This window comes from Parvibaculum sp. (assembly GCF_045863935.1).
Classification (GTDB): Bacteria; Pseudomonadota; Alphaproteobacteria; order Parvibaculales; family Parvibaculaceae; genus Parvibaculum.
Genome location: NZ_BTVP01000007.1, coordinates 1 through 109,433, shown reverse-complemented (window position 1 = coordinate 109,433; position 109,433 = coordinate 1). Strand labels below are relative to the sequence as shown.

The following is a 109,433-nucleotide window of genomic DNA, read 5'->3' as shown; positions in this document are numbered from 1 at the left end:
TACCCGGCAAACCCGAACGCGATGGGTTTCGCAGAGGAATCCCGAGGGGAGGGTCGAAAAATTCAAGCGAAGCGCAGGATTTTTCGGGGAGGGGTAAGCGGCCGCAACGGAAAGAAGTCGTTCGCTGGCAGGCTTGTGTCACAAAAGGGCTTGCACGAGGTTGCTCGCGCGGCCCATACCTCCTCCGCGAGAGGAGTGATGGATGTCGAAGAGCCCTGAAAGCACGCTCGACCGCTTTGCGCGCGAAAAGCTCGACGCGCTGGAAGCGCGCGCGCTGCGCCGCCGTCTCATCGAGACGGATCGCCGCGAGGGTGCCATCGCCTTCCGGGACGGCCGCCGCCTCGTCTCCTTCTGCTGCAACGACTATCTCAACCTCTCGCAGAACGAGACGGTAAAGCGCGCCGCCATCGAGGCGACGGAAACATACGGCGTCGGCTCCGGCGCCTCGCGCCTCGTCTCCGGCAATCATCCGCTCTTCCGCGCGCTGGAGCTTCGCCTCGCCGAATGGAAAGAGGCGGAAGACTGCGTCGTCTTCGGCTCCGGCTACATGGCGAATATGGGGATCATCCCCGCGCTCGTGCGCGAGGGCGATCTTATCCTCGCCGACGAACTCGCCCATGCCTGCCTGCTCTCGGGTTCGAAGCTTTCCGGCGCCCGCGTCGAGATCTTCCGCCACAACGACATGGAGCATTTGCGCGCGCTCCTCGCCGCCCATCGCGGCGCCGCGCGGCATTGCCTCATCCTCACCGACGGCATCTTCAGCATGGATGGCGACGCCGCGCCCGTGGAGGAAATGGCGGACATCGCCGCGCGTCACGACGCCTGGCTGATGACGGATGATGCGCATGGGCTCGGCGTCGTCGGCAATGAAGGCCGCGGGTCGAGCTTCATGGGCGAAACGAAAGCCGCCGTGCCGCTGCAGATGGGCACGCTCTCGAAAGCCATCGGCGCCTATGGCGGTTATCTCTGCGCGAGCCGCGCCGTCTGCGACCTGATCCGCACCCGCGCCCGCACGCTCATCTATTCGACGGGCCTGCCGCCCGCCACCGCCGCCGCCGCCATCGCCGCGCTCGATTTCATCCGCGCGCATCCGGACTATTGCAGGCGCCCGGTCGAAAAGGCGAGGGCCTTCACCCGCACGCTCGGATTGCCAGATCCCGAAAGCCCCATCGTACCGCTGATCCTCGGCGACGCGGAGGTAACGCTCGCCGCCTCCGCCCTGCTCGAAGCGGAAGGCTATCTCGTCACCGGCATCCGCCCGCCGACCGTGCCCGCAGGCACCGCGCGCCTCCGCTTCACTTTTACGGCCGAGCATGACGACGCCGACATCGCGCGCCTCGCCTCCCTCGTCCGCGACCGCATTCTCCCCCGCCGCGCTGCCGAGTAATCATGCCTCCCATCTTCGTCACTTCCTCCGGCACCGAGATCGGCAAGACATATGTCTCCGCCATGCTGACCCGCGAGTTGAAGGCGCGCGCGATCAAGCCGCTGGTGAGCGGCCTCGACGAGGAGACCTTTCCCGGCAGCGATCCCGCGCAATTGCTCGCCTCCATGGGCGAGCCCGTGACCTATGAGAATGCGGGCCTCGTCTCGCGCTGGCGGTTCCGTGCCGCGCTCTCGCCCGACATGGCGGCGAAGCGCGAGGGCCGCGCCATCGATTTCGATGAGCTCGTCGCCGAATGCGTGTCAGCGGCAAAGCGCCACGATCCCCTCGTCATCGAAGGCGTCGGCGGCCTCATGGTCCCGCTCGACGAGCGCCACACGGTGCTCGACTGGATGACGGCGTTGAAGGCGGAGACAGGCCTCGCGCCGCTCCTCGTCGTCGGCGCCTATCTCGGCACCATCAGCCACACGCTGACATCGCTCGCCGTGATGCGCGCCGAAAACATCGCGCCGCGCGCCATCGTGGTGAGCGAGAAGGAGCCCGGCCCCGTCCCGGTCGGCGAAACGGCGGCGGCGATCGCGCGCTTTGCGGGACGTATCCCCGTCCGCATCGCGCCGCGCGGCGGCGCCGTTTCCCTCGCCGATCTCTTCTGAGCCTCAGCCAGGCAGCTTGTCGCGGATTTCCTTCAGCCTGTCGTTCATCGACAGGAACACGAGATACATCTCGCAGATCACCCGCCACAGCAGCACGCCGAGCGCGCCCGCCACCAGCGCCACCACGAGCTGCAACAAGCCCAGCGCGCCATTATAGCTCATCGTGCTGATCGAGCCCGACATCGACGCCAGCACGAACATGACGATGATGACGAGGCCGAGCCAGTAGAGAAACTTGAGAATGTTTCCGGAAAGAAATTTCTCGAAGCTCAGGAAATCCTTGAAACTCATGTTGTCCTCTCGCATCGGAAAGCCACCCGCTCGCGCCTGTCGCGGGAGCGATTCATACGTATACGGATGATGGTGCCGCGCCTATTTCGGGCCGAGCAGGAACCAGAGAATGAGGCCGATCACCGGCAGGAAGAGGACGATGACGATCCAGATTGCCTTCCACAGGGGTTCTGCGCCGCTCTGCACGATGCGGATGATCGCGTAGATATCCAGTATCAGGATGATGATGCCGAGAATGCCGCCGTAACCGTCGCCGATCATCTGAGTCCTCCAGGTCATGAGCTCCCCCGGCACCGAACCTAGCGCGATTTACGGTGTGAGGTAAGTTCCGGATGCGGCATATTGGGTGGAATTGTGTGATCGAACGTCAAACGAAGCTGGGCGTCTCGATTCCCTCGAATTCCAGCAGCCACTTCTTCGTCGGCAAGCCGCCGCCGAAGCCGGTCAGCGATCCGTCCGCGCCGATGACGCGGTGGCAGGGCACGATGATCGGAAGGGGGTTCCGCCCGTTCGCAAGCCCCACCGCGCGAACGCCTTTCGGATTGCCGATCGCGCAGGCGATATCGCGATAACTCCGCGTCTCGCCGAAGGGAATGCGCGCAAGCGCCGCCCACACGCTTTTCTGGAATGCCGTTCCTTCCGCCGCCAGCGTCAGACCGGCAAAATCCGTCTGCTTCCCCTCGAAATAGCGCTCGAGCGCGTTGACCGCCTTGTCGAGATGCGCGCGCGCTTTCGCGCTTCCCTCCCGCTTCGGAAAGGCGATGTCTTTCTGGTTTGGAAACAGCACGGCCGCCAGCCCCGTTTCGGTTGCGGCAAGGCGCAGCTCTCCGATGGGCGTGTCGAGCGTTGCGGTGGCAAGTGCCGGATCGTCGGGAAGTTTCATGGCTTTCTCCTTGCGTGCCGTCAGGTCGTCCACAGCGCGAGTGCCGCATAGCCGCGCCAGGGGCGCCAGCCTTGCGACATCGTTTCGAGTTCGGCGGTGGACAGGGGCGCGCAGCCGCCCGCCGCCTTGCGAAGCCCGAGATCGGAAGCCGGAAAGGCGTCCGGCTCGCCAAGTGCGCGCAGCGATATGTAATGCGCGGTCCATGCGCCGATGCCGGGCAGCGCCGTCAGCTCGGCGATCTTCGCCTCCAGACTTTCGCGCGGCGTGAAGTCGAGTGTGCCCGCCGCGACCGCGCCCGAAAGTGCCTTCAGCGTTGCGATGCGCCCGCCCGTGAGGCCGAGGCCCGAGAGATCGGCGCGGGCAAGCGCCTTCGCCGTTGGAAACAGCCGCTCCACGCCTTCGCCGCCGGAAATTTTCTCGCCGAATGCCGTCACGATGCGGCCCGCGATCGTCGTCGCGCCCTTCACCGAAATCTGCTGCCCGAGTACGGCGCGCACGGCAAGCTCGAAGCCGTCGAACGCGCCCGGCACGCGAAGCCCCGCGGCGCGTTTGAGGCGCGGCCCGATCAGCGGATCGCGCGACAGTGCGGTGGCGATGGCGGAAGGCTCCGCATCGAGATCGAAGAGACGCCGCAGCCTTGCCCCGATTGCGCGGATGGGCAGCGCGCGCGGTCCCGCCTCCAGCACGGTAATCCGCGCCTCGAGCGCCTGTCCGCTCGCGGCGGGGGTGACGTTGACGATCCCCTTCGCGCCGCCAATGGAAAAGCTGCGCGCATAGCTTTTCCCGTCCACCCGCTCCACGCCCGGAATGGCGCGCGCGGCGAGATAGGCGAGAATGCCGGGAAAATCGAAAGGCGGCCGGTAGCCGAGCCGCAGCCGGATCGTGCCGCCCGTCTGTGCGTCCGAGGCGCGGCGGATGTCCGTCGGCGCCACGCCATAGGCCGTGCGGATCGCATCGTTGAAGCGGCGCAGGCTTTGATACCCCGCCGCATGCGCAACCTCCGAAAGCGGCATCGCCGTATCGCTGATGAGCTGCTTTGCCGTCAGCAGCCGCCGGTTCGCGGCAACGGCCTGCGGCCCCGCTCCCACATGCGCAAGGAAGAGCCGCCGGAGCTGCCGCTCGCCGAGCCCGAGCCGCGCGGCGAGGTCCTCGAGCCTGCCCTCGTCCAGCGCGCCTTCCTCGATGAGGCGCAACGCGCGCGAAACCGTCGCCGCCGTGCCCGCCCAGGCGGGTGTTCCGGGCGCCGTCTCCGGCCGGCAGCGCAGGCAGGAGCGGAAGCCCGCCGCTTCCGCGGCGGCAGCCGAGGCGGCGAAGCTGCAATTCTCGCGCTTCGGCACGCGCGCGGGGCAGACGGGCCGGCAATAGATGCCGGTCGTCGACACACAGACGAAGAAGCGCCCGTCGAAGCGCGCATCCTTCGCCTGCATGGCGCGGTAGCAAGCGTCGGGGTCGAGCGGCGATGTGGGAACCGTCATGTTCATGCGCAGCAGTCTAGATCGGCGCCTGCCGCCGCGCTCGCCAAAATCGGACATGTCCATCCATGACGCCGCCGTCACGATTGTACCAACTCGTTCATCGCGCTCTCTTCCCACCCGCCCCTGGGGGCGGGTCGAGAAATTCGAGCTTGCGAAGAATTTCTCGGGGCGGGGGATGCGGCATTCGCAGGAATCTCCGTCCGGTTCCGCTTGAGTTCCCGTCCGTCGCTGATACGCTCCCTCCCACTGGAATTTACGAACACTGGAATTGAAATCGTAAAAGTCGCGCATGCGGGGAGGAGAACCGGCACGCGTGGACTTCGGGGAGGAATTCATGACGGACAGGGCAGGCGCCGTTTCGGGCGCCGCGGGCGGCATTGCGCCGTCGCAGGGCTTCACGCCCGCCTATCGCAACTATGCGCTCTTTGTACTGATGACCGCCTATACGGCGAATTACGTGGACCGGCAGATCCTTGCGATCCTGCTGCAGCCGATCAAACTCGATCTCGGTCTCAACGACACGCAGCTCGGCTTCCTCTCCGGCATCACCTTCGCCATCTTCTACGCCACGCTCGGCGTGCCGATCGCCATGTGGGCGGACCGCACCAACCGGCGCAACATCGTGGCGCTGGCGCTCACCATCTTCTCGACCATGACGGTCGTCTGCGGCTTCGTGACGAATTTCGCGCAGCTCGCGCTGGCGCGCATTGGCGTCGGCGTCGGCGAGGCAGGCTCAAGCCCGCCCTCCCACTCCATGATCTCCGACATGTTCCCGCCGGAGAAGCGCGCCTCCGCCATGGGCATCTATTCGCTCGGCATCAATATCGGCATCCTGATCGGCTTCCTTGTCGGCGGTTGGGTCAGCCAGTGGTATGGCTGGCGCGCGGCCTTCTTCATCGTCGGCGCGCCGGGCCTCCTCATCGCGCTCCTCGTGCGCTTCACGCTGAAGGAGCCCGAGCGCGGCCATGCCGATGGCATCTCGTCTCAGGCATCGGCCGCCGCGCCGAAAGTCATGGAAGTCTGGCGTCTGCTCTGGTCGCAGAAGTCCTTCCGCCACATCGCCTTCGGCTGCGCGCTCGCGGCTTTCGGCGGCTATGCGGGCGTCACCTGGATCCCTGCCTTCCTCATCCGCTCCTTCCAGATGAGCCCGGGCGAGATCGGCACCTGGCTTGCGCTCATCATCGGCTTTGTCGGTGGCGCCGGCACCTACCTCACAAGCTGGCTCGCCGACCATTACGGCAAGCGCGATGTGCGCTGGAATCTCTGGGTGGTGGCCATCGTCATGGCCGTCTGCTTCCCCTTCGCCATCGGCATGTATCTGTCGATGGACAAATACGGGGCGCTCTTCTTCTTCCTCGTGCCTGCCTTCGCGGGCGCGGCCTATATCGGGCCGAGCCTCGCCATGACCCAGGGCCTCGTCACGCTGCGCATGCGCGCCGTCGCCTCCGCCGTGCTCTTCCTCATCCTCAACATGATCGGCATGGGGCTCGGTCCGCAGGCCGTCGGCATCATCAGCGATCTCTACGCCCCGGCTTACGGCGACGAGTCGCTGCGCTACGCGCTTCTCACCGTCATGATCGTCTGGCCCTGGGCCGCCATCCATTTCATCCTCGGCGCAGAAACGCTGAAAGAAGACCTCGCCCGCGCCAAGGCCTACAGCCTGAAGTAACGCACATCCCGGCGGCAGGCTTCATGTCTGCCGCCGGGACGACATTCAGAAAAACACGTCATGGCCCGATTTATTCGGGCCATCCACGTCTTTGCGGCGCCGCACCGCGACACCGTCCCCCTCGAACACCCGCTCCCTTTGTGAAACCATGACCCGCAAAGGAGCCCGACCATGCCCTCTCTCCCGCAAACCATGCGCGCCATGCTGCTCGATGCACCGGGGAAGAAGCTGCGCCTCGCACAGATACCCGTGCCGCATCCCGGCCCCGGCGAGGTCGTGGTGAAAGTGGAAGCCTGTGGCGTCTGCCGGACCGATCTTCATGTCGTCGACGGCGAGCTGCCGGGTCCGAAGCTTCCCCTCGTGCCGGGCCACGAGATCGTCGGCCGCGTCGCCGCGCTGGGCGAAGGCGTCACTCATCTCCGCCCCGGCGCGCGCGTCGGCATTCCCTGGCTCGGATGGACCTGCGGCGAGTGCCGCTATTGCCGCGCGGGACGCGAAAACCTCTGCGAACGCGCGCTCTTCACCGGCTATACGCGCGACGGCGGCTATGCCGAATTCACCGCCGCCGATGCGCGCTTCTGCTTCCCCGTCGCTGAAAGCTACAGCGCAGCGGAGGCCACCCCTCTCCTTTGTGCCGGGCTCATCGGCTACCGCTCGCTGCGCATGGCGGGCGAAGGCAGGCTTCTCGGCATTTACGGCTTCGGCGCCGCCGCGCATATCGTCGCCCAGGTCGCGCATCACGAAGGCTGGCGGCTCTTCGCCTTCGTGAAGCCGGGCGACGAGGCGGCGAAAGACTTCGCGCTGTCGCTCGGCGCGGAATGGGCAGGCGGTTCCGATGAGGCGCCGCCGGAACTTCTCGACGCCGCCATCATCTATGCGCCCGCGGGCCCCCTCGTCCCCGCCGCGCTCAAGGCCGTCGCGCCGGGCGGCCGCGTCGTCTGCGCGGGCATCCACATGTCGGACATTCCCTCCTTTCCCTATGACATCCTCTGGCGCGAACGCTCCATCCATTCCGTCGCGAACCTCACGCGCAAGGATGGCGAGGCGTTCCTGGCGCTTGCGCCGCAAGTGCCTGTCGTCACCACCGTCGAGACGCTGCCTCTCGAAGAGGCAAACGAAGCGCTCGCCCGTCTTCGCGAAGGCCGCCTCACCGGCGCCGCCGTGCTGGTGATGTCATGACATCGCGAAGGCTTGCATCTCGTCCCACCCTCCCCTCGGGGAGGGTCGGAAAATTCGGCAGAATTTTCCGGGGCGGGGGATGCGGTAGCCATGGCGTCATGCGCCTGTCGCAAAACCCCGTCACGCCTTGACGTCTTGTGTCTCCACCGGAAACATCCAGCCATGCGTCACGCCATCCTTCTTGCCTGCCTCTCCCTCTCCGCCCTCTCCCCCGCTTACGCCGTGGACGAGCGCTACCCGGACTATGCCGTCCGTCCCGGCCTCGCGGGCGAGGCGACGGTCGAGGGCGCGCCCGCGCCGGCAAGCCTCATGCTTCTCTGGCCGGAAAGTTTCCGCATGTTGCAGCCGGGCGTGGCGCTGCGCACCGGTCCCGTCGAGGGCGGCGTGCGGATCAAGGCGGCGGTGGAAGCCGTCGCCATCCTCGTCCATGCGGAGAACCCGCTTGCCTGCATTTCGCTCGAAGAGCTCAACCGTCTCTATACGGAGGAAAATCCGAAATGGGAAAGCGGCGTTCCCGCCTTGCCGCTTGCGCGCGAGGCAGGACCGGGCGAGGGCGATTTCTTCGCCGAAGCCGTCCTCCGTGGCGCGCCCTTCGCGCCGGGTGTTACGCGCGTCGCGCGCTATTCCATGCTCCTCGACACCATCGCGTTGGCGCCGGGTGCCATCGGTTACGCGCCCGCCGGCTATCGTGGCGACGGCGTGAAGGCGCTTCGTGTTTCGGATGGCGGCGATTGTGCGGCCCCCAGCGCGGCGACCGTCTGGCGCGCCGAGTACCCGCTCGCGCGCTTCGTCTATCTGCGCGGTGGGGAAAGCGAGGCGGGCAGGGCCTTCCTCGACTACGTGCTCTCGCAGGCGGGTCAGCGCGATGCGGTCATCGCGGGCTTCTACTCCCTGCCTTACGTCTTCGCGGCCGAGGAGCGCGGGAAGCTCGGTCTCGACTGAACCCTCCCTTTATCCCCGCTGTCGCTCATCGGCACCGGTTGCGTCCGCCGCTGTGGCTTTTGTGCCGTTGTATTCTTGCCGTTGTATTTCTGCAGGCACTCATGCAGCGCTGCCACAGCGGGGACAAGCCGCGCCTGTTTGACAGTTCGATGACATTTCGATGACAGACGCCCGTACTTGTCCCCGCATCCGGGCATAAGAAAACCCCCGGCGATTGCTCCGCCCCCGGCGCGGACGCACAAAAGAAAACCCCCGGTGGATTTCTCCACCGGGGGCTGCCGCTTGACTGATCTGCGAGGATCGGATCGAGCGTAATTTTTAGAACGTGAACTGCGTGCGCAGCGCGATCGCGTCGTGGCTGAAGTTCGGGTTCGCTACGTTCGCACGATCTTCGACGTCCACGTTCAGGTAGTTGAGCATGAAGCGGACGTTCTTGTTCGGATACCAGTTCAGGCCCACCGTGATGATGTCCTGCTCGCCGCCCTGATCGCCAATGCCAAGGTCGCTGTCGTTGAGGTCGGCCTGGCTGTAGCGCGCCGCAAGTTCCCACGCGCCCATGCCGCCGCCGGCAAGGAACGGATTATCGGGGCTCACGCCGGAATAGGCGGCCTTGCTCATGCTGTACTTGTAGGACTCGCCGGTGAGGATCCACGAGGCCTGCAGATACCAGGCATCGAACTCGGCATCGGGCGAACCGGCAAGGCCGTCGGTGGTGTAGATGTAGTATTCACCCTGTGCGCGGAACGGGCCGTAGTTGAAGGCGAGTTCCGGACCATAGGCGAGCGCGCTGTCGGCGGCGAACGACGTCGTGTTGATCATGCGGGTTGCATCGACGCGCAGTTCCGGACGGTCGCCGAAGCTGATCGAATCGTTGGCCAGATTTGCGGCATAGGTGCCCGACAGGCCGATATGGAAGTTCGGGCCTTCCTTCGGCGAGGTCGCGAAGGCGACGCGGCCAAGGATGTTCGACCTGTCGCCGTCCGTCGTGCTGCCGGGTCCAACCGAACCCATCGTGTAGTAAGCGGCAGCGAAGAAGTTGTCTGTATTGCCCGCACCGCCGACTGCCATGCGTCCATCGCCTGCGCCGATGGAGGTCATGAGGTTCGCGGCGGTCGCACGTTCGATGAAGGTGATGTCGTTCGACGAGGTCGAGTCGTCGAGCGTGAGCTTCGGCTGGATCGCGCCGATGCTGAGCTTCACGCCGTCGATGCCGATATAGTGCAGAGCGGCTTCATAGATCACGCCGTTCTGTTCGTCGCCCGAGTCGCCGAAGTTGAAATACAGGTCGTAGGCGAAGTCCTTCATCAACGTGCCGCTGGCACCGAAAATGGCACGGCGGAAGTTCATGTTGTTGCCGAGGCCGCCGAAGTTGGCTTCGCTGTTGTCGTCCTGGTCGTAACCACCCCAGTCGAGATGGGCGCGGCCGGAGAGTTCGAAGGTGAAGTTGCCGTCAGCCGACTCGAAGGAGGGGCGGCCGTTCTTCAGGCCGACGATGACATCGCTCTTGCGCTCTTCGAGCGACTTGATCGCGTTGCCATGCTGGATTTCGACATCGTCGACTTTCCGCTGAAGCGCTTCGATCTGCGCCTTCAGGGCGTCGAGTTCGGCTTGGGTGTTGCTGGCGGCAAAAGCAGGTGCCGCAAGGAAGGCGGCAGCGCCGATCGCCGTGCCGGCCAGCAGAATGTTTCTCAACGTCATTAGACGTCTCCGTGTTGATGAGCTTCTGTTGCAGGATCGGCAGCCGCGGCGAAGACCGCGAACACCCCCCATGGCGTCGCTCGTAACAGAGCCATGTGACGGTTCGCATTCACTTTTGTGACAGTGGAATGACGGCCCCCATGTGTGGCCGCAGCGCACCTATGCCTAGCTTGGCAGAAGGGCGGGGAGCATGGCCAGAAGCGATAAAAAGACAAGCGATTTCAATGGGATAAACTCGGAGCCCGGACCCCGGCCGTAAAGACACAGCGGCCGGAAATTCGTACGGCACACTGTGGCTTCTCCCCAAATGCAAATGCGGCAGGGCCTTGCGAGCCCTGCCGCTTTTCGTCTCTCGAAGTGAGAAGGTCAGAAGGTGAAGCGCACACCTCCGAGGATCGTTCGGGGCTTGCCCGGCCTCGCCCCTGCCGGGTCGAACGAGACGAGGTAGACTTCGTCCGTGACGTTCTCGACGATCGCCATCAGGCTCACGCCCGGCACGACGTCCAGCTCGGCGGAGAGGTCGACGATGATCCGGTCGTCGATGCGCTGGTCCGCCGGGATAGCTCCCTGGCCCGCGACGGACCGCGTTTCATCGACATAGTTGGCGATCACGTTCGTCCGCCAGGTCTCGCCTTCGACGCCTGCCGTCAGGGTCAGCTGGTGCTCCGGCACATAGGGCAGTTTGTCGCCCGCCGTGACATTGCCCCAGGGGCCGAAGCCGCTGTTGAAGCTCGTTTTGAACTCGGCGTCCGTATAGGTGTAGATCGCCGCGAGCGGTACCGAAAGCTTGGTGCCGAGGCTCTTGCCGGCATCATATCCGGCGGTGAATTCCAGCCCCTTCACGTCGACTTCGCCGCCGTCGAACTGCGCGCCGATGGTGCAGCCTCCGCCCGTCGAGGCGGTGCAGGTGCCGAGCAGGTTCGAATAATCGTTGAAGAAACCGATCGCTTCGAGCGACAGGTCGCCCGCGCCGTAGCGGACGCCTGCCTCGTAATTGACGGAACGCTCCGCATCGGAAGTCGACCCCGGGCCCGGCGCTGCAAAGCCGCGATGAACGCCGCCGACAAGCTGCCATTCATCCGTCAGATGATAGACAGCGCCGACGCCGGGAATGAGAACGTCGACCGAGTTCTCCGCGACGGTCGCCGGGCCGGTCCGGCTTGGATCGGCCGTGCTCCAGCGGGTCTGGCGCAGACGGATCGTCTCGTAACGAAGGCCCGGTGTCACCGTCAACCGGTCCCAGTCGATCGTGTCCTGAACGAAAAACGCCCAGGCCTTCGCGTCGCCGACGCGGTTGTCCTGACTGCCCGCCGCGCCCGCTGACGTGAGCGTCATCTGCCCGCCGGACATTGTGTAGATGTCGTCGTTCTGGAACCGGTCTTCTTCGTCTTCATGGTAGCGCACCGAGAACTCGAGATAATGCGCGAGATCCCCCGTGACGAATGCCGATCCGAGAACGGACTGGATGCCGGCCGAATAATATTCGCGATTGTTGTTGCGGACGCGTATCTCGCCGGCGGCTCCTTGCAGAACGGCATATTCGGCGGCATTCGTGACGGGATCCGAAACGATGCTGGAAATGCTCGTCCATGTCGGCGCGCCGGTGAGCCTCGCGTCGTTGATCTTGTACCAGGCACGGCTCGTGTCGTTGTAGTAGAGCGTCGTCGTGAGGTTGAGGTCGTTGGAGAAATCGACGCGGTGCGAAGCCTGCAGCGTCAGGTGATCGACATTCATTTCGTCGACCTGGCTGGCGGCGTAGCGGCGGTAGGGGTTCGCGTTGAAATCGGCAAGCGTCAGGCCGAGATAGGTTTCATCCGAAACCTCATCCGACCGTTGCACCTTGAATTCGAACGATTGACGCAGGCCGGATTCGGCGGTGCTCCGGAAGGCAAGCTTCGCCAGATAGTCCTGAATGCGGTAGCCCGTATCGCCGCCGCCATCGAGTTCCTTGAAGCCGTCCGTCCTGTCCTGCAGTGTTTCGACCAGAATACCGACATCCCACGCGTTCGACATTGGCATCCATCCGCCGGCATAGCCATGGACGCGAAGAGTGCTGTCTTCGCCGCCGAGAGCCGTCACCGAACCGGACAGCCCGCCCTCTTCATTGTCGGGGATGGACGTCGAGAAAAGATTGACCGCACCGGCGACGGTCGAAGGTCCGTACTTGATCGCAGCAGGACCCTTGACGACTTCAATCGCTTCCATGCGGCCCATGGACGGGAAGTAATAGGCTGCGGGCGCGGCATAGGGCGCCGGCGCCATCAGCACGCCATCTTCCATGATGACGATCTTGTTGTTGCGGTCGCTGCCGGACCCGCGAATGCCGATATTGGGTCTGAGGCCGTAGCCGTCTTCTTCCTGGAGCTGGACGCCGGGGACAAGGCGCAGGGTGCGGTTGATATCGGTATAGGAGAATTTCTCGATTTCCTCCTTGCCGATGAAGGTTGCCGACCCGCCGACATCACCGACATCGCCAGCCGTGCCTGTCACGGTCAGGCCCTCGAGGATGTGCAGCTTCGCTTTCGCGGTTTCCTGTTGCCCGGCATCGGCGCCGCTCTGTGCGTAGACGGGGAGGGTCCATAGAAGAGCCGCAATAGCTGTCGCGGCCGGCTGACGGAAATACCGTGTGTAGTGAAAAGACATGCATCCCCCTTGTCTGGCGCAACGGCGCGCGGGGGATGTCATACAAACTTCAAAAAAGTCTGTAAATGATATTGCTTCTCATTTTTGTTATCAGAAACGACGATTTTATTATGGCCGAGGTCAATTTTCGCCCGCAATCTTCGTGACCACAACGGAACTCGCTTCGAGGGTCCGGTGAACCGGGCATTTGCCTGCGATTTCAGCCACTTTTTCGGATAGCGAGGGGGCAAGGCCGCCCGCAATCCGGATGGTTCTTTCGAAGCGATCGACATAGCCGTCATGCCCCTCCGCGCATTCGGCGCAGTCGCGGGCATGTACCCTTTTGTGGTCCACCGTGACGGAGATGGCGCCAAGCTCCAGCTCCTTGCGGTCGGCATACATGCGCAGGGTCATGGAGGTACAGGCGCCGAGCGCGATGGACAGGAAATCGTAGGGCGTTGGCCCGGAGTTGAGGCCGCCATGTGCCTCGGGTTCGTCGGCCGTCAACTTGTGCGGACCGACAGTCACGCGCTGCTGGAATTTTCCAAGCCCCGTCTCCGAAACGATCACGACGTCGTCCGCTCCCTCGTCCCGCACCTCCGCCTCGCGTCCGATATATCGGCCGGCCCACGCGGCAAGGACTTCCGCCACATAGAGCGCATCGCGCCGCCGTGTCAGGAGGTGATCCGCATCGTCGAGCGAGACAAAACTCTTGGGATGCTTTGCGGCGTCGAAAATCCTCCCGGCATTCTCGATGCCGACGATTTCGTCGCGCGGCGCGTGGAATATGAGGAGAGGTTTCCGGAGAGCGCTTATACGTTCGCCCAGATCGTGCTCGTTGAGGTCGTCGATGAACTGTTTCCGGATTTGAAAGCGCCGCCCGGCAAGCTCCACCTTCGCCTCACCGTCCTCTTCGATCCGTGTGAGGTCGGCCTGAAAGCTTTGTACGACGTGCCGGGCATCTGCCGGAGCGCCGATTGTCGCGACGGCCCTGGCCTCCGGAATCTCGCTTGCCGCAGCGAGGATCGCGGCACCCCCGAGGCTGTGACCGATGAGGATCTTCGGCGCCTCGAGATTCTGGCGCATGAAGTCGACCGCACACAGAAGATCTCCAATGTTTGATGAGAAGTTGGTGTTTGCGAATTCGCCACCACTCATGCCGAGGCCGGTGAAATCGAAGCGGAGCACGCCGATGCCAAGCTCCGCAAGTGCGCTCGAAATGCGGGCTGCGGCGAATATGTCCTTCGAGCAGGTGAAGCAATGGGCAAAGACAGCATAGGCATGTACGGGGCCGGCCGGCAGATCAAGAAGAGCCGCAAGCTCGGCTCCCTGGGTGCCGGTGAAGGAAATCTTCTTCGAACGTGCCGACATGCCATGTCTCCCGAAATTGCTTTCGAACGGAAAGCCTATAGCAAAGAGGGAACCCGAACCCGGCCAAAGCGGCGTTGACCGCCACTCGGGACAAATCTGGCATCAATGCAGCGAAAATAAGATTGTGGAACACCGCATCCCGCGAGCCGTTTTCAGGTCAGTAGCCGCGCCATTCTCGGTGCGGTGTGATTGGAGAAAGGAGAAACTTCATGAAAAAGCTCCTCACGACGACTGCGCTTGTGGCCTCCGTGGCACTCGCTTCGGCGGGTCATGCGGCACCTGAGGATGCGAAGAACGCACCCCTGGAAGTAACGCCTGCGCAGCAGCAAAGCAGGCCCGGATTGGAGACGCCGGGCGAAATGCCGAGTGCCGCGCGGGAAGAAGCCGGTTCGGATGTGCTGACGATGCGCGGCAATGCCGCCATTCTGTCGGGAACGGCTAGTGCGGCGGGCGAGATCATTGGCGCCGATGTTGTTGGTCCCGACGGCAAGAAACTTGGCGCGGTGGACGACCTGGTCTTCGATGAAAACGACGTGGTGAAGCAGGTCATCATCGCCGACGGTGTCATGTTCGGCTTTGGCGGCAAGATGGTCGCGATCGATTTCGAAGGCACATCGATTACGCACGATGAGAACGGCGACCGTATGGTCCGTATCGGCATGACCGGCGAGGCACTCGAAAACGCGACCGAATTCGACAAGGCGCCGCTGGAAAAGACCGGCGGCGAACTCGCGAGCTCCTACCTCGGTCGCGAAGTCGCGCTGGCGACGGAAGAGGACGGAACGGGCAAGATTTCCGACGTTATCCTCGATCGAAACGGCGCGGCCAAATATGCGGTCATCGAGTATGGCGGCACACTTGGAGTGGGCGACAGTCGCACGGCCGTCGAGTTCGAGCAGCTGACAGCTGCGCGTGCCGAGGAACCGGTGAAGCTCGCCATGACGCTGGATGAGCTCAGGCAGCAGCCGGCCTTCTTCTACAGCGAGGAAGAGGCGCCCAAGGCCGGCGAGATGTAAGCACCGATGACGTGTCGCAGAAGGTCCGACCGGCGGGAAACCGGCCGGGCTTTTTGCGTGTCCGCGCCTCCGCATATGGCGGTCAGGAACGTGGCTGGGATCGGGGAGAAAAATGCCCCCGGTCCAGTGGGGCTTGGGGGGGCGGGGATGATACCGGACCGGGGGGCCTGCAAGGATTTTGCCGTCTCTCGGGAGACTAACCTCGCAATAGCAGGGAGATAACGTCCGCTATCTGGGATGGTTCCCGGGCAAATGAAAATAGATGGAAAATTTTTGCTCAGATGAGCAGGGGGAGATCGACCGTCACCACGCAGCCCGGCTCGTCGACGTCAATATGCGCGCGCAATTGCCGGACCAGCCCCCGAAAAAGATTGATGTGTCCCTCGTCCGGTCGACTCTCCATCAGCCCTTCGAGCACCGGCTGATCGACCTTCATGGTAAGCGTGGAGCCCCGCCCGGGACGCTCCGTGAGTTCGAAATCAATCTGGGTTGCCGGATGGCCTTCCGGTGACAGACGCACCGTCGCTTCCGCAATGAGTTCGGTGACAAGGAAAGCGAGCGTGAGGGCAGCGTCTGGAACACCATATATGGGTTCCGGGCACCGCATCGACAGAACCGGACGCCCCCACTCGGTGGAAAGGTGACGCTCAGTCGAAAGGCAAAGATCCTTCAGCAGCACGCCGAGGTCGACGGCTCGAAAGTCGTTGGCCTGATAGAGCGCGGCGTGAACGGTGCCGAGCGCGTTGAGCCGCCTTTGGACATCGAGGAAGATCGCCGCCTGGTCTGGTGTCTTGGCGCGGCGGCTTTGCAGATTAAGAAGGCTGTTCATCACCTGAAGATTGTTGCGCACACGGTGATTCACCTCGCGTACCAGCGCCTTCTGGTGGTCGAGCGCCGCTCGAAGCGCTTCGTCGCGAACCTGGATCTTGTCGGCCATGGTGTTGAACTTCGTCGCGACCGCTTGAACTTCCTCCGTCGCTTGCGGGTCGTACTCCACGCGCGCGCCGTCATCACCCGCGATGTAACGGCGGATCGCGAACCGTACCTTGTTGAGGGGCTCGATGACGATTTGCCCGGTGGCCCGCCCGGCAAATGCGCTGGCGGCAATCAAGACAAGCAGGGGGAAGGCGATGGCGAAATAGAGAACCGCGCGCACCGCCACAGAAAGCTCCTCCGGATTCTGAGCATAGAGACCGAAGACATTGCCAGGGAGCGCGGCGACCACATAGTTGCGAGCGAGGCCGTCCCGGCCTTGCTGAGAGAAAGTGCCGGACATGATTTCCGGTCCGGCCGCGGCGCTGAAGGATGCGGGCAGCCATCCGTCGACCTGCCTGCCTCTGGTGCGCTGGGCGAGAACATTCCACTTCGCATCGAGCAGTGCGAGCGCGGCGGCATCCGGCAGTTCCACTTCCTGCATGGTGAGCGTGAGAGACGAGAAGGGCACCGTTGCAGCGAGAATGCCTGTCGTCTGCCGGTCGGGACCGTAGATCGGGAGGGTGGCGACAAGCCTCGCGTTCGCGGAGCCTTGTCCTTCCGAGCCGACATCGTCGCTTCTCTGCATCCATATGGAAAACTGCTGCGACTGAACGGCGTTGCCCACCCATTCCGGAAGGGGCGCCTCTTCATCGCCTGTGGCTATCGCCGGCGCACTACACAGGGTCTTTCCATCAACGCCGATCAGATGGAGAGAGGAGACATCCTTGTTTTGCAGGATGATGCGGCGGAATGCATCGCTGCAGACTTCGCCGTCGGCATGGTCGCCGAGCGGCAGGGCGGAAATCGTTTCGAGCAGGATACGCAGCTCTTGAAGCGCGGTGCTCTGGTGGGCAATAGCGGCCTCTCCTCGCGCGATGAGCGCGCGCTCGCGAAGCTCCCGGTTGTGAACTGTGTTGACGTATTGCGCGACCCCGGCCGCGAGGCAAAGAGGGAGCATCGCCGCGGCAACCCGCAACGCGATGCGCGATCGCAATCCCGGCGGAAGATCCTGCGATATGCCGATCCGGCCTAGCCAGCTTCTTCGAGGTTTGGATTCCGCTACCAACCATCAGCCCCTGATCTGGCCTTGCCTATCCCGACAGGTTTATCCCCTCGCCTAAGGCCGGCCCCGCCTAATCGCCATTGTCCCCCCCGGCGTCGGACAGACGGCTCAAAAGTGCGGAAAACTCGTCGGGAACGGGCTCGTTCAGGACTTTTTGATAGGCGCGGCGCAGCCCCGTCCCCAGCGCTTCGCGCCGGGCGCTCTGCTCAAGCTTGTCCCGCGTATTCGCAGATTTGCCATCTTTCTCCGGCTGACTCTGCATATCCTTGTCGTTCGCCACTTTTTCACCGCGCCATTGGCGTCGACTTCAACACGTTCGCGATCGGTAAATGCTGAAGGCGAGGAAAATATTTCAATAAGGGATGAAACTCTTTTGTTTTCCGAGGGTTCCCTGAGATGAGGGAGTTTTTACGAATTTAGTTCGCGGGCCTGAATCTCGCAAGGCGGCGAGATTTGGCTATGATCGAACCCAAACGGAGAATGCACTGGAATGTCGCTCGCAGACCAAATCGCACCTCTTCTTCCGCACCTGCGCCGTTATGCGCGCGCGCTCACCGGTAGTCAAAAACGCGGGGACGCCTATGTGCGTTCCTTGCTTGAGGCGATTGTTGCAGACGAAAGCGTCATCGGCCGCGAGGCCGATGTGCGTACAGGGCTGTACAAGGCATTTCACGGGATCTGGTCGACTGCAGACCTGGACGTCGCCCAGCCGGAGGAAGCAGGCGGAGTGGAGAGCATCGTGTCGCAGCGCCTCTCCCGGATGACGCCGATCAACAGGCAGGCCTTGCTGCTGACGGCGATGGAAGGATTTACCAACCGCGAAACGGCGCAAGTCCTGCAAGTGGACGAAAGCCGGGTTTCATCGTTGATCGATGCCGCGCTGAAGGAAATCGACAGTCAGATCGCGACCACCGTCCTCATCATCGAAGACGAGCCGATCATTTCGATGGATCTCGAGCAGATCGTCAGAGACCTTGGCCACGACGTCCTGGCCACGGTGGTGACGCGTGACGAGGCAGCCAACGCCATTGCAACGAAGAAGCCGGGCCTTGTGCTTGCGGATATACAGCTCGCCGACGGAAGCTCGGGTATCGACGCCGTGAAGGACATTTTCGCCCGGTTCTCTGTTCCCGTTATCTTCGTGACCGCCTATCCGGAGCGATTGCTGACGGGGGAACGCCCGGAGCCGACCTTCCTCATAACCAAGCCCTTCCTTCAGAGCACCGTGAAAGCGGCCATCGGGCAAGCGCTCTTCTTCAACAGTGAGAAAAGCGAAGCCGCCTGACGTCTGCACGCTAGCGCGTCAGCTTGTCCATGGCGTCCATGATGGCGTTCGTCGTGTCGCCGGCCCTGAGCGTACTGTCCGCCCGCGCAGGCAAGGCACCGTTGTCGATCATCTCGTCAAGAGCCGCTCTCGCGCGGGCCACGCGGCTTTTTACCGTGCCGATGGCGCAGTCGCATATATCTGCCGCCTCCTCGTACGAAAAGCCGCCAGCTCCCACGAGTATCAGAGCCTCGCGTTGTGCCTCCGGCAGTCGCATCAAAGCCCGCTGCAAATCGCCCAGCTGCATCTGGTGGTCCTGATGCGCTGGCGAGGAGAGTGTGCGCTCTGCAACGCTCTCGTCCCACTCGCCCTTGAAGCGGGCGCGCCGCATTTGCGACAGAAACTGGTTACGCAGAATGACGAAAACCCACGCGCGCATATTTGTGCCCGCTCTATAGCGCTTGCGTGCCGCCCAAGCCTTGAGGAGGGCGTCTTGCGCCAGATCGTCGGCAACATCTGGCCTGCCGCAGAGATTTCTGGCAAACGCGCGCAGATGGGGGATGAGCGCCTCCAACTCCTGTTTGAAATCGGCATCGGACAGCGGCTCCGCTTCCGCCGGTTTTTCAACCTGGTCCCTCATGCGATCAGTTCTCATCACCTGCTTCAAGCTGGTTTAGTAACCGAATGAATTCCATGGGGACGGGCTCTTGAGCCGCGCTGCGATAGAGCGCCCGCAACTCGCGACCCATGTTCCCGCTGCGGGCTAGCCGTTCGCGACGCAGTTCGTCGCCATGCCGTCCCGCCTTTGTTCGATCATCGATCATCTCAAGCCATGTCGCTGTTCGGGCGCCTCGCCTGGCGCGCAACGGAATATTCGACCTGTCAACGCCCGATTACGACGATGGTTCAAAAATCGTTCATCTGCCTCAACATTCAGGGGGATGTCTTCTCCCCTCGATGCCGACCATAAGCTTCATCATGGCCGCAATGTGGCGGGCGGAATGCCGTCATGGATGAGGTGTAGTACTCCGTAAACGGACGTAGATGCGTCCAGTGCAGGAAGCGCCAGTCTTCTCACTGTCTGCGGAAGACTGGCGCGGCAAAGCCGAACTCTGCGATTGCTATTGGCGAGAAAGCCAGCTGTCGATCTCTTTCTCGACCTTCTCTTTTTCTTTGCCGTAGCGCTCCTGAAGAATGCCGGCGAGCCTCTCACGTTTGCCTTCGATCTTCTGGAGATCGGAATCGGTAACGTCGCCCCATGCCTCCTTTACGCGGCCCTTCATCTGCGTCCAGTTACCTTCAATCTGGTCCCAATTCATCGATGTACTCCTGTTACTGCTGCATCACCGTGGCTGGCCTCGTTATCCCCTCAAAGCGGAGGGCCCGGGCGCCTCGTGTACCCGAAGATGAGACTCACCAGGAAAAGCACGAGGAAGATGACGAAAAGAATCTTCGCGACGCCGGCCGAGGCTGCCGCAATACCGCCAAAGCCGAAAACGGCGGCGATCAAGGCGATCACGAAGAAGACTGCTGCCCAGTAAAGCATGGTTCACCGTCCCTTGTTTATGGGTCCGCCTACCGGCGGTTATCCGTCCGGCTGGCCGCGCCGATCGTATCGGCGACGAAAGCCCGTCGGCATGCATATGAAACTGGCGGAAGGCGTCAGGGTTCCATGAAGTTCCGCGCACTTGTCGTCCTGCCGGAAGTTCACCGGTCTTCTCCGCGGGCAGAGGATTCATCTTTGCCGGTGGAGAAGTGCGCCTCGAGAGGGCGAATTGCCACGAGGATGACTGTGGCAAGAAACAGACCGACAAGGGCGACGAGATAATTCTCCGTGCCGCAGGCAACGCCTAAAGCGCCCGCAAGCCACATGCCGGCGCCTGTGGTGAGGCCTTTCACCTGCCCCCGCGCCTGTATTATGGCGCCAGCCGCGAGGAACGCCACGCCTGCAGTGACCGCTTCGATGATACGGATCGGATCGGCATTGCTGTCGGGATTTCCTGCCGCGAAGGTTACATACAGCTCAAGCGTGAGGACGGTGAAGATCGACGCGGCCATCGCCGTCATCATATGGGTGCGCAGTCCGGCGGGCCTGTCTCTTGCTTCGCGGTCGATGCCGATGATACCGCCCATCAGAGCGGCGGATCCGAGCCTCAATGTGTAGTTGAAGACATCGGATGAAACGATGGTCTGCCAGATGTCCATGGAGCTGTACCTCAGTCTCCTTCGCAGCTTCTCGGCGCCGCCACCACCTTCGGGATCGTCGCGGCGATACGCGAAGGGATGAGGCGGCGTATCTGCTCGGTGGCGCGTACCCGACAAACGGGCTTGCCTGAGAAAGGCCAACTGTACGGAACGTCCACCCAACTCATCCGTACACGGCTTATTGATCAGATTCTTTGGCGTCGGCGTCCGGCTCGCTTATCGAAAACTCGCTGTCCGCGAGCGAATCCGCTGATCGCGATCGCGATGCGACAGAGCAATCTGCAACAGCAACCAGGCGACGCCGCTCATCGCCAGCGCCGAGAAGAGCGAGATGATGGCGAGAGGAATGAACCACCGCATCGTCTCGAATGACTCTGTCAATGGCCGGGCGGCAAGAATGCCGGCGATGAAGAGCGTGCCGCCCACGATCCAGAACGAACGAAGACGCCGCTCCCACTTCTGCTGGGTGACCTCCGACATGACGCTCATGCTGTAACTCCCTTCCGAGATCGTGTGGTGGCCGGACTTATGGCGACAACGCGGTCCGGGCGAATCCGTTGCATGAGGGCTGACTATTCGGCCATCTGCTTGCGACTTAATGGCAGGCATTTTTCTTCGCCCCCGACGCCCGGAACGAATTGCGGGGGAACGCGTTGTAAGGATGTCCGGAGGAGGGTGTGTGGGCGACGGTTACATAAATCGACTGAATTCCCCATGACTTGCCCGGGGGCGTCGCGACAATTGCAGTGAGTTGAATGGAAGGCTGTCGGAGACGGACCCGGGCGCCGGAAATCATGACCGGCGGCAACAGAGGAGAGACAGGCGCGCTTGCATATTCGGCGACCTCACGAGCCCCCCACTCTGCACACAAGGTCCCCTGGAATGCATCGAGCCGGCCTCATTCTCAGCCGCCGATCTCTGGTTGCCCTCCCCCGGGGCAGTGATGCGGAAAAACGAACCCCACGCAGCGCGGCCCCGGGGCTTCCCATTCACGATCCAGAAGAATGGCAGGCGAGAAACGAATGTCCCAAGAGCCCTACTACGTACAGTCAGCTTATCGCGCCCGACAAGGCGGAACAGTGGCGCCAAGCCGTTCACGCTCTGTGACGGAAACGATGGAGTCGGAAGAATTCTGCAGGGAGCTTCTGGAAAGCGCTCGGTGGCCGGAAGGACCTGTCTGCATGAATTGCGGCGCGAAGGGAGCGGCGAGCCGCCTTACGACGCGGCCCGGTCTCTGGACCTGCAAGGCGTGCCGGCGGTGTCAGTACAGCGTAACCTCCGGCACCCAGTTGCATCGCTCGCGCCTCCCCGTCTCGGCCTGGGTGAAGCTTTTCTACGCAACGCAGATCAGAAATCAGAACCTCACGGCCTCGCAAGTAAGTCGCCGTTTCGACGTAGCCTATCTGACGGCGAAGAGCATGCTGCGCCGGATAGAAGCGCTGCGGCGGGAAATGCCGGAAATGGCGGATCGGCTCGAGCGTTCCCTGCGCGATCTTGCAGGCGGCAACACTCGTAACTGACGCAGAGATAACTTCGCAGAGGTTTAGAATGTGCTGCCGCGCGCCGGCGGTGCTTCCGGAAGGATCGGGTATTCTCCCCTGTAGTCTGTAAGCGGCCGATATTCGCCTTCCTCGCCACCTTCCACGATAACGTCGTTCCGGCCCTCGTCTTCCCGCGCCCACTGGGCAACACCGGCGGCAATATCCCGAATGCCAGAGGCCAGACGGGCCGCCAGCTCCCGTCCCGACTGACAGGCGAGCGGTTCACGTTCGCAGAAACCAGTGACGTCGCGCGCCGCATGCGATACCACGATCTGTGCATTGGTGAAGGTCGAGAGGTTCGGCGACATGTCGGGTCTGGGATCTGCCGGCCCTTGCGCATAAGCGGCAGGCATGAAGCCGGGTTCCGCCGTGGCCGGCTCGGCCGGTTCCACAAGCTTGATTGCATGGCCGACAAGGACCAGCACTACCAGCGATTTGATCACGAACTTGATCATGCCTGACCTCGTCCAATGAGGTTAGGCGGATCGTATCACTTTTCAACAGGTTAAGAGCGTCGAACTTGGTGGATATGGGTTCCGGCCCCTAGGCGGCGTCGGCCTGTCCCAAAGCGGAACGAAGGAAGTCGGTGATTTTGGCAAGCTGGACCGGCTTGCGGAACACAGCGACCGCGCCACAATCGGCCAGACTCGCATAGTGGTACGTTTCGCTTTCTGCCGTCATCAGCATCACGATGACCTTGTGGTTGAGGTTGCGCGCGGCTTCCGCCACGCGAACGCCATCCCATCCCGGCATGTTGACGTCGAGCATGAGAATGCGCGGCCGCTCACTGGCGATACGTTCGATTGCCTCATGACCGTCAGCGGCCGTGATGACATCAAGGTCATTCGCCTGGAGAAACTCCACCATCTCCTGAAGCTGAACAGGATCGTCGTCGGCGACGAGCACGCATGCACGCATTTCGAACTCCACTCCATGCGCGGGCAGCCCCTGCACCGCTTGTCCCGACATCAAAGCCTTTTGGGCTTAACCGGCGGTAAACCGAGTGTTCCGAAGCGGCCCGTCTCTGTCGACATTTGTAAGACCTGGAAAGGTTCACCGCGGAGCGCTGCGGCGGGAAAGCAGCCTGTCGAGATCCGGCAGGCCGAAGGGCTTGGGCAGTGTTCCGAGAAGCGGAATATCATGGGCGCCGCAAAGCGAGGTGCCCGCATCGAGCAGGTTGTCCCGCGCGCCCGACATCATGATGACGGATATGTCGGCCTTGCGCGGGTTCTCGGCGAGGGCCAGCAAAGCTTCGAACCCATTGAACTCCGGCATGTGCACGTCGAGCAGGATGAGATCCGGCTCAAACTCGCCAAGCAGCTTCGTGAAATCTGCGCAATCGCCGCGTATTCGCGTCTCGAAGCCGCGGGTCTGCAGCGCTTCCGCGCATTCGAGGGCAAGATCGTCGTCGTCGTCATAGATGAGCGCGCGCATGAGCAAACCACCGCTGAATATCGATGTCCGGTTCTAGGCGTTCCTGCGGTAACGGTGTGAGTTACTTTGAAGAGTTGTGTGGGCGCGTACAGTTAACTTACGAGCGTCGGCGCCCGGCACTTCGCGCCATGGACGAGCATGTCCATCGCGCCGAGCTTGACGCCGAGTGTGGTGAGAAGGGAGTCCACAACGGTATCGAGTATTCCCAATGCGCTGCCGATAGTCGTCGTAAGCGTCGACAGTAATGCGGCAAGGCCGGGGATAGGTATTCCGAGCAACGTCACCTGACCTATCGACAGGGCTCCGCCAAGGCCACCCAAGATGTTCGAACTGGAACTCACCGTTTTGATGTTCTGGTTCTCAATGTCTGCTTCGGTGAAATTGACATCGGTGGGACCGCTTGCTGCGATCGGATAAGAGCCACTGGCGCTCAAACTCATGACTTCCAAGCCGGCCACGACAATACGAGCAATTTCCGGTGCCGCATTGGACTCCGTTCCGTAGCGGGCGGCGACGGCACCGGTCGTGCCGGACAGGACGGCGATGTTCCCGCCGGGCGCGCAGGGGATGCCCTGAACCGCTGCCGTTCCTTCAGCTGCGACGATGTAGATCGGGACACTGATCTGAGAATTGAGAAGCTGAGTGATGCCGGTATCGATCTTCGCTTCGAGCTGCACCGTTACCTGCGATGTCCTCACACTGTCACCGACCTTGCCGATGGCTATATGCGCCATCGGCGCGCCGACGGTGACGGTTCCGGAAACCGACGCGAGCGATCCGAGGTTGACGTCCGTATCGAACCCCACCACCTGGCCCTCGCCAAGCGCCACGGCGGTGCCGGAGACGAGGTCGAACAGGTTGAAGGGTACATCGTCGCCAAATGCCGACCCGATCGACCCAACCGTTCGTTGCGCAACGGGGGCAAGATCGAGAACATCGCCGAGGTCGACTTGCGTATTTCCCACGGGCGAGAGTGCCGTCTGGAGAGCCAATGTCGCAACCGAGGGGTCGCCTTCGAAACTGTCCCCGGTCAGAACCTCGACAGCTGCGCTGAGTATATCGCCGACGGTTACGCCTGCCTCAAGGAGATCTCCGTAGGTGTCCGATCCCGCTTGCAGGCCAACCTCGGTCGCCAGTGCATCGAGAAATTCAAGCGCATCAATATTTGCGTCGGCGAGTGCATTGTAGTCGATGAGCGAAAGATTGATCGTCGTACCAAGGAGCCCGCCCAGAATCTGATTGGCAAGGCCTGCGTCCAGCGAGGCAACGCGCGTTCCGGCCGAGAAGGAAACGTATTTGGTATAGGCGGCGACCGCTTCGGTATCGATCTGCGTGAGATTGCCGAAGCCGAACAGCCGTGCGAAATAGGTCGGCGACTGGGAACGCTTTGTCACGCGAACGGCATTGAAGCTCGACCCGCTGACCACGGTACCGTCGCTTGCTGTCTGACCCTCTGTGAAGAACCTGTCGTCCGGCGCGCGCGCGGGATCGGCGACATAATAGAGGGGAGTGGCAACCATATCCCCGGCGTCGAAGCGATTGAGGTTGAAAATTGTCTCGGCGACGTTTTGCGCTTCCGCGATCTGCCGCACCGCGCCGAGAGCCGCCGCGTCCGTCGCCGCCTGCTGATTGCGATATGCAGACAGCATGGCGCCGGTGTCGACGACGATCATGGCGACGGCGAGCGCAAGCACCAATGCCCCCACCGCCATCACGGAAATGACGCCGTCCTGTTCGCGGGCGTAGCGCCGCAGAAAATCTGTCAGCGAGCGCGTCATCTTCTCCTCCACGTCAGCCGCGCCGCCGCTTCTTTCTCGCCGGAAGCAGAGCGGTACGGATGAAGCTTAACTGTCAGTTTATCTAACCTGCCCCGAAGTTAGCGAACAATTAAGTGGAATAGGGCGTGTGCTGACAAGAAACCTCATGTCTTAAGCAAGGGCACACAAAGAGACACAACACCACACCCTTTCATAATGCGCCGTTCTAGAAGAAAGGCAGGGAAATAAAGGCGCGGCAGGCCTTCCCGGCCCGCTCGCGGCAATGGAGGAGGAAATCGTGTCAGGAAGAGCCCTTGTTGCCTCCCTCGTCTGTGTCGGCCTCGCGGGCTGCATGACCGACAAGATTGCCATGTCGTCGGAGGTCGGAGGCGGCGGAAGCAGCAGCGTTTTCGCGCGGAGTGCGGGCTCGGGCGGCTTTGGCGGTGAAGGGGGAGACGCGGGTCTCGGCGTCATCGGCGACGGTGGTGTCCTCGATAATGTCGTGGGCGTGGACCCGATTGGCGGGTTGCTGGATGGCCTGGGCCCGGACAATCCCCTCGAAACGATCCTTGGGGGAGGCTCCGCAGGGCTCATCCCCTCGGCGGCCGCGGCGCTCGCCGGCGATCCCGATGCTGAGGTCGTGGGGCTTGGTATAGCAGGAGAAGGAGGCCTCGTTGCCGACCTTGCCGGCACGGACCTCCTCGGCGGCATGCTCGATACAGGCGGCGTCCTGACCGCGAGCATTGCGGGTGGGAACGACGGTCTGCTCGGCGCACTGCTCAACGACAAGGTGGGCGAGCCCCCGCTCGCCCCTGTTGCCGGCCCGCTGGCTGCGGCCCTGCCTTCCTCGGCGCTCAACGACGCATTGGCGCAACTCCCGGCGCTCGGCCTGACCGGCAGCGACGGTCTCATTGCAGACCTGACGGGGACCGATCTCGTGGGCAATCTTCTCGGGCCGGACACGCCGCTTGGCGGAGGCAATGGCGGTCAGCTGGGAGACATCGTTCCTGCGGGAGAACCGCTTCTCGGCTATGTCGGTGACGCGACGAACGGTCTCTTGAATGTCGTGGCAGGAAACGAAATTTCGCCGGCAGACAGCCTGCTCGCGCCGGCCGTCCCGGTGCTCGACAATATTCTGGGCACCGGCGCCAGTGTCATTGGCAGCGTGGCGGCGCCGGTCACAGACGCCCTCGGCGGCGTGCCTGTCGTCGGTGATGTGGTGGGCGGACAGTCCGCCGGTGCACTGACGGCGGCGCCCGATACCGGTGCGCCGAGCACGACACCTGGCATCCTCGCGCCGGTTACAGGTCTTGTCGGAGGTCTTGTCGGGGGCCTCTGATACTTGCCGACCCCCCGGGGGCTCATGCAATTGTGTAGCCCTCAAAATGGAAAGGCCCGGCAGAATGCCGGGCCTTTCTTATTGGTGCGCCGACACAATCGGCGTCAGAACTTAACCTCGAAAGAGACGAAGAGCCGGGGATCCTTGTCATTCTGGGAGGCGGGCGTCTGGTTGATCGGCTTATCGAGTTCCAGCCCGAGAGAAAACCAACGAAGATTGGAAAGGGTGACGCCGATGCCGGTGGAAAGCAGACGATGATCGCCTTGGCCGTCCACGTCGGTGTTCCAGACTTTCGACTGATCGACGAATGTGTAGGGGGTCACAGCCCATCCGCCGAAGGCTTCGACATCGAAGCGGTAGCTCGCCTGGATCGAGCCGCCAAGACCGCTATCGCCGCTGACTTCTGAATTGTTGTAGCCGCGGGCGAAGCGCACGCCGCCGAAACTTATCTCCTCCGAACTGTAAAGCGAGTCAGGACTGTACTGTCCTTCCGTTCGAAAGCTGAGAAGCAGCCGTTCCGTCGCAGCATAGTTTACCGAAAAGCCGCTCTGCAGTTTTGTGAAGTTGGGTGTTGCTCCGAGTCGCGAGTGGAGCGTGTTGTTGGGACCAGCGCCACCGATCGGAAGTCCCTGCGTCAAACGGACATGGCCGCCAACCGAGAGCCGCTCGTTCATCTGCGAGGCATATGTGCCGCCGATATGCGCCGCGCGTATCGCGTCTTCGCTGAACTTGAAGCCATTCAACTCGTTCTTGGCATTGGTCAGGTAAGCGCCGAAGAAGGTGGTCAGCGTTTCCCTGGTTGCGCGAATGATCGGATAGCTCAGCAGAAAATCGACCTGCGTGCTTGTGCTGACGAGTTCGATGCCCGGCGGCAGGTCTGGCGTTTCGGAGCTCGCATATGCCGCCCCCATTGTCGCCCGAAGGCCATCCGTGCCGATAAAGCTCGAGAAGGCGGCGCGGAAATACTGCTGTGAATCGATTTCCGGAGTTGCAAGACCCGTCAGGGAAATCTGGTCGCCCGTTCCGAAGATATTGTTGAGCGAGCCGGTGAGATAGGCGGCAAACGGCGAATTTTCGAGATTCGCGCGGTTATCGACTGCGGTCGACAGCACCACTTTCTCGCTCTCGACGTTGAGCGCAAGCGTGGCCGCGCCGGTATAGACATTCATGCCCGTCAACTTGCCGCCGAGTGTCGCTCCCGGAATGTCGTTGATGAGCAGCAGATAGCGCTCAAGCGTTTCGGAGCGGAGCGGCTTCTCGGACACGATCCGTCGGCTGAATTCCTCGATCATGTGGCGAACGGCGGGATCATCTGCGGTAATCTTGATTTCGCCGACAAACCCTTCGACGACCCGGACGATCAGCGTGCCGCGCTGGATGACCTGGACGGGGATGTAGGCCCTGCCCAATGCGTAGCCCGCCTCAGCATAAAGCTGGTTGGCACGGTCGAGAGAAGAGCGCAGGTCGCCCGCCGTGATTTCGCGATCGAGAATATTGCTGAACTGTGCCGCGATCCCTTCTTCCTCGATGACTGTGGCGCCCACGACCCGAACGCGAGAAATGCGAAAGTTGAGAACTTTCTGCGACCCATCCGGCAGGCCGAGTTCCTCCTTCAGCTCCGGCACTTCGCGTTTTTGCAGGTCGGGAGCGGGAGGCGGAGGCGTCAGCACCGTTCCGGGGGCTGGCGCGTTCAGCGGCGTCGTGCTCTGCGCTACGGCGGGGCTGCACATCAGCGCAATGCCCGACACGGCGACAAGTAGTTTGCCTGTTTTCCGGATCATCTTCCCTCCACCTCATACGAGCTTCCCTCGTTTCAATCGTACAAAGCGAGCGGGGACAATAAAGAAGAGTACTGTATTTAATTTGAGTAACACGGAACGGTCCGTACACGGTTTGTCGAGGAGTGTCGCGCTGCTTCGATTTCTGTTGGATGTTCCTCGCACCAAATCCCGCGATACATCGCGTCGGCCAATCTCGATATCACTAGAATCACATTTTCAAGGCGGCGGAACCGCAGGCGTGTGAGTGTGTTTAAAGAGACGGCGGGCCGTTGGTTGCACATGCTGGATGCGAGCGGCCCCCTTACCTTTGTGCGTGGGAGAGGGAAACTCTTGGTCAGCATTGTTTCCATACTAATGACATGGTTTTCAGGTCTTTGCTGTTCAGGTCGCTATTTTCCTAATGATGGCAAAGTTCTCGGCCTTCCCGCGCAAATGCATGTGTAAAGTTAAGACTCTATTGAGCAGAATGACTCGTAGAATGTTTCGTCAGGTGTACGGGAAGTGCGCGTGAGTGGGGCGGCCGCGGGAGGAGGGACGAGATCATGAATCTTGCGCAGCGGATTCAGCGAAACCCGATAATTCTTTTGGGCGTGGGCGTCGTGCTGATCGCCGTTGCCGTCGCTCTCATCTGGCTTAATTTGTCTGCGCGCGATGCGGCGACAGTCAGGACCGTCGCGCCTCAAGGGGACGAAGGGCTCGCCACAGATCGTGCTGTCAGTGTGCTTGTCGCGGCACGCGATGTGGTACGCGGCAGAGTCCTCACAGCGGAAGATTTGACCCTTCGAAAAATGGAGGCGCCCGCGCCGGCCGGCAGCATCAATGAAGCAACGGCGGCGGTCGGCCGCGTCGCAACCGCGGACATTCGTGCCTCCCAGATTATCTTCGGCGGCGAGCTCAGTGCCGGACCGGCAGGCGCTGGCATGGCTGCCCTCGTTTCCGAGGGACAGCGCGCTTTCGCTATCCGCGTTGCCGAAGAGGACATCGTTGGAGGATTCCTGCAGGCGGGCGACAGGGTTGACGTCTTTGCGACTTTTCCCGGTGCGGTCTATGGCCAGCAAGCGGGTATAGGCCAGACGAAGGCGGATCAAAGCAAGAGTGCGCTCCTTCTGCAGGATATGGAGGTGCTCGCCGTCGGCGCCGCTCTCTCGTCCAAGGGCGGTGAGGTGAACAGCGGCGCACGCACCGTGACGGTGGCGGCGCCTCCGGATGCGCTCGCGAAGCTCGCATTGGCGGGACGTCTCGGCCACATCACGCTGGCGATCCGCAATCCCGATGATCGGGAAATTGCGCCGGCGGAGCTGGTGGCGCTCGACGATTTGCGGCCGGGCTCGGCCTCCGTGGATCCCGAGCGGGAAACGGAGGCAACGGGATCGTCTGGTCACCGCATCACGATCTATTCGGGTGCAAACCAGTCGACGGTAACGGCACCGAGGTAATGGAAGGATGCCGGAGGGGATGAGACATATGAGAGCGGGAGGGAAGGCAGTGGCGGGCAGGTGGACCGGTATATCGGTTGCGGGGACACTCGCGCTCTTTCTCGTAGCATTCCTGCTGGGTGGCCAGGCGGCGTTTGCGGCAGAAAGAGCTCTCGACATAGCCGTCGGTGGTCAGCGGATACTGAAACTAGAGCGTACCATCGACCGGATTGCGATTGCCGACCCGGGGACGATAGACGTGAAGGTCGTTTCCTCGCAGGAACTTCGCGTGCTGGGACAAAAGGAGGGAACGACCGATCTCACCATCTGGTTCGCCGGCACCGATGCCTCCCTTTCCTATCATGTCGTCGTTGGCGCGGACCTGAAAGGGCTTCAGGCCGAGTTCAGCCGCGATTCCGCGCTTTCAGGCGTCAAGGCGGTGGAGACCGGGAGAGGCGTCGTTCTCAAGGGGCAGGTTTACAGTCTCGAGGATCGGCAGAAAGCGCGATCGCTCGCGCGGTCCTACCTCGGCAAGGACGCGGGCGATATGATGACCGTCGCCGACCGCCGCATGGTAGCGGTCGAGGTGCGCTTCGCGGCCGTTTCGACAAGTACGCTCAAGGCTCTCGGTCTCAACTTTCAGAGTCTCGATAACAACATTCAGGTTGCGGCGATCGGGCCGAGTTCGAACACCGGCTTTGGGTATACGCCCGGCAATATCGAGACGACCAATCCCGGTGGCGACTATGCCGGTTTCGATCCCAATACCAATCTTCCCATCGGGCAGGCGTTCAATCTGCTGATGGCATGGCCCGGCTCCAACATCCTCGGTGTCATAAGCGCGTTGAGCAACGCAAATCTGGCGCAGTTGCTTGCCGAGCCGACCCTGCTTGTCCGCAGCGGCGAGGACGCGGAGTTTCTGGCGGGCGGCGAAATTCCGGTGCCTGTTCCCCAGTCCGGCACAGCCAACGGAACTGTCACGATCGAATACAAGAAGTTTGGCGTGCAGCTCGACGTGGCAGCGACCGTCCTCGATAACGATCGCATCGTCCTCAAAGTGAGCCCGGAGGTCAGCGAACTCGACTATACGAACGCGCTTGTCGTGCAAGGCTTTCGCATTCCCGCGCTTCGCACGCGGTCGACCCGTACGACCATTGAGCTCGGCGACGGGCAGAGCTTCGTCCTCGCTGGCCTGATGTACTCCACGTCCGGGAATGTCGAGGATCGCGTGCCGGGTATCGGCGAACTGCCGATCATTGGCAGCTTTTTCAAACGCACCCAGAACGCCCGCGAACGCCAGGAGCTTATCATTGTGGCAACGCCGCGCCTCGTCTCGCCGATGGAGGCGGGAGAAGTGCCCGCGCTGCCTGGCGAAGGACAGGTCTACGATCCCGACTTCGGCGATATTCTGCTTAACGTCGAATCCGTCGGCGACCACGTCGTCAAGCACGGCCTGATGAGGTAACGCGGCATGTATCGCTTTCTTCTGATCTCAGGCGACAAGAATCTCACTGCACGGATCAAGCTGGCGCTTGAATCCGTTTCGACCATCATGAGTGCCGATCCGGCCATCGATAACGTCGAGGAACTGGCTGCACAGTTTCGGCCGGAAGGTATCCTGGTCGACAGCGATATCCGCATGGGTGCGCGCACGGCCTTCGAACGGCTCGCAGTGGTCAGGGAGTGGTTTCCGGCGCTGCCGATGATTGTCATCGGCAATGAATCCGGCGCCCAACTCATTCTGACGGCAATGCGCGCAGGCGCGCAGGACTTCATCGACAGAGACGCAGCAGAGGACGGTATTCGGGAGGTGGTCATTCGGCACGTGGCAGTCGACAGGCCGCGTGCAACGGCTTCCTCGCGCATTGTTACGGTGCTCAGTGGAAGCTCGTGCGAGGAAGATGCTGACTTCGCGGTCAATCTCGGTGCGGCAATTGCCTCGGCGCGGCCCGACGAAGGAATTCTTCTTGTCGATCTTTCGCTTCCGGCAAGCAGCGCGGCGATTTCGCTCGGTCTAGATCTTTCTTTCCGTTTGAAGGAGGCGGTCAAGGAGATGTCCCGCCTTGATCGTGCGCTTCTCGATTCGGCGCTGGCGCGTTGCCCGCGCTCGGGGCTTTACGTCCTGCCTCTCGCAGTGCATGGCGATGTCGAATGGGCTGTCAACGTCCACGATCTCCGGGCGTTGCTCGAAATCTGCCAGTCTCTTTATGACCTCGTGATTGTTTCCTGCGGACCCTTTTCCCGTCAGGAAGAGCTGTTGAGTTTGCCTGACAAGGGTGCGCTTTTCCTGCTTCCCTGCAACCAGCGCTTCACCTCGATCAAGGGCGCCGCTGAACTCATGCGCCTGATGCGGCAGTTCCGTCCCGAGGGTGAGGAGCCGGTACTTGTCGTGCAGGAGTTTGCGCCGGGCATGGCGCCGGATACGGCCGGTATCGGAAATGCGGTCGGCGCGGCGCGCACCATAGATCTCCCGGTTCGCTGGCAGCAGTTGGCAGAAAGCGTGAACAGGGGCGAACCCCTCTCGCTCGACACATCCACGCCCTACGCTCAGCACCTTGTCCGGCATCTGCAGGCGCTCAATCTCGTCCCGCATCACGACGCCGACGGTGACCGGATGCAGCCACTCAGGAGCTGGGCGCGGAAGTTCGGGGTGTTATCATGAAAACCCTGCAGCCATACATGCTCGGGACGGGAGATGCGGCGAGCGATATTGGCGTGTCCGACCGCTACCAGGAAATCAAGTTCCGCGTTTTCGATCTGACGCTGGAGTATCTGGATCAGCAGGGCGTCGAAGGCGAGAGCATTCCCGCGACGGCGCTTCAGGATGAAATCGCCCGCGCAATTGCTGTCGTTCTCATGTCGCGAGGCATCGCACTCAATATGAGAGAGCGCGCGCAGCTCATAGAGGATGTGCAGAACGAGATAGTCGGTTTCGGACCGCTGGAACCTCTTCTGCGCGATCCGGCCGTGGATGACGTGATCGTCAACGGGCCGGCAAATATATATGTCGAACGGTATGGTGAGCTCGAGCCGGTTCAGACGCGTTTCCGGGACACCACGCATCTGATGAATGTCATTCAGCGGATCGTGAGCCCGATCGGTCGGCGCGTTGACGAAGGAACTCCCTACGTCGACGGGCGTCTGCCGGACGGCTCGCGCGTCAATGTCATTATTCCGCCCGTCGCCCTGGACGGCCCCATCCTCTCCATCCGCAAGTTCAAGCACATTCCGCTGACCGGCGAAGACCTCGTGCGGAATGGCTCGATGTCGTCGGAGATGCTGAACTATCTGTCGAATGCCGTTCGCGGCAAACAGAACATCCTCATTTGCGGCGGCACGGGCTCGGGCAAGACGACCCTGCTCAATGTCTTGAGCTCCTATATTGGCGCCAAGGAACGCCTCGTCACGATCGAGGACGCGGCCGAGTTACAGCTGCAGCAGTCGCACGTCGTTCGCCTCGAGACGCGTCCTTCCTCGCCGGATGGTTCGACGGAGGTGACGGCGAGGGACCTCTTGCGCAACGTTCTGCGTATGCGCCCGGATCGCATCATTCTTGGCGAGGTCCGCTCAAGCGAAGCGATCGAGATGCTTCAGGCTATGGGCACGGGACATGATGGTTCGATGGCGACGCTGCATGCAAACGCGCCGCGGGATGCGCTTGAGCGGCTTGAGATGCTGATCGGATTGCATGGCTTCTCCACAGACCTTCAGGCAGTGCGCCGGTTCATCTCCGGCGCCGTTCACGTCATCGTGCATACCGCACGCCGCGCCGACGGCAAGCGGAAGGTGGTTTCCATCTGTGAAGTGGTGGGGATGGAGGGCCCAACCTACTCGCTGCGAGAAATTTTCTCGGACGGAGAAGAGGAAAAGAGACGGGTCGTATAGGAAAGTTGACGGACGTATGACGGGGTTCTCGACGGTAATTCTGGCTTTACTGTGCCTCGGAAGCGGCGCCTATGCGTTGTTCTTGCTGTGGCGAAGCCGCTACGACCGTGAGGTTGAAGAACGGCTTGAGGAGCTCGTCGCACGATCGCCCGCCGTGGCGAAGCCATCGTCGCCTTTCGGCTCATGGCCGGATTCGACGCGCTACCTCCCTGCGTTCGCGCGCACCCGGCTCTACCAGGCCGGAATCGAGCTTTCGGCCGATCGGCTTACTGCCTTTGCTTTCTTTGCATTCTGCCTCTGGATTGCGATTACGCTGCTGTTCTCCTTCTTCGTCTCGACCCTTCTTGTGCTCAGCGTAGTTCTCGTCATCGCTGCGGTCGTGGACTATCGGGCGCGGCAGCGCATGAACACGCTTTCGGATGCGATGCTTGGCTATTTCGATCGGGTGAGGCAGCTTCTTGTCGTGGGAAACAGCCTCTCGGTCGCGCTTTCGCGCGCCACGCAGTCTTCGCCGCCGATCATTGTGGAATTTTTCTCTCCGACCATGCGCCGCATCGCGAATGGTGCAGGCGTGACCGAAAGCATCGGCCAGCTTGCCGACGAACTCGATCTCTACGAACTTCGTCTGTTAGGGGCCGCGGTCGAAACGAACTTGCGGTTCGGCGGATCGCTGACGGCGATCCTTGCCAATCTTATCGAGAACATTCGCCGGCGCGCAGCGGTCCTGCGCGAAGTGCGTGTCAGCACGTCGCAGATCAGAGCAAGTGCCTGGGTGCTCGGCCTCCTGCCGATGATCGTAGCTTCCGTCGTTATGGTGCAGAGCCCCGACTATGTTCGATGGTTCATCGACAATCCGTCGGGACGGACATTGCTGATTTACTGCGCTGTTTCACAGGTGCTTGGAGCGGTCATGATGCGGGGCGTCGTCAAGAGCACGTCCTACTAGGAAAGGGAAGAATCGCGTGTTGGAAGGTATGACATGGATGGTGGCTCTGCTCGCAGTGATGGCGGGCGTAGCCGTATTCCTGTCTACGGTCCCGGTGCTTCTGCGCCGACATGAAGTTGCCGAGCGCCTCTCACATCTCTTCGCGCCCGACCGCCCGCGCGGTACTTTTGCTGATGCAGTTCTGCAAGGACTTGAGCGGGCAGGACGCAGCATTGAAGGTGCGAGAACCAACCGCGAGTTGAAAGCTCTTGTACTTCGCGCCGGACTGTTTCAGCCATCCGCGCTGTATATCTTCGTCGCCTTGCGTTACGCGACTGCACTTGTCGTCGGCCTCGGGGTAGTCGTTGCGCGGCTGGGGGCGAACGGCATTTCCCCGGTCGATATCCTGCTGGGCCTGTTCTTCGGCTATCTGTTCTACCGATATGCATTGATCGCGCTCAAGGTTTATGCGGACCGCCGCGCGAACGTCATTCGGCGTGAATTGCCGCCAGTTCTCGACATCATGCTGATGGCACTGGATGCGGGTGTCAGCATCGATCAATGCATGCGCTATGTCGCGAATGTCGCTGCGCGGACCGCACCGGTGACGAGCGAAGTTCTTCGCCGGCATATAGCGGATATCGATGGTGGCATGCCCTATGATGCCGCGCTGGATCGACTGGGACAGCGCCTCGGCCTCGACGAAGGCCAGGATCTTGCGGCAACGATCAAGCAGGCCTTGTTCCAGGGCGGCGAGCTCGGGACGACGCTTCGGCGTTTCTCGGCGGATTTGACGGACAAGCGCATGGCGACGGCGCGCGAACAGGTCGGACGGAAGGCGCCTCATCTGACGCTTGTCATGATCCTCTTTTTCATGCCGGTTCTGCTTGTGGTCCTGGCCGGGCCTGCCGTGGTCGATTTGAAGGCGGCGTTGCGGAGCGCCGGCGAGCAGATGGCAAAGTCGAGGGCAGTGGAATGAAGAAGATCATTGCAGTAGCGGCGTGTCTCTGGGTTTCAGCCTGTGCCGACTATGGTTTCGATCCTATCGAGGCGGTCTCCCCCGCCGCGAACAGCGTGAAGCCTCTCGATGAAGCCTCGACCTCGCGGCTCTACCTGAGCGTCGTGAACGGGCTCATCGAGCAGGGACGCTACCGCGCGGCACTTGCATATCTCGACCAGTACGCCGTGCAGGAGAAGAAGACACCGTATTTCCTCCGATTGTACGGCGAGGCGCTTCTGGGGACGAAGCAGTACGACGCTGCGGCTGAAGCCTTTTCCGATCTCGAACGTTCCGACCTGAAACCGGACGGTCTGAACGGGGTAGGCCGGGTGAAGGCGGCGCAGGGCCACTGGGCAGCGGCTGTCGACTATTTCCAGAGAGCGGTCGCTGCGCGTCCCTCCAGCGCCGAGTTCCTCAACAATCTCGGTTACGCGCAGCTATGCGTAGGCAAAGACGGCATTGCCGAGGCTGAATTCAACCTGCGCCAGGCGCAGGAGCTGGATCCAGCCTCAACGTCCATACGCAACAACTTGGTGATAGCACTCATGATGGCAGGCAAGGACGGCGAGGCGAGACGCCTCCTCTCGGGCATCTCGACCACGCGGGAAAGGGCCGAGGTTCAAGCGTTTGCCACGGCATGGCTTGAGCAACGGTCGCGAACCGAAAATACAACCGAGGAGGACATGTGATGGGGCGTTTGGTTCCGAATAGCTTCGCGGTTGCTTTTACCGTCCTTGGGCTCACCTCCCTCGCCGCTTGCGCGGAGCCCCGCGACACCACGGTAGTCCCGCCGGAGTCGCGGGCGAAGGCCGTTCTCGATGCGCAATATGCGGCAGAGGGCCGCCAGCCTCCCATGCAATCCGCCGAAGCGGACCGGATCTACGACGCCTACCTCGAAAGTATCGGCAAGAAGTCGGAGGAGAAGACGTCAGGATCAAGGTAGTGAAGACTGCCGTGCATTGTGTGCGCCAAGGTGAAGAAGATTCCGGGCCGTCTCGTGTGCTGCAAGAAACCATGTTTGCGTTGTGGTTTTATTGGTGATTAGTAATTGAAGAGCAAGATTACCCCTAATCGGGGCGGCCGAAACTGCTAGACTATTTACAAGGTAAGACAGTGCAGAGTGGAGGAGCCGGGCTGGGGGGCCCGGTGAAATGGGTGGCCGGAAACGGCCGTGAACAAAGTGGAGGGTTCGATGTCTGAAAGCACAAAGGCGCTGCTGCGCCGGTTCATGAAGGATGAGAGCGGTATCTCCGCAGTCGAGTACGGGCTGCTCGCGGCGGGTATCGCGGTCGGGCTGTGGGCGATTGTCGGTGGCCCAACCGGCATTGGCACCAGCCTTCAGAGCGTTCTTGGCGACGTTCAGGCCGATCTGACGACAGCGGCGGCCGATTAAGGCTATTGCATGTATTTGCGTTCACAGAGAATGGTTGGCGCTTCTCCTCCGGGAGAGGCGCCACCCCTGCAAGGGATGACCCGAGACGAAAGCGGCTCTGTCGCGATCGAGTTCGCATTCGTGGCTGCCGTCTTCCTCGCTATTCTCTTCGGGATCATCTCCTACGGATTCCAGTTCGCGACCCGCATCGCCTTGTCCTACGCGGTGACCGAGGGTGGCCGTGCGGCCGTTGCGGGCCTCGATGCGGGGCAGCGCGAAACCTATGCGACGAATGCGATCAACCGTGCGCTCGTCGCCTACTCGCCTCTGATCGACCCCGCATCCGCTGCGCTCGATTTCCAGGAAACCGAAGACACGCAAGGCAACCGTCTTCTCGTCCGGATCGACTACACTGACACGCGATTTTCCTTGTTGCCTTTCATTCCTACTCCCGAAGCAACGATGCGGGTGGAGACGACCTTCGTCGTCACCGATCCGTCAGGCTAGACCGTCATGACAGTCGAGAGCCGGCGCGCACGGGGCGATCTGGAGCATGGTCCGGCGGAGATACTGACTTCGTTTGCCGATGTCTCGCTCGGGCTCGCTCTTGCGCAGACCGAAAGCGAGTTCCGGACCGCGCTGGAGAGTGCGACGTCCCATCTTGCGCACATGGCTGCGGGAGCTGTTGCAATAGGCGAGCTCGGTCTCTCGGCCTCCGGCAAGGCAAGGCTCCTGTGGTGCAGCCGCAGCGGCGGTCTCGCGATCGGTGATGGTGATCTGTTCGAGGACTGGCATGCACGGACGAGCCGCCGGGACAGCGACCCGTTGCCCGCGAAGTCCGGATCATGGCAGGGGCTTCTATCCGACGGCGCATTCTCCGGTGACACGGGTCTCCGCATAGCCGTCTTTTTTCACATCGGCGATCTATCGCGGGAATGCGTCGTGCAGGGCCGCGCTATTGCCAATGCAGCAGCCGTGGCAATTGTCCGGATTCGAAGCGCTATGGCAGCCATGCTGGATCGGCGACGTTTCGAGGATCTCATTAGTAGGACACAGTCCTGGTTGGAACTCGACGCCGATATCCTCTGGGAAGCAGGAGAAGACGGCATCGTCCGGGTCCGGCGCATCATGAACGGCAGAAGCGATGTGGCTTCTCTGGTCGACGGGGTCAGCATTACCTCAATGCGAGCCGCGGACGACAGGCGAAGCTTGGCGGAAATCCTCTGTGAGCGGAGGAGCATTCGTCGCCTGCGCGTTGAGTTCGATAGCGGTTCTCCCGACGGTCTCTACGTTTCGGCGGTCACTCGCGAGGATGACCTGGGAAACTCCCGTTTTGTCGGAGCGCTCGCGGAAGGCGGCGGCGATGCGCGTCACCACTCTCGGGAAACGGCGGCCATGATGGTTCTGATGCGGGGCGCGCGTCTCCGGGAGGAACGTCAACGCCGGGAAGCGGAAGCAATGCTTCAAGGACTTCGACTGCTCCTCGCTCAGGACTCGACGCGCGAGAAGATGGAGCAACTCGTCTCCCTCGTCTGCGAATGCATTGGCGCGAGCGGTGCCTGTGTCGTGCAGCGAGGTCTTGATGGCAGGGTTCGCTTCCTCATGCCACGGCATGGTGCGCCTGGCAGGGATGCCGAGAGGGCGCTCGATCTGATTGCGGCGGGGGAGCGGGGCGGTGCCGCCGCTGCGTACGACGCGGAGACGGCCACAGGTCGGTGTCTCCAAAACGCATTTGGTCTCGATGGCAGGCATTTCGCGGCCCTGCCCCTTCCGTTGCGGGGCGACGCTGCTTTCCTCCTGTGCGCGACACGTCGCGCGGAAGGCTTCTTGCCGGAAGATCTCGATTTTGCGGACAGACTCACACTTCTGTTGCGGCAGGCGCTTCTCCTCCGCGAAGAGCAGAGCCAGCTCGCGCAGACGGCCAAGATGGCCGCGCTTGGACAGATGTCGGCGAGCATCGCGCATGAGCTGCGTCAGCCACTCAACACAATTTCGCTTGCGGTGCAGAATCTCGAAATACTGCTGGAAGCACCCGAGGTGGACGGTGAGGCCGTTGCGTCAAAGACGAAACGTGTCCTCGCTCAAGTGGAGCGCGCAAGCGAAGTGATCGACAGAATGCGCCGCTTCGGCCGCAAGAGCGCCGGAGAGCAGGCGACCGTTTTGCTTCGCGACCTCGTTGAGAACGTCGAGGCGATCATGCATCACGTACTCTTGCGTGCAGGCGTGCGCTTCGAAGCCGATGTGCCTGAAGGCCTGGCGGTCATAGGCGATCAGCTTCAATTCGAACAGGTTCTCGGCAACCTCATTCAGAACGCAGTCGACGCGATTTCCGGCATCGGTGCAAAACACGAGCGTGACGAGGGGGTGATCCGGATTCGTGCCGCTCCCTCTTCCGGCGGCAAGGGTGAGATCTCACTGCGCGTTGAGGATAGCGGACCCGGCTTCCGTCAGGAGGTATTGGCCCGCGCGCTCGAACCCTTCTTCACGACAAAGTCGGCAGAGCATGGAACGGGCCTTGGCCTCGCTATCTGCGATACGATCATCCGCGAAAGCGGCGGCCGCATCGAGCTTGGCAACCATGAAGGCGGTGGCTACGTCGCGCTTGTTCTGCCGCGTGCTCCGGGCTGACCAGCCTACTCCGTACTCGGAAAGCCGGTGAAGAGGTAACCCTTGCCTCGTATCGTCTTGATTACCATCGGATGGTCGGGATTCGGTTCCAGCTTGCGCCGAAGTTTCACGACAATGCTGTCGAGGCTCCGGTCGTAGGGTTGCCATTGGCGATTGAAGACACGGCGGCAAAGATCCTCGCGCGTTTGAGGATTTCCTTCATGCGCCACAAGCTCGATCAGCAAATCGCACTCGGCCGTAGTGAGCGGAACCAGCGACCCGTCCGGTGTCGAGAGCCGGCGGCGATGCGGATCGAACTTCCAGCGGGACGCGGCTTCGCCCTGATCGTCCGGACCGGCAGCATGCTTGCGTGAACTGGATCCGCCGGAATTGCCGCTGCGGCGAAGCAAGGCGCGGATGCGTGCGAGCAACTCCCGAAGGTTGACGGGCTTCACGACATAATCGTCGGCGCCAAGCTCCAGACCTACAACCTTGTCGGTAGCTTCTCCCTGACCCGTCACCATGATGCAGGGCGTCATGTGGGTTTGACGGATTTCACGAAGAACATCGAAACCATTGTCGGATCCGAGGAGGAGATCCAGCACGACAAGGTCGAACTTGTTCTCGGCAAAAGCCTGTAGCGCGGACTGGGCATCGGCCGCTTCGGTCACAGCCATGCCGTTCGCGCTCAGATATGATTTCATTTCTTCCCGGATTTCGGGATCGTCATCGACAAGCAGAAGTGATGCTGCGTGCACACCGGCCGAGTTTGCCGACCCATTCTGTTCTGCAGTCACCGTCATCTTTTCCCTCCCACCGCACTGAACAACAGCTGCCAAATTACGGAATCAAGGCACCCTCATACCCACATTCACAACCTCACCGAAGTCTAGTCTCTCGTCGTTTAAGAATCCTATACCAAATCGGACGTCACGAACTTTCACCTTAGACTCCAGGCTTTGCGTTCTTTTCTTAAAATCAGTCACACAGATACAGATGATTTCTTGAAACTGCGTATCTGTGCTCCGCTTTCCTTGATCACCGGAAACCGGGAGTCATTTTCTTCCCCCGCATTTACCAATCCGTACAGTTTTCTACACCTTGCGGCGTGTTTTTCCCGGCAAGGTCGAACATGTTCTGCACCAAGGCGGCTGCGACTCGAGTAGCGTCATACTGAGGATCAGGCCATGAACTCTGATTGCGACATCATGGATACCAGCCAGAATCCTATCGACGATCGCGCGACGGACCTCGCCGGCGCCGTCGAAAGTCTGAGCGACGATGAACTTCGGGACCTTCTGGTGGCGCTGCTCTCCGAGTGGCGCAAGCGTTGCGATGTAAACGAAGGCTTCCATAACTAGGTTCCACCCGGTTGTTTGGGCGCCTATTGGGCATTCTTCTTCTGGCATGAGTAACCCCAGGCAAGGCTCGTCGCGAGATCGAGATTGGCGGGCAAGTCCCGGATTTGCGGTCGTTGCTCCAGAAGCGCCAGGAAGAGCTGGCGAACGTTCTCCGCACTGACGCCTTCGGCCGGCAAGCAAAAGCCGGGTTCATTCATGCTTCTGCGGGCGATCGCATAGTGCCCGAGAAATCCCTGGATGTAGGATCCGCATATGGCGAGCCGCTGCCGGTCGTCGTCGCTCAGCAACTTCGCATCCGAAGGGGTTGCGCACACCCGCGCCAGATCGGCGCCGGTTTGCAGCGAATAGGTCTCCACCGCGATGGCGGGGTGGAATGAGATCAGCGCCACAGCAAGGACGCAGGTTGCAGAGATTCTCCGGGACATTCTGCTCATGTTGTTTCTTCCTTTCGTTGAGCCGGGGCTTGCGCAACTTTCCGGCGGAACGTTCGGGAGAAATCTAGCAAGCTGAGTCAAACAACTTGATTTAGTGTTGTCGCCTTTTGTCGAGTGATGTCGTGCAGCTTTGGGCGAGGCGTCAGCGCTAGGCATCGATTCTCCGAGGAGAAACAACTGCTTCCAGCGGAACATTCGGCCGGAGAACGATCCGCGCCTGCGGCATTACCTTGGCCGCATTCAGGATCTTGATCCGCGCGCGTTGTACATAGGTGCCGAGGATGAGAACTGCTTCCATGATGGCGAAGCTCATGCCGATGCAGATGCGTGGCCCGCCGCCGAACGGCATGTAGAGTTGCCGGGGCCGTCCTGCGGCCTCTTCGCCTGTAAACCGCATGGGGTCAAACAACTCCGGATCCCGCCAGTATCGCTTGTGACGGTGCACTACCCATGGCGACATGAGCACGGTGTCGCCCTTTCGGACCTTGATGCCCGGGGCCACCTCGATCGATGTGACGGCCCGCCGCAGCAGGTTCGGAACAACCGGGTAAAGCCGCAACGTTTCGTCGATGACGGCTCGCGTCAGCGGAAGCGAAGGAACATCGTCCGCCGTGAGGCGTCTGCCTCCCGTCACGCTGTGAACTTCTTCATAGAGCCGATCCTGCCATTCCGGGTAGAGGGTGAGCAGATACCATGCCCAGGAAAGGGTCGTGGCGGTCGTCTCGTGGCCGGCAAGCAGAAAGGTCGCAACCTCGTCGCGCACCTCGTCCAGGCTCATGGCGTGGCCTTCCTCGTGCTGCGAGGCCGACATCAACCGGTGCATCAGCGTTGTCTCGCTTCCCGCCTCTTTCGCCTCCTCGATGATGGCGCGTGCAAACAGGTCGAGTTTTTTGCGGCCGGGTTGAACGATCGATTCGATGAACCGGTTGCGGAGCTTCGACGGGAGGTAGGCGGAAGCGAGGAACATCGCCGGAAATTTGTCCAGTACAGCGGTGACCGTGTGAGAGATGTCATCGATGCTGTCATCAAGGTCTGCGCTAAGCACCGCTTCGCCAATGATCTCCAGTGTAAGCTTCGTCATCTCCTGGTCGATCCGGTAGACACCCTGGCGTTCGAGCGTGCGGCGCGCCGACCTTTCGGCGGCGCGCACGAAGAGCGGCGCGAAGTCACGCACGCTTGAGTGTTGGAAGATGGGGGCGGCAAGCTTGCGGTTGCGCCGCCATGTCCCACCCTCAGCCGTCAGGAGGCCATTGCCGAGGAGAGGTTTCAGGATGGCGAGCTGATTCTCCTCTTTGGGGAAATTCTCGGCGTCCGTGACCAGAATCCGCCTCAGGGCTTCCGGGTCGTTGATGACAATGCCCCGTCCGCTGCGCGACAAACCGACACGGAAGTCGCAATGGCGTACCTCATACCAGTACTCCGGAAAGGAAGCGATGAGGTTGGCGAGGAGATGGGGCTTCGTAAGCGTGGCGAAGAGACCCGGCGGCGCCTTGGGAGGCACGGGCCGGGCCGGAATGACGCCAGGCCCGTATATGGCCTCCACTGCTTCGGCCCGCATCGCCATCGTCTCTTGCCTCCCTCTGGGCGTTCGGTCAGATCGGGTTGACGGCGCCGCCGCCGAACTCGGACATCACGGAGGAAACGAGTTCCCGGTTGTCGTGGTCCCAGGGATGGAAGTCTTTCTTGTAGAAATCGAGGTAGGGCCGCAGCAACCCGCGAAGAGCGCCTTTGGCGCCGAAGAGAAACTTCAATCCGCCAAACCAGAGCTTCATGCGCGATCCTTCATAGTCACGCAGAAGAAGCCGCATGTTCCGGATGACGTGCTGCGTGAATTCGAGCGTCACGAGAGCCATGGACAGGCGCCTGCGCCAGGTCGATCCGTCGACCGCGACGAAAACATCAAAGGCAACGGATTTGTGCTCCGTCTCTTCAAGGGCATGCCAATGCCACAGAGCCTTCATTTCCGGGTGGGCTCCCTCCAGCCCCTCCGGATTGCGGAAGGTGGCGTCGGCAAGTATTGCCGTCAGATGTTCGAGCGCAACGGTGGCGCTCAGTCTCTGGATCGGCCGGAGGTGGGTGCGCGCGAACTCCTGCCGGCGCTCTACGACGGCTTCCATCTTCTTGAGTGGGACACCCCGCGCGCGACAGAGGATTTCGTTGTAGCGCTGGTGCTCGCGACGGTGGATGGACTCCTGAGCCATGAAGCCGCGAACCCGGCGTTGAAGTTCCGGATCCTCGATCTTTTCACGAAACTCTTTCACGCTATCGATGAAGAATTGTTCGCCGAGGGGAAAGAGAATGGACATCGCGTCGAAAAACGCTGTTTTGAATGCGTCATTGCTATGCCAGTTCGTTGCCAGCACTTCCTCGATGTTGAATTGCCGGTTCCGAGGCACAATTTCGACATTTTGTGGCGTGCGGGAGAGGGAAGAGTTGTGCATCTTGATCCTGCCTTTGCGAAGGAAACGCTCCGTCAGCGTTCGATGACGCCTTAGATAGGGAATTTCTCCGCAGGCAGGAGGTCATGTTCGGCCAAGCTGGGGGTCAGATTCGGACACGCAATGCGCATAGAGCCCGGTTATGTCGAGATTGTTTCCGCCGTACTGCGTGATCTGAACCACGATCCCGCGCTCTTCCCCGTACCGCGTACAGGTGCGGTGTCGGAAGATGAATTCCGCGAGATGTCGGAGAACCTCGTGGCGTTGACGCAGGAGCCAACGATCGCCCTGCGTCTGGGCTCCAGCATGCACTTGGGTACACACGGGCTTCTGGGGCACGCCATACTGAGTAGCCGAAGCCTCCGTCAGGCGGCCGGATTGATGATCCAGTATAGCCCCCTGCATGGCGCGCAGGGATGCATTCAGCTCGCCTTCACCGGAGATAAAGCTGTCCTGACTTTCGAGCCGCCCTTCGAAGTCAAGGGCGCGCCGAATTTCATGGTGGAGCTGTTTTTCGCCGGCGTCCTCGCTGCCTTGCGTCAGTTGATCGGGCCGCTCCCGGAGGAATGCAGGGTCGAACTCGCCTATCTGCCACAGATGCCAGAGGAGGCCTATAGCCGCTACTTTGGTGTTCGCGTCTCTTTCGGTCATCGCGTCAACCGCTTCATTGGCCCGAACGCGCGCATAGATCAGCCGCTTTCTGCCGCCGAAATTCCGGTTGCGGATATGTATCGCAGACAGTGCGAACGGCTATTGCGCGACATGAATGCGGCGAGCGGTCTGGGTGGCGAAGTGCGGCGCATGATTCTCGGCGCGCGCGGCCGGTTCCCGGGAATGGACGAGGCCGCGCGGCGTCTCAACATGAGCGAAAGAACATTGCGTCGCCGCCTTGATGCAGAGCGCTCTTCCTATCGGGCTATCGTCGACGACGTACGGAGCTATCTGGCGCGCGAATATCTGCGCGAGACGCCGCTCACGGTTGCCGACGTTGCCTCGCTTCTCGGCTTCGACGATGTCGCCAATTTTCGTCGCGCCTTTCGCAAATGGAACGGCTGCTCGCCCAAGGACTTCCGTGCCCGGATAGAAGGTCAGAATGGCACACTCGGTCAGCGCGCTGACCATTCCGTACGCTGCCAACAAACGCGCACGCAATCGCACATGCTTCCACACCATAAAACCTATGTGTGACCTAGGCTCTCTCCAGTCCCACGCGAGGAGAGGATTAGGCTGATGAATGGAAACACATTGAAGGCGGCCGTTGCGATAAGTGCGATGCTTGTTGCAGCGGCCTGTTCCTCCGACGGTTCGTCCGCTTTGGGCGGCGGTGGCGGAGGCGGCGGTACGCCGTCCACGGTGACGGCTTTGGGCGTGACCGGCGAAGGCGGCGTTACGGAGGCGCTCGGGCTTTCAGAATTGACGGACCCGCTTCTGGGCACGGAGGGTGTCCTGGGCGGCGGTGGCGAAGGAGCCGTTGGCGGCCAGCTGCCCGAAGAGCTCGTCTCGGCTCTTGAGCCGCTTGCGTCAGGTTTGGCGCCGGTCACCGATGCGCTCGGTCAGGTGCCTCTCGGCACGGTCACCGAGCAGCTTCCGGCGCTCGGCGCCTCCGGCGAAGGCGGTCTCGGCGAGGATCTGCTGGGCCAGGATTTGACGGGTATGCTGCTCGGTGAGACAGGTACTGTCCCGGCGCTTCTTGCGGGCGGTGAGGAGGGCGCACTTGGCGCACTGGTTCCGGAAGGTGCCCTTCCGGGTCTTCCGGGGGGCGACGGCGGCGATCCGCTTGCTCCGCTCACTGATCTCCTTGGCGGCGGTCTGCCCGGCGGTGACGGCGGCGATGACCCGCTTGCGCCCGTAACGGATCTTCTGGGTGGTCTCGCCGGCGGCGAATTGCCCGGGCTTCCGGGCGGTGGCGGTGATGACCCGCTCGCGCCTGTAACGGATCTTCTTGGCGGCGCCGGAGGTCTTGGTGTCACGGGTGACGGCGGACTGCTTGCCGACCTTTCGGGTTCCGATCCGCTTGGCTCCGCGATCGAGCCTGTGCCGGTGGTGTCGACCTTGCTCTCTGGTGGCGAAACCGGCGCATTGGGCGGCCTCGTGCCCGAAGGCGGCCTGCCTCTTCCCAGCGCTCCCTGAGCGTACGAAACCGTCGGACATTTCCGGCATGACGATGTGCGGAGGCGGGATTTCGATCCCGCCTCTTTTCTGTTGGCGTGTCCCGTCGCTAGTCTGCTTCGCGCAGGAAATGCCCCAGCCAGGCATCGGGGCCGCCGTTGCAGCAATCTGCAGCGCCCGTCTCCGGTTGCTCGTCCTCCTCGATATGCCACCCGGTCCCGTTCCGTACGAGGCCCACCGCGCGCGTCGTTCTCGCATGGGCATCGCGCCAGATAGCCCGCATTTCCACACCGCGCTCGAGCGTCACTTCCCACGGGATGCCGACATCGAACCGAAGGGAAGGATCCTTGATGAGCCGCATGGTGCCGGGCTCATTGAGAGCGTCGAGCACCTGCGGAACGAGGTCGAGGTGCATGAGATAGGCCCTGTCGCCGCGCAGATGGGCGCGCCACGACGGCAGCCGTTTGGGAAAGACCAAAGCTGAAGGCTCGTCATCCGCCTTCATACGTTGTTCCGCCACCCGTTGCGCGAGACGCATGGGCTCCGCTTTGCTCAGGACGAATACCCATTGCCGGTAGCGCTTGTCCGCTGCAACTGCGCTTGCCGGTATGCTCGATTGAAGAAATTTCATCAGTCGGCCGGAATCCCCGAAAAGAGCGGTCGCTACGAGCGACATCGATCCTGTAAGGACGATCGTGTCCTCGCGGATATCGCTCAGCGAAGCTGACTCAACCGGCTTTCTCTTCACGGTGCCTCCCGGTAACGGGCAAGGGAAGGCCCCACCACCCTGACCTTCGAAAAGCGGCGCCCGCTCTCATCGCGAAAGCGGGCGCCTTCTTCCTTCGCGGATTTGCGCGAATCCTTCGGCGATTTCCCGGGGTGAGGGATGCTGCATCGAGATCGAGAAGAACCTTCATGATCGAAATGACAGCTGGGAAAGCGGCGATAATCCGGCCCTCCGCGGCGGAAGTGCGATTTCCTGATCGTTGCAACGGCACGCAGCCGGAGTCCATCGGATTTACAAAGAATTACACTCACACAAGAATGCCATGCGCACTACATGCGGTGCGTTCTCCGACGGCATATATTCGTATACGGATAAACACGCATCCTGTCTCCACCCCCAAACATATCGCCACATTTCTCTACACCGTCTCTGCCGATGAATTTGCTACGCAAGTTCACACGGGAGGACGTTGTCATGAGATCATCCATCATTGCGCTTTGTGCGGCGGGCTTCCTCGCCGGATGCAGTTCGGGGGGCGACTCGCCCACTGCCACAAGCCCCGATTTCGCGCCCACCGCCATGGCGCTCGGCGGTATGCAGCTGGGCGTTTCCGGCGAGGGAGGCGCCTCGGAGGAACTGCTCGGCGTCGACGTCGTCTCGCCGCTTCTCGGCGATGGCGGCCTGATCGGCACCACGCTGGGTGGCGGTCCGGACGGCATGCTTGTCGGCAACGTGCCCGCGGGTGGTCTCGTTCCGGAAGACGCTCTTGCGCCGCTGACGGACGGTCTCGCACAGATCGAATCGCAGGTGCCCTCGCTCGGCGTCTCCGGTGAAGGCGGCCTCGGCGAGGATATCTTCGGCCAAGACATCGCGGGCATGCTTCTCGGCACCGAGGGCGGCCTGGTCTCCAATCTTCTCACCGGCGGAAACGACGGCCCGCGTGGCGACATCGCGCCGTCCGGCAGCGCGCCGCTTGCCCCCGTCGGCGATCTCGTCGCGGACGTCATCACCGGTGCGCAAGCGACATCGAGCACGGATCAGTTGGGCGATCTCTCGCCGGTGCTGAGCCCGGTCATCCTCGGCCTGCTCGGCGTCGGTGGTGAAGGGAGCGGTCCCGTGCCCGGCGTCGAACTGCCGGCACTTCCGCTCGCGCAGCTCGAGCCGGTCCTCGTGCCGGTAACGGAGCTTGCCGTTCCGTTGCTTGCCACGCCGCTGCTGCCGAACGGCACCACCGCTTACGACATCGTCTTCCCGGTGGTGTTCGGCGCGGGCCTCGGCATTGTCGACAGCACGCTTCCATTGGAGAGGGTCAACGACATCCTTGTCGGGGTGCTGCCGTAATTGTCGCGTTGAGGGGCGCGGGCGAAAATTGGGATCAGGGAGGAATGAGAACATGAAGTTTCGGGTAATGCGTCTGCTGGTTCCGCTGGCTATGTCCCTTGCCATACCGGCGATTGCCAATGCCGCCGAGATCAAGGCCGGCAGTGTCGACATCCAGCTCACGACCACCGTCTCCGCCTCCGCCAGCATGCGCGTGTCGAAACAGGGTTGCGAGTTCATCTCCGTCTTCAATGGCGGATGCATTGCGTCGGGGGGCACGGACTACGACCAGAATGCCGACGACGGCAACGTCAATGTCGAGCAGTGGGAGTTCATCTCCGCGCCGGTCAAGATCATCTCGGAAGCGGACGCGAAGTGGGACAATCTTGGCTTCTTCGTTCGCGCCAAGGCATTCTACGACTATGTCGGCGACAAGGTACTCGGTCACGGCGATGGCAAATATGGTCCCGTCGCCGCCGGTTATCCGCAGCGCCGCGAGCTTGACGACCAGTTCCGCGGCGACGATGCGCTCAATCTTCAGGGCCGCTCGTTCGATCTTCTCGACGCCTTCGCCTATGGCAACTTCCTGATTGCCGATATGCCGACGACGATCCGTATCGGTCGCCAGGCGGTCAACTGGGGTGAAAGTCTCTTCATTCCGGGTGGTGTCTCATCCTATCTCCCGCTCGACGTATCGGCACTGGTCCGTCCCGGCGTCGAACTGAAAGAAGTCTTCCTGCCGCAGAATTCGATTTTCGCCAGCGTCGGGCTCCCGGCCAACCTCACTTTCGAAGCGCAATATGTCTTCGAGTGGGAGAAGTCCGTCCTGCCGGCTTGCGGCAGCTTCTTCTCGCCCAGTGATGCGGCCGTCGGCGGTTGCCGATACGCGGTGTCGGGCGGAGAAGTCTACAATTTCGGCAATGGCACGAGCTATTCCCCTGTGGCCTTCGTGCCGCGCGGTCCGGACGACCGGCCGCGCGATCAGGGCCAGTTCGGTTTCGCGCTGCGCTACTATGCGGACTGGCTGAACAAGGGCACGGAACTGTCCGCCTACTATGTCAACTTCCACAGCAAGCTGCCCTTCGGCACGCTGACGGCATCGACGCCGACCGTGACGACCGCCGTGTTGCAGTTGTTCTGTAATCCTGCCGTTCCCGGTTCGCTTTCGGGTTCGGGTTGTACCGATGCGGCCCCCGCCCTTCTGGACGACAACGGCCGTCCCGTCTCCTACGGCCAAGGCATATTCGCGGAAGCCGCGGGCGCCAACAAGAACCTGATCGTTCAGTATCCCGAAGATATCAAGATGTTTGGCGCGAGCTTCAACACGACGATCCCCGTCCTCGGCGACGCGACGGCGCTCTCCGGCGAACTCGCCTATTACCCGGACATGCCGTTCCAGCTCGACACGAACGAAATCCAGGGTGTGGACATCGAGAATTTCGGCTACACGCCGGGACCGGGCGAGGCCTCCTACTACGATGGCGAGCCCGTGCCGTTCGGCGCCGTCATCCCCGGTTACCGCTACACGGAAGCGCTGCACGGCCAGCTCTATACGCTGAGCACGCTGACGCCGTCGGACCCGATCGTGAGCCGGCTTGGCGGCGATCTCCTGATCCTCGTCGGCAATGTCGGCTTCCAGTATCTGCCGGATGCCAGCGGTAATCGCTTCGCCATTCCGCGTTCGGGCGAAACGCATCCCAACCCCGGCAACGCCGCCACCTTCGGCGACAATTGCAACAAGGGCGGCACCTGCAGCATCTCGCCGCTTTACGCGAGTACCTTCTCTTGGGGTTATCGCATGCTGGCGATGATGGATTATCACTCGGCCTTCGGCTCGCCCGTCACGCTCAGCCCGATGGTGGTCTGGAGCCATGACGTCAGCGGCTATTCGGCCGGTCCCATCGGCCCCGGCTTCGTCGAAGGCAAGAAGGCCGTCACCCTCGGCGTCACCGCCAGCTATCTCGACACGTACCGGCTGTCGGTCGACTACACCAACAACTTCGGTGCCAAATACCGCAACGGCTCTTTCGACAAGGACTTCGTCAGCTTGACTGCGTCCTACACGTTCTAGCGGTATTTCCGATCCGGCGGCTGCTAACTGACCGCGGGAAATACAGTCGAACCGAGAGAGAGGCCACTCTCTGCCTGAGGCCAACAGCCTGGCCTCGCGTCGCGGCCCGTTCCCGGGAAACCGGGGGCGGGTCGTTGACATTTTTCCAACGTCAGTTTTCGCGCGGTGCAAGATACCCGTGCATCAGCACTTCGAGCACGACGTCGGCGTAGCGGCGTTGCAGGGCTTCGTCGATTTCCTCGACTCCATGCACGAACTTCAGGATGGAGCGGTTGGCGAATATCTGTTCGCAAGCTCCCAGAGCCGCCATGTAAAAGAGATCGGGATCGACCGGGCGGATGGTGCCGTCGGCGATGCCCGCTTCCATCACCTCCTTTGCCGTTCGCGCGAGCGGCTCGGCAAAGAAAGTCGTGATCTCACGGGCATTCTCTTCCGAGCTGTCGCGCATCAGCGCCGCCAGCAGGCGGTAGAGATAGGGATAGCGGAAGAAAGTTCGGATGACGCCGGCGAGGTGACGCCGGAGCTTCTCGGCGGGGCTGATGTTAAGCGAAAGGAGCCGGTCAAGCTCGTCCAGGGCCTTTGCAGCATCCCGCTTCGCAAGCGCGAGCAGGAGGCCGTCTTTGCCGCCGAAATAGTAGCTTACCAGCGCAACATTCACTTCCGCGTGGGCGGCAATATCGCTGAGCGGCACGTCGATCGTCTGCCGCTCGCTCATGACGGCGCTTGCCGCCTCGAGGAGCAGTTCCCGCGCCGCCGGCCGCTGGGGAGCGGCTCGCGCCTTCCCCTTTTCCTGAGCCCCCACAGGCGCCTCCTTGATTCCGTCTCGATTTCAATTTAAATGTAGATTTAAAATTTTAAATGCGCCATTAAAATATGCCCGCAATGAAGGGGATCAGGGAGGCGGAGAATGAAGGTGACGGCTGCCGTCGCGCGTGCGCCCGAGGCTGGCTTCAGCATTGAGGAGCTGGATATCGATGAACCGCGCGATGACGAAATTCTCGTCCGCGTGATCGGCGTCGGCCTTTGCCACACCGATCTTGTCTTCAAGGCGACTTCGACTATCGCGCCGCCCGCGGTTTTCGGCCATGAGGGATCGGGCATCGTCGAGAAGGTCGGAAGCGCGGTGAAGAAGGTCGCGCCGGGTGACCGTGTGGCGATTACCTTTCGCTCCTGCGGCGAGTGCGTGCGTTGCAAGCAAGGCTTGCCGGCCTACTGCCACACCATGCCCATGCTCAACTATGCAGGAATGCGCACAGACGGTACCAAGGCGCTGCATGCCGCCGGCGAGGACATCGCGAGCAACTTCTTCGGTCAGTCGTCCTTTGCGACCCACTGCATCACTTATGAGCGCAATGTCGTGAAAGTCCCGGAGGACTTCCCGCTCGAACTCGCAGGGCCGCTCGGTTGCGGTATCCAGACAGGCGCAGGCGGCATCATGAATTCGCTTGCCTGCGAAAAGGGATCCTCGGTTCTCATTCTGGGCGGCGGGGCCGTCGGGCTCTCGGCCGTCATGGGCGCGGTCATACAAAACTGCGGCACAATCATCGTGCTGGAGCCGCATGAAGAGCGCCGCAAGCTCGCGCTCGAACTCGGCGCGACACACGCGCTCGACCCTGCCGAAGCAAAGGACCTCGCTGCCGCAGTGCGTGCGATCCTTCCTGCCGGCGTCGATTACGCATTCGATACGACCAGCATCCCAGACCTTTTGCAGGCGACCATGGCTTGCCTCGGCCCACATGGCACGTTCGGCATTGTCGGCATAGCACCGCCCGGCACGCCCGTGCCCGGCGATCTCATGTCGGTCGTCACTTTCGGCCACACCATCAAGGGAATCATCGAAGGCGACAGCGACCCCGATGTTTTCATTCCAAGGATGATCGAGCTGTACCGGGAGGAAAAACTTCCCTCCGACCGGCTGGTAAAAACCTACCCGTTGGAGAAAATCAATCAGGCCGTGGCCGATCAGCACGCCGGTAAATGCGTGAAAGTCGTACTCACCACGGGTCAGCAGTAAAATCGAAGACCAGAAATACAAACAAGATAGCGAACAGGAAGAAACTTGAATGTCTGACGCATATATCATCGACGCCTGCCGTACACCGCGTGGTATCGGCAAGGTAGGCAAGGGATCGCTCGCGCACCTTCACCCGCAGCATCTGGCTCGCACTGTGCTGGCCGCGATTGCCGAGCGTAACAATCTCAACACGGCCGAGGTTGACGACGTTCTCTGGGGTACGTCTTCGCAGCGCGGTGCGCAGGGCGGTGACATGGGACGCATGGCCGCTCTCGACGCAGGCTACGACATCAAGGCATCGGGCGTTACGCTCGACCGCTTCTGCGGTTCGGGCATCACCACGGTGAACCTCGGTGCTGCGCAGATCATGTCCGGCATGGAAGACCTCGTCATTGCGGGCGGCACCGAGATGATGAGCTACACCGCCGCAACCGCCGATCTGAAGAGCCCGCCGATGATGGATGCCGGCAATCTCCATCTTCGCAAGCAGCATCCGCAGTCCCAGCAGGGCGTCTGCGCCGATGCGATCGCGACGATGGAAGGCATCGACCGCAAGGCAGTCGACGAACTCGCCCTCACGTCCCAGCAGCGTGCGGCAAAAGCGATTGCTGAAGGTCGCTTCAACAAGTCGCTTGTCACCGTCTACAATGATGACGGTTCTGTCGCTCTCGATCATGAGGAGTTTCCGCGTCCGGAGACGACCCTCGAGGGCCTCGGTAACCTGAAGGCCACTTTCGCAGCCTGGGTGGACATCCCGGTCGATGCCGAAGGAACAACCTATGGCGACCTCATCCGCCAGAGATATCCGCAGCTCAAGGAGTTCAACCACATCCACCACGCCGGCAATTCGTCGGGTGTCGTGGACGGCGCCGCGGCGATCCTGCTGGCCTCGAAGAAATATGCGGAGAAAAACGGTCTGAAGCCGCGTGCCCGCATCGTGGCGACGGCCAATATGGGTGACTGCCCGACCCTCATGCTCAACGCGCCTGTGCCCGCTGCAAAGAAGGTGCTCGCCAAGGCCGGCCTCACGGCGAACGATATCGATCTCTGGGAGATCAATGAGGCGTTTGCCGTCGTCGCCGAGAAGTTCATCCGCGATCTGAAGCTCGACCGCGACAAGGTGAACGTCAACGGCGGCGCCTGCGCGCTCGGTCACCCGATCGGCGCCACCGGCTCAATCCTCATCGGTACCCTGATCGACGAGCTGGAACGTCGCGGCAAGCGCTACGGCCTTGTCACCATGTGCGCCGCCGGCGGCATGGCGCCAGCCATCATCGTCGAAAGCTTGCAGTAACCGGGAACCGGAGGCCGCGGTGCGCCACGGCCTCCGCTCACTTTTCGGAGGTTTCTTCTGAAATGACTTACACGATCACCGACTTGGCCAATGAATTCGGCATCACGCATCGCACGCTGCGTTTTTATGAGGAAAAGGGCCTGATCGAACCTGAGCGGAAGGGGCAGACGCGGCTCTATTCGAAGCGCGACCGCGCTCGCCTTCAACTCATTCTTCGCGGGCGTGACGTCGGTTTGACGCTCTACGAAATTCGTCAAATTCTCGATCTCTACCGGAACGGCAAGGACATCGAGGAGCAGAACCGCCTGGCAGTGTCCTTCTTCAAGAAGCGTCTGGCCGCCGCAAAGGAGCAGCGCGCCCAGGTAGATCACCAGATCGAACGTCTGGAGGACGCCTGCCGGCAATTTGACAGCCACACGATCTTCGCCTCGCATCCGCACCGCGAGGAGCAGGCGCTTCGGACCGGCACACACTGAAGCCGGCACGGAATCGCCAAGCTTGCCGGGTGAGGTTAGACTGCGTCCGGTGTGATTTATGAAATGCTCCGGCCAACGGAGCTCACAGGGAGAAACAAGGGATGAGCGAATACAAACTCCTCATCAATGGCAAGCTCGTCGCCGGAGCAAGGGTCTCCGACGTTCTCAACCCGGCGACGGAGGAGCCCGTCGCTTCCTGCCCCCGCGCCTCCGAAACGCAGTTGAATGAAGCGGTCGCAGCGGCGAAAGCCGCCTTTCCCGCCTGGAGCGCGACACCGATTGCCGAGCGCAAGAAGGCGCTCAGTGCGATCGCCGATGTCATTGAGGCCAATGCTCAGGATCTCGCGCGTCTTCTGACCCAGGAGCAGGGAAAGCCGATCGGCGATGCGACGGGAGAAGTCTACGGCACGGCCGCTTTCTTCCGTTACTTCACTATGCTCGACCTGCCGGTAAAGATCATCGAGGACAGCGAAGGCAAGAAGGTCGAGGCGCATCGCCGCCCCCTTGGTGTCATCGGGGCGATCGTTCCCTGGAATTTCCCGATGATTCTCATGGCGTTCAAACTGCCGCCGGCTCTGCTCGCGGGAAACACGGTGGTGCTGAAGCCTGCACCGACGACGCCGCTCACGTCGCTGAAGCTCGGCGAGCTCATAAAAGACATCCTGCCCGCAGGTGTTGTGAATGTCATTGCCGACGAGAACGACCTCGGGGCGGCGCTTACGGCGCATCCCGACGTTCGCAAGATTTCTTTCACCGGTTCGACTGCGACCGGTCAGAAGGTCATGGCCGGTGCCGCCGGTCTTCTGAAACGCATCACGCTTGAACTCGGCGGCAATGATGCGGGCATCGTTCTCGGCGACGTCAACCCGAAAGAGACCGCGCCGCAACTCTTCCAGAGCGCGTTCCAGAATTCGGGCCAGGTCTGCATCGCCATGAAGCGGCTTTATGTGCATGAGTCGATCTACGACGAAATGTGCGATGAGCTCGCGAACATCGCGAACAACACAATCGTCGGCGACGGCCTGAAGCAGGGCACGCAGCTTGGGCCGCTCCAGAACAAGATGCAGTTCGAAAAAGTGAAGGAGCTTATCGACGACGCAAAGAAGACGGGAAAGGTCATCGCCGGTGGCGATACGCCGGAACAGACTGGTTATTTCATCCGGCCGACCATCGTTCGCGACATAACGGATGGCACGCGCCTCGTCGACGAAGAGCAGTTCGGTCCCGTTCTCCCGGTCATCAAGTATTCCGACCCGGAAGATGCCGTCGCCCGCGCCAATGCCTCGCCTTACGGTCTTGGCGGTTCCATCTGGTCGTCCGATCCGCAGAAGGCCTACGACCTTGCGACAAAGCTTGAATCCGGCACGGTCTGGGTCAACAAGCATGCCGATCTCGCGCCGAACATCCCCTTCGGCGGCGCGCGCTTCTCCGGCCTCGGCACCGAACTTGGCGAGGAAGGTCTCGCCGAGTTCACGCAACTCAAGATCATCAATATGGCGAAATAATCGTCGCGTTCATTGCTAAACTGGAGGCCGTCTCCCGGAACGGGAGGCGGCCTTTTTTTGCTACGCGCGGCGTGGAAGTTCGGGTTTACGCGTCGGGACGTGTCCATATCCATGTCCCGCCGATAAGTGCGGCCGCCAGTGGCATCAGAGAATAGGGCAGGGATACGAAAAGCAGCGCGATGAGGGCGCTTGCGGCGAAGGCGGCCAGGGCCGCGCGCTTTCCCTTTCGGGAGATGGCCCCCCGTTCGCGCCACGATCGGATGTGACTGCCGAAAGTCGGATGCTCGACAAGCCACCGCTCGAGCGTCTCGTCGCTGCGGGCAAAACAATAGGCAGCCAGGATGAGAAAGGGGACCGTTGGCAGAAGCGGAAGCACGATGCCGACCCCGCCCAGTCCGAGCGCGAGAAATCCGCCAATTTGATAAAGCGTTCTGGACAATGGATTCTCCGCCGCGTCCTTTCCGGCCAAGCTGCGGATACCGGGAGCGGGTCTCTGCAATAAAGCGGCCTTTGAAAGCTGGCGCAACGCGGAATATTCCACCGGTTGACCGGGGGACGATCTGCCGCGCATGGCGCCGCGCTCTGGCATCTATTTGGCGAGGCCGAAAAGGCCTCGCTCCCCCGGAAGAACGCGAAACGCATCGGAAATGCCCACCACCGTTTCTGCACCGCCGAGGCAAAGATAGCCCCACGGGCGCAGGACTTTGGCGAGCCCCGTGAAGACGCGCTTCCGCGTCGCCTCGTCGAAGTAGATGAGAACGTTGCGGCAGAAGATGATGTCGACGGGGCCGATTCCGCTTGTGGAAGGTTCCTCCAGCAGGTTGTAGTGCCGGAACTCGATCATCTCTCTCAGGCTGTCCTTCACCCGGAATCCGTTACCGTCAGGCTTGAAGTACTTTTCCAGCATGGAATCGGGAAGCCCGCGCGAAACCTCAAAGAGCGAGTAGCGGCCCTCCTGCGCCCTGGCAAGCATGGCCTCCGAGATGTCAGTGGCGAGGATTTCGATTGTCCACCCGGCCAGCGCGGTACCCATTTCAGCCATCGTCATGGCAAGAGAATAGGGCTCCTGTCCGCTCGAGCATGCCGCACTCCATATCTTGATCCGGCGCGACGTTTTCGCCATCGCCATGACGTCGGGCAGAAGGCTCTTGCGCAGGCGCTCGAAAGGCCAGGCATCGCGGAAGAAGAGCGTTTCATTGGTTGTCATCGCGTCGACGATCTGCTTCAGCATCACCTCGTCGCGCGTCCGCCGCGCTTTTTCGATGAATAGACCGACGCTATCCAGCCCGCTGTGCCGGGCAAGCGGCGCAAGGCGGCTCTCTATGAGGTATCCCTTCTCCGGCGTGACGACGAGGCCGGACCGTTCGTAGAGAACCTGCTTCAGATAGTCGAATTCGAGATTGTTCATTTTCCTTCTCCCGTGGCGATCCGCAAGATCGCCGGTCCTATCTGCCGCAGGGGCAGGATTTCTTCGCAGATGCCTGCCTGCGCCACAGCGCCCGGCATCCCCCAAACGACACTGCTCTCGCGGTCCTGTGCAAGCACGCGTCCGCCTTCTTCGAGTACGACTTGCCCTCCCTTCAATCCGTCACTTCCCATTCCCGTCAGGATCACGGCAAGCAGCCGTTCCTTGAAATGCCGGGCGAGGCTTCGGAGCATGGGATCGACGGCAGGCTTGCACGAATTCTCGGGCGGTCCGTCGTCGAGGCGGAGGATTACGCCGCCGGCCGCTCGCGGTTCCACCAGCATGTGCTTGCCGCCCGGTGCAATGTAGATACGCCCTTCCTCAAGCGGCTCGCCGTCCCGCGCCTCGGCCGCAAGGCGGCCTGAGTAGCGCGTCATATGCTCGGCGAGGAGCGCCGTGAAAGTTGCGGGCATGTGCTGTGTCACGAGAATGGGCTGTCTGAGGACGGGGTCGATGTCCTTGAGCACTTCCGCAAGCGCCTGCGGGCCGCCGGTCGAGGAGCCAATGGCGATCGCGGCGGGGCGGGAGAGCTTGCGCGCGGCTCGTGTGATTGTTGCAGGCGATTTGACTGGAACCTTCGCCTCCAGTCGAGGTTGCGCTGTCTCGGACTTCTTCCTCGGCGCTTCCGAGACGCAAGCGCTATGCGCCCTGACCTTGCTCAGGAGTTCGGTGCGAAAACTGTCTGCGCCACCGAGTCCCGCCTTCGGCTTCGCGACATAATCTGCGGCGCCCATGGCCATCGTCTTTAGCGATATGTCGGCGTCGCGCTGGCTGGCAGACGAAACCATGATCACTTTCAGATCCGGCTGCATTTCCAGCAAGCGGGGAAGCGCTGCGAGCCCGTCGAGTTCCGGCATTTCGATATCGAGAATGACGATATCGATTTCCTGTTTTTCGATCGCCTTCAGCGCCATCAGGCCGTTGGATACTGAGGCAACGACTTTGATGCCTGTCTCCTCCTGTAACGTTCTGGTAACGATCCCCCGGGCAACGGCGGAATCGTCCACGACCATCACCCGGCATGGATGCTGCGGCTTCAAGCTGCGACTTACGACTGAATCTTTACTCATCCCTGTGCTTCTTGCTTTCCCTTGTCGTCCGCGAGAATTCTGTCCACGGCATCCTGCTCCATGCCGCCGCCGGGCAGCGCTGGACCGTTAAGCAGTGTCTGGTCCTCCGGACGAGCGGCTTCGGCGGGGCCGTCCGACAGAAAGGTAAGTGTGTCCTCAATGGCACTCAGTGCCTCATTCACCTGAGACATGCGTTGGCCGGTTATGTCCTGGAAGCAGCAGGCTTCCACAATCTCGTCGCAACATTCGGCCACGCGCCGTGCGGCATCGCCGCTGTCGGCGAAATCGATCTCGGACATCTTCTCCACTGCCGTCATGATGCGGTCGACCGCCATCTCCATTTCGCCGACAGCGGCTTTTTGCTCGTTGAGAGCGCGCTGCAGCTTGTGCGCGCGAAAGGAGGGATCGAGAAGCGGCGCAAGGTACTTCCGCCCGCGAAGTACCGCCTGGCACACATCGATGCATTCGTTGGTCAGGCGCTCGACCAGATCGAGTTTCCCTTTGCCCGCCATCAGAAATCCCCCAGCACCGTCTTGAGCTTCGCCTTCAGAACTTCAGCGCTGAACGGCTTGATGATGTAGTTGTTGACGCCGGCCTTGCGCGCTGCGATGACGTTCTCGACTTTCGATTCCGCGGTCACCATCACGAACGGCAACGACTTTGTGCTGTCGTTGGCACGCACCTTCTGGAGCAGTTCGTAGCCCGTCATCGGCTGCATGTTCCAGTCCGAGATGATGAGCCCGTAGCGGCGGCCCTTGAGCTTCTCCAGCGCGTCCGTCCCGTCGGTTGCCTCGTCTATGTCGGAGAAACCGAGCTTGCTCAGCAGGTTCCTCACGATCCGTAGCATCGTCTTGTAGTCGTCCACGATCAGGATCGGCATTTTCATGTCGACGGCCATTGTTGTTCCTCCGTTACGCTAAATGCACTGGCGCGGTGCAAATCGCTCCGAGCACGCTTGTGACGCTCAAGACCAGCAGCAGCCGGTCATCAAGGCGATAGATTCCCTGGGAAACCTCGCGCCAGCGCTCATCAAGCGTGGCAGGTACGCTCTCGCGTCGTCGCAGTGGGACGCTCAAGACCTCGCCGACCTCGTCGACCAGGAGGCTGAATGGCTCGTCGTCATGTTCGACAACGACAGCCATGGCCCGTTCAACGAAGCCCTCCGAGGGCAGCCCGAGGCGGGTTCGCATATTGATTGCCGTTACGATCCGGCCCCGAAGATTGAGAGATCCGGCGATCTCCGGCGCAGCCAGCGGAATACGGGTGATGATCTGCGGGCTGAGTACGTCTCGGACGTTCAGCACAGGAATGCCGAAACTCTGGCCGCCGATAATCATCGTCACATAATCCTCGGTCGTCGCTTCCACGGCGCCGGTCGATGCTGTCCTGTGAAGAGCGGTGTTCATGCTGCGTCCTCCTTGCGATTCTCTTCGGTGTGCGCGCGAGAGAGAACGTTTAGCAGCGCCGTGGGGTCGAGCTTCGTCACATAGTCGGTGAAGCCAGCCTCCCTTCCGCGTGCAATGTCTTTCGGGTTGGCGTGGGAGGAGAGAGCGACGATGGGCACGGCGCTCATCCTCTCGTCGGCACGGAGCTGGCGCACGAGGTCGAACCCGGAAAGGCCTGGCATCTCGATATCGGAAACGATGACGTCGAAGTTGCCTCCTTCCTTGCAGAGCGAAATGGCGGCCTCCGCGTGCTCCGCGACAGTCACCGAGTAGCCGGCGACCGTGAGCATGGGGATGAGGAGATTGCGGAAGAAGGCACTGTCTTCGACGAGCAGCACGTTTCGTTCGCTATCCGCCCCGAAGGGGCTCTCGGTCTTGACCTCGAACCAGTTGGTGTCGCTCTGGCGCAGATAGTGAACCGTATCGACGATGTCGGTTGCGGCCCCCGCGATGATCGCGCTGCCGAGAGTGCCGGGCCGTCCGCCGCCCGAGAGCTGCAGGTCGAGCGGCGCATCCACGATATCGACCACTCTGTCGACCACGAGACCGAGCATGCGTTGCCCATCGACAAACACGAGGATCGGCCGCTTGCCTTTGCGTTCCGCCGGGTTGCCGTCGAGGTCGATGAGCGGCATCAGACCGCCGCGATATTGCAGCACGGTGAGCGAACCCGCCTTCTCGGCGGTTGCGAGATCCGTTTCTTCAAGGCGTGCGACGAGAGACAGCGGCACGGCCTTCGGGCCGCCGTCGCGCGCTTCGAAGACCAGCATCGAAACGGCCTCATCCCTGCGCGAGCCGCGTCCGGCACTGCCGGCGAGGGCGGCCGCTTCGGCATGCGGCGACGCGGAGACCGCCGAGGCAAGGCCGTTGGGATCGAGAATCATGATCACACGCCCGTCCCCGAGAATTGTCGTGCCCGAGAAGCACGAGATGTGACGCATGCAGCGCGAAACCGGCTTGACGACGATTTCCTCGGTGTCGAAAACCTTGTCGACAATGATGCCGAAGACGAAGGCGCCCACCTGCGACACGACAACATACATGCTGTCGGCCTCGCCCGCGTCTATGGGAGATTTGATCTCCGGCTCGGGCAATCCGAGGATCTCGCTCAGCGAGACGAGCGGCAGCAACCGGTCGCGCAAGCGGTAAACGGGGTGTCCATTGATGTTCTCGAGCCCTTTGCTCGCGGCGCGATTGATCCGGACCAGTTCCACAACGCTGTTCTGCGGCAGGGCAAAGCGCTCACCCTCGCATTCGACGATGAGCGCCGAGACGATTGCGAGCGTCAGCGGAATCTTGATGGTGAAGCGGGAGCCGACACCTTCTGTCGACTGAAACTCGATGATCCCGCCAATCTTCTCGATGTTGTTCCGAACGACGTCCATGCCCACGCCGCGGCCCGATACGCTGGTCACGGCGGCCGCCGTCGAAAATCCGGGCCTGAAAATGAACTGCTGAATCTGCTGTTCGCTCATGCCCTCGAGCTGGGCCTCCGTCGCGAGCCCGTTTGTCAGCACTTTCTCTCTGATCCGCGCGGTCGGCAGGCCTCGTCCATCGTCGGCAACCACGACAACGATGTGCCCGCCTTCATGCCGGGCCGAAAGTTCGATCGTGCCATGCTCGGGTTTCCCCGCGGCGAGCCGGTCGGCTGCCATCTCGATTCCGTGATCGGCGGAGTTCCGGACCATATGCGTGAGCGGATCGCGGATCGACTCCAGAACCTGCCGGTCGAGTTCCGTATCGGCACCCGTCATCGCAAGCTCGATCTTCTTGCCGACTTCCTGCGAGAGATCGCGCACCAGGCGGGGCAGCTTGCCCCAGGCGTTCCCGATCGGCTGCATGCGCGTCATCATCACGCTTTCCTGCAGCTCGGTCGTTACCTGGTTCAGCCGCTGCAACGGCGCCGCAAAGGGGCTGTCGCCATGGCTGCGCATGATCTGGAGGAGCTGGTTGCGCGTCAGTACGAGTTCGCTCACCAGCGTCATCAGGTCTTCGAGAACATTGATGTTGACCCGCAAGGTCTGCGTCTGTCCCTGTGCCGCCGCATCGTGCTTCTCGGCACTGGGACTTGTTGCAGCCGGTGCCGCTGCCACGGGCTCTTTCTCCGCCTGCAGCGCTGGCGCGGCCTGAGGAGCATCCTGCGCGCCGCGATGGAGCAGCGCGAGCAACGCGGCAACGTCCTCTTCCTCCACGCCGAGGGACCGGAAGCCCTGCCCGATTTCCGCTTCGAGGAGGGAGATGTCTTCGTCGGTCCAGCCATTGTCGGCAAGGCAGGTCAGTACGTCCGCAACATCGATCCCCGGTGTCTTCTGGAGCGCCACCTCGAAGCCCTTGGTAAGCGCGAATTGCAGCTTCAGAAGTTCAGGTTCCAGCGCGGCTCCTTCGGCGGACTTCGCCGCGAAGCCCGCGCAGGCAAGTTCGCAGGCGGTGTCGATGCCCGATGCCGTGCCGGCACGCTCGAACATCGTTCCCTTCTTTTCGGGGGTGGGGGTGCTGGCCGGAGCGTTTGCCTCGCCGCTCGCGATGCGTCTCAACGCGTCGATGACCTCGCGATCCTCGCCCGCGGGCTCGCTGCCCGTCTTGCTGAGAGAGGCGACGAGTTCCTTGATGCGGTCGAGCGCCACCAGCACCTGCGATATCACGTCGTGAGAGACCGCAAGTTCGCCGTCGCGGACGCGGCCAAGCACGTCCTCCGCCGCGTGCGCCACGGCTTCAAGCCGGGGAAGCCCCAGGAAGCCGCATGTGCCTTTGATGGTGTGCATGACGCGGAAGATGCTGCCGAGAAGCGCGGGATCGCCGGGCCGCTGCTCCAGCTCGACGATTTCGCTGTCCAGCACATCAAGCGCCTCGCAGGTCTCAGCGAGAAAATCCTTGAGAAGATCGTCCATGTCGACTAACCCATTTCCACATTTATTTGAAAACAGGCTAGTGAATTGAGACTAATTGTTGGTAAATACGTAGAATATTATTATTATTACTTTATAAATACTTTGAGGCACGACGACTGGGACTACATGCCAACTGCCGACAGGCGCGGCTCATCGGTCGTCAGCGTTCGTGATGCGGGGAAGGCGACTTCAACGCGCGTTCCCTTGCCTTCGGCGCTCATAATCGAAAACTTGGCACCGTGTAGCTCGGCAAATTGTTTTGTGAGTGCGAGGCCCAGGCCCACACCGTCGAAACGGCGGGAGAGATGGCTCTCCACCTGCATGAAAGGCTCGGTGACGCGTTCGATGTTTTCCGCCGCAATGCCGATCCCCGTATCCTCGACGGAAAGAACCAGTGCGCCGTCTGCCGCAATTTCCGCACCCAGGCAGACGGTGCCGCCGGCTGGCGTGAACTTGACGGCATTGGAAAGAAGGTTGAGCAGAATTTGCCGCGTAAGCCTCAAGTCTGCCTTGAGTTTCGGAAGGTTCGGTGCCGATTGCTGGATGAGCGCCAACTTTGCCGCCTTGGCCCTGCCTTCCACAGTTCTTTTGCAGAAGTGATAGATATCCTCGATATCTATTTCCGCCTCCTCAAGCTCCGTCACCCCGACCTCAATCCTGCTGAGATCGAGAATGTCGTTCACGACGGCAAGGAGATGCAGGCCGCTATCGTGAATATCCTTTGCATAGGCTTGGTACTGCGCCGTCTCCATCGGGCCCATGACGTCGGTGGCCATGAGCTCTGAAAAGCCGATGATGGCATTGAGAGGCGTCCGCAGTTCGTGGCTCATATTGGCTAGAAACTGGGACTTTGCATGGTTCGCATATTCGGCCTTGTTGCGTGCGGTCCGCAACTCCTCGGTCACCTTCTGCAAATCCGTGATGTCGAGCACGGTGCCGATCACCTGCTCGATCTCACCGTTGCGTCCGCGGATCGCCTCCGCTTCGCAGCGAACGTACCGCATTTCGCCGGTCGGAGTTGAGATGCGATGCGTTATGCGGAACGGCGTCCCTTGCTCGATAGCGGTGCGCGCCGCAAGGCGCAAGAGGGGTTCATCGGCGGGATGCACCTGTCCCAAGACACGCTGCAATGTGGTCTTCCCGTCCTCTGAATTGCCCCCGAGAATACGGAGGGCCGCGTCGGAACAGGAAATCTCCATGGTGCTGACGTTGAGCTGCCAGTTTCCCAGATGGGCGATGCGCTCCGCTGCAGCGAGATTGGCAGCGCTTCTGCGCAGTGCTTCCTCGGCGCGATACCGGTCTGTCACATCGTAGCATCCGATCAGCGTTAGCTGTTCTCCGCCCATGCTCATTGCCACTGCGGAAACCATGCACCAGATATCGTCTCCCGCTTCCGTGGTGAATGGCGCCTCAATGCCGTCCAGGCGGCTGTCCGCACCTTCCCCTGCCAGCAGGCGCGCGCTGAGCGCTGCACCGGCAAATTCGGCGATGTGACGGCCTGACAATTTCCTGCGGTCCGCATCCACCAGGGCACCGAAAGCGCTGTTGACGAACAAAATTTCGCCCGTGGTTCGCAGCGCGACCGCGATGCCGAAAGGCATCGTCTCGATCACCATGCGCATCTGAAGTTCGCGTGCGCGCAGTGTCTCTTCGGCCCGACGGAGCACTGTGAGGTCTCGCACGACAGCCGTGAAGATCATCTCGCCGTCGATCGTGATGCGCGAGATGGAAGCCTCGGCTGGAAACTCGGACCCATCTTTGCGTCGGCCCTTGACTTCTGGCCGATGGCCCATGAGCTTCGTTGGCGTGTCGCCGCGCGTGAAGCGCGCTACATGTGTACGATGCCGTGCCCTCACGCTTTGCGGCAGAAGGACGTCCATTTTCTTGCCGATAATTTCTTCGGCGCTGTATCCGAAGATCGCTTCGGCGCGTTTGTTGAAAATGCGGATAACGCGCTCGCGGTCCATCGCGACGATGGCGTCGCCGGCGGCATCCAGAAGTTCGTCGAGTTGTCGCCGCGCACTCGCCGTTTCCTCCGCGTTGATGCGGCACTTGAGCGCCATACCGACATGGTCTGCGATCCGGCCAAGCACTTCGAGCGTAAGCTTGTCGCGAGGCTGCATTCTCAGGGTCGCGAAGGTAAGTACAGCGATGACGTCACCATTCGCCTTGAGTGCGATAGCGATCGTGCCGCTTGTCTTGTCGTGGTGAGTCTCAGTCTCGCCGCTCTGCCAACATCTTTCGGCCAGCTCTCGCTCGGCGCCGGATTTTTCCGCCGGGCCGATCTCCGTTCCGCTGCGAACGAGTGTTTTCCGCAGCGAAAGTCCTTCCTCCTTTACGATCCAGGCCGCCCCCTGTCGCCATCCGCTATAAAGCAGGACGGCATGCAGCATGCGCCCGAGTGCGGTGGTAAGGGAGTCGGATTTCATGAGCCGGTCGATGAGCGTCTGCGCAAATCGCAGCTGGCGTTCCTCCTGTACCGAAGCCGTGATGTCGGTCACGATGAGAGTGGTGCTCGATCCAGGTGTCCATATCCGTGTGAGCGTAAACTCGCTGCTGTCCGGCCGCCGGCAGCGCTTGCGCAGTTCATAGTTGCGTTCGCCGCCGTCCACGACCGTTTGAGGCGCTACAGTGACCTTGCTGTCCTGTAGGAGGAGACGCTCGACGGTCGACAGTGTCGGCATCTCGTCGTTGCCCCAGCCCAGTACCGCAAGGAGCTCGCCCGCACTCGCATTCTTCGAAACGAGCTGATTGCTCGCGGGATCGAAGACGAACACTGCGGGCGGGCGGGGCAGGGTAGACGGACGGCGGCTCACTTTCTTCTCCCGAACCGTTTCTCAGGCCACTCGTGCGCGGCTGAGGAACGTGTCGACCTGCTGACGAAGCGTTTCGGCCTGTCGGGCAAGAATGTCGGACGAGCCGGAAATCTCGGCGGCCGCCGATCCTGTCTCGGCAGCGGCTTCCGCCACCGCGACGATGTTCGATGATACGTCCTGCGTGCCGCGCGCAGCCTCCTGCACGTTGCGCGCGATTTCGTTGGTCGCGGCGTCCTGTTCGTCGACCGCGGCGGCGATCGAGGTCGCGATCTGATTCATCTCGGTGATCGTCTTCTCGATCGACTTGATGGCGTCGACGGACTCCTGCGTTGCCGCCTGCATCGTCTTGATCTGGTCGGCGATTTCCTCGGTTGCCTTGGCCGTCTGGTTGGCGAGGCTCTTCACTTCGGAGGCGACGACGGCAAATCCCTTGCCGGCCTCGCCGGCGCGCGCCGCTTCGATGGTCGCATTGAGCGCGAGCAGGTTTGTCTGCGCCGCGATATCGTTGATGAGCGTCACCACATCGCCGATCTTCTGCGCCGCTTCCGCAAGCCCCTGGACCTTGCTATCGGTACGATGTGCCTCTTGAACGGCCTGCCCGGCGATTTTGGTCGAGAGCGATGCCTGCCGTCCGATTTCCGTAATCGAACTCGAAAGCTGTTCGCTGGCCGAAGCGACCGTCTGCACATTGGTCGAAGCTTCCTCGGAAGCCGCCGCGACGGTCGTCGTCTTGGCACTTGTCTGTTCCGCCGTGACGGACATGGCCTGCGCGGAGGCTTGGAGTTCGGTTGAGGCCGAGGCAACCGACTTGATGATCTCGTTCACAGCGACATCGAAATCGGAGATGGCCGATTCCAGTGTCCTCTGCCGGCCGGCCCGTTCCTCGACCATCGCGTCCTGATAGGCGGAAATAGAAAGGTCCATATCAAGACAAACGGCAGTATTCACCGCGCAAAGCACCTGGGAAAGCTGTCCCGGCGTCCAGCGATACTTCTTGACTGCTATGTCGACCAGCCTGTTCATCACGAACTTGTAGCCGCCGATATACCAGCGCGGCTCGAGTCCGATGCGGTTATGGGTAAGGCCGATCGTGTGGACACTCTGCATATAGGTGTCGTCGAACGTGCCCGAGAAAAGCCTCCCCCAGTGTGCCCCCTGGGCTTGCTTCAGGCGCGGTGCCTGACTGCCAAGGAGCTTGGAAAGCTCGGGCACGGCGCCGATGTGCGCATAGAAGCTGTCGAGTATCTGGGGCAGGTGCGGCTCCAGAACTTTCCAGAAATCGCGGAGCGCGGCCCCGGTTTCGTCGGATACCTCCATGAAGCGCAGGCGAGATGCCCGGTCCACGGCCGATGTGTCGTCTTTCGTCATGCTGACCCCCATTTAACAACGGCCCGGCCCTGCCGGGTCCTGCTCTCCCGCCCTGAAGCGGAGATAAAGTCAGCGATTACTGCGACTTTTTGTCACCGATTCGGAGCAATTAATATCAATATTAGGGGTGGACATGAAATAAATGGTTAATAATATTGTAGTCGAAAAAGATTTATTATAACGAATATTTATATAGTGTGTTTATAACGCAAGTTAAAAAACTGATTTTAGTCAGGTTTAGTCTGGAAAAATTGGTTAGGACTCTATAACTGTCTCAGGGAGAGACAATTAAACGACTTTTGACAAGCCGGGGCCTACCCGGCGGCGAGTATCCCGTGAGTAGCGATGACGGCGGCGCCCCGCTTGGGGAGGACAGCGCACAGGACAGGACGAAGATCGACGCTTCATCGGAAGGTTGCGACACCTGCGTATTACGGAATGTCGGCTTTTGCGGCGCAGTCATGGGCGCAAATCCGAATGCGAAGCGGCGTCGCAAGACGTCTGGTTCTGTTCTCGCGCGCCAGCACATTCTCAGACCGGGCGAGGCACCGGGGCGCATCATCATTCTCAGGCAAGGCTGGGCGCTTCGCTCGGCCATGACATCGGACGGACGCCGTCAGGTTCTGTCCATTTTGCTGCCGGGCGACATAGCAGGCGGCGAGCTCGTCATGCGCGATAAAGTGCGCATGCCGGTGCAAAGCGTGACCCCGGTCGAGTACTGCGCCTTCGACATTACCCATCTCAAGGAAATCGTGGAGGAGGACACGGCGCTTGTCTGGACCTTCATCGATATCTGCCTGTCCAGCAGAGAGGCAAGCGATGCGCGACTGATTGATCTCGGCCGTCACAACGCGGAACAACGCCTCGCGCGTCTCATCCTCGACCTTCGACGGCGCTTGAGGGCAAGGGGGCTCTCAGATGGCGCCACGATCCCTTTTCCGCTCCGCCAGCAAACCATTGCCGATGCGCTGGGCCTGACCCAGGTGCATGTCAGCCGGGTCATGCGAAGTCTCCGGCAGTCGCGCATCCTCCAGACGAAGGCAGGACAGCTCACGATTCTCGACATGGACGCGCTGATGGCCGTCGCTGACGAGTTCTACGAGACCTGACGCCACCTTTTGTGGCGTGTGCATGGATTTCGGTGAAATGGGGGAATGGTGCACCCGACACGATTCGAACGTGTGACCTCTGCCTTCGGAGGGCAGCGCTCTATCCAGCTGAGCTACGGGTGCCAGGGCCGGACGAGGGCCGTCCGGCGAAGCGGGCGCAAGGTAGAACAAACCGTCGGCCCTGACAATCTCCGGTCCTTGGCTCGAAATGGAGCCGCGCCGCCTCCTCAGGCAGAGGTCACACGTTCGAATCGTGCCGGGTGCCGGGTGCTGGGGGCAAGGTGGCCAAATCCGCCCATCGTGAATTCGATCTCCAGTAGCGCCGCGCCGGCCCCGAGGGGTGCCGGGCCAAGCCCCGCGATCCGCTTCAGCCCGTAAAGAGCGCCCACCGCCATCAGATGCGACTGCCCCTGCGGATCGAGGATCGTCGCCCGGCGGCTGACCTTGCGCCCCGGCGGCTTCCCCCTCGACTTCGATGACGATCTCATGCGGAGCGCCCGTGCCTGGCTGGTTTGAGCCCGAGTTTGAGATCAACCGCAACTAGCCGGGTGGACAACATTCAAAAAAAATGCTTCGTGACAAACAAAAAAGCAGTCGTCGGGGGCAGTTTCCATTGAATATTCAACAACATAAGAAACTCACGGACGAAATCTGGGAGATCGCAAAGCGGCTGCGCGGGCCCTATCGTCCCCCGCAATACCGCCTCGTCATGCTCCCCATGGTAGTGCTGCGCCGCCTTGATTGCCTGTTGGAGGATACGGTTGACCGAGTCCACGCCAAATATGTCCGCCTTAAAGCCGTAAGCACGCCAGAACCGGCAATGGTGCGGATGCTTGCCCGTGTGGCCGATCCCACACGCAAACAGCCGCTCTACAACACAAGCAAGTTCACATTCGATCGCCTGACCGCCGACGCAGAAAACATCGCTCCGAACCTCGTCGCCTATATCAACGGCTTCTCCCCTATTGCCCGCGCGATATTCGAGAAATTTAATTTCAGCGAACAGATTGAGAAGCTCGACGCGAGCAACCGTCTGTTCAACATCGTTCGGCAGATGGCCACTTTGGATCTTCACCCCGATCGGGTGGACAACCTCCAGATGGGCTACCTGTTCGAGCATCTGGTGATGCGTTTCAACGAACAGGCAAACGAGGAGGCAGGGGATCACTTCACCCCTCGCGAGGTCATCGAGCTGATGGCGAACCTCGTCTATACAGGCGAACAGGACGTTTATAAACCCGGCATCTACCGCACCATTTATGACCCGACCTGCGGCACGGGCGGCATGTTATCGGCGTCCGAGAGGTTCATCCGCGAAGGCAACAAGGCCGCAAACCTCGCTCTCTTCGGGCAGGAATACAACGACGAGAGCTGGGCAATCTGTTGCTCGGACATGCTCATCAAGGACGAGGATACCGACAACATCGTCCTTGGCGACACTTTGGGTGATGGCAAGACCAAGGATGGCTTCGAGGGCAAGCGGTTCCATTACATGCTGGCCAATCCTCCGTTCGGAGTGGACTGGAAAGACCAGAAAGCCGTAGTGGAGAAGGAGCATAAGACCCTTGGCTTCAATGGCCGATTTGGCGCGGGCACGCCCGACATCGACGATGGTTCGCTGCTCTTCCTCCAGCACATGATCTCAAAGATGCATCCGAGCCCCGAGGACGGTGGCGATGGGTCGAAGATCGTCGTGGTGTTCAATGGCTCGCCCCTCTTTTCGGGTGGCGCGGGTGGCGGACCTTCCAGCATCCGTCGCTGGATTATCGAAAACGACTGGCTGGATGCGATTATCGGCCTCCCTGACCAGTTATTCTACAATACGGGCATCTACACTTATGTCTGGATGGTGACGAACCGGAAATTGCCCGAGCGTCGCGGCAAGGTGCAATTGATCGATGGCACGCTCTTCGCTGAGCGAATGGAAAAGAGCCTGAACAACAAGCGTCACCGGATCACCGAAGATCAGATCGCGCGCCTGACCCGCATATACGGCAACTACCGCGACGGTGAAAAGGCCGAGGTCGTGGTCAACAAGAAAACCGGCGAGCGAAAAACCCACACTGTCTCGCGCATTTTCAAGAACCACGAATTTGGTTTCCTGCGCATCGTCGTCGAACGCCCTCTGCGGATGAATTTCCGCACGACGCCTGACCGCATCGCACGACTGGAGAGTCTCGATGCCGATAAGCACCCGGTTGCGGACCTGCGCGCGGTGGTTGAGGCGATGGATGCCGCTCGCACTTACATGGACCTTGCCGAATTTGACGCCGACGTGGTCGAGGCGGCGGCCAGTCTTGGGATCAAGCTGGGCAAGTCCGCGCGCAAGACGCTGTGGATCACCATCGGCAATAAGGACCAAAAGGCCGAGAAGTGCGTCTGGGTGAATGATCGCCCCGAGCCTGATCCCGACCTGCGCGACACCGAGAATGTGCCGTTGCCCGATGGGAGTGAGCTTCCTCTGCCTATGCCTTTTGGCCCCGATCCGCAGAATAAGTTGAATGGTGAGGTGGTCGAGCTGATGACCCCGGTGATTGATGCCTACATGGCAGCCGAGGTTTTGCCCCATGTGCCTGATGCCTGGGTGGACTACAGCAAGACTAAGATCGGCTACGAAATCCCCTTTAACCGCCACTTCTACATCTACCAGCCACCGCGCGAACTGGGGGTCATCGAGGATGAGATTGAGACGCTGGAAGGCGAGATCGCCGCGCTGTTGAAAGGACTCGTGTAATGAGTTTCGTTGCGCGAGTCGAAAACACGCCTCCATGGGCACAGGACTTGCCCGAAGGCTGGCGGACGGATTGGCTGAAATGGTCGGTCGAGTTCGCTTCGGCCAAGTCCGAGGACACTGAAGACGGTGCCGCCGAACGACTGCCCTACATCTCGAACGAGGATATAGCGTCGTGGACAGGCAAGCTGTTGAAGGAGCAGCCGGAACCGGTCGACAAGGACGGAAGGTTGTTTCGACGCGGGGACGTTCTATTCAACAAGCTGCGCCCCTATCTCGCCAAGGTCTATCTCGCAGAGTTCGAAGGGATTGGTTCGGGCGAGCTGTTGAACCTGCGCGCCTCTGACAGGATATTGCCTCGCTTCCTGTTCTACGTTCTGTCCTCGTCCGCCTTCATTGATACGATCAACGCAGAAACCTTCGGCACCAAGATGCCGCGTGCCGATTGGGAAACCGTAGGGCATCAGCCCCTGCCGCTTCCCGATCTCGATACCCAGCGGCGGATTGCGCAGTTGCTGGATGACAAGACCGCACGAATTGATGCGTTGATAGAGAGGAAGCGGGCGCTTCTGGACCGTCTGGCCGAAAAGCGCCAGGCCCTCATTACCCGCGCCGTCACCTGCGGTCACAACCCTACCGCCCCACTGAGAGACAGCGGTGTTGACTGGCTGGGCAAGATTCCGGCGCATTGGGAATGTTGGCCCATCAAACGTTATCTGACAGAACGCGAGTATGGTATCTCGGAGGCTCTTTCCGAGTCGGGAGCCGTCGCAATCCTGCGCATGGGCAACATCCAAGGTCTTGAGCTGGACCTTTCGGAACTGAAGTATGTTGAAGAGGTAGAGCCGTTCTTGCTGCTTCGGGAAAACGATGTGCTTTTCAACCGAACGAACAGCATTGATCTCGTTGGAAAGTCGGCAATCTATCGTGGCAACTTTGATGGTGATCTTTCGTTCGCATCCTACTTGGCGCGCTTCCGCTTTGATCCGCGATACCTGCCTGAGTTCGCAAACTACGTCTTCGGAACAGAGCAGCTATTGGCTTATGCGAGAACGATGGCTCTCCGCGCAATTGGGCAAGCCAACTTGAATCCCTCACGGTTCGCGGAAATCCCTGTCCCAGTTCCGCCGATTGAAGAACAACGGCAGATCGCGCAGTTCCTCCGAACCCAAGGGGAGAAGATCGAGGAAGTAAGACAGAAAATTTCAGCCTCCATCGGGAAGCTGACTGAATACCGTGCAGCCCTCGTCACCGCCGCCGTAACAGGTAAGATCACCTCACTACTGATCGACAAATCTCTCAAGCCTGCCAAGAAGGAGGCTCCCGCTGCCTTCAAACGCTCGGTGCTGGCCGCCTATATTGCCGACACGTTGTGCGATCACCCAACCTTTGGCCGGGTAAAGTTTCAGAAACTTTTGCACCTATCAGAGGCCCACCTTGCGATTGAGGAGGTCGAGGGAAACTACTACCGCGACGCTGCGGGCCCTTTCGACACGCAGATGATGCGCTCGGTTCATTCGCAGCTGGCGCGACAGAGCTGGATCATGGCGGAGGAGCGCAAAGGCGGCAAGGGCACGTCCTATCGGCGTGGCGATAAGGTGCAGAGCTATAAGAGTTATTTCGACCGCTATTTTGGCGACCGGCAGGAGGCGATTGATGACCTGCTTGCCCTTTTGAGAGCCGCCGGGACTCAGCAAGTTGAGATTGTCTCAACAGCCTTTGCGGCCTGGAATGACCTGCTGTTGGAAGGCAAGACGCCAACAGATGACGAGATCGTCGAGTTGATCCTGAACGACTGGACCGACAGCAAGAGAAAAATCGCACCCGAGCGGTGGCGCCGCGCTCTTGACTGGATGCGCACAAAGAAGCTTGTCCCGCGGGGGCTGGGAAGACATACGAAGAAAAAGGCGGTCGAAAGGTAATTGTGACTACAGGCCTCGGGTGCAATGACGCATTCGGGAACTCTGAGGCAACGGGAATGGCTGGGCATAACGAAGCAGCATTCGAGATGGCTATCGAGCACGGGTTAACTTCTCGTGGGGGATATTTGCGGCGTTCACCCGCCGACTTCAATGAGGAGCTCTGCCTATTTCCTGCCGATGTGATCGAGTTCCTCAAGGAGACCCAAGGACAGAAGTGGAATCAGTTGGGAATTCTTTTGAAAGGTGAGGTCGAAGCGCAGGTTTTGTCCGATCTGACCAAGGAACTGGCCACCAAGGGCACGTTGCATGTCTTGCGGCATGGCTTCCGCTGCTATGGCAAGACTCTCCGGCTCGCGTATTTCCGCCCGAATTCCGGCATCAACCCAGAGACTGCTGCGCTTTATGCAAAAAACAGACTTACCATCACACGGCAAGTGGCATTTACCTCTCTGATTAAGGCTCCCGGCGGCGGCAACCGACGCTGCATCCTCGATGTAACGCTCGCCGTAAATGGTCTGCCAGTCGTTACGGTCGAGCTTAAAAATCCGATCACCGGGCAGCGGGCCGAAGATGCCAAAAAGCAATACATGCGTGATCGTGACGAACGTGACTTGATGTTCAAGTTCAAGGAGCGCGCGCTTGTCCACTTTGCCGTAGACCCGGACGAAGCGTGGATGACAACGCATCTCAAAGCTGGTGAGACCTCCTTCCTGCCTTTCAACAGAGGTTTTAACCGTGGTGCAGGCAACCCGCCCGTGGAGGACAACTGGAAGACGGCTTATCTCTGGGACGAGGTTCTTGAGCGAGATAGCCTCTTGGACATCCTGCAGCGGTTCATGCACCTTGAGATAAAAGAAAAAAAAGTTTCAACAACTCATGGACCGAAAACCGTCCGTAAGGAGACGATGATTTTCCCTAGGTATCATCAGCTCGACGCGGTGCGAAAGCTGGTGGTCCATGCGAAGGAGCACGGCGCGGGTCGAAATTACCTGATCCAACATTCGGCGGGTTCGGGGAAGTCCAACAGCATCGCATGGCTAGCTCATCGCCTTGCGGGGCTACATGACGACACCGACGCTAAGATATTCCACTCGGTCATTGTCGTGACAGATCGGCTGGTTTTGGATCAACAACTCCAGAACACGATTTATCAATTCGAGCACAAGACCGGGGTCGTCGAGAAGATCGACGAGAATACCCAGCAGCTTGCCCGTTCGATCTCGAACGGTGTGCCGATTATCATTTCCACTATCCAGAAATTTCCCTTCATCGCCCAGGCGTTACGAACCTTGGAGGAAAGAGGCGAGGAACTGGCCCTTCGCACCTCCGGCAAGCGGTATGCCGTAATTGTGGACGAGGCGCATTCTTCCCAGACCGGAGAAACCGCGACGGCCTTACGCGGGATGTTGAACAAGGATGGTATTGAAGCTGCGATAGCCGGCCAGTTATCGGATGTCGAGGATGGTAGTCTGACCGAAGAATCGAAGCGGGCGATTTTACGCGAGACCCTGAAAAGGGGCCGTCAGCCGAATCTGAGTTTCTTCGCCTTCACTGCCACGCCTAAGTTCAAAACCAAGGCAATGTTCGATGAGCCGGGACCGGATGGGCAGTCGCCCTTCCATGAATACACCATGAAGCAAGCTGTAGATGAAGGCTTCATCATGGACGTTCTCAGGAACTACACGACCTACAAACGCTTTTACGGATTGGTGAAGCAAATAGAGGGTGACCTAAAAGTGCCGAAGCGGGCGGCGGCGAGGGCGCTGACGCAGTTCTTGACTCTTCATCCGCACAATATCGAACAGGTTGTGACCGTAATCGTGGAGCACTTTCGCGCTAACGTGATGCACGAAATCGGGGGGCGCGCTAAAGCGATGGTCGTCGCAGGTTCTCGTCTTGAGGCGGTTCGATACAAGCTGGCCTTTGATAGATATATCGCAGATCGAGGCTATACCGGCATCAAGTCTCTCGTTGCATTTTCGGGAACTGTTGAAGATCCCGTCCTCCCAGGTAGCGCCTATACAGAAGTAGGTCTGAACAATGGGCTTCCAGAGGTGGAGCTGGCGGAGACATTTAGTGGTGATGAATTTCGGGTTCTCCTGGTCGCAGAAAAATACCAGACAGGCTTCGATCAACCGCTCTTGCAGACCATGTATGTAGTGAAGAGGCTCGCAGGCGTTCAAGCTGTCCAAACTTTGTCGCGTCTGAACCGTATAGCTCCGGGAAAGTCACGAACTTTCGTTCTCGACTTCGTAAATGAAGAGGATGAAATATACAAAGCCTTCAAGCCTTATTACGAAACGACCCCTGTCGGTGAGAATGCCAACCCCCAACGCTTGAACGAACTTCAGCACCTTTTAATAGAGTGGGCTATCTTCACACCGGAGGACGTTAGTGCATTCTCAGCGGTCTGGTATAGCAAGCGTATGGATCATACGTCATCTGATCACCGAACAATGAATGCAATTTTGGATAGAGTGGTTGCCACGTTTCAAGACCATGAGGAAGAAGAGCGAGAGGAGTTTCGAGGCCAACTGAAGGCATTCCGAAATCTTTACGCTTTTCTCTCTCAAATCATTCCCTATCAGGATAGCGAGCTAGAGCAGTTCTACACTTTCTGCCGAAACCTCCTATCCAAGCTGCCGCCGCCCGGTGATGGCACCTCGTTCGTGCTGGATGATGAGGTCGCCCTGAAATACTTCCGAATCCAGCAGGTAGCGCAAGGCACTATCGACCTGTCTGTTGGAGAAGTGGACCCGCTCAAAGGCCCTACTGATGTTGGCTCCGCGCGGCGAAAGGACGAAGAGGTTGGGCTTGAAGACTTGGTAGAGCGTTTGAACGAGCGGTTCGGCACTAACTTCACGCGTGCGGATCAGCTCTTCTTTGAACAGGTGAGAGAGAGCGCCGAGAGCGACACACGAATTGTTGAAGCTGCGCTAGCCAACAAGTATGAAAATTTCTCTTCCTATCTTGAGCGGATGCTGGATGAACTGTTCATCGACCGTATGGATGGAAACGAGGAAGTCTTCTCGAAGGTGATGAGTGATCCGCTTTTTCGATCGACTGTTCACAACGGGCTAGCTCGCGAACTCTACGACCGTATTAGAGCGAGGCAGCGTCACTGAAGTATGAAGGATCCAAACAGTTTAGGAGTTTTGGCGAGGGGCTATAAAAAATTGTTGGTTGTGGCCCGTTTCGACGAATTTTAAATCGTCGAAGTGGGGAGTCTGCAATTCGATGATTTCGGAATCATCGATTCATGCCTTCGGACGCATCGATGAATTCAGACTCGTCGAACTATGCAGGGAGGCTGCGGCCGAGTGAGCTGTTCGGGCTTTTCCTGATTAAAGGCGTGTTGCCTCAACGATTTGAAATTTGTCAAAGTTGTGTCTTACAGACCTTCTGACGTTTCGCTGCGCAAACCTTGTTGCTCTGCGAATTTCCATTGACGACTTTGAGCAATTCAACGATTACCGCATTAAACTGCAAGCCTGAATGGTTGACGCAATCTCTCTGTTCGCATTGTCTGAAGTTGGGGACAACACGGAAACTCGCGCCGGGCTTTGACCGTCGATTTTGAAGTCAATCTGAACAGTCGCTCCCTCATACCAAGTCCGAAGCATCCTCGTTGCGCTCCCGTTCACGGAGACCAGGAGACTTCCCTCTCGAAGAAGAACACTCACAGGAACGAACTCGCTCGGACTGAGTGTCTCAGAGTTTGACGCTGGACTATCCGAACCAGATACCGCACCGCGAACGAAGTCATCGCTGTCCTTTGACCAAAGGGCCTCAGTGCCGGGTATGAGCATCGCAATAGATTGATCGCTTCCGTTCTTACAGGTCATACGGAAGACCCCCGGAGCATCGATTTCTTCGTCACCTACCCGGATATCTAGAAGCCTGCCCGATATTTCGGCGGTGATGCCGTCGAAGCTGGACGAAGAGAAGGCATCGAAGCGCATCGTGACGACGGAATGCTGCTGGCCATCCTCGATAATTTTGGCGGGATGCGACGGTGACTCTGAGGTGAGAAACCAAACCGTGGCGATGACGACGATTGTAACGAGGGCTCCGAAGGCGATAGCTTTAGGTGTCATTGCTTATGCGGTCCTGATGGTGTGGAATTGGCCGCACAAAAGGGAACCCTTTTGTGCGGTCGGGAAAATTCCCTGTGCCTCGATGTCACTCACTGCAAAATCAATGACTTATGAGGATCGGAAATCGATGCTTTCAGCTATCGGATAAGGGTTCCTTTATGTCAAGGAGCCGTAGCAGCCGGTGAGCTGTCCAGGTGCAGTGCGGAGTGACGGGATGAAGAGGATTGGCTATGCGCGCGTATCGACCCACGAGCAATTGCTCGACCTGCAGGTGTCGGCACTGACCAACTCCGGCTGCGACCGTCTGTTTACAGATCAGGGAGTCTCTGGTGCCAAGTTCGAACGCCCCGGACTGACAAAGGCGCTGTCCGCATTGGAGCCCGGAAGCATGCTGATCGTCTGGCGGCTCGACCGGTTGGGGAGGTCGTTGATCGAACTCATTCAGCTCATCAATGAGCTCGGCGACCGGGGCGTTGAGTTTCGATCCCTGACCGAGGCGATTGATACGAGTTCGTCCGGCGGGCGTCTGACCTTCCATATCATGGGTGCCATGGCCGAGTTTGAACGCGCCATCCTGAGCGAACGCACCCGCGCCGGCATGGCTGCGGCTCGCGCTAAGGGGCAGAGGATCGGCCGGCGTCCGGCGCTGACCGAGAAGCAGAAGGCGGAAGCGCGCAGGGCAGTCGAGAAGATGCGGCGGCCTCTGGAAGAGGTGGCGGAACGCTACGGCGTCCATCCTCGCACGCTCTCACGACTGATCCGCGAGCATCGCAAGTTGTCGCCCGCGACTTGCTAGCCATCTATGCGTTTGGGAATCTCACCAGAGACTCACAGAAGCGCGCTGGTGAGGTTTCGCGTTTCGCGAGTGCAGAGCGCGCGCCCGAGGCAAAAGCTCGCCAGTGACGCTTAAAACGACTCCGGCGAATCTTGCCGTCCTGGCTGTGTCAGCTCGCTAAGAGGAGCCTAGGAGCCGGGGACGCTCGTGAACACAGGCTGCATCCCCTTAGCTTGAGATGGCTCTTTCTAGGACTTCGATGACGGTAAGAGCGCGACAAGTTTTTCCGACCAAAGTTCCGCCCCCGAGTCCGCTACGTTTCGCTGAAATTACCCCGGACTTCCTCTTCTATGTCCCGCAGGTAGCGGGCGCCCTAATAACTAATTCTGCTGTTACCTCTATCTCTACACCTGCTTTCCACCCTCTACGCTACTTCTCCCTTATCGTCAGCTTCCTAAGAGCCATCTCTACACGCCTGTCTAGCTCACCATAGGCAAGCATGGGTCCAAGCTGACCTGACTGCATCTTACGCGGCGTGCGCAGTCCTCTTTCCTTGAAGAAGCGCACGAAGTCTTTCCTGTGTTTGTCACGAAAACGTCCGCGCGCGGCGTCCATCAAAGACAAGCCGATGATGCCTGTTTTCAAAAACTTGGCTATCCGCCGATCTTCCACTTCTTGTCCGACAATAGAAATCCCGGTTGGATGGAGGCCATCTGAAAAGGTAGGCAGCTTGAATGAGAAGTAACGGGTTTTCAGCTTGGTGAAGTCAAACCGAAGCAGGCTGCTTATGGGTCTTATTCCCAGAAGGTCAATTTCAGAGCCTTGGAGTGTGACTTCAATGCGGACCCGTTTTCTATGCTCTTCCAGATCAACGAAGCTTCCGGCGGACCTATTCTGACGATCGATGACTTTGTCCATGATCCGCCACATGATCTGCTCATCTTTTGCACCTACGTAGAAAGTGGCGTCGGCGGTAGCAGGGCAATCGTAGTCGTTGACGGCATAGTGGAACTCATCCGCCTTTATGAGCTTCCATGATGGGACCGTGAAACGCGTGAAATCCTTTCCAGCTCCCCACGCGAAGCGCGGTTGCGCCGTCTTTACGGCGAAGAGGTCAATCTTCGGCAGGAAGTGGTGGCTCAAAGCGCGAAACATAAGCCTGCGGCTTGAGGCTGACGGTATCCTCGGAGTAAAGTCGACACTTACCTCGATTGCATCGCACTGGGCGGGAATTACAAAGCCGTAGGCAGCTTCAATCGCGTCAAGTGCGTCCGAAATCTTCCCCAGACGCGGTTCTTGAAATGTGATTTCGAACCGGTCGGTAGCAGTTCCAGAGATCGGCGCGACCGGTCTAATCATCTGCTGCCGGTCTACATAAGGCTGAATCGTCGCTTGTAGCCATTGGTGTTGGGTCTGTCGGGCGAGCGTAATGCTTACGCGGACCCAGTCGATCACCGCGCGGCTCCTGAAGTCGGATAGGTCAATCTGTGGGATCAGGATGAATCTGCCAGCGAACCTGGCTTGCTTCGAGATACTGGATTGAAGCCGATACGGCAGCACCTCTAGAGGCCCGGGTGCTTTAGCAAAAGGAATGGGAGCGAGATAACGTCGCATGGCGGTAATCATCCAAATGGAAGGATGATTACCGTTATAGCGCTTGTCCGACCGGACGACCGATTTCTCGTAGATTTTTTCAACCGAGCTTTGCAACGAGATCGGCAGGCTTCAAATGGCTGTAGCGCTGAAGCATCCGGAGTTCCTTGTGTCCCGATATCGTCGAAACCTCGATGACATTGAGACCTCGTTCCAGAAGCCGCGTAACCGCCTCGTGGCGCAAATCATGGAAATGGAGGTCATCGCTCCCGGCTCTGGCGCGAAGGTGGAGCCACGCTTGACCGACCGCCGAGCGCGTCGTTGGCACCACCCGGTCGTCCACTTTCAATGTCTTTAACTCCGCGAGAGCTTCGAGAGCACGGCGAGACAGCGGCACGTCTCTGGCGTCGCCATTCTTCGTAAGGTCGAGATGCGCAAGACGCCGCTCTTCGTCTATATCGCTCCATTCAAGCGCCAGCAGTTCGCCCTGTCGCATGGCTGTCTCAAGCGCCAGGACAATCAGAGGACGCATCCACAGGCTGCGTCCGGCGTCTGACGCAGTCAGCAGGCGCTCCTCTTCTCCGGGCTTAAGACGGCGATCTCGTCCGCGCGGCGGCTTGGGGCGGCGAACCATCCGGCATGGGTTCTGCTGAATATTGATCCCCCATTCGCGCCGTCCAACGTCAATCGCGTGAGCAAGGACATTTAGTTCCTTGAGGACGGTGCCGGGACTGATCGCCTCAAGACGTTCGTCACGATAGACGGCGATATGCTCTGGCTTCAGCATGGCGAGCGTCCGGTGAGCGATAGAACGTCCGATCATCGCTTTGAGCCGGTAGCTCTCAGCGGACGCTCCTCGTTTTGTGGGCGTCACTTCCTCTAAATAGCGCTCCAGCAACTCCCGGATCGTCATGTTCTCGGCGAGGCGTGTGTCGGCGAGGACACTACCGCGATCCGCCTCAGCTTCAAGATTGCGAGCCCATTTTTCAGCGTCGCTTCGTGTGTCGAAGCTCTTTGCTCTTGGCGGCAGACCTTTGCGCCGAACTTGTGCCTGCCATCGTCCTCTCAGTTTGCGTATCGTAGCCATGAAGCGTGTTCTCCCACTGTGCCTCATGCTGACTAGGACGCCCCCGAGACCAGGCCAAGGAGTTTCCCGGAACGTCGCTCGACGGGAAGCGTGGAGGAGCATCGGCGCCTGTCGAGGAAGCGCTGTCTGTGCAGGGCAGCGCTCCCCGCGCTCCTCTCTTGGATTTGCGCTAAAACGCTCAGGGGCGTGCGTGGGCGAGCATTCTCGATCTGCGCAGAGCGATACGTGCATTCCGAAAACGCTCGCCCTGAGTCTCGGGGCACGCTTCCGGCGCAACGTCGTGAATATGTATTTTTGAGGCAGGGCCAAGTGCGGCAACGGCGCATTCGTGCCGGGAAGAACGTCGGCAACGAACTGACGAAATACTATTCTCTGAAGTCGATTTTCGCAGTTGGTGAGACGAACCGAAGCGCCCCAAGAAATACCTATTCTCAGGGGCAAAGTTGACAGTTTCGGCAAAAAAAGAAAATCAGGTGATTTCTGTCAACTTTAGGGAAACTTTTGTCAACTTTGGGCAACCAAATCGGCCATTTGGCGCTCGGTTTACGTTTTTCAAAACGTCGAATATATATTTCGCAGGCTTGTTCAGGCCCTGAAAGTTGACAAAAGTTGACATCCGCAACCTCCAAAGTTGACAGCATGCAACCTCATATTGGGGTTCGCGGCAGTGTGCCGGGTTTGTGCCTCTAATAGGTATTTCGACACGCCCAGTGACGCGAGAGTCACAACGGATGCAGCCTACCTAAGGGATTGATATTTCGAAGAAAATCCGTATCCGGAGGATTCGGAGGGCAGCGCTCTATCCAGCTGAGCTACGGGTGCCAAGGGGCAAGCCACAGGGAAGGCGGCCTGCCGAGCGGGCCGCAAGGTAGAACAATTCGCGGCCGCAAACAATGGGCGGGGGCGGACTCCGGGCCGGTGTGAATTCCGTATCGCGGTACACGGCAATTCGGGCATTGCGGCAGTGCCAGCCCCGGATTATGGGGAGCGGGAGGGAGGCCTGCCCCGAATTCCAGGGCGCGGCCGGCCCATCGATTGCCACGTTCCCGGGAGATGGAAATGACGAACACACAGCCTGCCTGGCGCATTCTTGGCGGCCCCGGTTCCCCCTTCTCCCTGAAGATGCGCGCGGTGATGCGCTACCGGCGTCTGCCGCATGTCTGGATCGTGCCGACGGGCTTTCTCGCCGAAAGCGGCGAGTTGAAGGAAGCCGGCAAGCCTGTCATTCCGGTCGTACAGGCACCCGAGGGCGACTACTGGGCTGACACCACGCCGATGATCCTTGAACTCGAACGCCGCTACCCGGACCGGCGAAGCGTGCTTCCTGCCGATCCGGCGCAGCGTTTTCTGTCTTTGCTGATTGAGGATTTTGCGGATGAGTGGCTGGTCCTCGCGCTCTTCGACATGCGATGGGACGCCGAGGCCGATCAGGCCTTCTGTTCGACGCGGCAGATGGCCGGTTGGCTCGGCGCAATGCCGGCGCCGCAATTCGACGAAATCATCAGCCGCTTTCGCGCCCGCCAGACTGGTCTTCTGGCGTCCCTTGGCGACCGTACGGTCAATCGTCCCCTGCTGCGCGCGACCTATGAGGAAATCCTTGCGGCGATGGAAGCGCAGCTCGAGTGCAGCCGTTTCCTGTTCGGCAGCCGGCCGTCAATAGCCGATTTCGGCCTCTACGGTCAGCTGTCGCAATGTGCGATCGACCCGACAGCGTCGGCGATCATGCGCCGCAAGGCGGTGCGCACCTTCCAATGGGTACAGGACCTGGACGACGCCTCGGGCATGGATGGTGTCTGGCAGGACGCGGGAGACCCGCCGGGACCCGGTGCCGGGAAGCTGCTCGCGCTGATCGGCGAGGTCTACCTGCCCTACATGACGGCCAACGCTGCCGCGGTTGCGGCGGGCGATGCGACCTTGTCCACGCATCTTCGCGGGCAGCCTTTCGTCGCGCGCGCCAACCGCTACAAGCAGCGTTGTCTCGGTGCGCTGAAGCTCGCCCTTGCGGAGGCTCTGGCGAACGGTGCATCCGGACTTGAAGAGATACTCCGCCGCCACGGCTGCTGGGAGGCGCTTCAGCTCGCGCCGGGTGAGGCGTCGGCTATCTCCGTTCCGCGTCACGATGTGGCCGAGCCGCAATCGGGGCCCTTCTGAACCCGGCAGACGCCCATGCCGCCGCTTGGCGGTTGTCCCGATATGGCATATAGGAAGGAGCCCCCGGAAAACCGCGCGGCCCTCAGGGGCCAGACCCGAGAGTTTTGCGTTCCATGTCTGAGCCATTGCGGCTTGCGCCCTTTGACGTTTACATCGATCCGCTGCTCGCTTTTCAGGACGCGCGCCTGCGCGAAATGTTCGCCTATTGGCAGAGCAAGCGCGGCGGCAGGCCGTTTCCGGCGCGCACCGATGTGAGCCCCGGCGACATCGTCAATCACCTTCCCTCGGTTTTTCTGATCGATGCCCGGCCTCCCGCTCTCACGCTGTCCGATTTTCGTGTCCGGCTGATGGGCACGGCCCTCAACGATCTCTTTGCGCGCGATTTCACGGGCCGCTCGCTCGAAGGCGAAATGCCGGCGAAATCGGCGGCTGCCCTTGCCAGGGTTTTCGGCATCGTCTGTCAGTTGCGCCGTCCGCTCCGTCTTTATGGCGCCGCCGTCTTCGCAAGGGCTCAACCCTTGACGGCGGTCGAGGCGGTGCTGATGCCGCTTACCACGGGCAGCGGATCGGTCGACATGGTGATGGGCGAATTGATAAAGCGCGCCTCGGCCTGAACGCGGTTCGCCGTCCGGGAAAGCAAACGAAAATCAGTGCGACGTGAGCTGCATGAACACGTCTTCGAGGTCGGACTCCTCCGTCGAGATGTCGCGGATTTCCATGCCTTCCGCGCTCAGCGCGCCGAGAATCGCCATGGCGCTCGTTTCCGCCGGATTGTACTGAACGGAAATGGCGCCGTCGGGCCGCAGCTCCGCTTTCATGCCGGCAAGCGCCGCGGGCAGCGCAGCGGCGGGGGAGGCAGGCCGCACGATCAGCCGCTTGTCGCTGATGCGCGCGAGGAGCTGCTCCTTCGGTTCGCAGCAGACGACTTGCCCCTTGTCGATGATGGCGATCGTGTCGCACAGCGCTTCGGCCTCTTCGAGGTAATGCGTCGTCAGCACGATGGTCGTGCCCCGCGCGTGAAGCCCCTTCACATAGTCCCAGAGCTGGCGCCTGAGTTCGATGTCGACGCCTGCTGTCGGTTCATCGAGAATGAGCACCGGCGGGTTGTGAACCATGGCCTTGGCGACGAGGAGCCGTCGCCGCATACCCCCTGAAAGTGTGCGGGCATAGGCATCCGCCTTGTCGTCGAGCCCCATGGCCTTCAGGATTTCCATGGTGCGCCGCTCGCGCTTCGGCACGCCGTAGAGCCCCGCCTGCATCTCCATCACCTCAGCGGGTGTGAAGAAGGGGTCGATATTGAGTTCCTGCGGTACAACGCCGATCGAGGCGCGCGCCTGACGCGGATTGACGTCGATGTCGAAGCCCCAGATCGAGGCGGAACCGGACGTCTTCAGCACCAGGCCTGCGAGAATGTTGATGAAAGTCGATTTGCCCGCGCCGTTCGGCCCGAGCAGCGCAAAGATCGAGCCGCGCGGAATGGCAAGATCGATCCCCTTCAGCGCTTCCTTGGCCGGCTGGCTGCCGCTCGCCTTGTAGACCTTTCGCAAGCCCCGCGCTTCGATGGCGCAGGCCTGCGCGCTGCCGGGTGCCGGTTCGCCGGGTACACGGGAAACATAGACGTTTTCGTCGTCGGACAGCGTATGGGCCATGGGCAGGCTCTTTTCGTTTGGGCGCGAGAAATCGTCGGGGCGCGGGGAGGGTTCTTACTCGGGCGCGGGACGCGCTATAGTGGCGGCCCGCGAGGCGCGCGGGAAGGCAATATAGAAGACCCCCCATAGATAAGAAAGGCGAGGCGCGTGGCAAGCGGCAAGGCGCAAAAGAAGGAATCGGCGGCAAAACCCGCGGCGAAGGCCGGGAAAAACGAAACACCCGCGCGGCCCGTCGGCAAGGGCGACCATCTCTTTCTGGTCGACGGTTCCGGCTACATTTTCCGCGCCTATCACGCGCTGCCGCCCCTGACGCGCAAGTCCGACGGGATGCCCGTCGGCGCCGTCGCCGGCTTCTGCAACATGCTCTACAAGCTTATCGAGGATACGAAGGACGAGTTCGAGCCGACCCATCTCGCCGTCATCTTCGATGCTTCCTCCAGGACTTTCCGCAACGACATCTATCCCGAATACAAGGCGAACCGCGTCGAGCCGCCGGAGGATCTGCGTCCGCAATTCGCGCTGGTGCGCGATGCGACCCGTGCTTTCGGCGTTCCCTGCATCGAAAAGATGGGCTTCGAGGCGGACGACCTCATCGCCACCTATGCCCGGCTTGCGGCCGAGGCGGGCGCGCGCGTCACCATCGTTTCCTCCGACAAGGATCTGATGCAGCTCGTGAACGATCGCGTCGACATGCTCGACACGATGAAGCTGAAGACGATCGCGCGCGAACAGGTGATCGAGAAATTCGGCGTGCCGCCGGAAAAAGTCGTCGAGGTTCAGGCGCTCGCGGGCGACAGCACGGACAATGTGCCGGGCGTTCCCGGCATCGGCATCAAGACGGCCGCGCAGCTCATCGAGGAATATGGCGATCTCGAAACGCTGTTGTCGCGTGCTTCGGAGATCAAGCAGAACAAGCGCCGCGAGAACCTGATCGAATTCGCCGAACAGGCCCGCATCTCGCGAAGGCTTGTCGAACTCGACAATGACGTGCCCATCGAGGAGCCGCTGGAAACGATGGGCGTTCGCGATCCCGACCCCGAAACGCTGATCGGCTTTTTCAAGGACATGGAATTCAGCACGCTGACGCGCCGCGTCGGCGAGCGTTTCAACATAGACGTCGATGCGATCCAGGCGACCGGCGCACATCCGCCGGCGGACCCCGATGCCGCGCTCGAAGCGGCGGAGGCGGCACAGAAGCAAACCGTTTCCCGCACCGGGCGCGGCGGCACGCCGGGCGCCATGCCAAAGGGCATCGACGCCGATTTCGCCAAGGCAAACTACGTGGCGGTGACGGCGCTTCCCGATCTGGAGGAATGGATCGCGCGCGCATACGAGCAGGGCTTTCTTGCCGTCGACACCGAAACGGACAGTCTCTTCCCCATGCGCGCGCGGCTTGTCGGCGTCTCGATGGCGCTCGTGCCGGGCGAGGCCTGCTACATACCGTTGCAACATGGCGCGGGTGGCGGGCTCGATTTCGGCGACGCGGAAGGTCAGCCGCAGATCCCGCTCGGCGATGCACTGAAGGTGCTGAAGCCGCTCCTCGAGGACAAGTCCATCCTCAAGATCGGCCAGAACCTCAAATTCGACATGATCGTCTTCCGCCAGCACGGCATCGAGCTTCGCGGGCTCGACGACACCATGCTCATGTCCTATGCGCTCGACGCGGGCGTTCACGGCCACGGCATGGACGAACTCTCCGAGCTTCATCTCGGTCACAAGCCGATTGCTTTTTCGGAGGTCGCGGGCAAGGGCAAGACGCAGATCACCTTCGATCAGGTGCCGGTGGACCGCGCCACGGCCTATGCGGCGGAAGATGCCGACGTCACGCTCCGTCTCTGGCACATATTGAAGCCGCGTCTCGTCGCGGAGCGGCGTGTCGGCGTCTACGAGATGCTGGAGCGTCCGCTTGTCACCGTGCTCGTCGAAATGGAGCGTGCGGGCGTGAAGGTCGACAAGGCGGTCCTCGCGCGCCTCTCCTCCGGCTTCGCGCAGAAGATGGCCGAATATGAGGAGGATATCTACGAGCTCGCGGGCGAACGCTTCAACATCGGCTCGCCCAAGCAGCTCGGTGAAATCCTCTTCGACAGGCAGGGTCTCGAAGGCGGCCGCAAGACGAAGACGGGCGCCTGGTCGACCGATGCCGACACGCTCGAAATGCTGGCCGCGCAGGGCCATGACCTGCCGCAGCGTGTGCTCGACTGGCGCGGCCTGTCGAAGCTCAAGAGCACCTACACCGATGCACTCCCCGAATACATCAATCCGGAAACGGGCCGCGTCCACACGTCTTATTCCCTCGCCGCAACGTCGACGGGTCGCCTCGCCTCGACCGAGCCCAACCTTCAGAACATCCCCGTCCGCACCGAGGACGGCCGCAAGATCAGAACGGCATTCATCGCCGAAAAGGGCAACCTCCTCATCTCTGCCGATTACAGCCAGATCGAGCTTCGGCTCCTTGCCCATATCGCGGATATCGAGGCGCTGAAAAAGGCTTTCGCAGAAGGGCTCGACATTCACGCGATGACGGCCTCGGAGATGTTCAACACGCCTATCGAAGGCATGGACCCGAGTGTTCGCCGCCGCGCCAAGGCGATCAATTTCGGCATCATCTATGGCATCTCCGCCTTCGGCCTCGCGAACCAGCTCGGCATTTCGCGCGGCGAGGCGGGCGAATATATCGAGCGCTATTTCAAGCGTTTCCCCGGCATCCGCGCCTATATGGACGATACGAAGGACTTCGCCCACAAGAACGGTTATGTCGAAACGATCTTCGGACGCCGCATCCACCTGCCCGCGATCAATTCGAAGAACCCGGCCGAGAAGAGCTTCATGGAGCGCGCCGCCATCAACGCGCCGATCCAGGGTTCGGCGGCGGACATCATCCGCCGCGCCATGATCCGCATGCCACGCGCCCTTGCAGACGCGAAACTCTCGGCGCGCATGCTCCTGCAGGTGCATGACGAATTGATTTTCGAAGTGCCCGAAAAGGAAGCGGCGAAAACTTGCGAGACCGTCTCGGGCGTGATGTCGTCTGCGGCCGCGCCCGCACTCGCGCTCACCGTGCCGCTCGACGTCGAGGCGCGCGCCGCGAAAAACTGGGACGAAGCGCACTAGGGAGAGGAAGCCGGGGCATGGACGGGGTGGAGGAGCGGAAGAAGAGTTGGGAAAACGCGCTCGCGGATGCGGTTCCGGTAAGTCCGTTTTTCACGGGCTCCGTCATTGCCGCTCTTTTCTTCGCAAGCTATCTCCTCACCGCCTTTCTCTCCGGCGGCAAAATCGTCGTTGTGCGCGGCGACGATGTATCGCTCTCTCGCGACGCCTGGGCGGCGCTGGCGCTGGCGCTCTTCTGGTTCGCGATCATCGGTATTGGCCGCTACACCGCGATTGCCAATCTGCGCGATGCGCGCTCGCTGGCGGACCTCGTGCCGCGCATCACAACGGAGAAGGTCGACCATTACGCGCGTGGCGTCACGCCGCGCGAGCTTGCGCATTCGCGGCTGGCGGGCCTCGCGGGTCTTTTCCTGGGCGGCATTCTTTACGCGGTGGCCGTGCTTGGCGCCTGGCGGCTGGGTTGGGCGGCGTTCGAAAATCCGGTCGATGTCTGGATGATGCTCATGGTGTCCCTGCTCGGCGTGCAGCTTCTGCGGCGTGTTTATTTTCTGCGCGGCGATACAGGCCTCTTTGCCGACGCAGTGAAGGGCCTTGAGCCGGATTTGTCGGATATTTCGCGGCTCGATGCCTTCGGTCGCGTTGCGCTCCGCGGTGCACTGCCCTGGTTCGTCGTCAGCGGAATCCTCGCTCTCCTTCTCGTCGGGCAGGATGCGGCGGGCGTTACCGTCCCCGCTCTCATTCTCACGCTCGCCGCCGCCTTCTTCACCTTCTCCCGCCCGATGTTGCGCGCTCACGGCGTCATCCACCGCGCGAAGCAACGCGACCTGGGCAAGCTTCGGGGTCAGATCCGCAATCATGAAAAGGCACTGCATGGTGGCGGTGAGGCGGCGCGTGAGGCAGCGGCGATGCTCCCGGCGCTCGAAACGCGCCTGGAGCATGTACGCGAATGGCCGCTCGATCTGCAGACGGCGGGCCGCCTGATCCTTTATACGGCGATCCCTCTCGGTTCCTGGTTCGGCGGCAGCGTCGTCAACATCGCGCTGGAAGCGCTGATTTCCTGACCTCTGCCTCGCGGCATTGCCGCGAAGCGGGCGCGGACCCATATGTTGAGGAACGTTACGGAGATTGAGCCGTTTCCTTCCTGCATAGGAGAGGTAGAAGCCATGCCCGAGAACAAGAGCGCAAGCGGAGAAAAGCAGGCCCGCCGCGACGACAAGGTGACGGAAGCCGAAAAAGAATCTTTCCCCTCCAGCGATCCGCCTGCATGGACGAGCGGAGAAGCCTCGCCGGAAGCGGATGCAAAACGCGCCGAGCGCAAGGCCGACGAAGCCGCAAAAAAGCGTGCGGCCGAAGAAGAGTGCGTCGACGAAACGCTCGACGAGAGTTACCCCGCCTCCGATCCGCCCTCATGGACCGGCACGCATGCGGGCGATAGTCACAACCAGAGCAAGAAAAAATAGCGTTGCCACGGCGGCGGCGGACAAAGGCCCGGAAGCTTCCTTCCGGGCCTTTTGCCGTCAGGCGGCGAGCGTCAACTCGATCTTCCGCCGCTGGCGCTTCGCGGCACGAAGTTCGCCCATCCGCTCCGTGTGCCGCACGAGGTTGTCGTGGCCGAGCGCCGCTTCCTTCAGCGGGCTTGTCAGGTCCGGCCCGACGATGTTGATAAGGCATGCAAAGACCGAGACATCGGCAAGCGTCGGCTTGTCGCCAAAGAAGAAGTCCTTCTCGCCGAGCAGGATCGAGAGCGCCGAAAGGTCTCTGGCGCCGAGAGCGTAGATTTCCTCGGCGTTGTGCCGCCCGATGCCTTGCGCATGCAGCGTCGCGCGTACGCCCTTTCTTGCGCTGCGCGGCACGATCACCGAAAGCGGAAAGCGCATGCCGCCAAACAGCGCGCGCCTCACGGCCGGCCAGTTCGCCTCGTCCGCCCAGCGGCTATGGGCGATTGCCCAATAGAGCCGCTCCTCCACCAGACGCTGGATCATGTGCGATTGCGCCTTCTCCGTCTCGTCGAGCCCGCGGTCGAGATCGACGCCGAGCTTGTCCTTCAGGCGATAGAGGATCAGCGTCGAATCGCCGATCCGCTCCCCCTCCATTTCGATGAAGGGGAGCTTCCCCTTGGGTCCGTTCGAGGGGTCCATCTCGTAGCAGACCTCGTGCGGCACGCCCGCCAGGCGCAGTGCCGTTTCGAGTTTCGCGCAGAACTGGCTCGGATTGGGCGTGCCTTTCAGGCTCGCGGGAAAAATATAAAGGCGGATCATGGCAGCTCTCCCTTATTGATCGTTTTCCCTTATACTGACATGCTACTGACAGCGTGCCGTCAGCAGTCTCGCGGCCCGTCGCCACGACGAGAGGCCCCGAAGGGGAAACAGGAAAGGGAAGCCAGATGCGCCGCGCCAATCGCCTCTTCGACATCGTCGAATATCTTCGCCGCGCCAAGCGCGTCGTCACCGCCCAGGAGCTTGCCGCCAGGCTCGAAGTTTCCGTCCGCACCATCTATCGCGACATCGCCGATCTGCAGGCGAGCCGTGTGCCCGTCGAGGGCGAAGCGGGCCTCGGCTACATGATGCGCTCCGGCTACGAGCTGCCGCCGCTCATGTTCACGGAAGACGAGATCGAGGCGCTGGTCTTCGGCGCGCGTATGGTCCGCGCCTGGGGCGATGCCGCCTTCACCGGCGCGGCAGACGCCGCCGTCTCGAAGATCAGGGCGGTGCTGCCCGACAGGCTCGGCCGCATCGCCGAGACGACGCGCCTCACCGTCGCGCCCGGCCGCACGAAACCCGGCGACGGCTACAGCACGCATCTGACGCCCGTCCGCCGCGCCATCCGCGAGCGCCGCAAGCTCGCGGTTGACTACGAGGCGTTGACCGGCGAGCGCACGCAGCGGAACTTGCGCCCGCTCGGCCTCGCCTTTTTCGGTCCCTACTGGATGCTTGCCGCCTGGTGCGAGATGCGTGGCGATTTCCGCACCTTCCGCATCGAGCGCATCCGCGCGCTGAAGGTGACGGAGGAGGTCTTCAAGGACGAAAGGGGAAAGATGATGGAGGATTTCCTCGCACGCCCCGGCGAGGGCTGCTACGCCGATGCGCGCGACCGCATGCCGGGCGTCGCCGCAAAGTAACGGCCAACGAAAAAGCCCGGACGTTTCCGTCCGGGCTTTTCCGTTTCGTCTGAAGCGTTCGCTTATTCGGCGGCGCGGGCGGCGGCCGGCGCGGCGGCGCGCACGTCCGGGTCCACATGTGCCTCGAACTTTGCGAAGTTCTCGATGAACATGCCGACGAGCTTCTGCGCCTGCAGGTCATAGGCGGCCTTGTCGGCCCAGGTATCGCGCGGGTTCAGGATCGAACTGTCGACGCCCGGCACGCTCACCGGAACTTCGAAGCCGAAATTCGGATCGGTGCGGAATTCGACATTGTTGAGCGACCCGTCGAGCGCGGCGGCGAGCAGCGCGCGCGTCGCCTTGATCGGCATGCGCGAGCCCGTGCCGTAGACGCCACCGGTCCAGCCCGTGTTGACGAGCCAGCACGACACCTTGTGCTCGGCAATGAGGGCGCGCAGCAGGTTGCCGTATTCGGTCGGGTGGCGCGACATGAAGGGAGCGCCGAAGCAGGTCGAGAAGGTCGCTTCCGGTTCCGTCACGCCCTTTTCCGTGCCGGCCACTTTCGCGGTGTAGCCGGACAGGAAGTGATACATCGCCTGGGAGGGCGTGAGCCGCGCCACGGGCGGCAGCACCGAGAAGGCGTCCGCCGTCAGCATGATGATGTTCTTGGGGTGCGGCGCGCGGCCTGTCGGGCTTGCATTCGGAATGAAGGACAGCGGATAGGCGCCGCGCGAATTTTCCGCCAGCGCCGCGCTGTCGAGGTCGAGCAGGCGCGTGTCCGCGTCCATCACCACGTTTTCGAGCACGGTGCCGAAGCGCTGCGTCGTCGCGTAGATTTCCGGTTCGGCTTCGGCCGAGAGCTTGATCATCTTGGCATAGCAGCCGCCTTCGAAGTTGAAGACGCCGTTTTCCGACCAGCCATGCTCGTCGTCGCCGATCAGCGTGCGCGTCGCAACCGCCGAAAGCGTCGTCTTGCCGGTGCCCGAAAGGCCGAAGAAGATTGCCGTGTCGCCTTCGTCGCCCACATTCGCCGAGCAGTGCATCGGCATGACGCGCTTGGGCGGCAGGTCGTAGTTGAGCATGGAGAAGACGGATTTCTTGATTTCGCCGGCATAGGAGGTGCCGCCGATGAGCACGATGCGCTTGGCGAAGTTGCAGGCGATCACGGTGCCGGTGCGCACGCCGTATTTCTCGGGGTCGGCTTCGAAGCTCGGCAGGTCGATGATCGTGAATTCGGGCAGGAAGTCGTCGAGTTCTTCCGGCTTCGGCTCGATCAGGAGGTTCTGGATGAAGAGCGAGTGCCAGGCGTATTCCGAATAGACGCGGGTCGCGAGGCGATGGGTCTGGTCGGCGCCGCCGAAGAGATCCTGGATGAAGAGTTCCTTGCCTTCCGCGTGTTTGAGCATGTCGGCATGGAGAAGATCGAAGGCTTCCGTCGTCATCGACTTGTTGTTGTCCCACCAGACGGTCTTTTCCGTGGAGGCGTCGCGAACGATGAACTTGTCTTTGGCGGAGCGGCCGGTATGGACGCCGGTTTTCACGATGAGAGGCCCGTTGGCGGCGACATGGCCCTCGCCCCGGCGGATCGCTTCCTCGTAGAGCGCCGCCGGACGGTAGTTCCAGTGCGTCGCTGCGAGATTCTTGAAGCCGCTTGTCTCGGCGCCATGTTTGCTGATGTAGGGCCCGGTCTGTTTCACGCTGCTCTCCTCGTGGTCTTTTGGCCCGCTAAGGGGGCCTTTATCCTGTTGTCGACGCCGCCCCGGGGCCTTGCGCGGCCGGGGCCGAACTTTATCACGGTCGCGTCTTTCCCGCAGGATCGAGCTGGCCGGTGGCGAAACCTCGCCTGAAACGAAGCAAAAGCGGGGCCACGTCCTTGTCGGACGGGCCCGCGGGCGCCTCGGAAAATCGGCGTCAACATAGTTCCCGGCCCCGAAGGGCGCAACCGCTTTGCAAAAGACTTGCAACCGATGCGGCGATGCGTCCCCGCTGCCTCACAAAAGGGCTGAAATGTGCGGAAAAGGGGCAGGGTTAACGCATGGAGGCGCCGGTTCCGCCGTTCCGGCGTTGCCTCAGCCGATGAGAAAATAGACGAGCGCCGAGGCCGCCAGGGCGACCGGAAGCGTCAACAGCCAGGAGAGCGCGATGCCCCCCGCCACGCCCCAATGCATCTTGCCCTTGGCGGCGCCGAGGCCGAACAACCCTCCGACCGACACATGCGTCGTGGAAACCGGCAGCCCGAAAGTCGAGGCGGAAATCACGAGCCCGCTCGTTACGAGATTGGCGAGCGTCCCCTCCGCCTCGTTGAACGGCAGGATGCGGGTCGACATCGTGCGCGCAATCCTGCCTGAATGGAGGAGACCGCCAAGCGCCATAACGAGCGCTATGGCGATCAGGCTCGTCTCGAGGTCGAATGCATGCGCGGCAAGCGCGATGCCGACGATCTTGGGTGTGTCGTTCACCCCCCGCGCAAAGCTCACGGCGCCCGCGCTGACGAAATGCACCCGGCGCAGGATCGGTGCGATGTCGAATTTCCAGAATGCGTCGGGCGATGCTGGCGGACAATCCGCCGTTTCGCCCGCGAACGCGACCTGTTGGCGGAGCACCATGGCGCCCTCGCTCACGCTCACGGTCTGCATCGTGCCGATGCAGATGCAACTGGTCTGCGTCAGGCCGAACCGCGCGGTGAGCCGGCGAAACGCAGGATAGAGCGTCGCCACAAGCATCGTCGCAAGAAGCGGGCTCAGCGCCAGCGGCAGAAAGAATGCCGCGCCCAGCGCCTGCAGATTGAGCTCGCGCCCCGCCGCCAGGAGCCCCGCCCCGGCCAGCGCGCCGGTCAATGCATGCGTGGTCGAAATCGGAATGCCCGTCAGCGCGGCCGCGAAAACGGTCAGCGCGGCGCCCAGCGCCACAGCGGTAATGAAGGCAGGATCGGCAAGCACGTCGGCGGGGACGAGACCGGCGCCGCTGAAAGCCTTGATCAAACCTTCCGCAAGGACGGCAGCGAGGAGCGATCCCGCGAGCGTCGTTCCGATGCCCCATGCGAGCGCCGTCCGGTAGCTCGCGGCACCGCCGCCATAAAGCGTGGCAACGCCCTTGAAGCTGTCATTGGCGCCGTTCGCATAGGCAACCGCAAGCACCGCCGCGAGCAGGAATATGTCCGCGCCGCTCATCGTCCGTCCCCGCCCGTGTTGGATCGGGGACTGTGGGCGAAACGGATTTGCGGAGCGGTGGTCATGAAGCGGGCTTCCATGGGGCTGGCACGCAGCCGAATTCGACGAACACCGGCATGCCTCGCCGATGTCCGTCTTGCATAGAAGCTTGCTGTGCCGGCACGCAAGCGCGAGAGCCTGTCTCTCACGCGCTTGTGACCGGTTGTGAGCTGGGTGTTGCCGGAACCCTACTCTTCCCGCTCGTTCATCGTCTTCATCAGCCGCACATAGAAGGAAACGGCCTCGCCCATATTGGCCACCGACACCCGCTCATTCGTGCCGTGGAAGCGGGCCATGTCGTCCGGGCCCATGCGGATCGGAATGAAGCGGAACACATTATCCGTGATCGGAAGATAATGACGAGAATCCGTGCCGCCGACCACGAGATAAGGCGCGGAAATGACGCCGGGGAAGCTCTCGCCGATCACACGGGTAAGGAGCGTGTAGCCGTCGCCCTCGACATTCGAAACGGTCGAAGCCTCGCGGATGCCCTCAAGCGGCTCGATGGTGACTTCCGGATCGTCGATCGCCTCGCGCACATGCGCGATCACGCCGTCCGCCGTATCGCGCGGATGGATGCGGAAATTGACCACCGCGCGCGCTTCCGGCGGAAGCACGTTTTCCTTGTTGCCGCCGCCGATGATGGTGGGGGCGATGGTGGTGTGGAGCTGCGCCGCGCTGGAAGCGCTCTTTTCCATGACGCCGCGCACCACCGGTTCGAAGAGCCAGAGATTGGCATAGACCATGCGCTGCAGGAACGGCACGGCGGGTGCGAGATTCTCGATCATGCCGCGCGTCGCGCCATCGACCTTGCTTTCGAACGGCGTATTCCCGATCCGCTCCAGCGCACGGGCAAGCCGGCCGATTGCCGTCTGCGCGGCGGGCGAGGGCATCGATGAATGTCCGCCTTTCGAATAGGCGACGATATCGAGCGAGATCGAGCCCTTCTCCGCCACGCCGATCATCGCGACCGGCGCCTTGACGCCGGGCAGCAGCCCTTCGCCAACCACGCCGCCCTCGTCCTTAACCCAGTGAAGCCGCACGCCGCGCGATTGCAGCAGCTCCGACAGCGCCTTGTTGCCCGTGCCGCCGCCGATTTCCTCGTCATGCCCGAAGGCGAAGAGGATGGTGCGTTTCGGGCGGAAACCTTCGGCGGCCAGCATCTCGGCCGCCTCCACCATGGCGACCAGCGAGCCCTTGTTGTCGATCGTGCCGCGTCCCCAGACATAGCCATCCGCGATCGTGCCCCCGAAAGGCGGCTGCTCCCACTTTTCTTCCGTACCGGGAGCAATCGGCACGACGTCGATATGCGACATGAGAAGGACGGGATCGAGAGAGGCGTCCGTTCCCTCCCATGTATAAAAGAGAGTGGCGCCGCCAATGATTTCGCGGCGGGTCGCTTGCCGGAAAGCGGGATAAGTCGCGTCCATCCAGTTGCGGAAGTCCTCGAAGGCCTGCGCCGAGCGCGCGATATCGGCCTCGTCCGCGCCACGCTGAAACGAGATCGTCGGGAAGCGCACGGCTTCGGCCAGATGCTGCGCGGCGCCCTCCGCGTCGATGCTGCCGGCGGCGCCCGCCTGTGCGAGCTCCATCGCCGGCACCATCAGTGTGCGCCCGGCCACGATGGCGGCGAGAAGCGCGAAAAGGGCGCCCGCTCCGGTCAGAATGCGCTTCAGCATGGATAGTCTCTCCCCCGATGTCTCTTGTGTGCGGCCGCCGCCCGTGTGGGCAGCCTTTCCCTCTCTTTGGCGCTCCCCGCCGGCCCTGTCAAACCGGCACGTCGCCTCGCTCTTTGAGGAATAGCCGCGAATATGCTCGTCCCCGTGGCGCCGCTCCTCCCAAGTGCTTATACTGCCGCCACATTTTGGGCCAAAAGCGACCCTAAGCCTCATCGCCACGCTGGGCGGCGTTCTGAGAGCGGGGTATGTCATGCAAGAGGTCCGGAACGAGCAGCATCAGAACGGCCAGACCGGCCAAAGGGGCCAGGCTGAGAAGGAACGGGGGCCAATGCCGACCATTGCTCTGGTCGACGACGACCGGAATATCCTGACCTCGGTGAGCATCGCGCTCGAATCCGAGGGCTATCATGTGCAGACCTACACGGACGGCGCCGCCGCCCTTGCGGGGCTCGCGGCCAATCCGCCGGACGTTGCCGTCTTCGACATCAAGATGCCGCGCATGGACGGCATGGAACTGCTGCGCCGTCTGCGCCAGAAGTCGGACTTGCCGGTCATCTTCCTCACCTCGAAGGACGACGAGATCGACGAGCTGTTCGGCCTCAAGATGGGCGCGGACGATTACATCCGTAAGCCTTTCTCGCAGCGCCTGCTGGTCGAGCGCGTGAAGGCGGTGCTGCGCCGCGTCGCGCCGAAGGCCGAGGGTGCCGCCGCCGAGAGCGCGGTGAACCAGGTGATGGAGCGCGGCAAGCTCCTGCTCGACCCCGAGCGCCACACCTGCACCTGGGACGGCAAGCAGGTCGTTCTCACCGTCACCGAATTCCTGATCCTTCAGGCGCTTGCGCAGCGGCCGGGCTATGTGAAGAGCCGCGACTCGCTGATGGATGCCGCCTATGACGATCAGGTCTATGTCGACGACCGCACCATCGACAGCCACATCAAGCGGCTCCGCAAGAAGTTCAAGGAAGTCGACGACAATTTCGATGCGATCGAGACGCTCTACGGCGTCGGCTACAGGTACCGCGACGCCTGAGGCCCGCGGCCTTGCCGACAACTTGGAGCCCTTCATCTTTCTCTGAAGCGTTGAAGGGCTCTGGAGGAAAGATCCTGGCGCGAGCCGGCAGAAAAGACATGGCGAGCCTCACCGAGGAGGAGATCCGCGACAACGCGGCCGGAGATGTCGCGTTCTCGCGCGCCGCTTCCGGCGCGCCGGGGCTTGCGCCGCGCGTCCTCGCTTTTCTTTCGCGTCATTTCGCGAATTTTCGCGGCTTCCTCGCGCGTGGCCGCTTTTCAAGCCTCACGCGCCGGATCGTCGCCTTCAACGTAGCGGCGCTCTTCGTGCTGCTCTCGGGCATTCTCTATCTCAATCAGTTCCGCGAAGGCCTGATCGATGCTCGCCGCCAGAGCCTGCTCACCCAGGCCGAGATCATCGCGGGCGCGATTGCGCAAGGCGCGACGGCCGCGCCCGGCGCCACCGTCATCGATCCCCTTGCCGCGGGCGTGATCCTGGCGCCGCCGCCCGGCGACACATCCGACGCCGTCATCAACGAAGACATCCCCATCAATCCGGAAACCGCCGCGCCGATCCTGCGCCGCCTCGTCCTGCCGACGCGCACCCGCGCGCGGCTCTACGGCAAGGAAGGCTGGCTCGTTCTCGATTCGCGCCAGTTGAGCGCGTCGGGCCAGATCGTCGCCTTCGAACTGCCGCCGCCCGAAGGTGCGGACGAGGGCAGTGTCGTCGACAGGATTCTGCAATGGGGCCTGAGCGTGCTGCCGGGCCGCGACCTCGAACGCTTCCGCGAGGCGGGCAGCCAGAACGGCACCATGTACGAGGAAGTGGCCGCCGCCCTTTCCGGCACCGCCTCGAGCAAGGAACGCGTGAACGATCGCGGCGAGCTCATTGTCTCCGTCGCCGTGCCGATCCAGCGTTACCGCGCGGTGCTGGGCGCCCTGATGCTTTCGACGCGCGGCGGCGACATCGACCGCATCGTCCGTGCCGAACGCATCGCGATCCTGCAGGTCTTTCTCGTCGCGCTCGGCGTCACGATCCTGCTTTCCGTTCTTCTCGCGGGCACCATCGCCGAGCCCGTGCGCCGTCTCGCGCAGGCCGCCGAGATCGTGCGGCGCGGCAAGAATGCGCGCGCGCAGATCCCCGATTTCACGGGCCGCCGCGACGAGATCGGTGAACTGTCGGGCGCGCTGCGCGACATGACGAACGCGCTCTACAACCGCATCGACGCGATCGAGAGCTTCGCCGCCGATGTCGCTCACGAGATCAAGAATCCGCTGACCTCGCTCCGCAGCGCCATCGAGACATTCCGTCTGGCCCGGGACGAGAGCCAGAAGGACCGCCTCATGGCGATCATCCAGGACGATGTGCGCCGCATCGACCGTCTGATTTCCGATATCTCGAATGCGTCCCGCCTCGATGCCGAACTGTCGCGCAGCGAGCTTGAGGACGTGAATGTCGCAACCCTGCTCGAAACGGTCTGCGACCTCTTCAACGAGACAGGCGTCGCGGGCTCGGCCCGCGTGACACTCGACATCGATCCCGGCGCGCCGGGCCGCGAGGGCATGGTTGTGAAGGGCTTCGACAACAGGCTCGGCCAGGTCGTGCGCAACCTGATCGACAACGCGCTCTCCTTCAGCCCCCGCGGCGGTACCGTACGCGTTTCCGCCTCGCGCGAACCGGGCCTTGTCGTCATCCGCGTCGAGGACGAAGGCCCGGGCATCGCGACCGGCAATTTCGAGCGCATCTTCGACCGCTTCCATACCGACCGGCCCGACAGTTTCGGCGAGCATTCGGGTCTTGGCCTTGCGATCTCCCGCCAGATCGTCGCCGCGCATGGCGGCACGATCCGCGCGAGCAACCGCATGAAGGATGGAGAGGTTCTGGGCGCTTGCTTCACCGTCGAACTTCCCGAGGCGGAGTAGCGCGAGATGCCGGACGGGAAACCTCTCTACATGCACGGCACCTGCATCGCCTGCGGCACGCGCGCGGTCTTGCTGCGCGGCCCCTCGGGTGCGGGCAAGTCCGATCTCGCCTTCCGCCTCATCCGCGAGGATGCGAGCGGCGAAACGCGCCTCGTCGCCGACGATCAGGTGGCGCTCCATCTGGAGGCGGAGGCCGTTATCGCCCGCGCGCCGGCCCTCCTTGCGGGCCTGCTGGAACTCCGCGGCCTCGGCCTCGTCGCCATGCCCGGCGCGGCGCAGGCGCCGCTCGTCCTGATTGCCGATCTCGTGCCCCGCGAGGAGGTGCCGCGTCTCCCCGAGCCGCGCTTCGAGGAAATTTTGGGCCGGCGCTTGCCGCTCCTCGCTCTCCACGCCTTCGATGGCACCGCCCCGGCGAAGCTCCGGCTTGCCCTCGAAACGCTGCCCGATAACGGTTTTCCGGGACCGGACGGCCGCCTTGGCGGCGGTTAGAGCGCGGCGAATGGCCGTTTTGGCCCCTGCGCCCGAGCCTTCTGCCTTTTTAGGAGGCGTTCGGCCCCGCTTCGTGCCGATTGTTGCATCGCAACACTTGTCATATGCGCGCGATTGGGGTCACGATACGCCCCTTCGCGGGGGCGAAAAGCGGTGAGCTGGCGCCGGGTGGCGCGTTCCCGCTCCAATGCGGCATTGAGGGCTGTTGATGATCGGTTTGGTACTCGTAACGCACGGCCAGTTGGCCAGTCAGTTCGTCGCGGCGATGGAGCACGTCGTCGGCCCTCAGGCCCAGGTCGCGTCGATCAGCATCGGCCCTGACGACGACATGGAGCAGCGCCGCAAGGACATCCTGAAGGCGGTTGCCGCTTCGGATTCGGGCGACGGTGTCATCCTGCTGACCGACATGTTCGGCGGCACGCCTTCGAACCTGGCCATCTCCGTCATGGACAAGGCGAAGGTGGAGGTGATCGCGGGTGTGAACCTCCCCATGCTGATCAAGCTTGCGAGCGTCCGCGACAGCGCGAGCCTGAGCGACGCCGTCGATCAGGCGCAGGAGTCGGGCCGCAAATACATCTCGATTGCGAGCCGCGTGCTCGCGGGCGACGGGGCCTGAAAATTGGCATCTGCCGAAACAAAACCGGGCCTTCATGTCCGCGAAGTCGAGATCGTCAACAATCGCGGTCTTCACGCCCGGGCCTCAGCGAAATTCGTGCAGCTTGCCGAGAAGTTCGATGCCGGCATTTCCGTCTCCCGCGAAGGGCAGACGGTCCCCGGCACCTCGATCATGGGCCTGATGATGCTCGCCGCCGCGCCCGGCTGCTGCATCCGCATCGAAACGGACGGCCCGGATGCGGAAGCCGCCCTTGAGGCCCTCTCCGCCCTCGTGGCCGACGGCTTCGGCGAACGCGATTGACCCTTTAGTCTTTCCGCTTATCGCTTGTCTTGCTCTTCTTGAATGAGATGACGAGTTCCGTGCCCGTCGCCTCCGCGATCTCGTAAAGCGTTTCCACCGTCGCGTTGGTCCGCGCGCCTTCTATCCGTGCCACAAGCGATTGCGGTTTGCCCATCGCGTGAGCGACCTCCGCCTGGCTGAGTTTTTTTGTCTGGCGGACTTTCCGGACGGCGTCGGCTGCCAGCCGCATCGCCCGCGCGCGGACATAACCAGCCATGACCTCCGGATTTCTCAGAGCCCGCTCGGCAACGTCGTCGAAGTCGATCAGTTCCTTCTTCCGGTTCATTCCACGTACTCCCGCTCCACGGGCTTCCCTGCGAATTTGACCGCCCACCCCATGAGAAACATAACATATATGTTATGAGTGTCAACCGCAGTCAACCGGCCTGTGTCGTGAAACAGCCGCCTATTCCTTGAAATAAACTGTCTGCACGCTCGTCGCGAGAAACGTCCCGTCCGCACCCCGCAGTTCGGCCGGCTGGTCGAAATATCCCCGCCGTAAAAACATATAAACATTTCTTTATGTCGTCTTGCTCCCCCGGCCTTGCCTTGTTATAAGGCCCCATCACGACGCCGGTCCCCGCTGGCGCAGCACTCGCTTGCGCGTCGGCCCGCGGGCCCCGTTAAGGGCCGCCGGACCGGTGACCGGACGCACCGCCGAATTCAAAAGGAGCGCGACAGCCTCATGAGCCAAGCCGCAAAAGCCGATACCCACGATTACGCCATCAAGGACATCAATCTCGCCGACTGGGGCCGCAAGGAACTCGACATCGCCGAGACCGAAATGCCGGGCCTCATGGCGACCCGCGAGGAATTCGGCTCGAAGAAGCCGCTGAAGGGCGCCCGCATCGCCGGTTCGCTTCACATGACCATCCAGACCGCCGTGCTGATCGAGACGCTTGCCGAGCTGGGCGCCGACATCCGCTGGGCGTCCTGCAACATCTATTCGACGCAGGATCACGCCGCTGCCGCCATTGCCGCGCGCGGCATTCCCGTCTTCGCGATCAAGGGCGAAAGCCTCGAAGACTACTGGGAATACACCCACCGCATTTTCGAATGGTCCGATGGCGGCGCGCCCAACATGATCCTCGACGACGGCGGCGACGCGACCCTCCTCATCCATCTCGGCAAGCGCGCCGAGGATGGCGACGTGGCCTTCCTCGAAACGCCGGGCAATGAAGAAGAGGAAATCCTCTTCGCCGCCATCAAGCGCCGCCTGAAGCACAAGCCGGGCTTCTACAACCAGATCGCCAAAAGCGTGCGCGGCGTCACCGAAGAAACCACCACGGGCGTCCACCGTCTCTACGAGATGCAGAAGAAGGGCACGCTGCTCTGGCCGGCAATCAACGTCAACGACAGCGTCACGAAGTCGAAATTCGACAATCTCTATGGCTGCCGTGAATCGCTGGTGGACGGCATCCGCCGCGCCACCGACGTCATGATGTCGGGCAAGGTCGGCGTCGTCGCGGGCTTCGGCGATGTGGGCAAGGGCTCCGCCGCTTCGCTCCGTCAGGCGGGCTGCCGCGTCATCGTCACCGAGATCGACCCCATCTGCGCGCTCCAGGCCGCGATGGAAGGCTATGAAGTGACGACCATGGACGAAGCGGCGCCCCGCGGCGATATCTTCGTCACGACGACCGGCAATGTCGACGTCATCACCGTCGATCACATGCGGAAAATGAAGCACCGCGCCATCGTCTGCAACATCGGCCACTTCGACAGCGAGATCCAGATCGGCGGTCTGCGCAATCTCAAGTGGCACAATGTGAAGCCGCAGGTCGACGAGATCGAGTTCCAGGACGGCAAGCGCATCATCCTGCTCGCCGAGGGCCGTCTCGTGAATCTCGGCTGCGGCACGGGCCATCCGAGCTTCGTCATGTCGGCCTCCTTCACCAACCAGACGCTCGCCCAGATAGAACTCTGGACCAAGCCGGATGAATACGAGAAGAAGGTCTACGTCCTGAAGAAGGAGCTCGACGAGAAGGTCGCGCGCCTCCACCTCGAAAAGATCGGCGTGAAGCTCGAAAAGCTGAACAAGAAGCAGGCCGACTATATCGGCGTCGCCGCCGAAGGCCCCTTCAAGCCCGAGACCTACCGCTACTGAGGTCCGGCCCTTTCGGCCGCACGCAAGGCGTGCCGGCAAAACCACAAGCCCGGCGGAAACGCCGGGCTTTTCGTTTGCGGCGGGCCGGTGCCCTTTCACCGCATTTTCTCGAACCCTGATATTTCACCTCCGAGTCCCTCGTGGTGTAGTATCCGCCGGGGTCCGGTGATTTGCGCTCGCCCATGACGATGGAAAGGGCGCAAGACGGAAGGGGTTGTCGTGTGTTGAAGTCGGCAAAGAGCCGGAAGCGTGATGTCGTGCGGCGTGGGGCAAGGCTTGTCCCGGCGCTGCTGGCGGCTTCCTTTCCCTTTGCCGCCACCTCGGCCGTCGCCGCCGCACAGGCGCCCGTCCCCAAGGGGCTGATGGAAACGCTCGCCGTGCTGGGGTTGCCCTCCGAAGCCGCCGCCGAGCCCGCCGTCGCCACCTCCTTTGCCATTGCTGCCGGCCTCGCCTTCGCCGGCATCCTCGCCGCCATCACCGGGATTCGCGCCGCCCGCGCCGCCCGCCGCATCGCGCTCGATCGCGAGGCGAGCCTCTCCACCCTCGAAGCCCGCCTCGACGCCGCGGAATCGATCCTCGCCGCCGAGCCTGACGCCGTCTTCATCTGGACGCCGGAGAGCTTGCGCGCCGCGCCCGGCACCTTTCAGGCCCGTCCCCGCATCGTCGGCTCTACGGCGACGCTGGTGGATCCTTCCTCGGGCGATCTTGACTTCAACTACCTGCTGACCCGGCTCGAGCCGGAAAATGCCGGCCGCCTCAACACGGCGGTGCAGCGCTTGCGCACGCGCGGCGCGCGCTTCTCGCTTCATGTTCAGTCGACGGACGGACGCACCTTCGAGGCGGAAGGCCGCCCCGCTGGCGCGCTCGCGGTGCTCTGGCTGCGCGACGTGACCGGCGAGCGCGCAGAGGTGTCGCGCCTCAAGGAGCGCCTCCGCCAGGCCGAGTACAGCCGCGGCCGCTTCGAGGAACATCTCATGCAGGCCCCCTTCGCCGCCTGGCGCCGCGACGGCGAGGGCAATCTCGTCTGGGTGAACGCGGCCTACGCCCGCGCCGTCGACGCCGCCTCGCCGGACGATGCCGTGACGCGCGGCCTCGAACTTCTCGGCGAGGAAACCCTGGCCACGCTTCGCCGCACGCTCTTCGACCGCTCGCGCGCCCGCGAGCGCAGCCACGCCATCATGGCGGGCGAACGCCACGCGCTCGACATCATCGAGCAGCGTCTCTCCGATGGCGTTGCCGGCATCGCCGTCGACGTGTCGGATCTCGACGAGGCGGAAGCCGAGCTTCGCCGCCACATCGAAAGCCATGCCGCGACGCTCGACCGCGTGACGACGGCGGTCGCGATCTGCGGTCCGGACAAGCGTCTCACCTTCCACAATCGCGCCTACGAAACGCTCTGGGGCCTCGACCCGCAATGGCTCGACGGCGGTCCCTCCGACAACGAAATTCTCGATGAGTTGCGCGCGCGCCGCCGCCTGCCCGAACAGGCGAACTTCCAGGCCTGGAAGCAGAGCCGCATGGAAATCTACACCTCGACCGAGCCGCTCGAGGAATTCTGGCACCTGCCGGATGGCCGCACCGTCAAGGTGCTCGCGCAGGCCCATCCCTTCGGCGGCGTCATCTACCTTTATGAAAACGTCACCGAGCGGCTCAATCTCGAAAGCTCCTACAACACGCTTGCCCGCGTCCAGCGCGAGACCATCGACCATCTCTATGAAGGTGTGGCGGTCTTCGGTTCGGACGGGCGGTTGAAGCTCTTCAATCCCGCCTTCCTCAACATCTGGGGGCTCGACGCGGACAAGCTTGGCGGCGAGCCGCATGTGAACGAACTGATCGAGCTTTGCCGCCCGCTCATGGCAGACGAGCGCGAATGGGAAGCGCTGAGGAACGGCGTCACCGGCATGTCGGGTATGCGCACGCCGCAGACGGGCCGGCTCCTGCGGCCGGACAGTACAGTCGTCGACTATGCCATGGTGCCGCTGCCCGACGGCGCGACGCTCATGACCTATGTCGACGTGACGGATTCGACGCAGATGGAGCAGGCGCTGCGCGACCGCAACGACGCGCTCGAAACGGCCGACCGCCTCAAGTCCGAATTCATCAGCCACGTCTCCTACCAGCTCCGCACACCGCTCACCAACATCCTCGGCTTCGGCGAAATCCTCGAAGCCGAAATGTTCGGCACGCTCAATCCGCGCCAGCACGAATACATGCAGGGCATTCTCGAAAGTTCCGAAACGCTGATCGACGTCGTGAACGACATTCTCGATCTTGCCGTCATCGAAGCGGGCGCCATGACGCTCGACCTCTCGGATGTCGAACTGTCCGAAGTCATCTACGCGACCGAGGAATTTGCGCAGCGTCCCGCGCAGAAGAACAAGGTTGTCCTCAGGGTCGAATGCCCGAAGGACATCGGCACGGTGCGCGCCGACGAAAAGCGCATCAAGCAGATCATGATCAACCTGCTTTCGAATTCGCTCGCCTTCACGAGCCCCGGCGACACCATCATCGTCGGCGCCGCGCGGCATGAAAGCTCGGTCGAACTCTATGTCGAGGATACGGGCATCGGCATCAAGCCGGAATTCCAGGGCAATGTCTTCGACCGCTTCGAGGCGCATGGCGGTTCGGATCGCCGCCGGGGCGCGGGCCTCGGTCTCAGCCTCGTGCGTTCCTTCGTGGAGCTGCATGGCGGCTGGGTGACGCTTGAAAGCGCGCCCGATGTCGGCACCCGCGTCACCTGCCACCTCCCCGTCCGCGCCGCCCCGCCGGCCACAGGCATCGCCACAACCCCCGCACCGACAAGGGTGGAAGCGGGCTGATTTTCTTTTCTAAAACAATTCGTCACCCTCGGGCTTGACCCGGGGGTCCAGGGGTCGCGAGTTCCGCGCATGCCGTTCTGGATTGCCGGATCAAGTCCGGCAATGACATTTTGAGACGTGCGAAAAGCCCTACAAAAACACTCTGTAAGGCACCGCCGTCCCGTCCGGCTCCTTCACCTGGAATTCGGCGCCGCGTTCGGCTTCCTGGATCAGCGCCTCGTAGAGCCGGAGTGCGTTGCGGATCACTTCCGCATAGGACGCGGCTTCCGTCTTCTCTTTCAATTGCTGCAGCCGCTCCATCGCCTGTGGCGGTAGTTCGAGCTGCACGCGCGTCGTGTCGCGATCCTCGCCGCCATGCCGCTTGTGCCGCCGTCCGTGGCGATGGCCGCGCCGTCCGCGCCGCTCCTCGCTCTCGCCCGCATCGGCGCCGGTCTCCGGCGTCTCTTCCTTGAAGCTGCTCATGCCGCGTCCCTCCGGCCATGCGTGCGGCGATGGCCGCCACGGAAGTACCCGCCCGCGAAAAGCAGCGCGATAGCCGCAACGGCGAGCGTCGCCAGCGGATAGCTCGCCGCCGTCGAGATCAGCGCAACGCCAACCGCGATCGCCGCAAACAGCACCAGAAGCCGCGGCGCGCGAAACCCGCCCCGCCATTCATGTCCATGCCATTCGCGTCCATGCCACTCATGGGCGTCCCACCCGCCTTCGCAAGGCCCCTCATGGCGCGAGCACGCGCGCTTTTCCTTTTCCGAGAGAGGAAACTCCTCCCCCACATCGACCTGGTATCGGCTCACCACGTCCTCCCGGCGCCTCTGCGCCCCTGTGATTTGAAATGTCTGTTCGTCTGTCATGTCTCGTCCTCTTCGAGGCGGAGCGGCCTGAGAACCGGCACGCCTCATCGCCTTCGCAGCATTAAATAATCAAAATATCATCATCAATCAATCCGAAAATGCGCAAAATCCGTAAAACCCTGGAATCCTTGCCCTTTCCGCTGCCCGGATGGAGGCTGGATCGCTGACAAAGGAGGCCGCCCATGCCCGCAAAGCCCACCCGCCGGAAGCCTTACGAACTTTTCTACTGGCCGGGCATTCCCGGCCGGGGCGAATATGTCCGCCTCGCGCTGGAGGAGGCGGGCGCGCCCTATGTCGATGTCGTCCGCGAACGCGAGGGCGGCATGGACGAGATGCTGGCGCTCCTGGAAGGCGAGGGCACGAAGCACCCGTCCTTCGCGCCGCCTTTCCTGCGCGACGGGCGCCTCGTCGTCGGCCAGGTTGCGGCGATCCTCTTTTATCTCGGCCCGCGGCTCGGCCTCGCGCCGAAATCTGAAAGCGCCGCGCTCTGGACGCATCAGATCGAGCTCACCATCTCGGACTTCGTCGCCGAAGCGCATGACGTGCATCACCCGGTAGGCGTCGGCCTTTACTACGAGGATCAGAAAAAGGAAGCCGCCCGCCGCGCGAAGGAATTTCGCGGCGCCCGTATCCCGAAATTTCTCGACTGGTTCGAGGCGGTGCTTGAGGCAAACGGCGCGAGCGAAGCAAAGCCCCGTCTCGTCGGCAACTCGCTCACCTATGCCGACCTCTCGCTCTTCCACACGGTCGACGGTCTTCTCTATGCCTTCCCCAAAGCGGCGGCGCGCCACCTCCGCAAGCGTCCGCTCGTCGCCGCGCTTCATGCCGCAACGCGCGAACGCCCGCGGATCGCCGCTTATCTGAAAAGCGAGCGCCGCCAGCCCTTCAACGAAAGCGGCATCTTCCGCCACTACAGGGAGCTGGACGGCTAACCGCCTCCCCCTCGCGGGGAGGCCGGGAAATTCGCAACAGCGGATTTCCCGGGTGGGGGGATGTTACTCCACCTTCTCGATCACCGCGCAGGCGACGCGCGCCCCCGCGCCGCCGATCGGCTGGCTCATATGGTCGTCCGGCCCTTCATGAATGACGAGCGCCGAGCCGTCCTCGTCGATGAGGTTCGCGCGGCCCTCGGCTTCCGAAAGCGTCACCCGGTCGGAATAGAGTTCCGCGTTCACCGTGCCATCTTCCGCGGCATAGATGTTCGGCAGGTCGCCATCGTCCGGCCCTTCGGGGTTCAGCAGCCCGTGCGGCTCCTTCGCGGCATGCTGCACATGGGAGCCCGACTTCTTGTAGCCCTCGTCCGAGCAGTCGCCGGTCTCGTGGAAGTGGATCGCATGCCAGCCCGGTGTCAGCCCCGAGGCGGTCACGCGGATGACCACGCCTTCCGGCCCCTCCGAAAGGTCGGCGGTCCCCGCATCGGCGCTTTCCTGCGTCTTGAAGGTGGCGGTCGCGAGCGGCGCCTCGGCCAGCGCCGGCAGGGCGGCAAGCGCGAAGAGCGACGCGGCGAGCGGGGCAATCAGGGTCAGCTTCATGGGCAGGGTCTCCTTTGAAAAACGTCGCGAACCAGAGAGAAACTAGCCCATTCCCGGCCGGGGAAAAGCCCGCCAGCCTCTTCACGAACCCGTGAACGGAAATTTGGGGCTGGCGACTGACTGACCGAAATGTTATTTTGGGTCAGTCCACATATGACCCGCCAGCCCTCACGCCAGAAGAGGTCGCCTCATGTCCATCAAACTCACCGTCAATGGCCAGCCTCACGAGCTCGATGTCGAGCCCGAGATGCCCCTTCTCTGGGTGCTGCGCGACGAACTCGGCCTTACCGGCACGAAGTTCGGCTGCGGCGTCGCCGCCTGCGGCGCCTGCACCGTCCATATCGACGGCGTGGCGACGCGCACCTGCGTGACCCCCGTGGAAGCGGCCAACGGCGCCGAAATCACCACCATCGAGGGGCTTGCCGCCGCCTCCGGCGCGGAGGAGGGCGAGCTTTCCGCGCTCCAGGCCGCCTGGATCGCCAAACAGGTTCCCCAATGCGGCTATTGCCAGTCCGGCATGCTGATGGCCGTCTCCGCGCTGCTGGCGGAAAACCCTCAGCCTACGGATGAAGACATCGACGCCGCGATAACGAATATCTGCCGCTGCGGCACCTATCCGCGCATCCGCGCCGCGATCCGCGACGTGTCAGCGGCTTGAGGGAGGAACGATCATGGCCATGAAACTCGGAAAACCCACCCGCCGTCAGTTCCTCATCGCGGGCGGCGCTGCCGCCGGCGGCGCGCTCATTCTCGGCTATGCCGCCTCCGGCCCCTCGCGCCGGACGCTCGCGGACAATGCCGCCGCCAGGGAGGGCGAACGCTTCGTCACTGCCTGGCTCAAGATCGCACCGGACAACACGGTGACGGTCTATGTCCCCCATGCCGACATGGGGCAGGGCACGATCACCGCGCTCGCCATGATGGCGGCCGAAGAACTCGACGCCGACTGGTCGCTGGTGCGCGCCGAACAGGCCCCCGCCGAACCCGCCTTCGCCAACGAGTCGCTCGGCAACCGTTTCGTGCCGGGCGTGGGCGTGCCTCCCATGCTGAAAGGCGTCAACGCCGCCGCCTGGTACAAGGTGGCGAAATTCATGAACATGCAGATCACCGGCGGCTCCATGGCGGTCCGCTACACCGGCCAGCACGGCATGCGCGTGACCGGCGCCGCCGCGAAGGAAATGCTCATAAAGGCCGCCGCCGCGCGCTGGAATTGTTCGCCGTCGGACTGCACTGCCGCCATGAGCGCGGTCACGGGCCCGAAGGGCGAGACCGCGACCTATGGCGAGCTTGCCGCCGAAGCTGCCGAATATTCCCCTTCCGCGAACCCGAAGTTCAAGTCCCGCAAGGACTATACGATCGTCGGCACGCCCCGCCCTCGCTTCGACATTCCCGGCAAGGTCGACGGCAGTGCGAAATACGGCGTCGATGCGCATATCCCCGGCATGCTCTATGCCGCCGTGCATCTCGGCCCCGTCTCCCGTTCGACGGTCGTCTCCTACGACGCCTCGGAAATTCTCTCGCGGCGCGGCGTGAAGAAGGTGGTGGAGTTCCCGGCGGGCGTCGCCGTCGTTGCCGACAATTACTGGCGCGCCAAGGAAGCGGCCCTCGCCCTCGAGGTCGAGTTCGACGCGGGCGAGAAGGCAAACGTCTCCTCCGAAACGATCTTCGCCGCGCAGGCCGAGGCGCTCTCCGGCGAAACCGAGGAAGACAAGGAAGTCGGCGATGCCGCCTCCGCCTTTGCCGCCGAGGGCGCCGACATCGTCGCCGCCGAATACCGCGTCCCCTATCTGGCGCACGCCTGCATGGAGCCGATGAACTGCACCGTCTGGATCCGCGACGGCAAGGCCGATGTCTGGGTGGGCGTGCAGGATCCGCTCGGCACGCGCGCCCGCTTCGCCGATGTCACCGGCATCGATTTCGACAACGTCACCGTCCATCCGATGCTGCTCGGCGGCGGTTTCGGCCGCCGCATTCCGCTCCGCGAGGGCTTCTTCGATTTCCCGAGCGAGATCGACTGGGCGGCGAAGATCGCGATGGAAGTCGATGCGCCGGTGAAGCTCGTCTACACGCGCGAGAACGACATCCAGCACGACGCCTATCGCCCCGCCGTCACGTCGCGCATCCGCGCGGTCGTCGGCGCGGACGGCTACCCCACGGCTTACGAAAACCGCTACGTCTACAAGGACGATCCCGAAGAAGCGCCGCACATTCCTTACGGTATCGCCAACCAGTCGATCCGCTATGCCGAGGTGCCGACGCATATTCCGCGCGGCCCCTGGCGCTCCGTCGCCCATACGCAGCACACTTTCTTTGCCGAAAGCTTCATCGACGAGCTTGCGCATCGCGCGGGCAAAGACCCGCTCGACTACCGCCTCGCGCTCCTGCGGGACAAGCCGCGCCACGCCGCCGTGCTGCGTCTCGCCGCCGAAAAGGCGGGCTGGGGCAGGGCCCTTCCGCAGGGCCGTCATCACGGCCTTGCCGTGCAGGAAAGCTTCGGCACCGTCGTCGCCGAAGTCGCCGAAATCTCGATCGAGGACGGTCAGCCCCGCATCCACCGCGTCACCGCCGCCGTCGATTGCGGCCTCGTCATCCACCCCGACACCGCCGCGCAGCAGATCGAGTCCGGCATCATCTATGGCCTCACTGCCGCGCTTTACGGCGAAATCGCCATCGAAGACGGCGCCGTCGTACAGACGAACTTCACCGACTACGAGATGCTGCATCTGTCGGAATGCCCGGCAATCGACGTCCATTTCGTCGGCAGCGATGCGCCCCTCGGCGGTCTCGGCGAACCGGCAACCCCCGTCGTCTCCGCCGCCGTCTCGAACGCGATCTTCGCCGCAACGGGCAACCGCATCCGCCAGCTTCCCTTCAAGCTGCACGACCTCAGTCAGGTATCGGATAAGTTCGCCCAGGCCGCCGACTAGGCGGCCTTAAAAAATGTGTTACCCCCGGGCTTGACCCACTGCTGTCCGGTTTAATTTTCAATCCCGAATTTAAC

At 61.7% G+C, this 109,433-nt stretch carries 99 protein-coding genes and 1 tRNA gene; 50 read left to right on the top strand and 50 right to left on the bottom strand.

Annotated features, from left to right (window positions below; genetic code table 11):
• Positions 1 to 202: 202 nt before the first annotated feature.
• Together bioF and bioD are read left to right on the top strand one after the other, a co-directional pair.
• On the top strand, positions 203 to 1,387 hold the full coding sequence (bioF, locus tag ACKUUH_RS04945) for an 8-amino-7-oxononanoate synthase (protein WP_407948754.1): 1,185 nt from the start codon (positions 203 to 205) through the stop codon (positions 1,385 to 1,387).
• Between the two features lie 2 nt (positions 1,388 to 1,389).
• On the top strand, positions 1,390 to 2,037 hold the full coding sequence (bioD, locus tag ACKUUH_RS04940; protein ID WP_407948753.1) for a dethiobiotin synthase: 648 nt from the start codon (positions 1,390 to 1,392) through the stop codon (positions 2,035 to 2,037).
• Between the two features lie 3 nt (positions 2,038 to 2,040).
• On the opposite strand, the gene ACKUUH_RS04935 is transcribed toward bioD, so the two are convergent.
• The 4 genes from ACKUUH_RS04935 to ACKUUH_RS04920 form a co-directional block, all read right to left on the bottom strand.
• Entirely contained in the window at positions 2,041 to 2,328 is a 288-nt protein-coding gene (locus ACKUUH_RS04935; protein WP_322312549.1) for a DUF4282 domain-containing protein, read from the bottom strand.
• Between the two features lie 81 nt (positions 2,329 to 2,409).
• The gene (locus ACKUUH_RS04930) at positions 2,410 to 2,607 is read right to left on the bottom strand and encodes a PLDc N-terminal domain-containing protein (RefSeq protein WP_407948752.1); all 198 of its coding nucleotides are present in this window, start codon (positions 2,605 to 2,607) and stop codon (positions 2,410 to 2,412) included.
• An 88-nt stretch (positions 2,608 to 2,695) separates the two neighbouring features.
• The gene (locus tag ACKUUH_RS04925; protein WP_407948751.1) at positions 2,696 to 3,211 is read right to left on the bottom strand and encodes a methylated-DNA--[protein]-cysteine S-methyltransferase; all 516 of its coding nucleotides are present in this window, start codon (positions 3,209 to 3,211) and stop codon (positions 2,696 to 2,698) included.
• 20 nt (positions 3,212 to 3,231) lie between these two features.
• Positions 3,232 to 4,749 carry an AlkA N-terminal domain-containing protein gene (locus ACKUUH_RS04920; RefSeq protein ID WP_407948750.1) on the bottom strand — a complete coding sequence of 506 codons (1,518 nt, stop codon included), beginning with the start codon at positions 4,747 to 4,749 and terminating at the stop codon, positions 3,232 to 3,234.
• A 271-nt stretch (positions 4,750 to 5,020) separates the two neighbouring features.
• Between ACKUUH_RS04920 and ACKUUH_RS04915 the strand changes: the two genes are divergently transcribed.
• The 3 genes from ACKUUH_RS04915 to ACKUUH_RS04905 all read left to right on the top strand — a co-directional run bounded on the left by ACKUUH_RS04915 (position 5,021) and on the right by ACKUUH_RS04905 (position 8,476).
• Entirely contained in the window at positions 5,021 to 6,355 is a 1,335-nt protein-coding gene (locus ACKUUH_RS04915) for a spinster family MFS transporter (RefSeq protein ID WP_407948749.1), read from the top strand.
• A gap of 192 nt (positions 6,356 to 6,547) precedes the next feature.
• Entirely contained in the window at positions 6,548 to 7,534 is a 987-nt protein-coding gene (locus tag ACKUUH_RS04910; RefSeq protein ID WP_407948758.1) for a zinc-dependent alcohol dehydrogenase family protein, read from the top strand.
• A gap of 162 nt (positions 7,535 to 7,696) precedes the next feature.
• Positions 7,697 to 8,476 (top strand): PstS family phosphate ABC transporter substrate-binding protein, encoded by a 780-nt coding sequence (locus tag ACKUUH_RS04905; protein ID WP_407948748.1) that lies wholly within the window; start codon positions 7,697 to 7,699, stop codon positions 8,474 to 8,476.
• 318 nt (positions 8,477 to 8,794) lie between these two features.
• Here the strand turns inward: ACKUUH_RS04905 and ACKUUH_RS04900 are convergent, their stop codons facing one another.
• The 3 genes from ACKUUH_RS04900 to ACKUUH_RS04890 all read right to left on the bottom strand — a co-directional run bounded on the left by ACKUUH_RS04900 (position 8,795) and on the right by ACKUUH_RS04890 (position 14,167).
• A complete protein-coding gene (locus tag ACKUUH_RS04900) occupies positions 8,795 to 10,174 on the bottom strand; it encodes a porin (RefSeq protein WP_407948747.1) in 1,380 nt (459 codons plus the stop codon).
• 366 nt (positions 10,175 to 10,540) lie between these two features.
• Positions 10,541 to 12,817, bottom strand: a complete 2,277-nt coding sequence (locus tag ACKUUH_RS04895; RefSeq protein WP_407948746.1) for a TonB-dependent receptor family protein — start codon at positions 12,815 to 12,817, stop codon at positions 10,541 to 10,543.
• Between the two features lie 120 nt (positions 12,818 to 12,937).
• Positions 12,938 to 14,167, bottom strand: coding sequence for an alpha/beta fold hydrolase (locus ACKUUH_RS04890; RefSeq protein WP_407948745.1), 1,230 nt, complete (start codon positions 14,165 to 14,167; stop codon positions 12,938 to 12,940).
• Positions 14,168 to 14,376: 209 nt separating this feature from the next.
• Between ACKUUH_RS04890 and ACKUUH_RS04885 the strand changes: the two genes are divergently transcribed.
• A complete protein-coding gene (locus ACKUUH_RS04885) occupies positions 14,377 to 15,183 on the top strand; it encodes a PRC-barrel domain-containing protein (RefSeq protein WP_407948744.1) in 807 nt (268 codons plus the stop codon).
• 277 nt (positions 15,184 to 15,460) lie between these two features.
• On the opposite strand, the gene ACKUUH_RS04880 is transcribed toward ACKUUH_RS04885, so the two are convergent.
• Positions 15,461 to 17,116: a histidine kinase dimerization/phosphoacceptor domain -containing protein gene (locus tag ACKUUH_RS04880; RefSeq protein ID WP_407948743.1), complete on the bottom strand. Its 1,656-nt coding sequence runs from the start codon at positions 17,114 to 17,116 to the stop codon at positions 15,461 to 15,463.
• A gap of 175 nt (positions 17,117 to 17,291) precedes the next feature.
• Positions 17,292 to 17,501 carry a NepR family anti-sigma factor gene (locus ACKUUH_RS04875; protein WP_407948742.1) on the bottom strand — a complete coding sequence of 70 codons (210 nt, stop codon included), beginning with the start codon at positions 17,499 to 17,501 and terminating at the stop codon, positions 17,292 to 17,294.
• Between the two features lie 210 nt (positions 17,502 to 17,711).
• Here ACKUUH_RS04875 and ACKUUH_RS04870 point away from each other — a divergent pair, with 210 nt between their 5' ends.
• Positions 17,712 to 18,506, top strand: a complete 795-nt coding sequence (locus tag ACKUUH_RS04870; protein ID WP_407948741.1) for a response regulator — start codon at positions 17,712 to 17,714, stop codon at positions 18,504 to 18,506.
• Positions 18,507 to 18,516: 10 nt separating this feature from the next.
• Here the strand turns inward: ACKUUH_RS04870 and ACKUUH_RS04865 are convergent, their stop codons facing one another.
• From ACKUUH_RS04865 to ACKUUH_RS04840, 6 genes are all read right to left on the bottom strand, one after another.
• Positions 18,517 to 19,125: a sigma-70 family RNA polymerase sigma factor gene (locus ACKUUH_RS04865; RefSeq protein WP_407948740.1), complete on the bottom strand. Its 609-nt coding sequence runs from the start codon at positions 19,123 to 19,125 to the stop codon at positions 18,517 to 18,519.
• Positions 19,126 to 19,129: 4 nt separating this feature from the next.
• Positions 19,130 to 19,234 (bottom strand): NepR family anti-sigma factor, encoded by a 105-nt coding sequence (locus ACKUUH_RS04860; RefSeq protein ID WP_407948757.1) that lies wholly within the window; start codon positions 19,232 to 19,234, stop codon positions 19,130 to 19,132.
• A 372-nt stretch (positions 19,235 to 19,606) separates the two neighbouring features.
• On the bottom strand, positions 19,607 to 19,804 hold the full coding sequence (locus ACKUUH_RS04855) for a CsbD family protein (protein WP_407948739.1): 198 nt from the start codon (positions 19,802 to 19,804) through the stop codon (positions 19,607 to 19,609).
• Between the two features lie 50 nt (positions 19,805 to 19,854).
• Positions 19,855 to 20,031, bottom strand: a complete 177-nt coding sequence (locus ACKUUH_RS04850; protein WP_407948738.1) for a DUF1328 domain-containing protein — start codon at positions 20,029 to 20,031, stop codon at positions 19,855 to 19,857.
• 161 nt (positions 20,032 to 20,192) lie between these two features.
• Positions 20,193 to 20,690, bottom strand: coding sequence for an MgtC/SapB family protein (locus ACKUUH_RS04845; RefSeq protein ID WP_407948737.1), 498 nt, complete (start codon positions 20,688 to 20,690; stop codon positions 20,193 to 20,195).
• Positions 20,691 to 20,906: 216 nt separating this feature from the next.
• Complete coding sequence (locus ACKUUH_RS04840; RefSeq protein WP_407948736.1) at positions 20,907 to 21,179, bottom strand: hypothetical protein; 273 nt, start codon at positions 21,177 to 21,179, stop codon at positions 20,907 to 20,909.
• A gap of 626 nt (positions 21,180 to 21,805) precedes the next feature.
• Here ACKUUH_RS04840 and ACKUUH_RS04835 point away from each other — a divergent pair.
• Positions 21,806 to 22,210 carry a transposase gene (locus ACKUUH_RS04835; RefSeq protein ID WP_407948735.1) on the top strand — a complete coding sequence of 135 codons (405 nt, stop codon included), beginning with the start codon at positions 21,806 to 21,808 and terminating at the stop codon, positions 22,208 to 22,210.
• A gap of 23 nt (positions 22,211 to 22,233) precedes the next feature.
• On the opposite strand, the gene ACKUUH_RS04830 is transcribed toward ACKUUH_RS04835, so the two are convergent.
• The 4 genes from ACKUUH_RS04830 to ACKUUH_RS04815 form a co-directional block, all read right to left on the bottom strand.
• The gene (locus ACKUUH_RS04830) at positions 22,234 to 22,686 is read right to left on the bottom strand and encodes a DUF5330 domain-containing protein (RefSeq protein ID WP_407948734.1); all 453 of its coding nucleotides are present in this window, start codon (positions 22,684 to 22,686) and stop codon (positions 22,234 to 22,236) included.
• An 88-nt stretch (positions 22,687 to 22,774) separates the two neighbouring features.
• Positions 22,775 to 23,200: a response regulator gene (locus tag ACKUUH_RS04825; protein WP_407948733.1), complete on the bottom strand. Its 426-nt coding sequence runs from the start codon at positions 23,198 to 23,200 to the stop codon at positions 22,775 to 22,777.
• Positions 23,201 to 23,284: 84 nt separating this feature from the next.
• On the bottom strand, positions 23,285 to 23,665 hold the full coding sequence (locus ACKUUH_RS04820; protein ID WP_407948732.1) for a PleD family two-component system response regulator: 381 nt from the start codon (positions 23,663 to 23,665) through the stop codon (positions 23,285 to 23,287).
• Positions 23,666 to 23,757: 92 nt separating this feature from the next.
• A complete protein-coding gene (locus ACKUUH_RS04815) occupies positions 23,758 to 25,443 on the bottom strand; it encodes a TadG family pilus assembly protein (protein ID WP_407948730.1) in 1,686 nt (561 codons plus the stop codon).
• 277 nt (positions 25,444 to 25,720) lie between these two features.
• Between ACKUUH_RS04815 and ACKUUH_RS04810 the strand changes: the two genes are divergently transcribed.
• Entirely contained in the window at positions 25,721 to 26,761 is a 1,041-nt protein-coding gene (locus ACKUUH_RS04810) for a hypothetical protein (protein ID WP_407948729.1), read from the top strand.
• A gap of 104 nt (positions 26,762 to 26,865) precedes the next feature.
• On the opposite strand, the gene ACKUUH_RS04805 is transcribed toward ACKUUH_RS04810, so the two are convergent.
• Complete coding sequence (locus ACKUUH_RS04805) at positions 26,866 to 28,542, bottom strand: ShlB/FhaC/HecB family hemolysin secretion/activation protein (protein WP_407948728.1); 1,677 nt, start codon at positions 28,540 to 28,542, stop codon at positions 26,866 to 26,868.
• 542 nt (positions 28,543 to 29,084) lie between these two features.
• On the opposite strand from ACKUUH_RS04805, the gene cpaB reads away from it, so the two are divergent.
• The 10 genes from cpaB (at position 29,085) to ACKUUH_RS04755 (ending at position 37,646) form a co-directional block, all read left to right on the top strand.
• Positions 29,085 to 29,978, top strand: a complete 894-nt coding sequence (gene cpaB, locus ACKUUH_RS04800) for a Flp pilus assembly protein CpaB (RefSeq protein ID WP_407948727.1) — start codon at positions 29,085 to 29,087, stop codon at positions 29,976 to 29,978.
• A gap of 49 nt (positions 29,979 to 30,027) precedes the next feature.
• Positions 30,028 to 31,422: a type II and III secretion system protein family protein gene (locus ACKUUH_RS04795; protein ID WP_407948726.1), complete on the top strand. Its 1,395-nt coding sequence runs from the start codon at positions 30,028 to 30,030 to the stop codon at positions 31,420 to 31,422.
• 6 nt (positions 31,423 to 31,428) lie between these two features.
• Positions 31,429 to 32,619 carry a CpaE family protein gene (locus ACKUUH_RS04790; protein ID WP_407948725.1) on the top strand — a complete coding sequence of 397 codons (1,191 nt, stop codon included), beginning with the start codon at positions 31,429 to 31,431 and terminating at the stop codon, positions 32,617 to 32,619.
• On the top strand, positions 32,616 to 33,842 hold the full coding sequence (locus ACKUUH_RS04785; protein WP_407948724.1) for a CpaF family protein: 1,227 nt from the start codon (positions 32,616 to 32,618) through the stop codon (positions 33,840 to 33,842). Before ACKUUH_RS04790 ends, ACKUUH_RS04785 begins: the two co-directional genes overlap by 4 nt.
• A gap of 82 nt (positions 33,843 to 33,924) precedes the next feature.
• A complete protein-coding gene (locus ACKUUH_RS04780; protein WP_407948723.1) occupies positions 33,925 to 34,788 on the top strand; it encodes a type II secretion system F family protein in 864 nt (287 codons plus the stop codon).
• A 16-nt stretch (positions 34,789 to 34,804) separates the two neighbouring features.
• Positions 34,805 to 35,746, top strand: a complete 942-nt coding sequence (locus tag ACKUUH_RS04775; RefSeq protein ID WP_407948722.1) for a type II secretion system F family protein — start codon at positions 34,805 to 34,807, stop codon at positions 35,744 to 35,746.
• On the top strand, positions 35,743 to 36,456 hold the full coding sequence (locus ACKUUH_RS04770; protein WP_407948721.1) for a tetratricopeptide repeat protein: 714 nt from the start codon (positions 35,743 to 35,745) through the stop codon (positions 36,454 to 36,456). Before ACKUUH_RS04775 ends, ACKUUH_RS04770 begins: the two co-directional genes overlap by 4 nt.
• Positions 36,456 to 36,710: a hypothetical protein gene (locus tag ACKUUH_RS04765; protein WP_407948720.1), complete on the top strand. Its 255-nt coding sequence runs from the start codon at positions 36,456 to 36,458 to the stop codon at positions 36,708 to 36,710. The genes ACKUUH_RS04770 and ACKUUH_RS04765 overlap by 1 nt, the downstream gene beginning before the upstream one ends.
• 249 nt (positions 36,711 to 36,959) lie before the next feature.
• Complete coding sequence (locus ACKUUH_RS04760; protein ID WP_407948719.1) at positions 36,960 to 37,160, top strand: Flp family type IVb pilin; 201 nt, start codon at positions 36,960 to 36,962, stop codon at positions 37,158 to 37,160.
• A gap of 75 nt (positions 37,161 to 37,235) precedes the next feature.
• A complete protein-coding gene (locus ACKUUH_RS04755) occupies positions 37,236 to 37,646 on the top strand; it encodes a TadE/TadG family type IV pilus assembly protein (protein WP_407948718.1) in 411 nt (136 codons plus the stop codon).
• Here the strand turns inward: ACKUUH_RS04755 and ACKUUH_RS04750 are convergent.
• The gene (locus tag ACKUUH_RS04750) at positions 37,638 to 37,934 is read right to left on the bottom strand and encodes a hypothetical protein (RefSeq protein WP_407948717.1); all 297 of its coding nucleotides are present in this window, start codon (positions 37,932 to 37,934) and stop codon (positions 37,638 to 37,640) included. The two genes, ACKUUH_RS04755 and ACKUUH_RS04750, sit on opposite strands and share 9 nt — an antisense overlap.
• A gap of 207 nt (positions 37,935 to 38,141) precedes the next feature.
• Here ACKUUH_RS04750 and ACKUUH_RS04745 point away from each other — a divergent pair, with 207 nt between their 5' ends.
• Positions 38,142 to 39,767 (top strand): sensor histidine kinase, encoded by a 1,626-nt coding sequence (locus tag ACKUUH_RS04745; RefSeq protein ID WP_407948716.1) that lies wholly within the window; start codon positions 38,142 to 38,144, stop codon positions 39,765 to 39,767.
• A gap of 5 nt (positions 39,768 to 39,772) precedes the next feature.
• Here the strand turns inward: ACKUUH_RS04745 and ACKUUH_RS04740 are convergent, their stop codons facing one another.
• A complete protein-coding gene (locus tag ACKUUH_RS04740) occupies positions 39,773 to 40,585 on the bottom strand; it encodes a response regulator transcription factor (RefSeq protein ID WP_407948715.1) in 813 nt (270 codons plus the stop codon).
• Between the two features lie 348 nt (positions 40,586 to 40,933).
• Here ACKUUH_RS04740 and ACKUUH_RS04735 point away from each other — a divergent pair, with 348 nt between their 5' ends.
• On the top strand, positions 40,934 to 41,107 hold the full coding sequence (locus ACKUUH_RS04735) for a hypothetical protein (protein ID WP_407948714.1): 174 nt from the start codon (positions 40,934 to 40,936) through the stop codon (positions 41,105 to 41,107).
• A gap of 23 nt (positions 41,108 to 41,130) precedes the next feature.
• Here ACKUUH_RS04735 and ACKUUH_RS04730 read toward each other — a convergent pair whose 3' ends face one another.
• From ACKUUH_RS04730 to ACKUUH_RS04720, 3 genes are all read right to left on the bottom strand, one after another.
• The gene (locus ACKUUH_RS04730; RefSeq protein ID WP_407948713.1) at positions 41,131 to 41,541 is read right to left on the bottom strand and encodes a Rap1a/Tai family immunity protein; all 411 of its coding nucleotides are present in this window, start codon (positions 41,539 to 41,541) and stop codon (positions 41,131 to 41,133) included.
• 148 nt (positions 41,542 to 41,689) lie between these two features.
• The gene (locus tag ACKUUH_RS04725) at positions 41,690 to 42,919 is read right to left on the bottom strand and encodes a cytochrome P450 (protein WP_407948712.1); all 1,230 of its coding nucleotides are present in this window, start codon (positions 42,917 to 42,919) and stop codon (positions 41,690 to 41,692) included.
• A 214-nt stretch (positions 42,920 to 43,133) separates the two neighbouring features.
• Entirely contained in the window at positions 43,134 to 43,982 is an 849-nt protein-coding gene (locus tag ACKUUH_RS04720; RefSeq protein ID WP_407948711.1) for a metal-dependent hydrolase, read from the bottom strand.
• Positions 43,983 to 44,102: 120 nt separating this feature from the next.
• Between ACKUUH_RS04720 and ACKUUH_RS04715 the strand changes: the two genes are divergently transcribed.
• A complete protein-coding gene (locus ACKUUH_RS04715; protein ID WP_407948710.1) occupies positions 44,103 to 45,167 on the top strand; it encodes an AraC family transcriptional regulator ligand-binding domain-containing protein in 1,065 nt (354 codons plus the stop codon).
• 42 nt (positions 45,168 to 45,209) lie between these two features.
• Complete coding sequence (locus tag ACKUUH_RS04710) at positions 45,210 to 46,109, top strand: hypothetical protein (protein WP_407948709.1); 900 nt, start codon at positions 45,210 to 45,212, stop codon at positions 46,107 to 46,109.
• Positions 46,110 to 46,197: 88 nt separating this feature from the next.
• Here the strand turns inward: ACKUUH_RS04710 and ACKUUH_RS04705 are convergent, their stop codons facing one another.
• Positions 46,198 to 46,836, bottom strand: a complete 639-nt coding sequence (locus ACKUUH_RS04705; protein WP_407948708.1) for a hypothetical protein — start codon at positions 46,834 to 46,836, stop codon at positions 46,198 to 46,200.
• 453 nt (positions 46,837 to 47,289) lie between these two features.
• Here ACKUUH_RS04705 and ACKUUH_RS04700 point away from each other — a divergent pair, with 453 nt between their 5' ends.
• Both ACKUUH_RS04700 and ACKUUH_RS04695 read left to right on the top strand, forming a co-directional pair.
• Entirely contained in the window at positions 47,290 to 48,156 is an 867-nt protein-coding gene (locus ACKUUH_RS04700) for a hypothetical protein (protein WP_407948707.1), read from the top strand.
• Between the two features lie 52 nt (positions 48,157 to 48,208).
• Positions 48,209 to 50,206, top strand: coding sequence for a DUF1302 domain-containing protein (locus tag ACKUUH_RS04695; RefSeq protein ID WP_407948706.1), 1,998 nt, complete (start codon positions 48,209 to 48,211; stop codon positions 50,204 to 50,206).
• 151 nt (positions 50,207 to 50,357) lie between these two features.
• On the opposite strand, the gene ACKUUH_RS04690 is transcribed toward ACKUUH_RS04695, so the two are convergent.
• Positions 50,358 to 51,008, bottom strand: a complete 651-nt coding sequence (locus ACKUUH_RS04690; RefSeq protein WP_407948705.1) for a TetR family transcriptional regulator — start codon at positions 51,006 to 51,008, stop codon at positions 50,358 to 50,360.
• A 105-nt stretch (positions 51,009 to 51,113) separates the two neighbouring features.
• Between ACKUUH_RS04690 and ACKUUH_RS04685 the strand changes: the two genes are divergently transcribed.
• The 4 genes from ACKUUH_RS04685 to ACKUUH_RS04670 all read left to right on the top strand — a co-directional run bounded on the left by ACKUUH_RS04685 (position 51,114) and on the right by ACKUUH_RS04670 (position 55,495).
• Positions 51,114 to 52,220, top strand: a complete 1,107-nt coding sequence (locus tag ACKUUH_RS04685; RefSeq protein ID WP_407948704.1) for an NAD(P)-dependent alcohol dehydrogenase — start codon at positions 51,114 to 51,116, stop codon at positions 52,218 to 52,220.
• Positions 52,221 to 52,269: 49 nt separating this feature from the next.
• On the top strand, positions 52,270 to 53,514 hold the full coding sequence (locus ACKUUH_RS04680) for an acetyl-CoA C-acetyltransferase (RefSeq protein WP_407948703.1): 1,245 nt from the start codon (positions 52,270 to 52,272) through the stop codon (positions 53,512 to 53,514).
• Between the two features lie 62 nt (positions 53,515 to 53,576).
• Positions 53,577 to 53,990 carry a MerR family transcriptional regulator gene (locus ACKUUH_RS04675; protein ID WP_407948702.1) on the top strand — a complete coding sequence of 138 codons (414 nt, stop codon included), beginning with the start codon at positions 53,577 to 53,579 and terminating at the stop codon, positions 53,988 to 53,990.
• 101 nt (positions 53,991 to 54,091) lie between these two features.
• Positions 54,092 to 55,495: an aldehyde dehydrogenase family protein gene (locus tag ACKUUH_RS04670; RefSeq protein WP_407948701.1), complete on the top strand. Its 1,404-nt coding sequence runs from the start codon at positions 54,092 to 54,094 to the stop codon at positions 55,493 to 55,495.
• 85 nt (positions 55,496 to 55,580) lie between these two features.
• Here ACKUUH_RS04670 and ACKUUH_RS04665 read toward each other — a convergent pair whose 3' ends face one another.
• The 9 genes from ACKUUH_RS04665 to ACKUUH_RS04625 all read right to left on the bottom strand — a co-directional run bounded on the left by ACKUUH_RS04665 (position 55,581) and on the right by ACKUUH_RS04625 (position 66,547).
• Positions 55,581 to 55,934, bottom strand: coding sequence for a YbaN family protein (locus ACKUUH_RS04665; RefSeq protein WP_407948700.1), 354 nt, complete (start codon positions 55,932 to 55,934; stop codon positions 55,581 to 55,583).
• Between the two features lie 150 nt (positions 55,935 to 56,084).
• Positions 56,085 to 56,903, bottom strand: a complete 819-nt coding sequence (locus ACKUUH_RS04660; protein ID WP_407948699.1) for a CheR family methyltransferase — start codon at positions 56,901 to 56,903, stop codon at positions 56,085 to 56,087.
• A complete protein-coding gene (locus ACKUUH_RS04655; RefSeq protein WP_407948698.1) occupies positions 56,900 to 58,030 on the bottom strand; it encodes a chemotaxis response regulator protein-glutamate methylesterase in 1,131 nt (376 codons plus the stop codon). Before ACKUUH_RS04655 ends, ACKUUH_RS04660 begins: the two co-directional genes overlap by 4 nt.
• The gene (locus ACKUUH_RS04650; RefSeq protein WP_407948697.1) at positions 58,027 to 58,542 is read right to left on the bottom strand and encodes a hypothetical protein; all 516 of its coding nucleotides are present in this window, start codon (positions 58,540 to 58,542) and stop codon (positions 58,027 to 58,029) included. Before ACKUUH_RS04650 ends, ACKUUH_RS04655 begins: the two co-directional genes overlap by 4 nt.
• The gene (locus ACKUUH_RS04645; protein WP_407948696.1) at positions 58,542 to 58,928 is read right to left on the bottom strand and encodes a response regulator; all 387 of its coding nucleotides are present in this window, start codon (positions 58,926 to 58,928) and stop codon (positions 58,542 to 58,544) included. Before ACKUUH_RS04645 ends, ACKUUH_RS04650 begins: the two co-directional genes overlap by 1 nt.
• Before the next feature lie 13 nt (positions 58,929 to 58,941).
• A complete protein-coding gene (locus tag ACKUUH_RS04640) occupies positions 58,942 to 59,436 on the bottom strand; it encodes a chemotaxis protein CheW (protein WP_407948695.1) in 495 nt (164 codons plus the stop codon).
• Complete coding sequence (locus tag ACKUUH_RS04635) at positions 59,433 to 62,363, bottom strand: chemotaxis protein CheW (RefSeq protein ID WP_407948694.1); 2,931 nt, start codon at positions 62,361 to 62,363, stop codon at positions 59,433 to 59,435. The genes ACKUUH_RS04640 and ACKUUH_RS04635 overlap by 4 nt, the downstream gene beginning before the upstream one ends.
• Before the next feature lie 122 nt (positions 62,364 to 62,485).
• Positions 62,486 to 65,179, bottom strand: coding sequence for a PAS domain-containing sensor histidine kinase (locus ACKUUH_RS04630; RefSeq protein ID WP_407948693.1), 2,694 nt, complete (start codon positions 65,177 to 65,179; stop codon positions 62,486 to 62,488).
• Between the two features lie 21 nt (positions 65,180 to 65,200).
• Complete coding sequence (locus ACKUUH_RS04625; RefSeq protein WP_407948692.1) at positions 65,201 to 66,547, bottom strand: protoglobin domain-containing protein; 1,347 nt, start codon at positions 66,545 to 66,547, stop codon at positions 65,201 to 65,203.
• Positions 66,548 to 66,882: 335 nt separating this feature from the next.
• On the opposite strand from ACKUUH_RS04625, the gene ACKUUH_RS04620 reads away from it, so the two are divergent.
• Positions 66,883 to 67,656, top strand: a complete 774-nt coding sequence (locus ACKUUH_RS04620; protein ID WP_407948691.1) for a Crp/Fnr family transcriptional regulator — start codon at positions 66,883 to 66,885, stop codon at positions 67,654 to 67,656.
• Between the two features lie 46 nt (positions 67,657 to 67,702).
• Here ACKUUH_RS04620 and ACKUUH_RS04615 read toward each other — a convergent pair.
• Together ACKUUH_RS04615 and ACKUUH_RS04610 are read right to left on the bottom strand one after the other, a co-directional pair.
• Positions 67,703 to 67,779: transfer RNA gene (locus ACKUUH_RS04615), tRNA-Arg, on the bottom strand.
• Between the two features lie 104 nt (positions 67,780 to 67,883).
• Positions 67,884 to 68,144 carry a hypothetical protein gene (locus tag ACKUUH_RS04610; RefSeq protein ID WP_407948690.1) on the bottom strand — a complete coding sequence of 87 codons (261 nt, stop codon included), beginning with the start codon at positions 68,142 to 68,144 and terminating at the stop codon, positions 67,884 to 67,886.
• A gap of 80 nt (positions 68,145 to 68,224) precedes the next feature.
• On the opposite strand from ACKUUH_RS04610, the gene ACKUUH_RS04605 reads away from it, so the two are divergent.
• Genes ACKUUH_RS04605 through ACKUUH_RS04595 form a run of 3 tightly spaced genes read left to right on the top strand, consistent with a single transcriptional unit; the run spans position 68,225 to position 75,434 of the window.
• A complete protein-coding gene (locus ACKUUH_RS04605) occupies positions 68,225 to 70,390 on the top strand; it encodes an N-6 DNA methylase (protein ID WP_407948689.1) in 2,166 nt (721 codons plus the stop codon).
• Complete coding sequence (locus tag ACKUUH_RS04600) at positions 70,390 to 72,309, top strand: restriction endonuclease subunit S (protein WP_407948688.1); 1,920 nt, start codon at positions 70,390 to 70,392, stop codon at positions 72,307 to 72,309. Before ACKUUH_RS04605 ends, ACKUUH_RS04600 begins: the two co-directional genes overlap by 1 nt.
• Positions 72,310 to 72,365: 56 nt before the next feature.
• Positions 72,366 to 75,434 carry a type I restriction endonuclease subunit R gene (locus tag ACKUUH_RS04595; RefSeq protein ID WP_407948687.1) on the top strand — a complete coding sequence of 1,023 codons (3,069 nt, stop codon included), beginning with the start codon at positions 72,366 to 72,368 and terminating at the stop codon, positions 75,432 to 75,434.
• A gap of 345 nt (positions 75,435 to 75,779) precedes the next feature.
• Here the strand turns inward: ACKUUH_RS04595 and ACKUUH_RS04590 are convergent, their stop codons facing one another.
• Entirely contained in the window at positions 75,780 to 76,406 is a 627-nt protein-coding gene (locus ACKUUH_RS04590) for a hypothetical protein (RefSeq protein WP_407948685.1), read from the bottom strand.
• A 214-nt stretch (positions 76,407 to 76,620) separates the two neighbouring features.
• Between ACKUUH_RS04590 and ACKUUH_RS04585 the strand changes: the two genes are divergently transcribed.
• A complete protein-coding gene (locus ACKUUH_RS04585) occupies positions 76,621 to 77,202 on the top strand; it encodes a recombinase family protein (protein ID WP_407948684.1) in 582 nt (193 codons plus the stop codon).
• Between the two features lie 408 nt (positions 77,203 to 77,610).
• Here the strand turns inward: ACKUUH_RS04585 and ACKUUH_RS04580 are convergent, their stop codons facing one another.
• Together ACKUUH_RS04580 and ACKUUH_RS04575 are read right to left on the bottom strand one after the other, a co-directional pair.
• Positions 77,611 to 78,636 carry a hypothetical protein gene (locus ACKUUH_RS04580; protein WP_407948683.1) on the bottom strand — a complete coding sequence of 342 codons (1,026 nt, stop codon included), beginning with the start codon at positions 78,634 to 78,636 and terminating at the stop codon, positions 77,611 to 77,613.
• Positions 78,637 to 78,874: 238 nt separating this feature from the next.
• Positions 78,875 to 79,861, bottom strand: coding sequence for an integrase (locus ACKUUH_RS04575; protein WP_407948682.1), 987 nt, complete (start codon positions 79,859 to 79,861; stop codon positions 78,875 to 78,877).
• A gap of 1,059 nt (positions 79,862 to 80,920) precedes the next feature.
• Here ACKUUH_RS04575 and ACKUUH_RS04570 point away from each other — a divergent pair.
• Together ACKUUH_RS04570 and ACKUUH_RS04565 are read left to right on the top strand one after the other, a co-directional pair.
• Positions 80,921 to 82,012, top strand: coding sequence for a glutathione S-transferase C-terminal domain-containing protein (locus tag ACKUUH_RS04570; RefSeq protein WP_407948681.1), 1,092 nt, complete (start codon positions 80,921 to 80,923; stop codon positions 82,010 to 82,012).
• A gap of 113 nt (positions 82,013 to 82,125) precedes the next feature.
• The gene (locus ACKUUH_RS04565; protein WP_322314550.1) at positions 82,126 to 82,626 is read left to right on the top strand and encodes a PAS domain-containing protein; all 501 of its coding nucleotides are present in this window, start codon (positions 82,126 to 82,128) and stop codon (positions 82,624 to 82,626) included.
• 33 nt (positions 82,627 to 82,659) lie between these two features.
• Here the strand turns inward: ACKUUH_RS04565 and ACKUUH_RS04560 are convergent, their stop codons facing one another.
• Positions 82,660 to 83,661, bottom strand: a complete 1,002-nt coding sequence (locus ACKUUH_RS04560; protein ID WP_407948680.1) for an ABC transporter ATP-binding protein — start codon at positions 83,659 to 83,661, stop codon at positions 82,660 to 82,662.
• 255 nt (positions 83,662 to 83,916) lie between these two features.
• On the opposite strand from ACKUUH_RS04560, the gene polA reads away from it, so the two are divergent.
• The 3 genes from polA (at position 83,917) to ACKUUH_RS04545 (ending at position 88,229) form a co-directional block, all read left to right on the top strand.
• Entirely contained in the window at positions 83,917 to 86,772 is a 2,856-nt protein-coding gene (gene polA, locus ACKUUH_RS04555; RefSeq protein ID WP_407948756.1) for a DNA polymerase I, read from the top strand.
• Positions 86,773 to 86,789: 17 nt separating this feature from the next.
• The gene (locus ACKUUH_RS04550; protein WP_407948679.1) at positions 86,790 to 87,830 is read left to right on the top strand and encodes a hypothetical protein; all 1,041 of its coding nucleotides are present in this window, start codon (positions 86,790 to 86,792) and stop codon (positions 87,828 to 87,830) included.
• 102 nt (positions 87,831 to 87,932) lie between these two features.
• Positions 87,933 to 88,229 carry a hypothetical protein gene (locus ACKUUH_RS04545; protein ID WP_407948678.1) on the top strand — a complete coding sequence of 99 codons (297 nt, stop codon included), beginning with the start codon at positions 87,933 to 87,935 and terminating at the stop codon, positions 88,227 to 88,229.
• 57 nt (positions 88,230 to 88,286) lie between these two features.
• Here the strand turns inward: ACKUUH_RS04545 and ACKUUH_RS04540 are convergent, their stop codons facing one another.
• Positions 88,287 to 89,027, bottom strand: a complete 741-nt coding sequence (locus ACKUUH_RS04540; RefSeq protein ID WP_407948677.1) for a glutathione S-transferase family protein — start codon at positions 89,025 to 89,027, stop codon at positions 88,287 to 88,289.
• A gap of 125 nt (positions 89,028 to 89,152) precedes the next feature.
• On the opposite strand from ACKUUH_RS04540, the gene ACKUUH_RS04535 reads away from it, so the two are divergent.
• Positions 89,153 to 89,887, top strand: coding sequence for a helix-turn-helix transcriptional regulator (locus ACKUUH_RS04535; protein ID WP_407948675.1), 735 nt, complete (start codon positions 89,153 to 89,155; stop codon positions 89,885 to 89,887).
• Positions 89,888 to 89,949: 62 nt separating this feature from the next.
• Here ACKUUH_RS04535 and ACKUUH_RS04530 read toward each other — a convergent pair whose 3' ends face one another.
• From ACKUUH_RS04530 to ACKUUH_RS04520, 3 genes are all read right to left on the bottom strand, one after another.
• Positions 89,950 to 91,563 carry a phosphoenolpyruvate carboxykinase gene (locus ACKUUH_RS04530; RefSeq protein ID WP_407948674.1) on the bottom strand — a complete coding sequence of 538 codons (1,614 nt, stop codon included), beginning with the start codon at positions 91,561 to 91,563 and terminating at the stop codon, positions 89,950 to 89,952.
• Between the two features lie 372 nt (positions 91,564 to 91,935).
• The gene (locus ACKUUH_RS04525; RefSeq protein WP_407948673.1) at positions 91,936 to 93,036 is read right to left on the bottom strand and encodes an anion permease; all 1,101 of its coding nucleotides are present in this window, start codon (positions 93,034 to 93,036) and stop codon (positions 91,936 to 91,938) included.
• A gap of 227 nt (positions 93,037 to 93,263) precedes the next feature.
• Positions 93,264 to 94,967 (bottom strand): M20 family peptidase, encoded by a 1,704-nt coding sequence (locus ACKUUH_RS04520; protein ID WP_407948755.1) that lies wholly within the window; start codon positions 94,965 to 94,967, stop codon positions 93,264 to 93,266.
• Positions 94,968 to 95,082: 115 nt separating this feature from the next.
• Between ACKUUH_RS04520 and ACKUUH_RS04515 the strand changes: the two genes are divergently transcribed.
• The 5 genes from ACKUUH_RS04515 (at position 95,083) to ACKUUH_RS04495 (ending at position 99,090) form a co-directional block, all read left to right on the top strand.
• On the top strand, positions 95,083 to 95,784 hold the full coding sequence (locus ACKUUH_RS04515; protein WP_407948672.1) for a response regulator transcription factor: 702 nt from the start codon (positions 95,083 to 95,085) through the stop codon (positions 95,782 to 95,784).
• 98 nt (positions 95,785 to 95,882) lie between these two features.
• Positions 95,883 to 97,685, top strand: a complete 1,803-nt coding sequence (locus ACKUUH_RS04510) for a sensor histidine kinase (protein WP_407948671.1) — start codon at positions 95,883 to 95,885, stop codon at positions 97,683 to 97,685.
• A 6-nt stretch (positions 97,686 to 97,691) separates the two neighbouring features.
• On the top strand, positions 97,692 to 98,174 hold the full coding sequence (locus ACKUUH_RS04505; protein ID WP_407948670.1) for an HPr kinase/phosphorylase: 483 nt from the start codon (positions 97,692 to 97,694) through the stop codon (positions 98,172 to 98,174).
• Positions 98,175 to 98,382: 208 nt separating this feature from the next.
• A complete protein-coding gene (locus tag ACKUUH_RS04500) occupies positions 98,383 to 98,790 on the top strand; it encodes a PTS sugar transporter subunit IIA (protein ID WP_407948669.1) in 408 nt (135 codons plus the stop codon).
• 3 nt (positions 98,791 to 98,793) lie between these two features.
• On the top strand, positions 98,794 to 99,090 hold the full coding sequence (locus ACKUUH_RS04495) for an HPr family phosphocarrier protein (protein ID WP_407948668.1): 297 nt from the start codon (positions 98,794 to 98,796) through the stop codon (positions 99,088 to 99,090).
• A 4-nt stretch (positions 99,091 to 99,094) separates the two neighbouring features.
• Here ACKUUH_RS04495 and ACKUUH_RS04490 read toward each other — a convergent pair whose 3' ends face one another.
• Positions 99,095 to 99,415, bottom strand: a complete 321-nt coding sequence (locus ACKUUH_RS04490; RefSeq protein WP_407948667.1) for a helix-turn-helix domain-containing protein — start codon at positions 99,413 to 99,415, stop codon at positions 99,095 to 99,097.
• Positions 99,416 to 99,814: 399 nt separating this feature from the next.
• On the opposite strand from ACKUUH_RS04490, the gene ahcY reads away from it, so the two are divergent.
• Together ahcY and ACKUUH_RS04480 are read left to right on the top strand one after the other, a co-directional pair.
• The gene (gene ahcY, locus ACKUUH_RS04485; protein WP_407948666.1) at positions 99,815 to 101,233 is read left to right on the top strand and encodes an adenosylhomocysteinase; all 1,419 of its coding nucleotides are present in this window, start codon (positions 99,815 to 99,817) and stop codon (positions 101,231 to 101,233) included.
• Positions 101,234 to 101,454: 221 nt separating this feature from the next.
• Positions 101,455 to 104,052, top strand: coding sequence for an ATP-binding protein (locus tag ACKUUH_RS04480; RefSeq protein WP_407948665.1), 2,598 nt, complete (start codon positions 101,455 to 101,457; stop codon positions 104,050 to 104,052).
• 129 nt (positions 104,053 to 104,181) lie between these two features.
• On the opposite strand, the gene ACKUUH_RS04475 is transcribed toward ACKUUH_RS04480, so the two are convergent.
• Together ACKUUH_RS04475 and ACKUUH_RS04470 are read right to left on the bottom strand one after the other, a co-directional pair.
• Positions 104,182 to 104,514: a ribbon-helix-helix protein, CopG family gene (locus tag ACKUUH_RS04475; protein ID WP_407948664.1), complete on the bottom strand. Its 333-nt coding sequence runs from the start codon at positions 104,512 to 104,514 to the stop codon at positions 104,182 to 104,184.
• The gene (locus ACKUUH_RS04470) at positions 104,511 to 104,843 is read right to left on the bottom strand and encodes a hypothetical protein (RefSeq protein WP_407948663.1); all 333 of its coding nucleotides are present in this window, start codon (positions 104,841 to 104,843) and stop codon (positions 104,511 to 104,513) included. The genes ACKUUH_RS04475 and ACKUUH_RS04470 overlap by 4 nt, the downstream gene beginning before the upstream one ends.
• A gap of 239 nt (positions 104,844 to 105,082) precedes the next feature.
• Here ACKUUH_RS04470 and ACKUUH_RS04465 point away from each other — a divergent pair, with 239 nt between their 5' ends.
• Positions 105,083 to 105,832: a glutathione S-transferase gene (locus ACKUUH_RS04465; protein WP_407948662.1), complete on the top strand. Its 750-nt coding sequence runs from the start codon at positions 105,083 to 105,085 to the stop codon at positions 105,830 to 105,832.
• A 63-nt stretch (positions 105,833 to 105,895) separates the two neighbouring features.
• Here the strand turns inward: ACKUUH_RS04465 and ACKUUH_RS04460 are convergent, their stop codons facing one another.
• Positions 105,896 to 106,432, bottom strand: coding sequence for a superoxide dismutase family protein (locus ACKUUH_RS04460; protein ID WP_407948661.1), 537 nt, complete (start codon positions 106,430 to 106,432; stop codon positions 105,896 to 105,898).
• Positions 106,433 to 106,622: 190 nt separating this feature from the next.
• Here ACKUUH_RS04460 and ACKUUH_RS04455 point away from each other — a divergent pair, with 190 nt between their 5' ends.
• The gene (locus tag ACKUUH_RS04455) at positions 106,623 to 107,090 is read left to right on the top strand and encodes a (2Fe-2S)-binding protein (RefSeq protein WP_407948660.1); all 468 of its coding nucleotides are present in this window, start codon (positions 106,623 to 106,625) and stop codon (positions 107,088 to 107,090) included.
• 13 nt (positions 107,091 to 107,103) lie between these two features.
• The gene (locus ACKUUH_RS04450; protein WP_407948659.1) at positions 107,104 to 109,359 is read left to right on the top strand and encodes a molybdopterin cofactor-binding domain-containing protein; all 2,256 of its coding nucleotides are present in this window, start codon (positions 107,104 to 107,106) and stop codon (positions 109,357 to 109,359) included.
• The last annotated feature ends 74 nt before the right edge of the window (positions 109,360 to 109,433 follow it).

What these genes read in the sequence shown, in the direction of transcription:
- ACKUUH_RS04475 (WP_407948664.1), bottom strand. Translation starts at nt 104,514, where the DNA reads ATGAGCAGCTTCAAGGAAGAGACGCCGGAGACCGGCGCCGATGCGGGC.
- ACKUUH_RS04540 (WP_407948677.1), bottom strand. Translation starts at nt 89,027, where the DNA reads ATGATCCGCCTTTATATTTTTCCCGCGAGCCTGAAAGGCACGCCCAAT.
- ACKUUH_RS04550 (WP_407948679.1), top strand. Translation starts at nt 86,790, where the DNA reads ATGGACGGGGTGGAGGAGCGGAAGAAGAGTTGGGAAAACGCGCTCGCG.
- ACKUUH_RS04645 (WP_407948696.1), bottom strand. Translation starts at nt 58,928, where the DNA reads ATGGCCGTCGACATGAAAATGCCGATCCTGATCGTGGACGACTACAAG.
- ACKUUH_RS04455 (WP_407948660.1), top strand. Translation starts at nt 106,623, where the DNA reads ATGTCCATCAAACTCACCGTCAATGGCCAGCCTCACGAGCTCGATGTC.
- ACKUUH_RS04505 (WP_407948670.1), top strand. Translation starts at nt 97,692, where the DNA reads ATGCCGGACGGGAAACCTCTCTACATGCACGGCACCTGCATCGCCTGC.
- ACKUUH_RS04765 (WP_407948720.1), top strand. Translation starts at nt 36,456, where the DNA reads ATGGGGCGTTTGGTTCCGAATAGCTTCGCGGTTGCTTTTACCGTCCTT.
- ACKUUH_RS04535 (WP_407948675.1), top strand. Translation starts at nt 89,153, where the DNA reads ATGCGCCGCGCCAATCGCCTCTTCGACATCGTCGAATATCTTCGCCGC.
- cpaB (WP_407948727.1), top strand. Translation starts at nt 29,085, where the DNA reads ATGAATCTTGCGCAGCGGATTCAGCGAAACCCGATAATTCTTTTGGGC.
- bioF (WP_407948754.1), top strand. Translation starts at nt 203, where the DNA reads ATGTCGAAGAGCCCTGAAAGCACGCTCGACCGCTTTGCGCGCGAAAAG.
- ACKUUH_RS04605 (WP_407948689.1), top strand. Translation starts at nt 68,225, where the DNA reads ATGCTTCGTGACAAACAAAAAAGCAGTCGTCGGGGGCAGTTTCCATTG.
- ACKUUH_RS04755 (WP_407948718.1), top strand. Translation starts at nt 37,236, where the DNA reads ATGACCCGAGACGAAAGCGGCTCTGTCGCGATCGAGTTCGCATTCGTG.
- ACKUUH_RS04490 (WP_407948667.1), bottom strand. Translation starts at nt 99,415, where the DNA reads ATGAACCGGAAGAAGGAACTGATCGACTTCGACGACGTTGCCGAGCGG.
- ACKUUH_RS04825 (WP_407948733.1), bottom strand. Translation starts at nt 23,200, where the DNA reads ATGTCGGGACAAGCGGTGCAGGGGCTGCCCGCGCATGGAGTGGAGTTC.
- ACKUUH_RS04860 (WP_407948757.1), bottom strand. Translation starts at nt 19,234, where the DNA reads ATGGGTCGCGAGTTGCGGGCGCTCTATCGCAGCGCGGCTCAAGAGCCC.
- ACKUUH_RS04865 (WP_407948740.1), bottom strand. Translation starts at nt 19,125, where the DNA reads ATGAGGGACCAGGTTGAAAAACCGGCGGAAGCGGAGCCGCTGTCCGAT.
- ACKUUH_RS04850 (WP_407948738.1), bottom strand. Translation starts at nt 20,031, where the DNA reads ATGCTTTACTGGGCAGCAGTCTTCTTCGTGATCGCCTTGATCGCCGCC.
- ACKUUH_RS04915 (WP_407948749.1), top strand. Translation starts at nt 5,021, where the DNA reads ATGACGGACAGGGCAGGCGCCGTTTCGGGCGCCGCGGGCGGCATTGCG.
- ACKUUH_RS04515 (WP_407948672.1), top strand. Translation starts at nt 95,083, where the DNA reads ATGCCGACCATTGCTCTGGTCGACGACGACCGGAATATCCTGACCTCG.
- ACKUUH_RS04590 (WP_407948685.1), bottom strand. Translation starts at nt 76,406, where the DNA reads ATGACACCTAAAGCTATCGCCTTCGGAGCCCTCGTTACAATCGTCGTC.
- ACKUUH_RS04560 (WP_407948680.1), bottom strand. Translation starts at nt 83,661, where the DNA reads ATGGCCCATACGCTGTCCGACGACGAAAACGTCTATGTTTCCCGTGTA.
- ACKUUH_RS04600 (WP_407948688.1), top strand. Translation starts at nt 70,390, where the DNA reads ATGAGTTTCGTTGCGCGAGTCGAAAACACGCCTCCATGGGCACAGGAC.
- ACKUUH_RS04735 (WP_407948714.1), top strand. Translation starts at nt 40,934, where the DNA reads ATGAACTCTGATTGCGACATCATGGATACCAGCCAGAATCCTATCGAC.
- ACKUUH_RS04835 (WP_407948735.1), top strand. Translation starts at nt 21,806, where the DNA reads ATGGAGTCGGAAGAATTCTGCAGGGAGCTTCTGGAAAGCGCTCGGTGG.
- ACKUUH_RS04520 (WP_407948755.1), bottom strand. Translation starts at nt 94,967, where the DNA reads ATGAGGCTTAGGGTCGCTTTTGGCCCAAAATGTGGCGGCAGTATAAGC.
- ACKUUH_RS04660 (WP_407948699.1), bottom strand. Translation starts at nt 56,903, where the DNA reads ATGAACAATCTCGAATTCGACTATCTGAAGCAGGTTCTCTACGAACGG.
- ACKUUH_RS04710 (WP_407948709.1), top strand. Translation starts at nt 45,210, where the DNA reads ATGAATGGAAACACATTGAAGGCGGCCGTTGCGATAAGTGCGATGCTT.
- ACKUUH_RS04450 (WP_407948659.1), top strand. Translation starts at nt 107,104, where the DNA reads ATGGCCATGAAACTCGGAAAACCCACCCGCCGTCAGTTCCTCATCGCG.
- ACKUUH_RS04880 (WP_407948743.1), bottom strand. Translation starts at nt 17,116, where the DNA reads ATGCTCCCTCTTTGCCTCGCGGCCGGGGTCGCGCAATACGTCAACACA.
- ACKUUH_RS04730 (WP_407948713.1), bottom strand. Translation starts at nt 41,541, where the DNA reads ATGAGCAGAATGTCCCGGAGAATCTCTGCAACCTGCGTCCTTGCTGTG.
- ACKUUH_RS04815 (WP_407948730.1), bottom strand. Translation starts at nt 25,443, where the DNA reads ATGACGCGCTCGCTGACAGATTTTCTGCGGCGCTACGCCCGCGAACAG.
- ACKUUH_RS04700 (WP_407948707.1), top strand. Translation starts at nt 47,290, where the DNA reads ATGAGATCATCCATCATTGCGCTTTGTGCGGCGGGCTTCCTCGCCGGA.
- ACKUUH_RS04910 (WP_407948758.1), top strand. Translation starts at nt 6,548, where the DNA reads ATGCGCGCCATGCTGCTCGATGCACCGGGGAAGAAGCTGCGCCTCGCA.
- ACKUUH_RS04655 (WP_407948698.1), bottom strand. Translation starts at nt 58,030, where the DNA reads ATGAGTAAAGATTCAGTCGTAAGTCGCAGCTTGAAGCCGCAGCATCCA.
- ACKUUH_RS04905 (WP_407948748.1), top strand. Translation starts at nt 7,697, where the DNA reads ATGCGTCACGCCATCCTTCTTGCCTGCCTCTCCCTCTCCGCCCTCTCC.
- ACKUUH_RS04930 (WP_407948752.1), bottom strand. Translation starts at nt 2,607, where the DNA reads ATGACCTGGAGGACTCAGATGATCGGCGACGGTTACGGCGGCATTCTC.
- ACKUUH_RS04625 (WP_407948692.1), bottom strand. Translation starts at nt 66,547, where the DNA reads ATGACGAAAGACGACACATCGGCCGTGGACCGGGCATCTCGCCTGCGC.
- ACKUUH_RS04750 (WP_407948717.1), bottom strand. Translation starts at nt 37,934, where the DNA reads ATGCCAGTCCTCGAACAGATCACCATCACCGATCGCGAGACCGCCGCT.
- ACKUUH_RS04635 (WP_407948694.1), bottom strand. Translation starts at nt 62,363, where the DNA reads ATGGACGATCTTCTCAAGGATTTTCTCGCTGAGACCTGCGAGGCGCTT.
- ACKUUH_RS04785 (WP_407948724.1), top strand. Translation starts at nt 32,616, where the DNA reads ATGAAAACCCTGCAGCCATACATGCTCGGGACGGGAGATGCGGCGAGC.
- ACKUUH_RS04685 (WP_407948704.1), top strand. Translation starts at nt 51,114, where the DNA reads ATGAAGGTGACGGCTGCCGTCGCGCGTGCGCCCGAGGCTGGCTTCAGC.
- ACKUUH_RS04465 (WP_407948662.1), top strand. Translation starts at nt 105,083, where the DNA reads ATGCCCGCAAAGCCCACCCGCCGGAAGCCTTACGAACTTTTCTACTGG.
- ACKUUH_RS04695 (WP_407948706.1), top strand. Translation starts at nt 48,209, where the DNA reads ATGAAGTTTCGGGTAATGCGTCTGCTGGTTCCGCTGGCTATGTCCCTT.
- ACKUUH_RS04460 (WP_407948661.1), bottom strand. Translation starts at nt 106,432, where the DNA reads ATGAAGCTGACCCTGATTGCCCCGCTCGCCGCGTCGCTCTTCGCGCTT.
- ACKUUH_RS04720 (WP_407948711.1), bottom strand. Translation starts at nt 43,982, where the DNA reads ATGCACAACTCTTCCCTCTCCCGCACGCCACAAAATGTCGAAATTGTG.
- ACKUUH_RS04870 (WP_407948741.1), top strand. Translation starts at nt 17,712, where the DNA reads ATGTCGCTCGCAGACCAAATCGCACCTCTTCTTCCGCACCTGCGCCGT.
- ACKUUH_RS04820 (WP_407948732.1), bottom strand. Translation starts at nt 23,665, where the DNA reads ATGCGCGCGCTCATCTATGACGACGACGACGATCTTGCCCTCGAATGC.
- ACKUUH_RS04855 (WP_407948739.1), bottom strand. Translation starts at nt 19,804, where the DNA reads ATGAATTGGGACCAGATTGAAGGTAACTGGACGCAGATGAAGGGCCGC.
- ACKUUH_RS04510 (WP_407948671.1), top strand. Translation starts at nt 95,883, where the DNA reads ATGGCGAGCCTCACCGAGGAGGAGATCCGCGACAACGCGGCCGGAGAT.
- ACKUUH_RS04900 (WP_407948747.1), bottom strand. Translation starts at nt 10,174, where the DNA reads ATGACGTTGAGAAACATTCTGCTGGCCGGCACGGCGATCGGCGCTGCC.
- ACKUUH_RS04575 (WP_407948682.1), bottom strand. Translation starts at nt 79,861, where the DNA reads ATGGCTACGATACGCAAACTGAGAGGACGATGGCAGGCACAAGTTCGG.
- ACKUUH_RS04650 (WP_407948697.1), bottom strand. Translation starts at nt 58,542, where the DNA reads ATGGCGGGCAAAGGGAAACTCGATCTGGTCGAGCGCCTGACCAACGAA.
- ACKUUH_RS04805 (WP_407948728.1), bottom strand. Translation starts at nt 28,542, where the DNA reads ATGATCCGGAAAACAGGCAAACTACTTGTCGCCGTGTCGGGCATTGCG.
- ACKUUH_RS04595 (WP_407948687.1), top strand. Translation starts at nt 72,366, where the DNA reads ATGGCTGGGCATAACGAAGCAGCATTCGAGATGGCTATCGAGCACGGG.
- ACKUUH_RS04925 (WP_407948751.1), bottom strand. Translation starts at nt 3,211, where the DNA reads ATGAAACTTCCCGACGATCCGGCACTTGCCACCGCAACGCTCGACACG.
- ACKUUH_RS04565 (WP_322314550.1), top strand. Translation starts at nt 82,126, where the DNA reads ATGTCTGAGCCATTGCGGCTTGCGCCCTTTGACGTTTACATCGATCCG.
- ACKUUH_RS04830 (WP_407948734.1), bottom strand. Translation starts at nt 22,686, where the DNA reads ATGATCAAGTTCGTGATCAAATCGCTGGTAGTGCTGGTCCTTGTCGGC.
- ACKUUH_RS04920 (WP_407948750.1), bottom strand. Translation starts at nt 4,749, where the DNA reads ATGGACATGTCCGATTTTGGCGAGCGCGGCGGCAGGCGCCGATCTAGA.
- ACKUUH_RS04585 (WP_407948684.1), top strand. Translation starts at nt 76,621, where the DNA reads ATGAAGAGGATTGGCTATGCGCGCGTATCGACCCACGAGCAATTGCTC.
- ACKUUH_RS04670 (WP_407948701.1), top strand. Translation starts at nt 54,092, where the DNA reads ATGAGCGAATACAAACTCCTCATCAATGGCAAGCTCGTCGCCGGAGCA.
- ACKUUH_RS04675 (WP_407948702.1), top strand. Translation starts at nt 53,577, where the DNA reads ATGACTTACACGATCACCGACTTGGCCAATGAATTCGGCATCACGCAT.
- ACKUUH_RS04885 (WP_407948744.1), top strand. Translation starts at nt 14,377, where the DNA reads ATGAAAAAGCTCCTCACGACGACTGCGCTTGTGGCCTCCGTGGCACTC.
- ACKUUH_RS04570 (WP_407948681.1), top strand. Translation starts at nt 80,921, where the DNA reads ATGACGAACACACAGCCTGCCTGGCGCATTCTTGGCGGCCCCGGTTCC.
- ACKUUH_RS04640 (WP_407948695.1), bottom strand. Translation starts at nt 59,436, where the DNA reads ATGAACACCGCTCTTCACAGGACAGCATCGACCGGCGCCGTGGAAGCG.
- ACKUUH_RS04545 (WP_407948678.1), top strand. Translation starts at nt 87,933, where the DNA reads ATGCCCGAGAACAAGAGCGCAAGCGGAGAAAAGCAGGCCCGCCGCGAC.
- ACKUUH_RS04525 (WP_407948673.1), bottom strand. Translation starts at nt 93,036, where the DNA reads ATGAGCGGCGCGGACATATTCCTGCTCGCGGCGGTGCTTGCGGTTGCC.
- ACKUUH_RS04770 (WP_407948721.1), top strand. Translation starts at nt 35,743, where the DNA reads ATGAAGAAGATCATTGCAGTAGCGGCGTGTCTCTGGGTTTCAGCCTGT.
- bioD (WP_407948753.1), top strand. Translation starts at nt 1,390, where the DNA reads ATGCCTCCCATCTTCGTCACTTCCTCCGGCACCGAGATCGGCAAGACA.
- ACKUUH_RS04845 (WP_407948737.1), bottom strand. Translation starts at nt 20,690, where the DNA reads ATGGACATCTGGCAGACCATCGTTTCATCCGATGTCTTCAACTACACA.
- ACKUUH_RS04790 (WP_407948725.1), top strand. Translation starts at nt 31,429, where the DNA reads ATGTATCGCTTTCTTCTGATCTCAGGCGACAAGAATCTCACTGCACGG.
- ahcY (WP_407948666.1), top strand. Translation starts at nt 99,815, where the DNA reads ATGAGCCAAGCCGCAAAAGCCGATACCCACGATTACGCCATCAAGGAC.
- ACKUUH_RS04935 (WP_322312549.1), bottom strand. Translation starts at nt 2,328, where the DNA reads ATGAGTTTCAAGGATTTCCTGAGCTTCGAGAAATTTCTTTCCGGAAAC.
- ACKUUH_RS04715 (WP_407948710.1), top strand. Translation starts at nt 44,103, where the DNA reads ATGCGCATAGAGCCCGGTTATGTCGAGATTGTTTCCGCCGTACTGCGT.
- ACKUUH_RS04895 (WP_407948746.1), bottom strand. Translation starts at nt 12,817, where the DNA reads ATGTCTTTTCACTACACACGGTATTTCCGTCAGCCGGCCGCGACAGCT.
- ACKUUH_RS04610 (WP_407948690.1), bottom strand. Translation starts at nt 68,144, where the DNA reads ATGAGATCGTCATCGAAGTCGAGGGGGAAGCCGCCGGGGCGCAAGGTC.
- ACKUUH_RS04760 (WP_407948719.1), top strand. Translation starts at nt 36,960, where the DNA reads ATGTCTGAAAGCACAAAGGCGCTGCTGCGCCGGTTCATGAAGGATGAG.
- ACKUUH_RS04745 (WP_407948716.1), top strand. Translation starts at nt 38,142, where the DNA reads ATGGCAGCCATGCTGGATCGGCGACGTTTCGAGGATCTCATTAGTAGG.
- ACKUUH_RS04680 (WP_407948703.1), top strand. Translation starts at nt 52,270, where the DNA reads ATGTCTGACGCATATATCATCGACGCCTGCCGTACACCGCGTGGTATC.
- ACKUUH_RS04500 (WP_407948669.1), top strand. Translation starts at nt 98,383, where the DNA reads ATGATCGGTTTGGTACTCGTAACGCACGGCCAGTTGGCCAGTCAGTTC.
- ACKUUH_RS04840 (WP_407948736.1), bottom strand. Translation starts at nt 21,179, where the DNA reads ATGAGCGTCATGTCGGAGGTCACCCAGCAGAAGTGGGAGCGGCGTCTT.
- ACKUUH_RS04890 (WP_407948745.1), bottom strand. Translation starts at nt 14,167, where the DNA reads ATGTCGGCACGTTCGAAGAAGATTTCCTTCACCGGCACCCAGGGAGCC.